91 protein-coding genes, 2 tRNA genes and 2 pseudogenes (1 of these 95 cut by a window edge) are annotated in these 115,343 nt (G+C 40.1%); 9 read left to right on the forward strand and 86 right to left on the reverse strand.

Going from position 1 to position 115,343, the window contains the following annotated elements; genetic code table 11:
* From G602_RS29490 to G602_RS0121625, 6 genes and pseudogenes are all read right to left on the reverse strand, one after another.
* Nucleotides 1–1,128, reverse strand: a pseudogene (locus G602_RS29490) (hypothetical protein); the annotation flags it as partial.
* 225 nt (nt 1,129–1,353) lie between these two features.
* Nucleotides 1,354–1,611, reverse strand: coding sequence for a hypothetical protein (locus G602_RS0121605; protein ID WP_207638183.1), 258 nt, complete (start codon nt 1,609–1,611; stop codon nt 1,354–1,356).
* A 165-nt stretch (nt 1,612–1,776) separates the two neighbouring features.
* The gene (locus tag G602_RS0121610; protein ID WP_026660886.1) at nt 1,777–2,268 is read right to left on the reverse strand and encodes a metallophosphoesterase family protein; all 492 of its coding nucleotides are present in this window, start codon (nt 2,266–2,268) and stop codon (nt 1,777–1,779) included.
* Nucleotides 2,268–2,864, reverse strand: a complete 597-nt coding sequence (rdgB, locus tag G602_RS0121615) for an RdgB/HAM1 family non-canonical purine NTP pyrophosphatase (protein WP_026660887.1) — start codon at nt 2,862–2,864, stop codon at nt 2,268–2,270. Before rdgB ends, G602_RS0121610 begins: the two co-directional genes overlap by 1 nt.
* Before the next feature lie 12 nt (nt 2,865–2,876).
* Nucleotides 2,877–3,884 (reverse strand): N-acetylmuramoyl-L-alanine amidase, encoded by a 1,008-nt coding sequence (locus G602_RS0121620; protein ID WP_026660888.1) that lies wholly within the window; start codon nt 3,882–3,884, stop codon nt 2,877–2,879.
* Nucleotides 3,881–5,035, reverse strand: a complete 1,155-nt coding sequence (locus tag G602_RS0121625; protein WP_026660889.1) for a THUMP domain-containing class I SAM-dependent RNA methyltransferase — start codon at nt 5,033–5,035, stop codon at nt 3,881–3,883. Before G602_RS0121625 ends, G602_RS0121620 begins: the two co-directional genes overlap by 4 nt.
* A gap of 306 nt (nt 5,036–5,341) precedes the next feature.
* On the opposite strand from G602_RS0121625, the gene G602_RS0121630 reads away from it, so the two are divergent.
* Nucleotides 5,342–5,415 (forward strand) — tRNA-Arg (locus tag G602_RS0121630).
* 64 nt (nt 5,416–5,479) lie between these two features.
* Here G602_RS0121630 and G602_RS0121635 read toward each other — a convergent pair.
* The 11 genes from G602_RS0121635 to G602_RS0121685 form a co-directional block, all read right to left on the reverse strand.
* Entirely contained in the window at nt 5,480–6,622 is a 1,143-nt protein-coding gene (locus G602_RS0121635) for an HD domain-containing phosphohydrolase (protein ID WP_026660891.1), read from the reverse strand.
* A gap of 3 nt (nt 6,623–6,625) precedes the next feature.
* Nucleotides 6,626–9,148, reverse strand: coding sequence for a DUF342 domain-containing protein (locus tag G602_RS0121640; RefSeq protein ID WP_026660892.1), 2,523 nt, complete (start codon nt 9,146–9,148; stop codon nt 6,626–6,628).
* Nucleotides 9,149–9,306: 158 nt separating this feature from the next.
* Nucleotides 9,307–10,419 (reverse strand): S-methyl-5-thioribose-1-phosphate isomerase, encoded by a 1,113-nt coding sequence (gene mtnA, locus G602_RS0121645; RefSeq protein WP_026660893.1) that lies wholly within the window; start codon nt 10,417–10,419, stop codon nt 9,307–9,309.
* 47 nt (nt 10,420–10,466) lie between these two features.
* Nucleotides 10,467–11,228 (reverse strand): response regulator, encoded by a 762-nt coding sequence (locus tag G602_RS29495; RefSeq protein ID WP_049945398.1) that lies wholly within the window; start codon nt 11,226–11,228, stop codon nt 10,467–10,469.
* A 39-nt stretch (nt 11,229–11,267) separates the two neighbouring features.
* Nucleotides 11,268–15,470, reverse strand: coding sequence for a hybrid sensor histidine kinase/response regulator (locus tag G602_RS27975; RefSeq protein WP_049945399.1), 4,203 nt, complete (start codon nt 15,468–15,470; stop codon nt 11,268–11,270).
* 186 nt (nt 15,471–15,656) lie between these two features.
* On the reverse strand, nt 15,657–16,703 hold the full coding sequence (locus tag G602_RS0121660; protein WP_026660894.1) for an electron transfer flavoprotein subunit alpha/FixB family protein: 1,047 nt from the start codon (nt 16,701–16,703) through the stop codon (nt 15,657–15,659).
* Nucleotides 16,704–16,783: 80 nt separating this feature from the next.
* Nucleotides 16,784–17,575: an electron transfer flavoprotein subunit beta/FixA family protein gene (locus G602_RS0121665; protein WP_022762769.1), complete on the reverse strand. Its 792-nt coding sequence runs from the start codon at nt 17,573–17,575 to the stop codon at nt 16,784–16,786.
* A 324-nt stretch (nt 17,576–17,899) separates the two neighbouring features.
* Entirely contained in the window at nt 17,900–19,060 is a 1,161-nt protein-coding gene (locus G602_RS0121670) for an acyl-CoA dehydrogenase (protein ID WP_022762768.1), read from the reverse strand.
* Between the two features lie 167 nt (nt 19,061–19,227).
* Nucleotides 19,228–20,103, reverse strand: a complete 876-nt coding sequence (locus G602_RS0121675) for a 3-hydroxyacyl-CoA dehydrogenase family protein (protein WP_022762767.1) — start codon at nt 20,101–20,103, stop codon at nt 19,228–19,230.
* Between the two features lie 19 nt (nt 20,104–20,122).
* A complete protein-coding gene (locus G602_RS0121680) occupies nt 20,123–20,917 on the reverse strand; it encodes an enoyl-CoA hydratase-related protein (protein WP_026660895.1) in 795 nt (264 codons plus the stop codon).
* A 164-nt stretch (nt 20,918–21,081) separates the two neighbouring features.
* The gene (locus G602_RS0121685; protein ID WP_022762765.1) at nt 21,082–22,260 is read right to left on the reverse strand and encodes an acetyl-CoA C-acetyltransferase; all 1,179 of its coding nucleotides are present in this window, start codon (nt 22,258–22,260) and stop codon (nt 21,082–21,084) included.
* Between the two features lie 535 nt (nt 22,261–22,795).
* Between G602_RS0121685 and hpf the strand changes: the two genes are divergently transcribed.
* A complete protein-coding gene (gene hpf, locus G602_RS0121690; protein WP_026660896.1) occupies nt 22,796–23,323 on the forward strand; it encodes a ribosome hibernation-promoting factor, HPF/YfiA family in 528 nt (175 codons plus the stop codon).
* A gap of 323 nt (nt 23,324–23,646) precedes the next feature.
* On the opposite strand, the gene G602_RS0121700 is transcribed toward hpf, so the two are convergent.
* The gene (locus G602_RS0121700; protein ID WP_026660897.1) at nt 23,647–24,987 is read right to left on the reverse strand and encodes a C40 family peptidase; all 1,341 of its coding nucleotides are present in this window, start codon (nt 24,985–24,987) and stop codon (nt 23,647–23,649) included.
* Nucleotides 24,988–25,287: 300 nt separating this feature from the next.
* Nucleotides 25,288–26,223 carry a thioredoxin-disulfide reductase gene (gene trxB, locus G602_RS0121705; RefSeq protein ID WP_026660899.1) on the reverse strand — a complete coding sequence of 312 codons (936 nt, stop codon included), beginning with the start codon at nt 26,221–26,223 and terminating at the stop codon, nt 25,288–25,290.
* Nucleotides 26,224–26,451: 228 nt separating this feature from the next.
* On the opposite strand from trxB, the gene ymfI reads away from it, so the two are divergent.
* Nucleotides 26,452–27,195 carry an elongation factor P 5-aminopentanone reductase gene (ymfI, locus tag G602_RS0121710; RefSeq protein ID WP_026660900.1) on the forward strand — a complete coding sequence of 248 codons (744 nt, stop codon included), beginning with the start codon at nt 26,452–26,454 and terminating at the stop codon, nt 27,193–27,195.
* A gap of 16 nt (nt 27,196–27,211) precedes the next feature.
* Here ymfI and lgt read toward each other — a convergent pair whose 3' ends face one another.
* The 12 genes from lgt to G602_RS31610 all read right to left on the reverse strand — a co-directional run bounded on the left by lgt (nt 27,212) and on the right by G602_RS31610 (nt 40,229).
* Nucleotides 27,212–27,964, reverse strand: coding sequence for a prolipoprotein diacylglyceryl transferase (lgt, locus tag G602_RS0121715; protein WP_026660901.1), 753 nt, complete (start codon nt 27,962–27,964; stop codon nt 27,212–27,214).
* A gap of 39 nt (nt 27,965–28,003) precedes the next feature.
* Nucleotides 28,004–28,366 (reverse strand): response regulator, encoded by a 363-nt coding sequence (locus G602_RS0121720; RefSeq protein ID WP_026660902.1) that lies wholly within the window; start codon nt 28,364–28,366, stop codon nt 28,004–28,006.
* A 9-nt stretch (nt 28,367–28,375) separates the two neighbouring features.
* Nucleotides 28,376–29,263, reverse strand: coding sequence for a chemotaxis protein CheX (locus G602_RS0121725; protein ID WP_026660903.1), 888 nt, complete (start codon nt 29,261–29,263; stop codon nt 28,376–28,378).
* 86 nt (nt 29,264–29,349) lie between these two features.
* Nucleotides 29,350–30,645: an SseB family protein gene (locus G602_RS0121730; protein ID WP_026660904.1), complete on the reverse strand. Its 1,296-nt coding sequence runs from the start codon at nt 30,643–30,645 to the stop codon at nt 29,350–29,352.
* Between the two features lie 57 nt (nt 30,646–30,702).
* Nucleotides 30,703–31,992, reverse strand: coding sequence for a M18 family aminopeptidase (locus G602_RS0121735; protein WP_044933095.1), 1,290 nt, complete (start codon nt 31,990–31,992; stop codon nt 30,703–30,705).
* Between the two features lie 14 nt (nt 31,993–32,006).
* The gene (locus G602_RS29500) at nt 32,007–32,840 is read right to left on the reverse strand and encodes a putative ABC transporter permease (RefSeq protein ID WP_049945400.1); all 834 of its coding nucleotides are present in this window, start codon (nt 32,838–32,840) and stop codon (nt 32,007–32,009) included.
* Between the two features lie 21 nt (nt 32,841–32,861).
* Nucleotides 32,862–33,497: an endonuclease III domain-containing protein gene (locus G602_RS0121745; protein ID WP_026660906.1), complete on the reverse strand. Its 636-nt coding sequence runs from the start codon at nt 33,495–33,497 to the stop codon at nt 32,862–32,864.
* Between the two features lie 146 nt (nt 33,498–33,643).
* Complete coding sequence (locus G602_RS29505) at nt 33,644–34,096, reverse strand: hypothetical protein (RefSeq protein WP_026660908.1); 453 nt, start codon at nt 34,094–34,096, stop codon at nt 33,644–33,646.
* Complete coding sequence (locus tag G602_RS0121755) at nt 34,089–36,305, reverse strand: hypothetical protein (RefSeq protein WP_026660909.1); 2,217 nt, start codon at nt 36,303–36,305, stop codon at nt 34,089–34,091. The genes G602_RS29505 and G602_RS0121755 overlap by 8 nt, the downstream gene beginning before the upstream one ends.
* A 130-nt stretch (nt 36,306–36,435) precedes the next feature.
* Nucleotides 36,436–37,476 (reverse strand): hypothetical protein, encoded by a 1,041-nt coding sequence (locus tag G602_RS0121760; protein ID WP_026660910.1) that lies wholly within the window; start codon nt 37,474–37,476, stop codon nt 36,436–36,438.
* 111 nt (nt 37,477–37,587) lie between these two features.
* Nucleotides 37,588–39,021 (reverse strand): MBOAT family O-acyltransferase, encoded by a 1,434-nt coding sequence (locus G602_RS0121765; protein ID WP_026660911.1) that lies wholly within the window; start codon nt 39,019–39,021, stop codon nt 37,588–37,590.
* Between the two features lie 110 nt (nt 39,022–39,131).
* The gene (locus G602_RS31610) at nt 39,132–40,229 is read right to left on the reverse strand and encodes a GNAT family N-acetyltransferase (protein ID WP_242835700.1); all 1,098 of its coding nucleotides are present in this window, start codon (nt 40,227–40,229) and stop codon (nt 39,132–39,134) included.
* Between the two features lie 310 nt (nt 40,230–40,539).
* Here G602_RS31610 and G602_RS0121780 point away from each other — a divergent pair, with 310 nt between their 5' ends.
* On the forward strand, nt 40,540–41,664 hold the full coding sequence (locus tag G602_RS0121780) for a DHH family phosphoesterase (RefSeq protein WP_026660912.1): 1,125 nt from the start codon (nt 40,540–40,542) through the stop codon (nt 41,662–41,664).
* 129 nt (nt 41,665–41,793) lie between these two features.
* Here the strand turns inward: G602_RS0121780 and G602_RS0121785 are convergent.
* Nucleotides 41,794–41,866: transfer RNA gene (locus tag G602_RS0121785), tRNA-Thr, on the reverse strand.
* A gap of 165 nt (nt 41,867–42,031) precedes the next feature.
* Here G602_RS0121785 and G602_RS0121790 point away from each other — a divergent pair.
* On the forward strand, nt 42,032–43,216 hold the full coding sequence (locus tag G602_RS0121790; RefSeq protein ID WP_242835701.1) for a substrate-binding domain-containing protein: 1,185 nt from the start codon (nt 42,032–42,034) through the stop codon (nt 43,214–43,216).
* Here the strand turns inward: G602_RS0121790 and G602_RS0121795 are convergent.
* From G602_RS0121795 to G602_RS0121830, 7 genes are all read right to left on the reverse strand, one after another.
* Nucleotides 43,190–44,827, reverse strand: a complete 1,638-nt coding sequence (locus G602_RS0121795) for an ABC transporter substrate binding protein (RefSeq protein WP_026660915.1) — start codon at nt 44,825–44,827, stop codon at nt 43,190–43,192. The two genes, G602_RS0121790 and G602_RS0121795, sit on opposite strands and share 27 nt — an antisense overlap.
* 76 nt (nt 44,828–44,903) lie before the next feature.
* Nucleotides 44,904–45,419 carry a DUF4364 family protein gene (locus G602_RS0121800; RefSeq protein WP_026660916.1) on the reverse strand — a complete coding sequence of 172 codons (516 nt, stop codon included), beginning with the start codon at nt 45,417–45,419 and terminating at the stop codon, nt 44,904–44,906.
* A 46-nt stretch (nt 45,420–45,465) separates the two neighbouring features.
* Complete coding sequence (locus G602_RS27995; protein ID WP_155830025.1) at nt 45,466–47,166, reverse strand: DUF5722 domain-containing protein; 1,701 nt, start codon at nt 47,164–47,166, stop codon at nt 45,466–45,468.
* Between the two features lie 119 nt (nt 47,167–47,285).
* Nucleotides 47,286–48,653 carry a replication-associated recombination protein A gene (locus G602_RS0121810; RefSeq protein ID WP_026660917.1) on the reverse strand — a complete coding sequence of 456 codons (1,368 nt, stop codon included), beginning with the start codon at nt 48,651–48,653 and terminating at the stop codon, nt 47,286–47,288.
* 79 nt (nt 48,654–48,732) lie between these two features.
* A complete protein-coding gene (locus tag G602_RS0121815; protein ID WP_026660918.1) occupies nt 48,733–49,602 on the reverse strand; it encodes an ROK family protein in 870 nt (289 codons plus the stop codon).
* A 541-nt stretch (nt 49,603–50,143) separates the two neighbouring features.
* Entirely contained in the window at nt 50,144–53,674 is a 3,531-nt protein-coding gene (locus tag G602_RS29510) for a hypothetical protein (RefSeq protein ID WP_196808750.1), read from the reverse strand.
* A 108-nt stretch (nt 53,675–53,782) separates the two neighbouring features.
* The gene (locus G602_RS0121830) at nt 53,783–55,909 is read right to left on the reverse strand and encodes an efflux RND transporter permease subunit (RefSeq protein WP_026660920.1); all 2,127 of its coding nucleotides are present in this window, start codon (nt 55,907–55,909) and stop codon (nt 53,783–53,785) included.
* 198 nt (nt 55,910–56,107) lie between these two features.
* On the opposite strand from G602_RS0121830, the gene G602_RS0121835 reads away from it, so the two are divergent.
* Complete coding sequence (locus tag G602_RS0121835) at nt 56,108–56,710, forward strand: TetR/AcrR family transcriptional regulator (RefSeq protein ID WP_026660921.1); 603 nt, start codon at nt 56,108–56,110, stop codon at nt 56,708–56,710.
* A 512-nt stretch (nt 56,711–57,222) separates the two neighbouring features.
* Here the strand turns inward: G602_RS0121835 and G602_RS29515 are convergent.
* The 17 genes from G602_RS29515 to G602_RS0121920 all read right to left on the reverse strand — a co-directional run bounded on the left by G602_RS29515 (nt 57,223) and on the right by G602_RS0121920 (nt 82,012).
* Nucleotides 57,223–57,837, reverse strand: coding sequence for a hypothetical protein (locus tag G602_RS29515; protein ID WP_049945403.1), 615 nt, complete (start codon nt 57,835–57,837; stop codon nt 57,223–57,225).
* A gap of 92 nt (nt 57,838–57,929) precedes the next feature.
* Nucleotides 57,930–59,108: an acetyl-CoA C-acetyltransferase gene (locus G602_RS0121845; protein WP_026660922.1), complete on the reverse strand. Its 1,179-nt coding sequence runs from the start codon at nt 59,106–59,108 to the stop codon at nt 57,930–57,932.
* Between the two features lie 115 nt (nt 59,109–59,223).
* Nucleotides 59,224–60,345 carry a hypothetical protein gene (locus G602_RS0121850; RefSeq protein WP_026660923.1) on the reverse strand — a complete coding sequence of 374 codons (1,122 nt, stop codon included), beginning with the start codon at nt 60,343–60,345 and terminating at the stop codon, nt 59,224–59,226.
* A gap of 187 nt (nt 60,346–60,532) precedes the next feature.
* Entirely contained in the window at nt 60,533–61,681 is a 1,149-nt protein-coding gene (locus G602_RS0121855; RefSeq protein ID WP_026660925.1) for a hypothetical protein, read from the reverse strand.
* Nucleotides 61,682–62,008: 327 nt separating this feature from the next.
* The gene (locus G602_RS0121860) at nt 62,009–62,941 is read right to left on the reverse strand and encodes a hypothetical protein (RefSeq protein WP_026660926.1); all 933 of its coding nucleotides are present in this window, start codon (nt 62,939–62,941) and stop codon (nt 62,009–62,011) included.
* Nucleotides 62,942–63,142: 201 nt separating this feature from the next.
* Complete coding sequence (locus tag G602_RS29520; protein ID WP_196808751.1) at nt 63,143–65,782, reverse strand: RNA polymerase sigma factor; 2,640 nt, start codon at nt 65,780–65,782, stop codon at nt 63,143–63,145.
* Between the two features lie 384 nt (nt 65,783–66,166).
* Nucleotides 66,167–68,476: a glycogen/starch/alpha-glucan phosphorylase gene (locus G602_RS0121870; RefSeq protein WP_081676116.1), complete on the reverse strand. Its 2,310-nt coding sequence runs from the start codon at nt 68,474–68,476 to the stop codon at nt 66,167–66,169.
* A 242-nt stretch (nt 68,477–68,718) separates the two neighbouring features.
* Nucleotides 68,719–69,708, reverse strand: coding sequence for a LacI family DNA-binding transcriptional regulator (locus tag G602_RS0121875; RefSeq protein ID WP_026660928.1), 990 nt, complete (start codon nt 69,706–69,708; stop codon nt 68,719–68,721).
* Between the two features lie 228 nt (nt 69,709–69,936).
* Nucleotides 69,937–70,962: an SGNH/GDSL hydrolase family protein gene (locus G602_RS0121880; RefSeq protein ID WP_026660929.1), complete on the reverse strand. Its 1,026-nt coding sequence runs from the start codon at nt 70,960–70,962 to the stop codon at nt 69,937–69,939.
* Nucleotides 70,963–71,115: 153 nt separating this feature from the next.
* On the reverse strand, nt 71,116–71,718 hold the full coding sequence (locus G602_RS0121885; protein ID WP_026660930.1) for a VanZ family protein: 603 nt from the start codon (nt 71,716–71,718) through the stop codon (nt 71,116–71,118).
* A 2-nt stretch (nt 71,719–71,720) separates the two neighbouring features.
* Nucleotides 71,721–73,307: a hypothetical protein gene (locus G602_RS0121890; RefSeq protein ID WP_026660931.1), complete on the reverse strand. Its 1,587-nt coding sequence runs from the start codon at nt 73,305–73,307 to the stop codon at nt 71,721–71,723.
* Nucleotides 73,308–73,556: 249 nt separating this feature from the next.
* Complete coding sequence (locus tag G602_RS0121895) at nt 73,557–74,750, reverse strand: FecR domain-containing protein (RefSeq protein WP_026660933.1); 1,194 nt, start codon at nt 74,748–74,750, stop codon at nt 73,557–73,559.
* A gap of 141 nt (nt 74,751–74,891) precedes the next feature.
* Nucleotides 74,892–75,752: an AmmeMemoRadiSam system radical SAM enzyme gene (gene amrS, locus G602_RS0121900; RefSeq protein ID WP_026660934.1), complete on the reverse strand. Its 861-nt coding sequence runs from the start codon at nt 75,750–75,752 to the stop codon at nt 74,892–74,894.
* A gap of 40 nt (nt 75,753–75,792) precedes the next feature.
* Complete coding sequence (locus tag G602_RS28015; RefSeq protein WP_207638184.1) at nt 75,793–79,362, reverse strand: DEAD/DEAH box helicase; 3,570 nt, start codon at nt 79,360–79,362, stop codon at nt 75,793–75,795.
* Between the two features lie 133 nt (nt 79,363–79,495).
* Nucleotides 79,496–80,440, reverse strand: a complete 945-nt coding sequence (locus G602_RS0121910; protein WP_026660935.1) for a DNA-processing protein DprA — start codon at nt 80,438–80,440, stop codon at nt 79,496–79,498.
* A 156-nt stretch (nt 80,441–80,596) separates the two neighbouring features.
* Nucleotides 80,597–80,914 carry a DEAD/DEAH box helicase gene (locus G602_RS0121915; RefSeq protein ID WP_026660936.1) on the reverse strand — a complete coding sequence of 106 codons (318 nt, stop codon included), beginning with the start codon at nt 80,912–80,914 and terminating at the stop codon, nt 80,597–80,599.
* 192 nt (nt 80,915–81,106) lie between these two features.
* Nucleotides 81,107–82,012 (reverse strand): AAA family ATPase, encoded by a 906-nt coding sequence (locus tag G602_RS0121920; RefSeq protein WP_026660937.1) that lies wholly within the window; start codon nt 82,010–82,012, stop codon nt 81,107–81,109.
* 425 nt (nt 82,013–82,437) lie between these two features.
* Between G602_RS0121920 and G602_RS0121930 the strand changes: the two genes are divergently transcribed.
* A complete protein-coding gene (locus G602_RS0121930) occupies nt 82,438–83,601 on the forward strand; it encodes a hypothetical protein (RefSeq protein WP_026660938.1) in 1,164 nt (387 codons plus the stop codon).
* 77 nt (nt 83,602–83,678) lie between these two features.
* Here the strand turns inward: G602_RS0121930 and G602_RS0121935 are convergent, their stop codons facing one another.
* From G602_RS0121935 to G602_RS29530, 16 genes are all read right to left on the reverse strand, one after another.
* On the reverse strand, nt 83,679–83,870 hold the full coding sequence (locus G602_RS0121935) for a hypothetical protein (protein ID WP_026660939.1): 192 nt from the start codon (nt 83,868–83,870) through the stop codon (nt 83,679–83,681).
* Nucleotides 83,871–84,182: 312 nt separating this feature from the next.
* The gene (wecB, locus tag G602_RS0121940) at nt 84,183–85,289 is read right to left on the reverse strand and encodes a non-hydrolyzing UDP-N-acetylglucosamine 2-epimerase (protein ID WP_026660940.1); all 1,107 of its coding nucleotides are present in this window, start codon (nt 85,287–85,289) and stop codon (nt 84,183–84,185) included.
* A gap of 27 nt (nt 85,290–85,316) precedes the next feature.
* On the reverse strand, nt 85,317–86,573 hold the full coding sequence (locus G602_RS0121945) for a flippase (RefSeq protein WP_026660941.1): 1,257 nt from the start codon (nt 86,571–86,573) through the stop codon (nt 85,317–85,319).
* Nucleotides 86,574–86,667: 94 nt separating this feature from the next.
* Nucleotides 86,668–87,780 (reverse strand): hypothetical protein, encoded by a 1,113-nt coding sequence (locus tag G602_RS0121950; RefSeq protein WP_026660942.1) that lies wholly within the window; start codon nt 87,778–87,780, stop codon nt 86,668–86,670.
* A 45-nt stretch (nt 87,781–87,825) separates the two neighbouring features.
* Nucleotides 87,826–89,043 carry a Coenzyme F420 hydrogenase/dehydrogenase, beta subunit C-terminal domain gene (locus G602_RS28020; protein ID WP_049945406.1) on the reverse strand — a complete coding sequence of 406 codons (1,218 nt, stop codon included), beginning with the start codon at nt 89,041–89,043 and terminating at the stop codon, nt 87,826–87,828.
* Nucleotides 89,044–89,050: 7 nt separating this feature from the next.
* On the reverse strand, nt 89,051–90,229 hold the full coding sequence (locus G602_RS0121960) for a hypothetical protein (protein WP_026660944.1): 1,179 nt from the start codon (nt 90,227–90,229) through the stop codon (nt 89,051–89,053).
* 110 nt (nt 90,230–90,339) lie between these two features.
* Nucleotides 90,340–91,437, reverse strand: a complete 1,098-nt coding sequence (locus tag G602_RS0121965; protein WP_026660945.1) for a polysaccharide pyruvyl transferase family protein — start codon at nt 91,435–91,437, stop codon at nt 90,340–90,342.
* 136 nt (nt 91,438–91,573) lie between these two features.
* A complete protein-coding gene (locus tag G602_RS0121970) occupies nt 91,574–92,710 on the reverse strand; it encodes a glycosyltransferase (RefSeq protein WP_081676119.1) in 1,137 nt (378 codons plus the stop codon).
* Nucleotides 92,711–93,056: 346 nt separating this feature from the next.
* Nucleotides 93,057–93,743 (reverse strand): HAD-IA family hydrolase, encoded by a 687-nt coding sequence (locus G602_RS0121975; protein ID WP_026660947.1) that lies wholly within the window; start codon nt 93,741–93,743, stop codon nt 93,057–93,059.
* Between the two features lie 96 nt (nt 93,744–93,839).
* Nucleotides 93,840–95,192, reverse strand: coding sequence for a hypothetical protein (locus tag G602_RS0121980; RefSeq protein ID WP_026660948.1), 1,353 nt, complete (start codon nt 95,190–95,192; stop codon nt 93,840–93,842).
* A gap of 24 nt (nt 95,193–95,216) precedes the next feature.
* Nucleotides 95,217–96,329: a glycosyltransferase family 4 protein gene (locus G602_RS0121985; RefSeq protein WP_026660949.1), complete on the reverse strand. Its 1,113-nt coding sequence runs from the start codon at nt 96,327–96,329 to the stop codon at nt 95,217–95,219.
* A gap of 630 nt (nt 96,330–96,959) precedes the next feature.
* Entirely contained in the window at nt 96,960–97,109 is a 150-nt protein-coding gene (locus G602_RS30720) for a hypothetical protein (protein ID WP_155830029.1), read from the reverse strand.
* 81 nt (nt 97,110–97,190) lie between these two features.
* Entirely contained in the window at nt 97,191–98,198 is a 1,008-nt protein-coding gene (locus tag G602_RS0121995; RefSeq protein WP_026660950.1) for a DarT ssDNA thymidine ADP-ribosyltransferase family protein, read from the reverse strand.
* Nucleotides 98,199–98,213: 15 nt separating this feature from the next.
* Entirely contained in the window at nt 98,214–99,056 is an 843-nt protein-coding gene (locus G602_RS29525; protein ID WP_049945407.1) for a macro domain-containing protein, read from the reverse strand.
* 133 nt (nt 99,057–99,189) lie between these two features.
* The gene (locus G602_RS28030; RefSeq protein ID WP_049945408.1) at nt 99,190–100,062 is read right to left on the reverse strand and encodes an Rpn family recombination-promoting nuclease/putative transposase; all 873 of its coding nucleotides are present in this window, start codon (nt 100,060–100,062) and stop codon (nt 99,190–99,192) included.
* Nucleotides 100,063–100,365: 303 nt separating this feature from the next.
* Nucleotides 100,366–100,785, reverse strand: a complete 420-nt coding sequence (locus G602_RS29530) for a hypothetical protein (protein ID WP_049945409.1) — start codon at nt 100,783–100,785, stop codon at nt 100,366–100,368.
* Between the two features lie 18 nt (nt 100,786–100,803).
* Between G602_RS29530 and G602_RS31615 the strand changes: the two are divergent.
* A pseudogene (locus G602_RS31615) lies at nt 100,804–101,622 on the forward strand (IS1634 family transposase); the annotation flags it as partial.
* Between the two features lie 110 nt (nt 101,623–101,732).
* On the opposite strand, the gene G602_RS0122020 reads toward G602_RS31615, so the two are convergent.
* From G602_RS0122020 to G602_RS0122035, 4 genes are all read right to left on the reverse strand, one after another.
* Entirely contained in the window at nt 101,733–102,659 is a 927-nt protein-coding gene (locus G602_RS0122020; RefSeq protein ID WP_026660953.1) for a hypothetical protein, read from the reverse strand.
* 110 nt (nt 102,660–102,769) lie between these two features.
* Complete coding sequence (locus tag G602_RS0122025) at nt 102,770–103,963, reverse strand: hypothetical protein (protein WP_026660954.1); 1,194 nt, start codon at nt 103,961–103,963, stop codon at nt 102,770–102,772.
* Nucleotides 103,964–103,966: 3 nt separating this feature from the next.
* The gene (locus tag G602_RS0122030) at nt 103,967–104,371 is read right to left on the reverse strand and encodes a helix-turn-helix domain-containing protein (RefSeq protein ID WP_044933103.1); all 405 of its coding nucleotides are present in this window, start codon (nt 104,369–104,371) and stop codon (nt 103,967–103,969) included.
* 140 nt (nt 104,372–104,511) lie between these two features.
* Complete coding sequence (locus G602_RS0122035; protein WP_026660956.1) at nt 104,512–105,309, reverse strand: hypothetical protein; 798 nt, start codon at nt 105,307–105,309, stop codon at nt 104,512–104,514.
* Nucleotides 105,310–105,713: 404 nt separating this feature from the next.
* Between G602_RS0122035 and G602_RS0122040 the strand changes: the two genes are divergently transcribed.
* A complete protein-coding gene (locus G602_RS0122040) occupies nt 105,714–106,577 on the forward strand; it encodes an Rpn family recombination-promoting nuclease/putative transposase (RefSeq protein ID WP_026660957.1) in 864 nt (287 codons plus the stop codon).
* A gap of 66 nt (nt 106,578–106,643) precedes the next feature.
* On the opposite strand, the gene G602_RS0122045 is transcribed toward G602_RS0122040, so the two are convergent.
* From G602_RS0122045 to G602_RS0122090, 10 genes are all read right to left on the reverse strand, one after another.
* Nucleotides 106,644–107,681, reverse strand: coding sequence for an aldo/keto reductase (locus G602_RS0122045; protein WP_026660959.1), 1,038 nt, complete (start codon nt 107,679–107,681; stop codon nt 106,644–106,646).
* Nucleotides 107,682–107,838: 157 nt separating this feature from the next.
* Nucleotides 107,839–108,543 (reverse strand): sugar transferase, encoded by a 705-nt coding sequence (locus tag G602_RS0122050; RefSeq protein ID WP_081676122.1) that lies wholly within the window; start codon nt 108,541–108,543, stop codon nt 107,839–107,841.
* A 224-nt stretch (nt 108,544–108,767) separates the two neighbouring features.
* A complete protein-coding gene (locus tag G602_RS0122055) occupies nt 108,768–109,505 on the reverse strand; it encodes a hypothetical protein (RefSeq protein WP_026660961.1) in 738 nt (245 codons plus the stop codon).
* 149 nt (nt 109,506–109,654) lie between these two features.
* Nucleotides 109,655–110,407, reverse strand: coding sequence for a class B sortase (locus G602_RS29540; protein WP_196808754.1), 753 nt, complete (start codon nt 110,405–110,407; stop codon nt 109,655–109,657).
* 90 nt (nt 110,408–110,497) lie between these two features.
* Complete coding sequence (locus G602_RS0122065) at nt 110,498–111,556, reverse strand: LCP family protein (RefSeq protein ID WP_026660962.1); 1,059 nt, start codon at nt 111,554–111,556, stop codon at nt 110,498–110,500.
* 3 nt (nt 111,557–111,559) lie between these two features.
* A complete protein-coding gene (locus tag G602_RS0122070; RefSeq protein WP_155830033.1) occupies nt 111,560–112,105 on the reverse strand; it encodes a hypothetical protein in 546 nt (181 codons plus the stop codon).
* 12 nt (nt 112,106–112,117) lie between these two features.
* Nucleotides 112,118–112,981: a polysaccharide biosynthesis tyrosine autokinase gene (locus G602_RS0122075; protein WP_026660964.1), complete on the reverse strand. Its 864-nt coding sequence runs from the start codon at nt 112,979–112,981 to the stop codon at nt 112,118–112,120.
* A 118-nt stretch (nt 112,982–113,099) separates the two neighbouring features.
* Complete coding sequence (locus G602_RS0122080) at nt 113,100–113,831, reverse strand: YveK family protein (protein ID WP_026660965.1); 732 nt, start codon at nt 113,829–113,831, stop codon at nt 113,100–113,102.
* A 77-nt stretch (nt 113,832–113,908) separates the two neighbouring features.
* On the reverse strand, nt 113,909–114,634 hold the full coding sequence (locus tag G602_RS0122085) for a CpsB/CapC family capsule biosynthesis tyrosine phosphatase (protein ID WP_026660967.1): 726 nt from the start codon (nt 114,632–114,634) through the stop codon (nt 113,909–113,911).
* 139 nt (nt 114,635–114,773) lie between these two features.
* On the reverse strand, nt 114,774–115,343 hold the 3' end of the coding sequence (locus G602_RS0122090; RefSeq protein WP_026660968.1) for a flagellin N-terminal helical domain-containing protein. The gene runs 945 nt beyond the window's last position; 570 of the gene's 1,515 nt are visible here — the last part of the coding sequence; the start codon falls outside the window, past its right edge; its stop codon occupies nt 114,774–114,776.

Raw genomic sequence — 115,343 nt, forward strand, 5'->3', positions numbered from 1 at the left:
AGGTTCAGGGGCTTCTTCCAGTACCGGTGCTTCCTCGGCTACTGGTATTTCCTCTACTGCTGGTGCAGGAGTTTCTTCTATCACTGGAGCTGTCTCGGCCACGGGCACTTCTTCTACTGCAGGAACAGGAGTTTCTTCCACTACCGGTGCTGCTTCTGCTGCCGGTGCTTCCTCTACTGCAGGTGCTTCTTCTATCACTGGAGCGGTCTCGGCTACCGGTACTTCTTCTACTGCAGGTGCAGGCACTTCATCTACTACTGACGTAGGTACTTCTTCCACTACTGGTGCTGCCTCAGCTACGGGTGCTTCTTCTACTACTGGAACTGCCTCGGCTACCGACACTTCTTCTACTGCTGGAGCTGGTGTTTCTTCCACTACCGGTGCTACCTCATCCACTGGCACTTCCTCTGCCGCTTGTGCAGGCGCTTCTTCCACTACCGGTGCTGCCTCAGCCATTGGCACTTCCTCTGCCGCTTGTGCAGGCGCTTCTTCCACTACTGGTGCTGCTTCTGCTACCGGTACTTCCTCTACCGCAGGAACTGGTGCTTCTTCCACTACTGGAGCTGCTTCTGCTACTGGTGCTGCTTCTGCTACCGGTACTTCCTCTACTGCTGGTGCAGGCGCTTCTTCCACTACTGGAACAGCCTCGGCTGCTGGTGCTTCCTCTGCTGCTTGTGCAGGCGCTTCTTCCACTACTGGTGCTGCTTCTGCTACTGGTACTTCCTCTACCGCAGGAACTGGTGCTTCTTCCACTACTGGAACAGCCTCGGCTGCTGGTACTTCCTCTACTACTGGCGCTGGTGCTTCCTCTACCGCAGGTGCCGCTTCTGCCTTTGCCGCCTCAGCAGCAGCTGCCGCTGCTGCAGCCTCCTTTGCTTCAAAAGCAGCCACCTCTTCTGCAAACGCAAGCTTCTCTAAATTTTTATCCACATCAGCTGCTGTTTCAGCATTAGCCATTGCTTCCATCATAGCTTCCGGAGTAGGCTCTGCTTTAGCCGCCGTGGTTCTTTTCCTTGTTGCTCTGGGTTTCTTTTCAGGTGCAGGAGCCTGTTCAGGCACAGGAGCCTGCTCAGGTGCAGATATCTGCTCAGTCATGGTTGCTTGTTCCTGTTCACTTGCATTTGCCATATCAAATCTCCTTTGAGTTTCATATCTCATCTATAAACACATGCTCTTATATGACTAATACTGGTTCGCTTCCAGTACCCTTACACCATAGGCAAAATATCAGAAATAGCCTACATATATATTATCTTTTAATCTTACTCAAATGAGAAATTAACTTCTTATAAAAAGACTAAATTCTTTCTTATCAACTCAATCTTCCCATACCGAAAAGGAGATTAAAGCCACCTAACAAACAATCATCGATATCCGGTTCCCACGTTTTTCCTCAGGGTTCCACTCATATTGAATCTGCTTTTCCACGCCCTTCAATACCTTCATCGAAAGATTATCTTTCATTTCCATGATATTCAGCCTGTCTCCGCCATAAAGTATCGAAACATTGGCGTTTTCATTTTCTTCGGAATATTCCATTGTAACCAGAATATCGGGCTCATTCATAACCGGTATACATGTCAATACCTTCAAACATTGCAAAATGGGCATAATATCACATATATCCTACATATAAATTATTTATTAACCTTACTCATATTAAAAATTAACTTCTTATAATAAAACTAAATTATTTATTATCTTGTTCTCTCCACAAAAATAAGACACCGAAAATCGTCTCCGATTCTCAGTGTCTCACTATAATTTACCAGGCCATCAAAACAAATCCAAATATTTAAGTTCATAGGACAATTCGCCCTCATCATCAATTGTGATTATAATATATGATGGCTTTCTGCCCTCCTGCCTGGGATATGAGAGGCTTCCCGGATTGAACACATACATTCCGTCAATCTCAGCCGCAACAGGCCTGTGGGTATGGCCGTAGATGACTACATCCGCACCTCTGACAAAGGCTTCTCTCTGGATCTCATCGCTTCCCATGTTAACAAGATATCTGTGTCCATGAGTTACAAAAAAGGTATGAGGCCAGACCTCAAATACCTGCTCGTCCGGAAGACTGCTGAAGAAATCGTTGTTACCCTTTACAATGCGCATGGGTGCACCTGCAAGCTGCTGCATCTGCGTTTCACTTCCCTCTGTATCTCCACAATGAATTATAAGGTTAACAGGGCTCTCTTTCTCGATAACCCTGTAAAAATTTTCATCTTTTCTATGTGTATCACTAACTACAAGTATCTTGTGCATTATAACTTTTCCCTCATCATTCTGAGAGCCTTACCTCTGTGACTGATTGCATTCTTCTCCTCAGGTGACAACTCTGCTGAAGTCTTGCCATATTCGGGCAGGAAAAATATGGGATCATATCCAAAACCATTCTCTCCCGCAATCTCATGGCCGATTATACCTTCCATGGTTGCTCTCACAACACACTCTCTTCCATCGGCCAGAACCGCACTTATAGCGCATACGAACCTTGCAGTGCGCTTATCATCCGGAACGCCCTCAAGCTTCTCAAGAATTTGCCTGTTCTTTTCGGAGTAAGGTGTGTCATGGCCAAGGAAACGTGCGGAATAGATACCCGGTGCTTTATCGAGGTAGTCAATCTCAAGACCGGAATCATCTGCCATTATGCAAAAATCCTTCATTCCCTTTTCCCTGCAGGCCTCGGCAACAGCTCTTGCCTTTATCATGGAATTTTCCTCAAAAGTGCTGCCATCCTCAACGATATCGAGGTCTATTCCCTCGTCCTTCATTGAATTGATTTCGGAAGTGAGATCACCCATTATCTCCCTGATCTCTCTCATTTTATCGTTATTTCCTGTTGCAAATATTATTTTCATTCTTCTTCTCCACTAATCAGCCTTCGTATTTATCTCTTCAAATGCAGCTATAATTCCGTCACCCACTCCGGTTGAACACTTTTCGATATAACTGTCCTTTTCAAGCTTGTCAAGGTCTACTCTGTTATTCAGATTTCCAATCGTGACAAAAGCGGTGGGAATCACTGAATCTGAGAGTCCTTCCATATCTGCTGCCGCAGTAAGGCCCAGTGCCTTATTATCGCTGGCAGAAACAACACCCATCTCCAGCTTATCAGCAAGCTGAACATTGCCAAACTTTCTTATAAAAAACTTATCATTATAATAAGTTCTGATACCTGACTCACTTTCAGTTGTCTCATCTATACCAACTTTTATAAAGAGATCAGCCTTCGATTCCTTAAGCAGAGCCTGAAGCTCCTCATCTCCTGGTCTGTTTTCATCAAGAGTCGTAAAGTAAATCTTTACGCTCTCATTTCCCGTAAAATAGTTTCTGAGATATGGCACCATTTTAAGTCCTATCTCATCCACCGGGTCTATCACAACCACATTTTCATAAAGATCCTCAGGCTTTGCGAAGCTTACTACTATCTCCTTATCTCCAAGAGATGTCTGATTTTCATAAAGTCCGTCCAGCTGAAAAGTGAGTCGGACCATTCCCTTCTCATCAACAGCTGTAAACGTGCCCTGCTGTACACAGTCAAGGTCGGTTATCACTGCATTTTTGCTGTAAAAATCAACGCTCTTGCCCTTTATATATAACACAAACTCATGCTGAACATGCCGTTCTTCAAGCGTAACGCTATCAGAATTCACTCCGCTTTCAAGCGGGATAACCAGTGTTCCCTTGCCCTTTTCAGAATCAGGCTCCTTAAGGTCAAGCAGATATTCCTTACCGTCCAGCTCTTTATAAAAAAACGCATTTTCCGCCTCTGCGATGATGACGCTCTTGGTGACAGTTCTGAAAAACATGACACCCAGCGATAAAATGACGAAAATGCCTGTCAATATCGCAGTCGTTTTAAGTCTCTTTTCAATCATTGCAGAAAGTCCCTTCTTGGCGGTTTAGGGCCCATATACTGATAAAAATATGTCTTGATCATGCCGTTATAAATCTTGCGATTCTTGTCCGCCTTCTTACCTATATCGCGCTCCGCCTTTTCATAAGCCGTAATGAGATACATTGACCATGAATCAAGCGCCTTGTATCTCTCGCCCAGAGTCTTATAGAGCTCAGGCAGTTCCTTCATTTCACCGATTCTCTCACCATAGGGAGGGTTTGTGATGATGAAGCCATACTTTTTCCTGTGACTGAGCTCAGCAACAGGCCTTGCCTGAAAATGTATCATTTTCTCAACGCCTGCCTTTTCAGCATTTATTCTTGCTATATCAATCACATCAGGATCAATGTCGTAGCCCTGAATATCCACATCTATGCCATGATTGATTTCTTCAGCGCACTCTTCTCTTACATCCTTCCAATTGCCTGGAGCAATCAGGTGTGTCCACTTCTCAGCTGTAAAATGTCTGTGCATTCCCGGTGCTATATTCGCAGCAATCATGGCTGCCTCTATAGGAAAAGTTCCGCTTCCGCAGAAGGGATCAACCAGTATTCTATCCGCTCTCCAGGGTGTCAGCATCAAAAGTGCAGCCGCAAGGTTCTCGGCTATCGGTGCCTTCGCCTCCAGCTTTCTATAGCCTCTCTTGTGCAAAGAATCTCCTGTAGTATCAAGTGCCACAGTGACTTCATCCTTCATCAGGAAAACACGAACCGGAAAGCTTTCACCTGTCTCCTCAAATCTTCTGATACCATAGATATCGCTAAGTCTGTCTACCATGGCTTTTTTCATGATGGACTGAATATCCGAAGGGCTGAATAGCTTGCTTTTTACGCTGCTGGCCTTCTTTACCCAGAATTTTCCATCCTTGGGAATAAACTGCTCCCATGGAAGTGCCTTGGTTCCCTGATAGAGTTCCTCAAAGGTAATGGCCTTGAAGGAACCTATTTTAATAAGTACTCTCTCTGCTGTTCTAAGTCCGATATTGGCACGTACAACAGCATCGGGATCACCTAAAAAGGTAACTCTTCCGTCAGCTACCTCCCGGATTTCGTAGCCAAGCTTTATTATTTCTTTTTTCAGTACTGACTCCAGGCCAAAGTGGCAGGGAGCAATCAAATCAAATCTTTGCATGCTTCTTCCTTTATATTTGATTAACTTAACAGACCGTTATATTTTATCACAGATTAGGTAGTATAAAAAAATTTTTATTTCATCTGTTTTTGCTATAAAGTTTGTAATACTTCTGTCGATATACTTATTGCAGAACAAAAAGGACAATCTCCTTTTCTTAAATGACCGGTATGGCGTCCCCACCCATGCCGGTCTCCTCCCATTAATAGGGGTATTTTGAAAACAAAAAAATTTATTTAAATACATACTTGACAATTATTGTTTCGATGCTATAATTATTCTTGCTGCACGGGTTGTTGCAGATATGTGTGTGTAGCTCAGCTGGATAGAGCGTCTGGCTACGGACCAGAAGGTCGAGGGTTCGAATCCTTTCACACACGTTGATGAAAAAAGAGAGATAAGGCTTTAAGCCTTGTCTCTCTTTTTTGTTCGACGTGTGATTTTTTACTGGCTCAGCAGGCCGCTTCCGCCTGCGCTTTCGTTTGCTTCTTCCTCGGCTTTGGTTCTTGCAACCATTGCTTCCATTTCGGGACGGGCAATATCGAAGCAGGCCAGCATCTTTGTGGAGAATATTCCACTCTCTCCGTTTTTGATCATCTCATAAGCCTTGCTGGGGGCAAATGCAGATTTATAAACACGGTCACTTACAAGAGCGTCATAGACGTCAGCAAGCGAAGTAAGCTGCGCTGCAATAGAGATTTCCTCTCCCTTCAGCCCGTCGGGATATCCCTTGCCGTCGTATTTCTCATGATGATGTCTGCATATATCATAGCTGACCTCAAGATATTCCTTATCCTGCAGATCTGCAAGCATCTTAACAATCTCACAGCCCCTTGTGGTATGGGATTTCATTATGTCAAACTCATCAGTGGTAAGACGTCCGGGCTTTAGCAGAATCGCATCAGGCACAGTGATTTTTCCTATATCATGCATTGCACTGGCGTTGGTAATGACCTCTATCTTGTGAGGTGTAAGCCCGAATTCCGGATAATTTCTCATTGCAACATTTCCAAGAATCTGCACAAAGCCCTTGATTCTCTTAAGATGATATCCGGATTCCAGGTTACGGAACTCAACTATCGTACATATCGTATCAATTATTCTGCTGTTATAATCCCTTAGGCGCTCCTCCTGCTTTTTCAAAACCAGGAATTGCTTTTTCAAAACCTTAGTCTGGTCGCTGACCTTCTGTTCAAGGTCCTGTTTGCTCATATTGAGCTCGATTGCTCTTTTTACACGATGTTTAACAATTATTGAATCAAATGGCTTATGAATTACATCGCTCGCGCCATTTTCATAACATTTTCTCTCTGTTTCCGCAGTAGCATCTGCAGTGATCATAAGTATCGGTATCTTATCCGGAATCTTGTGCTTAAAAAGCTCTTCAAGAAGTCTGAAACCATCCATTTCAGGCATGACAATATCAAGCAGAATAGCCGCAATCTCACTCTTTTGATGAGCAATTATCTCAAGTGCCTTGCGCCCATTCTCAGCTTCCAGGATGCCAAATTCATTCTTAAATATCTCACTAAGAATGCCTCTATTTATTTCGGTATCATCTACAATCAGAATACTCTTGCCAGCCACTTTTTAACTCCTTGCTATTAGCTTCTCACCATCAAGCATCACCAGTTCGCCACCCTTCGAGGTAAAGGTTATTCCTCTCGATGTTTCCAGGGTGTCATGCACTCTAAGAATCCTGTTTCCGATTTTCACGCTGGTCCCAATAAATACCAGTCTTGAAACTATTACCTTGGCGTCCTTAACCGATTCCATCTCGGCTTCAATTGTCTTTTTTCTGAGATTGAGCTTTTCAAGCTCTGCCTCTTTGATAGCGGACTCTGCGTTGACTTTGATTTTCAATTGAAGTGCCTGTTTATTTGTATTATCGTTAAACTGCGCGAGCTTTCCGCGCTGCTGCTCGTAAACCTTTAATTCCTGATATATTCGGCTCACATTTCTAAGAAGACTCTGATATTCATAATCGAGCTCTTCGGTAATTCCCGTCCTTACAATAGTGTCCTTTACGCTCTTACTTCCAAGAACCGCCGTCTCAACTCCGCGAAGGGAAGTAACAACGCCTCCGCTGATAAGCCCCTTTTCACCAAGCATGAGGACCTTTCCGTCGGCAGACACATTGCAGTTCATACAGTCATTGGAGATAAGATCTCCCTTGCACTTGATATTGGCTGTATCAAGATGAGCTGCTGCCACAATACCACCTGCCGATATGGACGTTCTGTCATTTACATTTCCAACTATACTTTTTCTTACAACAACACGGCCGCCTGCATGAATGTCAGCACAGGATACACTGCCGTCAACAACCACATCACCCTTGGCCTGTATATAGACATTGTCCACATCACCCTTCACCCAGATGGTTCCGTCGTAGACAATTTTTTCCTTAACGTTTACAAGCGATTCATAGACCTTTGCTCTGTCGATTCTGATCTCGCCATTCTGAATACGTCCGACTCCTGCGATGGCAGATACGTAGGTCTTCTTATCACTAAGAAGCATGAAGCCCTGTCCCTTAAGGATCGGTTTACCCTTTCCGGCCTTAGCCTTAAGGAGCTTACCTGTAACATCAAAGCCGTCCTCCCCGGGAGTTGCGGGATGATATACCGCCAGCTTATCGCCGAGCTTTACTTCATCAAACACCTTGACCCTTGAAAAGTCTGCGCTTTCTCCCGTGTTCATATCCGGCATGATTTCTTCGCTTAGCTTTAGTAAAAAATCATAGTGCGCATCAGTTCCGTCAACGGGAAGCTTTCCCTGCGCAACAAGCGTTTTCTTGCCGTACTTCTTACCCTCTATCATCTCTTCAATCGCTTTTCGGCTCACGCCTCTTCTGACTCTCGCATTAAAGAGAAGCTTTACCACTTTTTCCAGAGTATAAGTGGTTCCCTTGATTCCAAGCGGAAGAGTAAAATAGCACTGCATTTTGTCTTCGGTTATATCTATAAGGCGTCCCTCCTCTGTCTGAAGGAACTGTAATGCCTTTAATTCTTCATCAGCAGGCCTCTGAAGCTCTTCCTCGAGCTGTCCGGAAAAAAGCTTACTTAAGTTACTCGGAAGAGTTTTTCCCTCCTCAAGCCACTTGCGCATAACGCGCATTTCCTGGGCAGGATGAACCATACTTTTATAAAGATTTATATCTATGTTATTCTCTATGCCTTTTCTTATTTCACGCATCTGATCAGCGCGGTAAAGAGGCTTCGCATAGGGAGTGACATCTATCTGATGCTCGAGTCCCAGCCTTAATTCTCTCATCTGCTTCCAGCTGTATGCTTCCTCAGCGTAAACGGAAACATCAAGATTCTGTTCAAGGCCCTTTCTCACTTCATGCATACACTCTCCGCGCATGCCAAAAAGGAAATAACGGTCTATATCCTCTATTCCCTCCTGCTTTGCCTTGCGAATCTGCTCAAGCTGCTCAGCATCAAAATTCTTATCAATATATTCTTTAATATCTATCTTTTCCTTGAAAGCAATATGTATCTGCTCAAGTGTAGCCGCATCTTTTCTTCTTATGAGCTTTTCATCAAGCTCAAGTCCGTCCTCAAGACTCTCCCTGATAACCCTCATCTTCATATAGGGCATATCTATGCTGGCATAATGGGATATATCAGTTCCGTGCTCTAATCCTATCCTTATTTCTGCCATCTGTAACCAGTTATACTTGGGATCCTGATAGAAAATAACAGGCACTCCGGCCTTTAACCCCAACCTTATCTGCTTCATCTGGTCTGAAAAGTATTCAGGTCTTGCGTACTCTGATACGTCAAGATTCTCAGAGAGTCCTTCTCGTATCTCAGCCAGCTGCATTATATCAAAACCGGCATCACGATAAGCGGACATATCTATTCCGCTTTGGAGCTCGAGTCTGATTTCCTCCATCTCGTTCCAGGGAACATCCGGTCTGGCATACAGACTTACATCCACGCCAGTGGAGAGCCCCTTTCTGATCTCTGCCAGCTGATAGATGTTGAATTTCTGATCCTTGAGTTTCTCAACATCTCCGCCCTGCTTTTTTATCAGGAGAAGCTCATTAGCTATTAAATCAGGCTGGTATAAACTTTTGTCCTCATCAGCGGTAACAACAGCCATCCCCGGTATCCCTCATAGGAAATTTTATTTCGAAAGAGCATGCAAAAAGTGCATAAAATCCCTCAAAATTATTCTAACACCGAATATTATTATCACTCAACGCAATTGAACGAATTTATGAACATTTAACACTTTTTTTCCGTTTTGTTTAAACGTGCTTACATTTGGTCAAACAGTTTACCTATGCTAACATAATAAGGTGCACGCAGTACGCCATATTCCGTGACTATTCCTGTAATAAGCTCGTTGTCAGTCACATCAAAAGCAGGATTATAAACCTTTACTCCCTCGGGAGCCATGCGCTCCTTGTACCACATCTCGGTAACCTCTTCGGGCTTCCTCTGCTCTATTTTGATGTCATCTCCGGTCTTGGTATTTATGTCAATCGTAGAAGTCGGAGCACATACATAAAAAGGTATTCCGTAGCGCTTTGCAACTGTGGCAACAACGCTGGTTCCTATCTTATTTGCAGCATCGCCGTTTGCAGCTACTCTGTCACAGCCCACAAATATCGCATCTATGGCGCCGCTCTTCATAAGCGAAGCGGACATATTATCACACAATACCGTAGTGTCAATTCCTGCTGAATGAAGCTCATATGCCGTAAGTCTTGCCCCCTGAAGAAGCGGTCTTGTCTCATCGCAGTACACTCTGATGTTGTAGCCCTTTTCATGAGCAAGATACATGGGTGCAGTAGCCGTTCCATATTTACAGGTTGCAAGCTGTCCTGCATTGCAATGTGTAAGAAGTCCGTAGCCGTCCTTGATCAGAGCAAGCCCATTCTCACCGATTCTTCTGCATACATCTACGTCCTCTGCCTTTATGCGCTCAGATTCCTCACGCATTGCTGTGATAATAGCAGCACTGTCAAAAGCAGCTTTTCCACCTTCATCAGAAGCTCCTCCCGTATATCCCAGCTCTTCGGCAACCTTCACCACATGAGCTTCCATACGCTTTAGCGCCCATGAGAGGTTGACCGCAGTAGGTCTTGAGGAATTCAGGTAATCACTCTTTTCCCTGAGCTCCTTCATAAATTCCTCATAAGTAGAAGCTCCGGAATGCTTCATAAGTATGTAAAGTCCAAAGCCTGCTGCCACACCGATTGCCGGTGCTCCGCGAACCTGTAAAAGATAGATTGCATTCCAAATCTCCTCTCCTGTACGAAGTCTTATCATCTCCGTTGTTCCCGGGAGCTTTGTTTGATCTATTATCTCCACCGCATCATCATCATCGATGAGTGCCACTGTTTCGTAATCCAAAATACTTTTCATTAGTAAAAAACTCCTTCTGTATAAATTATCCTAACAGGCTCTGCCCATTATTTTCTTTCGGCAAAAAACTTCTGAAGGTCCGCCATGAGCTCTTCGCGATTAATGCTCTTCAAAAGATATCCTTCCGGTTTTAATCCCACTACGCTCATAACACTTTGTTTATCGCTCTTCCCCGTCAGGAAAAAGACAGGGATATGCTTAGTGGTAGGATCGTTTCTTAACATCTCCAAAACCTGCGGGCCGCTTGTGATCGGCATCTCGTAATCCAAAAGTATAAGATCGACATGGGTTGTTGCGAGAAGACTTATTGCCTGAAGTCCTGATATTGCCATGGAAACCTTGTACTTTTCCTTTAGCCAGTCCCTGACAAGGCCCACATAGGTCGCGTCGTCATCAACCACAAGGATACTCTTTTTAGGCGGATCCATAAGACTTCTTCGCTGATCCTTTACCGTGCCTATGAAATCCTCAACGTTGAGCGGTCTTGAAAAGATTTTCAAAATTCTCCCAAAAGGCAGCTGACTCTTCGCAGCATCCGTATCACCTTTTTCTCCTATGATAATGATCTGAATATCATCTTCTGTCAGATGTTCATTCAAATAGTGTAAAAAGGAACTCTCCAGCCTCTCAGACTGGTCGAGGTAGTAGGCTATAACTGCTGCCCTGTTCCAATGCTTACTTACAACATCAATATCAGGTTTTACGAAGAAATATGGAATCCTCGCTTCATCCAGGTGCTTTTCAAGCGCACGGATTACAAACGTTTCTTTCATTCCTATGAGCATCAATTCTTTATCAAACAGACTCATTTTCTATTCCCCATTTTTATAAAATGATATGAATTTAAACTACGCACCCAGTGTATCCTTGATACCGTCCCAGTTGAGCTCCTTAAGCATTCTCTGCAACTGCGAAAACTTTTCATTATTCTCTTCGCCGCAGTTATAATTTGTCATGTCTTCCAGAACCATCTCGAAGGAATCATAGTCCATTAAGGCCGCAAACTCCTTTAATGCCTCGTATGCCTCATTTATTGTATCCTCATCACAGACTTCCCTCGTATCCTCTCTGGTTTTCTCAGACAGCTGCGAGAGCTTTTCCGAAAACTCTCTGTACATCTGCAAAAGCTTCGGTGTTTCTTCCTTGATAGCTTCGATATCTCCGTTTTTTCCTGCCTCTTCCATTTTAGCAGAAATCTCAGATAATCTCGACGCTCCAATAATTCTTGCTGAGCTCTTTAGAGCATGTACCATAATTGTATATAGTTCATAATCACCATTTTCAAAGGCGTTCTCAATTTCCTTCGACTTTTTATCTATTGTGTAATAAAAGGTATTAAGTGCTCCCTCAAATTCTTTTCTGCCTCCGCAGTTCAAAAGACCATCCTGAACATTTAAATCCTCTACCGCAAACAGCCATTCCAGGTCATTTGCTGCATCCTCATTTCCCTCTTCATTATTCTCCAGAATATAATCCTCCGGTTTTGGCTCCTGCAACAATTCCTTCGGGATATTGTTTTTAAGGGTCTCCTCCAAAACCTTAATATTTATCGGTTTTTCGAGGTATCCATTAAAGCCCTTTTGAATATAATAGTTTTCACCGCTATGTGCCGAATTGGCAGTCAGTGCAAAAACAGGAAGTTCATACCCCTCTTCTCTTATTTTCTCGAGTGTTGCTATTCCGTCCATCTCAGGCATCATGTGATCCAGAAGAACCAGTTCGTAATGTTCCGTTGCCAGCTTCTTAAGACACTCCTTTCCACTTGTGGCTGTATCTATATTTAACTTTGTGGGTTTCAGAAGTCCCGTAAGCACCTGCAGGTTCATCTCATTATCATCAACAACCAGTATCCGTGCCGAAGGAGCAACGAACGACCGCATATAGATTTCACTGTCTGCTTCATCCTCTGCCTCAGAAAATTCACCTATAGGTTCATCCTTATCAATTTTCTGGGTAAGACTAAAGTAAAACTTCGAGCCTTCACCATAGACACTGTCGCACCTAAGCTCATTGCCCATGATATTCACAAACTGTCTGGAGATATTAAGTCCCAGGCCTGTTCCCTGTATTCCGCTGTTTTTCTGCTCATCAAGTCTTTCAAAGGCTGAAAAAAGCTTATCCATTTCTTCAGGCTTAATACCTATACCGGTATCCGATACACTATAGTCAATGATACAGGTATCGTTCTCCTTTTTTACAAGCTTTATCACAAGCTTAAAAGAGCCTTCTTTCGTATACTTTACTGAATTTGTGAGAAGATTCATCAAAACCTGTTTTATCTTACCGTCATCTCCATAAAGATATCTTGGCAGCTCCGGATCGATTTCAGTTTCAAATAAAAGATCCTTTTCGTTGCTCCTTACCCTTACCATTGTCGTTATGGTTTTTAATAATTCATCAAGATCGTAGCTTCTCTCAACCAGATTCATCTTCCCCGATTCAATTTTTGAAATATCGAGAATATCGTTAACTATTGAAAGCAGCGTCTCTGATGCTCTTTTTATTGACCTTGCATATCCCGTTATAGCACCGGAATATTTAGCCATAGGAAGACTCTTGTCCTCTCTCATTATCATCTCGTCCATTCCGATGATAGTGTTAATGGGCGTTCTGATCTCATGAGACATATTGGCAACAAATCTTGATTTTGCGCTGTTTGCCCTTTCAGCCTCCTCCTTGGCTATACGAATTTCCTCATACTGTCTTCTGATAATGGTAGTCCGCAAAAACCACCAGACAAACAGTGCCACAACACTCGCAACAAGAAGGATCATCATTAGTCTGAAAATAGGAAGCTCGGTAAAATGAGCCTTTTTATATATGGAATAGGTTTCATCCCTAAGAATACTCCAGGTATTTTTATCAAGGGTCTGAATGTGAAGTGTGTAATCTCCGTAGGGCAGATTCGTATAAGACAAAGGCGTTAACTCATTCTGGTACACGGTCACACCCTCATCATTTGCTCCCTCGAGATAAAGCTTAATCAGCGGATTCGACAGCATATAATTTAGTATCGATACTTCAAATTGTACGCGGCCTGCTCCAGCAGGTATCTCATATACACCATTTTCTCCTGGTATTATCGTATCATCATCTGTAAAAACCTTATCCAGGTCTATAAGATAATCATTATCGAATGTATCATATTTTGTAGTCGATACCTTTCTCACTCCATCCGTACAGCAAAGAAGAAGACTGTCTCCATCACTTGTAATACTGTTCCATGAATTAGCTGTAAGCGAAGTATTAAAGCCTCTTGAGTAGTCAAGCAGGTCCAATGTATAATTCTCATTTTCTATAAGATCCTCTATATCAACTATATATATTCCTGCGCTTGAGCTTACCCATGCCTTGTTATCAGGAGCGATGTAAACGTCATAGCAGTTAGCATAGGGAAAAGCGTCCAGCTTTTTAATTGAAGACCGGTCATCATAATACATTGCATTACTTGTCACATAAATATATCCGTTATCATAAGGTATTATTCTCATAACAACCTGAGTTCCAAGTCCTTCCTCCGGTCCCTTTCGTCCCACTATTTTGTGATCTTTTATGACATAGATACCTACACCATCTGAGCCTGCAAGAATATTTCCATCCTCGTCCTCAACCATGGTAAGAATCTGTGGTGATTTCATCCCGTCCTTTTCACCAATGGTACAGACAACCTCATCTCCCTGTATAAAGGTTAATCCCATATTACTTGCAGCAACAATTTCACCATTTGACAGTTCCAGACAATATCTGAATCTTCCTCCCTGCGTACCAACGCTCTCATTAAAAGAAAACTCTTCTCCTTTTTCGGTTACTCTTATAAGTCCATCCTTGCCATAGGTAGATATCCACAAATTGTGTTTACTGTCCATCATCATATGCCTTACGCGCACGCCATCAAAGTATTGTAAATACTCATAGTCTTTGGCAGCGCACGTTTCCTCATCCAGAATGGCAAGTCCTGAATCCGTCCCTATATACATCTCTCCATGGTCAACCATCACACTGTTAACAGCAGCTGCTTCTATGCCTGCTTTTACAAACACATTAAAAAACGGATTCTTTGAAAATTCCAATATTCCATGTTTATTCGAAGCAAACCACACATTGCCCTGATAATCCGTTATACAGTCTGCTATTGAATTGTAAAAATCATTTTTCCTAAGATTTGTAATTATTCCATTTTCATTTACAAGTCCCAATCCATTATCTGCACAGAAAAAGCAGCCGGTTCCGTTTGGCTCCGGCAAAAGCTTGTTATAATAATGGATATCCCCGGTCTCTGCCATTCCCGTAATTTCGATATTTCCTTTGTTATAGCTGCAACGCTGGAGTATATTTTCCGAAGTTCCGAGGTGCAGAGTATCTCCGTCAACACAGGCAACAGTAGTGTATGATACACCTGTTTCCTCAAATTCCATTTCCTTAATCAGTTTATTCCCGTTTATAAAAAAAAGTTTTCCGCCGTTAGTAACTCCTGCCACGGTACCATCTGCAACATTAGTCAGTGATTTTACCCATGTTATTCCTTCAAGTTCATTAAGAACCTCTATAGACATATCCTCATGTACAACACTTATATACGCTACTGTTCCGACATATACATTTCCGTAATCATCCTCACAGATGGATCTTATAGAATCAGCACTAAGTCCGTTTTCCGTAGTATAGCAAGTCTTTTCCTCTGTTATTGGGTCGTAGCATAATAAACCTGTATCATTGGTTCCTATCCAAAGTCGTCCCTTTCTATCTACATACAGAACCATGACATTGTAGATATTCTCATCAATCCTGGCTGCTTCAAATTTGATTCCTCCATATCTATATAGCCCCGAATAGGTTCCAACCCATATATATCCATTTGAAGTCTGTGCGAGTGCATTTATTTCATTTGATACAAGACCATTACTCGTATCATACCTGATCGATGCATACTCCGAGAGATAATCAGCACTTCCTCTGGCAATGGTCTCTGGTTCCTCAGCATTTACGCTCAGACTTTTTATAAAAAAATATATAGCAAAAACACAAACTATAAGACCGTATCTTAGACGCATACATAATCCTCCATTTTATTAATCTATTGTACCATTCTAAGATTCAGCTTTTTATAAAAATTCGATATATTTTATTTAAAATTTCGGTAAATGTGTTTTTGCTTCCCCATAAAAAAAGAGACCGCCGTTAAGCAGTCTCTTTAATTATCACATATAATGAATCATATTTTTCACTAAGTGATTAAATTATTTAGCAGCGAGTGCAGCCTCGAGCTTCTTTGTAAGTGCAGGAACGATCTTGTTAAGGTCGCCAACTACACCATAATCAGCTACGTCAAAGATAGGAGCGTTCTCATCCTTGTTGATAGCGATGATGAGATCTGACTCTTCCATACCTGCAACGTGCTGGATAGCTCCACTGATACCGATTGCGAAGTAAACCTTAGGACGTACAGTCTTACCTGTCTGACCAACCTGAAGATCCTTCGGCTTCCAGCCTGAATCTACAACTGCACGTGAGCAGGATACTGTTCCGTGAAGAACCTTTGCAAGATCCTCAAGAATCTTGAAGTTCTCAGGACTTCCAACACCACGTCCGCCAGATACAAGGATCTTAGCTTCCTGGATATCCTCAACCTCTGAAACTGCCTTAACAATCTCAAGAATCTTTGTATAGCAAGCATTCTCCTTGAAGCCAGGGTTGAACTCAACAACCTCAGCCTTAGCGCCCTTAACGGGAGCAATCTTCTGCATAACGCCAGGACGTACTGTTGCCATCTGAGGACGGAAATCAGGACAAGCGATAGTAGCGATTGTGTTACCACCGAATGCAGGACGTGTCATAAGGAGCTGCTTATGCTTCTGCTCCTGACCTTCTATAGGGTTAAGCGGGAAATCACCGATATCAAGCTGTGTACAGTCAGCTGTAAGACCTGTGTGAACACGTGAAGATACACGAGGACCAAGGTCACGACCGATTGCTGTTGCACCAACAAGAAGGATTTCAGGCTTGTACTCGTTGATTACAGATGCAAGTGCATGTGTGTAAGGCTCTGTACGATAGTCCTTAAGTTCAGGATCATCAACAACGATTACACGGTCAGCGCCGTACTCTGCAAGAGTATCTACAAGATTACCTACCTTGTCACCAAGAAGGACTGCTGTTACTTTTTTCTCATCAAGATCATTAGCAAGATCTTTTGCTTTGCCCAGAAGCTCCAATGCAATGCCTGAAAGCTCATTGTCTACCTGCTGAGCAAATATAAATACACCCTTATATTCTTCTAAAGACATGTTATGTTCTCCTTTATACTAAAAACTTTTTTGCTCCACTGAGCGCGCAGACTCGAAAATGCTGCGCTGCTCGCAGGTTATCATATAACGTGCTTCTCTTCGAGCTTACCGAACAGATAATCAACAGCTTCATCAGCAGAATCTGCTACGATCTTCTCGCCTGCACCCTTCTTAACCTTATCAGAAGCCTTAGCGATCTGAGTAGGTGATCCCTTAAGACCGAGGTTGGAATCCTCAACATCCTTAAGATCTGCTCTTCCCCATACAGTAACTTCCTTCTCGAACGCATCAAAGATTCCGCCGGGAGTCATGTATCTGGGCTCGCCAAGCTCTGCAAGAGCTGTGATAAGGCAAGGCATCTTAGCCTCTACCATGTGATAACGATCCTCGAACTGACGCTTAACAACTACAGTCTTAGCCTTCTCGTCAACCTTGATCTCTTCAGCATAAGAGATTACAGGAAGTCCAAGGTGCTCAGAAATCTGAGGACCAACCTGAGCTGTATCTCCATCGATAGCCTGACGTCCTGTGATTACGAGATCATACTCAAGGTTTCTGAGTGCGCCTGCGATTGTTGAAGATGTTGCCCATGTGTCAGCACCACCAAGTACGCGGTCTGTAACAAGAACTGCCTTGTCAGCACCCATAGCCATAGCTTCACGAAGGACTGCCTCAGCCTTGGGAAGACCCATGGTTACTACAGTAACTTCTGCGCCATATTCATCCTTAAGACGAAGAGCTGCCTCAAGACCTGCTTTGTCATCAGGGTTCATGATTGCAAGCATTGCTCCTCTGTCGAGTGTTCCATCGGGTTTAAACTTAACCCCGCCCTTTGTATCGGGCACCTGCTTTATGCAAACTACAACTTTCATTTGTTTTCTCCTTACATAAATGATAGCTTATATAACACTAGCTCCATACGGGGCGGATACAGTAACCGTCCAAAATACGGACGCTAACTGTAACCAGCTCCTTACATAAATGATAGCTTATATATCACTAGCTCCATACGGGGCGGATACAGTAACCGTCCAAAATACGGACGCTAACTGTAACCAGCTCCTTACATAAATGATAGCTTATATATCACTAGCTCCATACGGGGCGGATACAGTAACCGTCCAAAATACGGACGCTAACTGTAACCAGCTCCTTACAAAAAATTGTAAATAGTTCAATGTAATGGTGTCAGGAACTTAGCTAAGAAGCGCACCTGAGATAACCATTCTCTGAACCTCAGATGTACCCTCGTAGATCTCTGTGATCTTAGCGTCACGCATCATTCTCTCTACTTCGTACTCTCTGATGTAACCATAACCACCGTGAAGCTGAACAGCCTTGGTTGTAACATCCATAGCAACCTCTGCTGCAAAAAGCTTAGCCTTAGCAGCTTCTACAGAGTAACGATCCTTGTTCTTCTTAGCATCAGCTGCTGCGTAAACAAGCATCTTAGCTGCTTCACACTGTGTAGCCATGTTTGCAAGCTGGAACTGTGTATTCTGGAACTGACCGATTGAACGACCGAACTGCTTTCTCTCCTTAACGTACTCAATTGTACGATCAAGAGCACCCTCAGCAATACCAAGAGCCTGAGCAGCGATACCGATACGTCCACCATCAAGTGTGTGCATAGCGATCGGGAAGCCCTTTCCTCTAGCGCCAAGAAGGTTCTCAGCAGGAATGTGGCAATCCTGGAAAATGAGCTCGTATGTGGATGATCCACGGATACCCATCTTGTTTTCCTTAGTACCGAATGTAAATCCGGGTGTTCCCTTCTCAACGATGAATGCTGAGAATTTCTTTGTCTTTCTGCCTCTCTTATCCTCAACGATATCTGTGTAAGCGATGATGATATAAACATCAGCAACTTCACCGTTTGTGATGAAGCACTTAGAACCATCAAGGATCCACTCCTTACCGTCTTCTGAAAGAACAGCCTTTGTCTGAACGCCCTGAGCATCTGTACCAGCCATGGGCTCTGTAAGACCGAAAGCACCAAGCTTCTCACCCTTTGCAAGGGGTACAAGGTACTTCTGCTTCTGCTCTTCTGTACCGTATGTCATGATAGGATCGCAGCAAAGTGATGTGTGAGCAGATACGATAACTGCTGTTGTACCACAAACCTTTGCAAGCTCCTCTACGCACATAGCATATGTAAGAGGATCGCATCCCTGTCCGCCGTATTCCTTCGGAATCGGAATACCCATGAAGCCGTACTTCTGCATCTTCTTAACGGTCTCCATAGGGAATACCTCTGTCTCATCCACATCAATTGCGTGTGGCTTTACTTCTTTTTCTGCGAACTCTTTGAAAAGAGCTCTCGCCATTTCATGTTGCTGATCTAACTGAAAATCCATGAAAATATCCTCCGTTGAAAATATTATAATAAAGCTCCTCATCCGTCAGCTTCGCTGACACCTGTCTACGCTCCGCTTCGGTCCGCGCTGGACCGACGTCCCCCGGACGTCGAGCGCCCCCTAAGTGGAAGGCATTAACGAGGAGCCAAACATATAGAGTTAAAAAATCACTTTTTATCTGTGGGAACCTTGCCACCGTCGCTGTAATCGTAGAAGCCGATACCTGTCTTAACACCAAGCTTCTTACCACGAACCATCTTACGAAGAAGAGGGCAAGCACGATACTTGGAATCACCTGTCTCTTTGTAGAGAACATCCATGATTGCAAGAACGATATCAAGTCCGATGTAATCGCCGAGTTCAAGGGGTCCCATAGGATGGTTGCAGCCAAGCTTCATAGCTGTGTCTACACCCTGGATATCTGAAACGCCTTCTGAATATACGAAGATACCTTCGTTGATCATAGGAACAAGGATACGGTTTACAACGAAACCAGCTGCCTCGTTAACCTGAACGGGAGTCTTGCCAAGATCCTCAGAAATCTTCTTGATCTTCTCAACGTCAGACTCAGGTGTGTTTGCACCCTGGATAACCTCAACCAGCTTCATAACAGGAGCGGGATTGAAGAAGTGCATACCGATAACCGGCTTAGGAAGTCCTGCACCGATCTCTGTGATTGAAAGAGATGATGTGTTAGATGCAAAAATGCAATCAGGATTCTTTACGATGTTCTCCTCAAGTTCCTTGAAGAGGTTCTTCTTGATATCCATAACTTCAAGAGCTGCCTCAACTACGAGATCAGCATCTGTGCAGATGTCGTTAAGACCTGTCTGGATCTTGCCGATGATAGCATCAGCCTTAGCCTGATCGATCTTTCCCTTAGATACCATCTTGTCGATGCTCTTCTTAATCTTAGCAAAGCCGCCCTCAGCGAACTCTGTCTTAATGTCACAAAGATATACCTTATCTACTGTGTCTGCCTGTGCGAATGTCTGAGCGATACCTGCGCCCATTGTACCTGCGCCAATTACTGCTACTTTCATTTATATATCCTCCTAAAAGTTATTTGTTCTGGAAGTTAACTACTTTAACCTTCTTCGGGTCGTCTTTCTTGCGAAGGAAGTTAGCCATACCTTCACGCTGATCCTCTGTCTCGAAACAATCGCCGAAGATCTTCTCCTCAAGCTCAATTGCCTTATCGATATCAAGCTGAAGACCATCATTTATTGCCTTCTTGCAAGCACGAACTGCGATAGGAGCCTGTGCTGCAATTGTGTTAGCCATTTTCTCAGCTGCAGGAAGAAGCTCTTCCTGTGTATATACTGCATTTACAAGACCGATTCTGTAAGCCTCGTCAGCCTTGATATTGCGTGCTGTGTAAATAAGCTGCTTAGCCATTCCTGCACCGATGAGACGGGCAAGTCTCTGTGTGCCACCGAAGCCGGGAGTAATTCCAAGACTAACCTCAGGCTGACCAAACATAGCATTGTCTGAGCAGATACGAATATCACAGCTCATTGAAATCTCGCAGCCACCACCAAGAGCAAAGCCGTTAACTGCTGCGATTGTAGGAATAGGGAATGTCTCCAGCTTTCTGAAAACGTCATTTCCTTTCTTACCGAATGCTTCACCTTCTGCCTTTGTAAGAGTGCTCATCTCTCCGATATCAGCACCTGCTACAAATGACTTTTCGCCTGCACCTGTAAGAACGAGAGCTCTTACTGTGTTCACATCAATGCTGTCAAGAGCAGCGCTTAAGTCATCAAGAACCTGGCTGTTAAGAGCATTGAGTGCTTCAGGACGGTTGATTGTAAGAACAGCGATTTTGTCCTTAACTTCAACATTTACAAATCCCATTTTCTTTGCCTCCTTGTTCGTTTCTATAATTAAGGTATATCAGCCCGGACTTAAGCCAGCCTAAATACCTTAAATTCATAATAATGTTCTACATCGTCAAATAGGAATTATTACGTATAAAAAGGAAACGAATAATAATATCCGTTTCCTTTTTTAGCATTTAATTAGTCGCGTTCAACGATAGTTGCACAACCCATGCCGCCACCGATGCAAAGAGTAGCAAGACCACGCTTCTTGTCAGATCTCTGCATCTCATGAAGAAGAGTAACAAGAATACGGCATCCTGATGCTCCAACAGGGTGTCCGAGTGCAATTGCACCACCGTTAACATTAAGCTTTGAAAGGTCAAAATTGAGGTCCTTTCCAACAGCTACAGACTGAGCTGCGAATGCCTCATTTGCCTCGTAGATATCGATATCGTCGATTGTAAGACCTGTACGTGCAAGAACCTTCTTAGTAGCTGCAACAGGGCCAACACCCATGATAGAAGGATCAACACCGCCAAGAGCACCAGCTACCCATGTAGCCATAGGCTTAACACCAAGCTCCTTAGCCTTTTCTTCGCTCATAACAACGATAGCTGCAGCACCATCATTGATACCTGATGCGTTACCTGCTGTTGTAACACCATCCTTGTTGATAGGACGAAGCTTTGCAAGACCTTCCATTGTAGATCCCGGACGAGGGCCTTCATCTGTATCAAATACAACTGTATCCTTCTTAACCTTAACTTCTACAGGAACGATCTCATCCTTGAACTTACCAGCCTTCTGAGCTGCCTCAGTCTTCTGCTGGCTGTTAAGTGCGAACTCATCAAGCTCTTCTCTTGTGAGCTTCCACTGCTCTGCTACATTATCTGCAGTCTGGATCATGTGGTAATCATTGAATGCATCCCAAAGAGCATCGTTTACCATGCAATCCTTTAATACGCCGTTGTTCATACGATAACCGAAACGTGCCTTGTCAAGTGCGAAAGGAGCCATTGACATGTTCTCCATACCACCTGCAACAACGATATCAGCATCACCTGATAAAATCTTCTCAGCTGCCATGTTTACACAGTTAAGACCTGATCCGCAAACAACGTTGATAGTAACAGCCGGTACCTCAACAGGAAGACCTGCCTTGATTGAAGCCTGACGAGCTACGTTCTGGCCAAGACCAGCCTGGATAACACATCCCATAAGAACTTCGTCAACCTGCTCCGGTTTAACTCCTGCTCTGTTAAGAGCTTCCTTAATTACGATAGAACCAAGATCTGCTGCCGGTGTGTTTGAAAGAGCACCGCCCATCTTACCGATCGCAGTTCTGCAAGCACCTGCTAATACTACCTTCTGTGCCATAGATGATACCTCCGTTTCGGGACTAGTTTGTCCGCTTTTATTATGTTTTTTAGTTGCTTGTTATTTTTTTGTCACAACGTATATATTATAGCATGCATGCTTTTTTCTATGCAACAAAAAGCATAGTCAATATATCCTTTTTTTGTGAAATTAATGTGAAGCTGTCACTTTGCACATAAATCTAAAAGTCAATATAAAAAATTAATTTAAATTTTATAATTTCTTTAAAAGTTATCCACAATTTTCAAAACAGGAATGCCTATTTTACGACTTATGCACGAAGTTATCCACATCATCCACATTTATCCACAGTTTTTTATATTTTTCCACTTAAAAAAGGCAAACATATTTTTTGTGTGACTTTCACAAAAATAAACAATTTGTAAACTCAGTTGTATTAAATTGATTATCTATATAAATAAATGATATAATTTAACTGATAATTTGAAATTATTCATATCAAGCAAATGCATTCATTTTAAGTGTATTTACTCTGAATAATCAAAAACTATAAAACTGCAAAGGGGATGATTGCATGAAATTCACTATTATTGGTAAGAACATCGATGTAACACCCGGACTGAGAGCCGCTGTGGAGGAAAAGATCGGAAAGCTCGAAAAGTACTTCACTCCGGAGACCAATGTCAATGTAACCTTAACTGCTGACAAGGATCGTCATAAGATCGAGGTAACAATCCCTGTTAAGGGCAAGATTATCAGATCCGAGCAGGTCAGCAACGATATGTACGTTTCAATCGATCTAGTGGAGGAAATCATTGAACGTCAGCTGAAAAAGTACAAGAGTAAACTTGTTAATAAGCACCAGACTGAGATCAGTAACTTCAAAAAAGAGTATATCGACAATGAAGATTTTGATGATGAAGAGATCAAAATCGAGAGAGTTAAGAAATTCGATTTAAAGCCAATGTATGTTGAAGACGCTGCTATTCAGATGGAGCTACTGGGACACAACTTCTTCGTATTTATCAATGCGGAGACAGATCAGCCCAATGTAGTATACAAACGCAAAGGCAATACATACGGCTTGATTGAGCCAGACTAATTGAATGATACGCCCTGGTTTTAGGGAATAATACGCCCCGGGATATATATTCATCTCCAACCTCGTTGCAAAAATATGCAGAATCGGTTGTATCTGAATATATATCCCGGGGCTTAGTTTATAGAAAATCTTCGGGGCTTACTTTTTTTCAAGACCAGACTTAATCAATATTCACCATTTGATAAGAGCAAGGAATGAAGAATAGTTTTTTTCATCTTATTGCCAAATCAGCACCGCAGAATATATATAAGAAAAATGAAAAGCCAGATTGGATGCGAGCATCCATCTGGCTTTAATTTTTCTTATTTGCTTATCTCTGCAGATTAGAAGATTCTTCTTACTGAAAGAACCTGTCTGTAGCTAGCGTTAGATATCTTGATACCGGTCTTAGCGGAAGAAGCATGTACAATCTGTCCTCCACCAATATAGATTCCTACGTGACCTGAGTAACATACAATATCACCAGGCTGTGCATTAGCAAGTCCATCAACTGCTGCTCCGACGCTTCTGTCCGCACCACTTGAGTGAGGAAGGCTGACACCGAAGTTAGCATATACACTCATAACGAATCCTGAGCAGTCAGCTCCGTTTGTAAGACTGGTTCCACCATATACATAAGGGTTACCAACGAACTGCTGTGCATAAGAAGCAACTGCAGAACCAATTGAGCTTGACTGTGTAGTATAACTTGCAGCTGAGTTGTAGCTCTTAGAACTTCCACCGCTGCTCTTACCGCCTTCATCAGAAGAACTCTTTGTATTCTTCTTAGCCTGCTCAAGAGCTGCCAGACGAGCCTCTTCCTCTTTCTTAAGACGAGCTTCCTCTTCTGCCTTAGACTCAGCTTCAACGAACTCTGTTGAAAGTGTTACATAATCCATTGATACGTAACCTTCACCTTCTTCGATGCTGACCTTAACCCAGCCATCCAACTCCTCGGTTACAACAAGTTCATCTTCTATCGGAACAAGTCCAAGCACTTCATCATCTGTGCTGGGGCCACTTCTTACTTTAAGAGTAGTAGTTGTAACAGTAGCAATTCTCTTACCAACCTGCTTAGCAAGTTCAACTGCATCCTCACCTGTTACACAGTACTCAGCCTTAACATAACCTTCAACTGAACCGGACTTAATCTTGTACCAGCCATCAGTCTCTTCAATAAAAGTACCAACTGAATCATCATAGAGCTTACCGATGATCTCGCCATCTTCCTCACTCGGGTTATCACGTACGTTAACGTAATCATTAACATTCGCAATTACCAGTGACTTGAAGCGCTCCTCTTCCTTCTGCTCTTCTGTAAGTTCTACCTGAGCCTCATCAGTAACCTCTTCTTCTCCGGTTCCGGGCTCTTCAGCCGGGATTGTAGCTCCTGTAGCTTTCTGAATATCATTAAGAATATTCTCCTGCAATGTTGATGCAAGAGGTGTAGTCTCTGTAATAGTTACAGCAGAATCCTCTATCTCGTTCTCTGCAACATCTGTACTATTATCATCTGCAAGGTTTGAAAGAGATACTGAATCTCCTGTCAAAGCGTAGCTTATGCCTGCGGAAGGCAAAACTGTTGTTACTTTGGATGCTGAAGCATTAACTCCGATACCAGATCCTCCAACGGTTACCGCAGCAGCAACCCCCATCGCCAATAGCTGCATTCTAGTCTTTCGCAAAACGAACCTCCAAACTATTTGTTACGAATTTGTTACATCTTTTAAAAATATACATTGTTAGTTTCAATTTGTCAACCTGCCTTAAACATTTTAGCACAAAATTGAAAGGCTTAACTGAGCCATTTGTTAAATTGGTGAATCTATTAAGTCAATTTAAGACATGCGAAAAGCCAGTATCCATGCGGATTCTGGCTCTTTTCTACATATTGTGTATTTTATGAAAAATAGTACAAGAAATAGTTAACAAAATTATAACAGTACTTTTTGTGCAAAATTTTTTATACTTATTTTATAGAATTTTTATTTTTTGCCAACTAAATAGTCCTGGACTGCGGTTACAGCATTAGCACCATCGGCAACCGCTGTAACAATTTGTCGTAATCTCTTCTTTCTTGAGTCACCTGCCACAAAAATTCCGGGAGTAGAAGTAGCTCCACTTTCATCAGCAATAATGTATCCGTTTTCATCCATTTGTGCCAGATCCCTGAAATTTTCTGTAAGCGGATGTATTCCTATCGCAACAAAAAGTGCATCGGTTTCAACATCTTTAATTTCACCGTTTTTTACATTCTTAACAGTTACCGCACTAACCTTATTATCGCCCTTTACCTCTTCGATAACACTATCCCAGATCACTTCCACATTAGGCAGGGATAAAAGCTCCTCCTGGAGAATCTTTGCAGCGCGCAGCTCGTCTCTTCTGTGAACAAGGTAAACCTTACTGCACCCTCTTGCAAGGAAAATAGCATCCTCTACGGCTACATCTCCGCCTCCGTTAACAACCGCAACCTTATTTTTGAAAAAAGCGCCATCACAGGTTGCACAGTAAGAAACTCCCCGTCCTGTAAATTCCTCTTCACCCTTTACTCCAAGCTTGTTATGAGAAGCACCAGTTGCAAGTATTACAGTTTTAGTTTCGTATTCACCTTGGTCTGTCACCACTTTATATATGGAAGATTCTTTTTCGTTTCCTTCCTTTTCCATTAATATAGAAGAAACGCATCCTTCTGCAAACTCGGCTCCCAGTTTATCCGCATGTTCACGGAACTTCATTCCCATATCAAATCCATTGATTCCGGGAAGTCCAAGGTAGTTATCTACTTCATAAGTTATAAGAATCTGGCCTCCGCTGACAGGATCCTTTTCAATCACAAGCGTATCAAGACCTGCCCTCTTTGCGTATACAGCTGCTGAAAGACCCGCCGGGCCCGAACCGATAATTATCAAATCTCTCATTATTCTAAAACCTCCTTGCGATAATATATTTATACATTAGATTGTGTGCAATTCATTTTATTATTCAAATCATAACCCCAAAATGATTATTTGTAAATATAGATTTTCATTTTTCCTCAAAAGCCAGTAATAAATGACTTCTTATGAACAAAAGTGGAAGTACGTATAAGAATCTATAGTATTATGATAATATATGATTGTAATCAATTTCAATTTGGAGAGTCTACAATGTCAGAGAAACAATCTGTTTTAATAACCGGAGCATCAAGAGGTATCGGAAAAGCTATTGCAGAATTATTTGCATCAAATAATTACAATCTCTATCTCTGCTGCAAAAACCATGCAGAAGCACTTCGGACCTTTTCCGAAGAACTATCTGAAAAATATGGAATCACAGCAATTGCTATTCGCTGTGATGTATCAAATGAGGCCGACGTACTCTCCCTGTTTGAGGAGATAAACCAGGCTCCCACTGGTTCTCCCTCTATAGTGATAAACAACGCCGGAATAGCCTGGTACGGTCTTTTAACCGACATGACCTCCGATGAATGGCACAACATGATCGGTACCAATCTCGATTCTGTTTTCTACATATGTAAAAATGCCGTTCCTCATATGGTAAGAAACGGCTATGGAAAAATCATCAATATATCCTCTGTTTGGGGCTCTGTCGGCGCTTCCTGTGAAGTAGCCTACTCTGCATCAAAGGGCGGCGTAAATGCCTTCACAAAGGCCCTTGCCAAAGAGCTTGCACCAAGTAACATACAGGTGAATGCCATTTCATGTGGGGCCATAGATACCGAAATGAACAGCTCACACCTTTCCGAAAGTGAGCTCAGGGAACTTTCAGAGGAAATTCCTGCAGACCGGCTGGGTACCCCCAGGGAGGTTGCTGAGCTGGCGCTTAGTCTTGCCACCTCACCTTCCTATCTCACAGGACAGATAATTACAATAGATGGCGGTTGGATTTAACCCACCGCCATCTTTTTTAAAATTTCATATCAAGTTTTGGAGCTATAGCCATCATACAGGCTCCAACTGCTACAATCACGAAAGATATAATCTGTGATGTTGAAAATACTCCAAGGCTTCCTCTGTAATCAGCACGGAAAAACTCTATGCAAAATCTTCCGATGCCATAAAGTATCAGATACATGGCCGCCGTTCTTCCCTTAACCTCAGTTTTCGTTGAAAACCATATAAGAAATGCGCCAATAAGAAAGTCTCCTGCTGAAGACATCAGCTGAGTCGGTATCAAAGGAACTCCGTTTGGTGCAAAATCCGAATGGGTAAACACTACATGAAAAGGACTTGTTGTCTCTGCCCCATAACAGCAGCCTGCACAAAAGCAGCCTATTCTGCCAAATCCCTGCGCAATCGCAACAGCAGGCATGACCACATCGAAATATGGCAGAAAATCTTCATGCTTTCTTTTTACGTAAACATAACTGGACAGGATTCCACCGATTATTCCGCCATACACAACATAGCCGTTTGCAAAATCCCACAATATGGAAGGAGTCTTCAAAATATTGGGGAATTCAACAATATAAAACAGAAGCCTGCATCCAAGCAGGCCTCCGATAATAGCGCAATAAAAGATTCCATATATGGTATCTTCAGATAAGCCCTTCTTTTTTCCTCTCTTCAGTACTATCATGAGCGCTGTTAAAAAACCCACAGCTATCATAAGGCCGTACATATGTAATGTAACAGGACCTATCTTAATATCATTAAACATATTTCCTCATTTCTTAAGTGTCCTCACGGTTTTGAGGCACTAACTCTGCAAGACTTTGTCAATTGCAGAAATAACAGTATTCTCATCGAGCGGTTTTGTAATGAATTCAACAGCACCGTTCTCAACAGCTTCCTTTACTTTCTCATTCTGCCCGGCAGCTGTTATCATTATTACCTTTGCATTCGGATATGACTTATGGATCAGTTTCAAGCCTTCAATTCCGTCCATAACAGGCATTGTAATATCCATTGTAACAATGTCAGGGTTGAATTTGCCGTAATCATCAAATCCTTCCTGCCCATTGGTAGCTTCATGAACAACAGTATGACCATGTCTCTCGAGCATATCCTTTAAAACTCGTCTGGATGTTCTGGAATCATCAACTATTAGAATGTTTGCCATAGCCCCTCCTTATTTTACAGAAACATCACTGTTAACAGCGATTACAAGACGAACTTCAGCATCGCAGCAGTAAATAGGCATTACATGAAGATCTTCACCTGCAATCTCGCCAAACCTGGTAATGAAATATGGCGGATCAAGGTTAATTCTCTTGCCTTTCTTACTTCTGTCTGTTGCATATAAACCATTTATACAGTTTATGAGCTCACACATGGCATCAAGAGCATCCTCCTCGGTTTCGATAAACTCCTCCTTGGTATAGCTCTTTGCCAGTTTCTGCAGCTCTTCATTCTTGCCAACAATTGCAACAGTAGCTTTGATGTCCCCTGAAAAGGACTGGTATGCAATACACTCCTCCTTGATGTTGCCGGCAGTATATACATGTCCGAAGGAAAGATGTGTATCCACAAGTCTGTATAGATTTTTTACTCCGTATTTGAACAGAGCATTGTACTCCTCATCCTCAGTCTCTGTAAAAAGCGGAACTATATAATCCGGATCACCATTCTTAAGAGCGGTCATCTGGTCTTCCGTCAGTTCTTTATCCTGCTGATAAGTCCTGAGAATATTGTCCACTTCTTCAAGCGTCATGATGCATTTTTCAACAAGCGCTGATGTAAAAGTCTGAAACTCATTTCCCTGTAGAGAAAGCAGATAACCAAGCTGTATCTCTGAAATATACCCTCTCTCAATCGCCAGGTCCCCGAAACGCTTATCCTTCATCGCCTGAATTGCATTGATTTCTTCAGCCTGAGCAACTGTCATCAGTTTCTCAGTAACAGCTATTACACCAAGCCTTGCCCTGCGCGACTCCATAACCTGATACGCAGTGTATAACTGTGCTTTAGTAATAGTCCCCCTGTCAAGGAGGTATTTTCCCAATATTCGGTCAAACATGATATCCTCCGTTCATAAGAAAAATCAAGAAAAAACACAATTAAGTTTAAGACAATTTTACCATAAATTAGACTTTCGGAATACTATTACTCTTCCTCTTCGTCATTTGTTTTAGCTGCAATTCCCTTACCGCTCATAGCTGACTGAACTGCTGCTTCAGTTTCAGAAAGCTTTTTCTTTGCAGGCTTTTTGCCCATAGCTTTTCCTGCAGCCTGTGCGGCCATCTGAAGTGCTATCATACGATCTCTGGGAATCATAACCTTCTGTCCGTTGGGATTGATAATGATACCATCCTTATCCCCCACAAACTTAAGAACATCCCCAAATCCAAATACAGCACCATTGTACTCTGATTTTCTGAAAGCCTTTGTAAACTCTATTCCATCCGTAAACACAGGAAGGAAATGCTTTTCGTCAGGGCTCTTTATCTCCGGGAATTTTATCTTCGTGTCTGCAGTAAATTTAAATCTTCCGTCCTCCAGAACCTCTACCGGTCCCTCGTGCTGCATGGGGACAATAAAGTTAGCAGCCTGAGCAGCTGCAGCCATACGCATTTCCTTTGCAGCAAGAACTTCATTTCTCTTTTCATATTTTACAGGCCATCTTACTTCGCCAAGGAAATCGAGGATTGAAAACACAAGTGCCGGGTTCTTGGGTGATTTATCACCACCGTTTCCCCAGTCTCCGGGAGCAGCTACAATTTCATTTCTCTTAAAATGAGCTCTGTAGTAACCGTTATCGATTATGATGTTCTCAACTCCGAGATAATACAGATAGTCGAAAAAGGTTCTTCTCTCACTTGCAGATTCTGCAGCATTATCAGCCTTGCAGGCACGGACAGCCAGCTTTCTGAACTGTTTTGAGAAAACCTTAACAGCCTCCTCGGCATATTCCTGAGAAGAATAAATATTGATATATCCATGATCGATGAAGGGATATCCTGTAAACATATCGAAGAGAACATAAAGCATCTTTGCATCACGTACTCTTCCAAGTACCTCATTATAAACCTTTCTATGATTAGCCTCGTATCCGGGAATAGGTGCTGCCTTCTGGAATCTCTCCTGAACAGTCAGAAGAAAAAGAAGCTCCTGCATAGAGAAGAACTTTATAGACTCAGGGTTAAGCTCCTCCTCATAAATAAGCTCAGCTATTTCTGCTTTTCTCTCATCTGTAAGCGGATCTTCAAAATCTACATCCTCTTCCTGACCCTCAATCTTTATAGGATTAAGTCTTCCCGGAACAGGCCAACCAAGCTCCTTATGCTTTTCCTTGAGCTCTGCTATCTGCGCTTCCTTCTTCTCGGCCTCACGCTGTTCTTCAAGAAGTGCTGCTTCCTCCGCTTTCTTTTTATTTCCACCCAAAAAATTCAAAATTCCCATTAAAAAATATCTCCGTTCTAAAAAACTCTATGTCACATTTATCGGACACTTAACTAATTATGCTTTTATATCAGACTCAAAAAATGTCTTAGAAAAATCAATCAGATACTCCACATCCTGTACACCTGCTGTCTCATAAGGAGAGTGCATTGCAAGCTGTGCCATACCTATATCCACAGTTCTTACAGCAACCTGTGTGCCTGATATATTACCAAGCGTTGATCCCCCTGCAACGTCAGAGCGGTTGGTAAAGGTCTGATAAGGTACCTTTGCTTTTTCACAGATAAGCTTACATATAGCCCCTGAAGCTGCATCTGTTGTGTACTTCTGGTTAGCATTATACTTTATTACAATGCCCTTGTTCATCTGAGGTCTGTTCACCGGATCAGCCTTCTCGATATAGTTAGGATGAACTGCATGAGCGTTATCCGCTGAAACCATAAAACTGTTTGCAAGTGATACAAGATAAACTTCCTTACTCTTGCCAAATGCATCATTTACTCTTACCAGTGTATCCTTAAGGAAGGTTGACGCTGCACCCTGTCTTGTGGTGCTTCCGACCTCTTCGTTATCAAATACAACATGCATGATAACATTATTATCATTCTCAGCATTCATGAAGCCCTCAAATGAGCCATAGCAGCATTCAAGGTCATCGAGGCGTCCCGATGAAACAAACTCATCATTAGCGCCCCATACTGATGGCTCAACTCTGTTATAAAGGAAAAGGTCGTGAGAAACAATATCCTCCTCCTTCACACCTGCAGCCTCAGCTATGGTTGTCATAAACTTATCCTTGCTTGCAGCATCTCCGAAAATCGGAAGCATGTCTTTCTGTACATTGAACTTGTGTCCGTCGTTGGCCTCTCTGTCCATATGAATTGCCAGCGAGGGAAGCATTACAAGGTCTCTTCCTACGTCAACAAGCTTTGATTCAACACCTATTGCATCTCCTGAACTCTTAACCATAACTCTTCCCGCTACGGACAGTGGTCTGTCAAACCATGGAGCACAAAGCATACCACCATATTTCTCAACATTAAGAGTCACGTAAGCTGAAGCAGCTTCAATCTCAGGATTCTCCTTAATCTTAAATGAAGGAGAGTCACTGTGACTTGCGATCATGTAAAATCCCTTGTAGTCCTCTGCAGGGATTTTAAAGGATATTATTGAAGATCCGCTTCTTGTGACAAAATATTTTCCACCTTTATCAAGACTCCACTTCTCGCTTTCATCAAGCTCATCAAAGCCCTCAGCAAGAAGTCTCTCCCTTAGCTCAGCCACTGCATGAAAAGCTGTTGGACTCTTCTTAATAAAGTCTGTTAATCCTTTTACTGTTTTCTTCATTACTTCACCTTCTTTTATTTATCATTTCCAGTACGAATTCTGTCCTGAAGTCCTCTGTAGAACTCAGACATTCGATCCGTGTTAAGCTTTTTACCCCCTCTGAAAACAGGTCTTTTGAACCTGAAATTCTTGATATTTCCAAGCTGATACTTTTGTCTGAAATCCAGTCTCTCAGCAGCAAAAGCAACTGCCTCCCTGGCCTTTACAGGAACCGAAGTAATAGCTTCCTTCGCTTTTCCCGGAGTTGAAGCAGCTGTAATATAAAAATCCTCCATACGTTCATCAAATTCAGCCATGGCACCAGCAACCATCTCCTGGAGATGAACCAGACTTGATACTGTAAGCACCAGATCAGCTGCAAGATAAGCCATAAGAAGAAGTGCGATTATCTCTGCTAAAAGCGGATTCATCATGTTTCTAATATTCTCAGCAACAGGACATGCAAATCTTGTAACAAGTATTCCCGCAAATCCAAAGCCTAAGGTCGCAGGGACGCAGACACGTCCATTGATATTAAGTGGCATATCATAATATTCCCACCATACTGCGTGGAACTTTTTTTCCAAAATATAGGATGTGCTGTATTCCAAAACTATACTGCCCAAAGCACAGATAATAAATATCTTCCATATCGGAATCATATTATACGGTATTCCCCTGAACATTGGCAGATATCCAAACACTATAGAGCATGCCACAGCACCTGTACCATAAATCGGACAAATGGGTCCAAATAAAAATCCCCGGTTCCGCCAATGCCCTTCCTTAACGGTGCAATAAGTACATTCATATATCCAGCCGATAAAGCTGTACACCATGAATTCTATAAAAAATTTACTGACAAACATTCCATTTCTCTTTCTTATTTATCACTGCTTTTTGCCAAACTTGCAGATATCCTTAAGACAGCACGCATCACACTGCGGTCGTCTGGCAACACAGACAGCTCTTCCATGCCATACAAATCTGTGGCAAAGACTGTTACCTTCCTCAGGTGGTACGATTTTCCAAAGCTGAGCTTCAACCTTGGCAGGATCCTTTATATTATCCACAAGTCCTATGAGATTACTTAGTCTGATGCAATGAGTATCAGTGACTATTGCCGGCTTTCCAAACACATCTCCCATAACAAGATTTGCGCTTTTCCTGCCAACTCCCGGAAGCTCCAGCAGTTCTTCCATGGTATCAGGCACCATATCATTATACTTTTCATGAAGCATTTTCATGCAGGCGCTGATATCCCTGGCCTTGGATTTACCAAGACCGCAGGGTCTTACAATCTCCTCTATCTCAGCAGGATCTGCATTAGCAAGAGCCTCTACTGTCGGAAACTTCTCATATAAAACAGGAGTAGTCTTGTCCACCCTTGCATCAGTGCACTGTGCTGCAAGTCTTACGCTGACAAGAAGCTGCCATGCCTCGCTGTAATCCAGCGTACAGTCAGCATCAGGATACTCATTTTTTAATCTCTCTATTACTTCTAAAGCTAATTGTTTTTTTGTCATAGCACATACCTTTATATTTTATCCTAAAACTGCTTATGATTACAGTACTAAATATAATTTCAGGAGCGAAATTCTTGCAACCCCCCTGAGAATATACTTAGTTTAAGATAAAAAGTCCGGAAAGCAAAAGCCTCCCGGACTCATTGTCAATTCTCTGTCTGTTCAAGCGCGCTGCTCATCAGCTTTAATAATTCAAGCGTGCTTCTGAAATGAACTTTCTTTTTCTTCTCAGACCATAGTACCTGCCCCTGCCAGGAACTGTTCTGTCTGAATTTAACCTGTACAATAAAGGTAGCCTGCTCACCTCTGTAGGTCTTAAGACTTCTGATAGGCTCTCTCTTCCTGATAGAATTGGGATTATGATAATCTCTGGACTTATCCTTCTGACCAAAGGTTCTGTAGGATGTGGTCCTCTGAGGGAAATCCCAGTTATCGTAGAGTCTGTCCATCAGCATTATCATCTCATAGCCGCTGTTAAACGGAAGTGGTTCCTCTTCGTAGGGCGTCCACAAAACTCCGTTTATATCCCTCTCCGATGCCTCGTTAACACAGACGCAAATTAAGTTTTTTCCATAAATACGTGATTCTGATTCAGTCATTTTTCTTTCTCTTGTCTCTTCTTAAAGTTAGTATTGTCATAAAAAGTATTGCTGCTGCAAATACTATTATGTGTCTGCCTAAATCCGAATAATCATCGGTCGATGATCTTCTGGCACCAAGGACGTTATCATCCGTAGGATTTGCTATATCCACTGTAACATCACCGGATTCTCTCTTTGCACCAAGTACATTGGGATTAGCCTCAGCTGTGGCATTATCTGCTGCAGGTGCCTGAGCTGTTGTATCAGCAGGTGCCTGACCGGAAGATGAATCTCCGGAATCAGAAGAATTATTTTCCTGTGGTGTCTCATTTATAGCCTTATCATCAGGCTTTTTAATCTTGAGGACTCCGGGTACAACCTCTATATCATAGTTTTCTGCCAAAGTGCCTGGGTTAAGATTATAGGTAAAGTAGTTGTAGCTTTCACCAATCTTTTTCTGCTTACCGGTAAACTCGTATGTAGCACCCTCTCCTTCAACAAAACCGTCACCAGAAACTGTGACCTCATGCTTTTTGTGAGTCTTATCATCAAACTTTTTGGTCAGGCTCGCAGAAGTAAGAATAACTTTACGTTTTTCTATAGTGAGCTTTCCGGGTTTAAATTCATAGCTGAATTGTCCCGTAACATCATTACCTTCGGAATCCTTAATAACCGGCGTACCTGTTATATTCACAGGATATTCACCAGCATTTGTACCTGCTCCTGAAGCTGCAATGCCTGTAACAGAAAAGGTTGCATTACCAATAGTAAGATTAAGAACCTGCGTGGGATCACCGTTTCCACTTACCTGATATTCGGAGCTGCTTCTTCCCTCTAAGGTAAATCCGCTGATGCTCTGCTCTTTTCCTGAATACTTAACAGTACCGTTTGTTCCTTCTATCGTAAGGATATACTTTTGTTCATCAGTTCTGTCTACAACCTGAAGCGCACCATAGGTATAGTGAATATCATAGACATCCGGATTAGTTCCATCTTTATATGAACTTATGGTAAATACATTCTGTACTACTCCTACAGAAGTTATTGAAGCCGTAAATTCGTAATTAGCTCCATCACCCGGAAGCCAGCCGCTCTCCTCGGAAAGAGGCATTCCACCATTTGTGAGTGGAGTTCCATCATATGGCTTAACCACATTCATGGACTTCAGCGTCACACTTCTCTTGGTGATTACATTATCAGCAGTAACCAAAAGCGATGCTGAAAGATCAACCACCTGATTATATGTGCCATCATAGATGGGAAGCTGCGATATAGACACCTGAAATTTATTATTACTTCCATTGGTGACTTCCGTTGCAGTTACTGTAACAGTATTATCAGCAAGCCCTCCTATATAATAGGTCTTACCATTCGCATCAGTAGCAACAGCAAGCTCGCCGTTAGGAGTTGATGCTGTGTTCAATCTGACGGAAACCTCATGTGCATTCCCATCATATTCAACAGGATTAGTAGGAGTTCCGGTTACGAATAATGCGGTAGGAAGCTCAGCGGCATCATTCTTTTCTGCAGACTGTGTTCCCTGCGAAGCCCCCGCTGCCGGCTGCTCTTGCTGTGCGGAAGTGTCTGACGGTTGAGCATCCTGAGGTGTAGAAATTCCAGGCTCCTCACCCTGCTGAGGGATCTCTGCAGACTGTTCCTCCTGCGAAGGTGTCTGGGCAGATTGTCCATCCTGTGCAGAAGTATCTGAAGATGGATTATCCTGGGATGTAGCATCCTCAGGCTGTTCTTCCTGCGAAGGTACATTTTCAGACGGTGCTTCCTGCGAAGGCAACTCTGCGTACAGATCTCCACGTGAAGCATCCTCTTCAGGCTGCACCTCCGGCTGCGTTGCCTCACCCGGCTGCTGTTCGTGATTTTCAGCTGCTTCCTGCTGCTGATTTTCTCCAGCTGGCTGAATATCCTGCTGATCATCATTAGCAGGCTGTTCTTCCTCATGAGCATCCTGTCCGTCAGTATTATCCTGAGATTCGTCACCGTCTCCTATATCATTATTCAGTTGATCATTTGAATTGGAAGAGTTCTCCGGAATTCCGGAAGTATTTTCCCCGGAGCTCTGATTCAGCTCCTCCTCCTGTCCCGGCTCTTCACCGGCAACAACGCCCTCGGCATTGACATACACTTCGCTTGACGCACTGACTGTCAAAGCTGCAATCATAATGCAGACTGTTACTGTCTTCTTAGCAAACCTTATTAAATTCCCCTTCAAAACATTACCCTCATAAAGAAAACAACAAAAGCAACAAATATTCAGATTTATATTATGAAATTATGTGCAATTTCACTTATCCCTGAATAGTTTCCATTTTAAATGTTTTTGTCCTTAAAAGCAACCGCTGTTATTTCTGCCTTTCCTTTTCTCTCATCTCATCAGCCATCTTCTGGGTAAGCAGTATGCTGTCATCCCATGATTTATAGCGCTCATCGCCTCTTCTGTCCTCTATCAAATCTCCGAATCTTCCAAGCAGATGTCCGGCCAGATAATCAGTAAATTTACTGCTTCCCTCATAGTTAAGGTGAGAATGATCGTTAAAATCCTTAGTGAAATCAAGACCTATTTCATCATAAGCTTCATTCATGTTCATATATTCAATACCGTTATCTTCAGCGATCTGTCCTACTTTGTTGTAAGTAAGCATTTCCTTTTCATAAATTATATACGGAGCCACAATAAAAAAGAGCTTTACGTCATTCTCATTTGCAAGATCAATAATTTTATTGAGATATTTTTCTGTCTTAGGTGTAATGTCTGCGCCTATAGTCTCACTAAAGTCAGGCCTCGGCTGCTCCTTGGCAGCACAATAGGGCGTATATCCTTTAAAGGCTGCAAGGTCTTCTTTTCCCCAAAGCGCATCAAAATCATCCTGTGTCAGGTTCTCGTATCTGTTGTGATAGGTGAAAAAGTCAGGAAAATAGTCATCCCACTTCGTAACCTCACAGCTTGTAACAAACAGCCCCAGCTTGTTTAATGAAGGGCGTAGTCCCTGCACATTTTCATATAAAAAGTCGTACTGATAATCATTTTTAAAGCATGCCGGTGCATAAAAATCAAGAACTGCAACCTTGGGCTTTTGTGTTTTTAACGCCTCTTTAAAATAGTAGTAGGTCTGCCACATGGTCTGCTCAGCAGCACTGTAATCATAGGCTGCAATACCATACTTTTCCCAGAGAAGCGCCGTGTTAATATCGCAGTGAATATGGCTCGATCCGAGCATAAGCACATCTATGGTATCCTTAGGCTGTTCATAAAAGCTTCGGGCCTGATTTATACCATGAATCGATTTTTCTGAAAGAAGCCTGTCAAGACTGCTCATAATAATAATGAAGGCAAGTATGAATGCTGTGTAGGTAAAGATTTTCTTTAAATTTTTCTTTTTCATATAGCTCCTAAATAATTCGCCAAGTAATTAATAAGGAAGTTCTGTTCGAGCTTCGCTCGCCAGAACGGGCACACTCACTAAGCTCGATAATACCTCGCTAAGTGATTATGCTCAGAACTCCATGTACATGAATCCGATAACCTGTTCAGATGGGCCGTAAACTCCGTAAACAAGAAGGAGAACCAAAAGAACAAGGAATATTGTAAGTCTGAGCGGAAGTGCCATATCCATAAGAAGTTCCGGAAAATCCTTCTTTTTGGCACTTGAATAAACGTCCATAACGATCATCACAAGCACGCCGATTATCATAATCCACATCTGATAATTACTCATCTCAAGTAATTCCATTTCCTCAGTCCAGGACATTTGAATTCCGCTTCCAAGGAACATGTTTTTAATGTATCTGAGACCTCTGCTAAGACTGTCTGCACCAAACAGTATCCATGCTATGGACACGCTTATGAACACCAGTATACGTCTTACTATCTGCATGATTTTTGCATCGAAAACATGCATTTTTTCAAGAACATTATCCACAACCGAAAGAAAGCCGTGCATAAGCCCCCACGCCACAAAGTTAAGGCCGTTGCCGTGCCACAGTCCGCATACAAAGAATACTATTACTGTATTGAGATGCTTTCTGAAGGCACCCTTTCTGTTTCCGCCAAGAGGAATATAAATATAGTCCCTAAGCCAGTTGCTAAGAGAAATGTGCCATCTTCTCCAAAAATCCGACATACTCTTTGCCGTATATGGCGCTTTAAAATTCTGTGTAAGTTTAATTCCGAATAAAAGCGCAATACCTATTGCAATTGAAGAATATCCTGCAAAGTCCGTATAGATTTGCAAAGTGTACATAAGGCTTCCTACAAGAAGCGCTTTTGCTGAATGGAAATCCGGGTTTTCCAAAAGTACCGTCGTATACTGCGCAAATCTGTTAGCAAGAACCAGCTTCATGCTAAAACCATAGAGAACGTATGCAAAAGCCCTGTTAAGATTCTCCTCATCGAAGAATTTGTGCGCACCTACAGCCTCTTTTTGTGAAAAGAAATTCTCGGCTCTCTCAATCGGTCCGCTTATGAATTTTGCAAAAAATGACTGATATAAAAAGAAATCAATTATATTCGGAAAATGTGTAACTTTCCCTTTATAAGTATCAATAAGAAAGCTGATTGACTGGAAAATGTAATAAGAAAAACCAATAGGAAGAATCACCCACGACATGAAGGAAGGAAGGTGATCCCTGGTCCTGAGAACATCCCCTAATTTGAGGAAACAAAGTGATGACGCACATCCAAGAACTCCAAGAACTGTAAGAATTCTTGCCACTGCAACTTTGCTGTCCATGAATTTATGAATCAAAAAGCCTATGAGATAAGTAGACACAGAAACCAGCAGCACAAAAACAAGTGCTATTCTGCTCATTATAACAATATATCCCCAGCTCACCGCCATCAAAACAAACGGTCTGTATTTTGGTGCTGATATATGAAATGCAATTAGTGAAATGACCAGAAAAATAAACGTCGTAAATTGAAAAGTCATCGCTTCCCCCATAAATCGTGTAATGAAGAAATTATATCATACATTCACTCCTGTCCGAACAAAAAAATAGGGCATGCTAAGATCGCATGCCCTCATATTGATATAAGAAATCACAAATCCTTTACATAAAGATGATCGGTTGTTCCGCCATAATTGGTAATTTCTTTCATATAATGATATCCGTAACGCTCATATAATCCTGTGAATTCTGACGGGATATAGCTTTTCTTAAAGCCATGCTCCATCAAATACACATTTGCATAAGAAATCAACTTTTCGCTGACTCTCTGCCCGCGGTATTCATCAGCTACATACACACAGGATACCCACGGAAAATACTCCGGAAGAGGATAATAATCCTCCTTTAAAACCGAAGTCATTCCTATGATTTTACCACCTTCTCTGGCAACAAACATGGTTTCCCAATCAGAAAAATTCCAGTTTGTTATCATATCTGATATGTGACCTTTTACCGCTTCCCAGGAACAATCTTTGACAAATGAAAGCAGCTCATCCGCAAGTTCTGTACCTTTCTCAACCTTAAAAATTTCGAAATCTTTAAGCTCATGCCAGCCAAAGTGTTTTTCCACCAAAGCTACCGTATCTTCAACACTTCTGTTATAGTCACGCTCAAGCCAGAAGAATTTGCTCTGTTTTATCTCCTGATATTTCTCCATATTTAGCTCATACAGAGTCTGTGTGCAGGTCTTCTTAGCCTTCTCATAATCAGTTGCACTATGGATGAAGTCGCTGAAGTCCTGATGATCAGGCCTGTCACAATAGGTTTCAACCAAATCTGTCGGATCCGTTATCATAAACGCGGCCCTTGAAGGGTCAGATAACTGCTCGATCTGTTCCATCGTAAAATGACAGTCACATATAACTCTTCCGTTCTGCGAAAGCCTTATCAGATCAAGAATTATGAAATCAAGCTGCTCCTTCAGGTTTCCCAGAAGCCACGCTTTATATTCCTCTACACTCCGGCCGAAGAATTCATCAGCATCTCTGAACTGCTTATTCATATTTGGCTGATGCTCACTATCAGATATTGCCTGGTGAAAAGGAAACTGTTCATCAATGTCATACACCGGAATTCCGTATTTTTCTCCCAGCGCTCTCGATATTGTCGTCTTGCCACCGCAAGGTGTTCCGGTAATAAAATAAACGTTATGTAAATATTCTTTAAGTATATTGTCCTGAAGTATCATAATAGTTTTCTCCTTATTTCAAATAGTTTGTTTTCGGTCTCAATAGCAAGCATGAAACTATTCTGATAAGGTTCCATGCTTATCAGATACTTCTAAGTTTTAAGAACATCACCATGTCATTGTCCTCCTTGGTATATATAAGAATTCACCAAATCATTATATCGCACATAATTGAATATTTAAATGATAAAATACAGCCGGCATATTTATAGATAGTTTACGGCGGATTTAGAAAGATATTATCGCTTTATGGTAAATTAATAGGGAGTATCATAATAGTACGCAATGATATCAATACAAGGAGGACTTTATGAAGAAAAAACCAGTCGTAGATATCCTGGCACTGACTCTTATTGTTTGTTCAATTTTTTCGGGCTGCGGAAAGGGAAGGAATACGACTAATACTACTACAGATGCTTCTGATCGCGAACTTAGTGTGAATATACACCTGAGTGAACTTGATTTCATGAGAAATATCGAAGGTCCTATATATATCGCAGGACATAAGAGTCCGGATTCCGACACTGTGGGAAGTGCAATCGGATATGCAGCTCTTCTTAGGAAGCTGGGCTTTGATGCTACTGCGGTTGTTATCGGAGATATAAATAATGAGACAAAATTTGTGCTGCAGAAGGCAGGGCTTGATACTCCCGAGCTTTTGGTGGATGCATCGGGTCTGAATATGATCCTGGTAGACCATGGTGATTACGAGCAGTCAGCAGATGGCATGAAAGATGCAAATATACTCGGTATAATAGATCATCACGGAGATGGCTCCGTTGGAACAAGTGGTCAGCTGCTGTATGATGCAAGAGCCCTTGGTGCAACTGCAACTATTGTATGGACAAAGTATCTTGACTACGGAGTAGAGCCCGATAAACAAACTGCAATAGCAATGCTTGGCTCCATTTTGTCGGATACTCTCGGCCTTAAGGCAGACACCACAACATTTGCAGATAAAGAAGCTGCAAAAAATCTGGCTGAAATTGGTGGGATAGAAGAAATAGACGGGTTTTATACGGATTTGTACAAGGCTTTGATATCCCTTGATGGCATGACGGATGAAGAGATATTCTTTAGTGATTACAAGGAATATGAAGCCGGTGGCAGAAAATTCTCCATTGGATGCATAAACGTATATGACGAAGATGAAGCCAAGGATATAGCAGCGCGAATGAAAGCAGCTACTGCAGCAAGCCTTAAAGCGACAGGAATGGACATGGCTTTTGCACAGGTAAGCATTTTTCATGATGATACCAGCGTGGCTTATCTGGTTCCATCGGATGATATAGCATCTGAGGTATTAAAAGAAGCCTTTGGTGATAGGGCCACATTTGATGAAAATTCTTACATACTCAGGCCTGGGATATCAAGAAGAACGGAGCTGGTTCCGGCTATTTCAGTTGTTCTGGAAGCATTTCCCAAGGAAGATTAAGATTATCCCTGTTTCTGTTAACCAGTAAACAATTCATCAAAGCCACAATAACCCATTATTCATTTGCCCCAAAAACAAAAACCTCGTAAAGCCTTTATTTATCAGCTTTACGAGGTTTTTATCAATTCGAGCTGGCAACGGGAATCGGACCCGTGACCTCCGCACTACCAATGCGACGCACTACCGACTGTGCTATGCCAGCAATCCGCGACCTATGTTAGTCACAAAAGCTATTGTAACAAGCGCGTAGTCCCTTGTCAACACAATATTTAACATCATTTCTTTATTATCTTTTCAGAAAGTTTATAGGATGATTATGGTTTTATGGCGCATCAGTATATATGATATAAAGAGAGGAACTGTAATCATGATAAAACAAATAAAGGTATACCTTATTACAATAATAATATTTACCTTACTCCTGTCTGCCTGTGAACCCAGACCTGTTGCAAAAACTACAGCCAAGGAGGAAAAAAGCGAGACCACAATTGTTGACACCCATTCAGATGACGGGCGCACGATTGTGGGCATCAGCATGCCTGATGAGCTGCTTGAACGTTGGAATCGTGATGGTGCTTTTCTAAAAGATCAGTTTGAACAAAACGGATGTGAAGTAATACTAAAATTTGCGAATAACCTGATTGACACACAAATTGGAGACCTCAGAAGCATGATCTCAGGAGGTGCTGATATTCTTGTTATCGCTGCTGTTGACGGAGCGGCTCTCTCAAGTGTTCTTGAAGAAGCCAGGGCTGCAAATGTCAGAATCATCGCCTATGACAGACTCATCATGAAAACCGATGCCGTGGATTACTATGTCTCCTTTGATAATTATCAGGTTGGAGTTCTCCAGGCAAATTACATAATCGGTGCATTGCTCATGGTAAACTCTGACAAAACCTACAATATAGAGTTTATCTCAGGTGATCCCGTAGACAACAATGCAAGATTTTTCTATCAGGGCGCTTTGGACACTCTCCAGCCCTTTGTTGATATGGACAAAATAAGAATCCTGTCCACTCAGTCGGACTTCTATGAAACCTCTACCGCTCAGTGGTCAACAGATATTGCCCAGCAGCGTCTTCAGATTATATTAAACTCATATTACCCCAAGGGGACAAGACTGGATGCAGTACTCTGTGCAAATGATTCAACAGCCCTGGGTGCTGCAAGAGCCATTGGAGCAGATTATAAAGGAACAAATCATGTTGTCCTGACAGGTCAGGACGCTGACATAGCAAATATTTATAATATTATAAACGGAACACAGGATATGACCGTCTTTAAGGCACTCGATCAGGAAGCCGTCGTAACCGTCGCACTCGGGATGGCTCTTCTTAAAGGAGACAGCCCCGCTGAAAAGCTTATAGAAGATTCTAACTTCAGTTTTGAATGTGCCTACAATACCATGGACTACGATAACGGAATAAAAATAGTACCTTCCTATCTATTGCAACCAGTTACAATTAATTATCAAAATTTGGAAAAAGAGCTGTTCGTTACGGGTTATTACCGCAGAAACAGCTCAGGACTTATTTATGCAGTTAAATAATGTATATCCGTTTCTTCCGTTTTCCTTAGTTGCATAAAGTGCACTGTCAGCACATTCCATCAGCTTATTCGGGTCATTCGTGTCTGCCGGGTAGGTTGCACATCCAATGCTGACGGTAATAGACAATTCACCAACGGAAGTCTTAAACGGATTCTTTGTCTTAGTGATGATATCCTCACAAATTTTTTTCCCTGCATCAGGAGCAGTTGATGTAAACATTCCGCAAAACTCATCACCGCCAAGGCGCGCAAAAGTCACATCTTTTCCAGACATCTCTTTAAGCTTCTCACCAACACCGACTATTATCTCATCACCGACACCATGCCCATAGGTATCATTTATGGACTTAAAATGGTCGATATCAAGCATAATAAGCCCATATGGTGTAACTGATGCAATAGCCTGATTTATGTCCTCCATGAGCTTCTTTCTGTTAGGCATCTGAGTCAGGAAATCCGTTCTGATAATCTTCTTTCGCTTGGAATTTGTGGCATTAAGCAAAGCAATAATTGCCACAAGCAAAATCAGAATTATAATTCCAAGATTACTGATAAGTGTATTCTCACGATAAAACTTTGCAAAATTTTCATGCTCATTTATAACAACAGAACCCTTGGGTAGCTGCGAATAAACTATGCCAAACTTATCCATACATTCCTGATCGAAATAGGGTGTTGATACGCTGGATGACAAAAGCGGAATAGAATCTGCCTCTTCCCCAAGGAGTATCCTCTTTGATACATCTCCCGCAATCCTTCCTGCATCGTAGTACGAATAAGAGATTCCACCAAAAACTCCATAGCCTACATCAGTAGAAGTCAGCCTGAAAATCGGAATATCAGGTGCATATGTAGACAAAAAATCGGAAGCATGCTTAAGTGAATAAGCATTTTTCTCACCATCAATAGAAAAATCAAGAAACAGCATGATATCATCCGTGCCAAGACCTTCCAACACTTCCTTAATCCCATCAGCGGTGTAGTAGGAAGTATTTATTACAGTGCTGTTAATCTCAGGATGCTTTTCACTGAACTTCATGAATTCCACATAGTCACCCTGACCGGCGACAGACGAATCCACAATCACATTTAGATGATCTCTTGTTGGAAAAAGCTGTTTCATAAGGGCATAGTTACTCTCAAAGTCAAGTGATTCGGCAATACCGGTTGCATTTTTCATCGCAGACGCAGTGATTGCCTCGGTCATGTTGTTAACCCCCATAAACACAAGGGGCACATCATCAAAAAGCTCCTCCCTATTGTTTATCGCATATCTGAGCGCAGAATCATCTGCAACCACAATAAGGTCATAAGCTCTGACCGAATAAATCTTGTATTTTACAAACTTGTCAAAATTCTGGAGATCTAGACTGCCGTAATATTTATCAGCATCCATAAACTCATAGCTGATATCAACATTGACACCTTCGATTCCTTTCTCAAAACCCTCGAGCTGATCAGGAACCGCAGCATTAGAAAATCCATATGAAGAAATAAAAAGAATGCGAAATTGCCGCTCTAAGCTATCCTCCGCACTCGCCCTGAGCGCGGAAGAAAACAGAATACATAATGCAAAATATGCAATTAAAATGCCATTCCGCAAAGTTTTCATGATACAATTTTAAACCTTTTGGTACCCTGCAACAATACCTAAGGCGCTATACAAAAATAAAAGAATTATGAAAAAATCACATAAGCTGCGTCAGAAGATAACGATAAATTTCTGAATTTTTCTCTTTCCAATTATCGCACATTGAAATAGCAGCTTCCTCTGTCCATGCCGGAATTGAAATGTCAATAAGCGTACTTCCCGCCTCGTTTGCAGACAGATATACCGTATATTCATTCTCTCCGGTCTTTTTATAATAGGCTCCGATCGAGGTCTCGTCCCTCAGCTTCATTCCATTTTCCTTGAAATACTCATCAATCTCTTCCTTAATAGAAGGATTAATACGGTTTCCAAAAAAGTCCAAAGTCTCAGAGCCCGCATCAGTCATTTCAAGGTAAGTTCTGTTGCCCTCGCTTTTTTCAGTGATAAGATCAGAATCCGCAAGCTCACTGAAAACCTCCTGGAGAGTCAGGAAATTCGTATATTCTTTTTCCAAAATAAAATCATAAATCTGTGCCTTGCTAAGACGTCCCTCTGACCTTCTAAGCATATAAAGCACTATCATCTTGTATAAAGTCAGATATTGTGAACTCATAAAATCCTCACTAAGTAATCGTAATCATTCAGATCCGGTAAAAGCATTAAAAATCCACTCCTACAATGGACCTCGCAAAGGAAATATACTCCTCTCTCTTGTTCGTGTCCATGTATTTAAACACATCGTAGGAATATTTATGTCCGCCACCCGTGGTACAAAGTCCCATGGCAAGTCCGTCATGAGCAATCTCCTCCGGAGCGTCAGTCTGCCTTGAGAACATGATGGCATGTAAGCTGCTATTTGCAGCAACCTTACTGTAGGCATAGGCAATTGCTGCGGCCTGCAGCGTATCTCCCTGAGTTGAGGTATAACCAACCTCACTTAATATGATCGACCTGACATTTCCATTGTAAAGCATAGCTTCACCATTCATATAATCAGTGAGGACATTTATATTTTTCATCGTAATAAAAGAAGTGTCAGCTGAATTGGACACCAGCTTGTGCCCGTTCCAAAAAGCCACATCGGTAAGCGGAACCGTATAAGGATGCTGTGCAAGTCCCCAGTTAATATCACCGTAATTCCTTAGCGTTGCAGCAAAAGTATCAAGCAAATCTCTGCCGTCATAGTCAGGATTGTTCTTCATATTCCTGTCCCATTGCTGATCCAGTGAAATGTACACATAAGCGCTGGCATTAGTACTTTTTATTGCATTGTAAATAACTCTGAATGCCCTTGCATAAGCTGCCGTATAGGTCCCAAGATCGGTCTGCGCCATATAGTTCCACTCTTTTCTGGCATTAACCTCGTTACCTATAATCCACATAGCAACACTTCCGTGACCCGAATCCGAATATCTCTGTGCAAGGAATGAAGTAATTGCAGCAATAGCGTTAACACCTGCTTCATCAGTAGCATTAAACATATAGTACGGTGCAGTCGATCCGCCTCTTGCATCAGGGTGAGTCACCTCAGGGAAAGTGGATGGCGATACGTCATTTAAAATAATTGCGGCAATGTCCACTCCCTTGGAATTCAGATTTGTAAAAAGGTAGTCATATTCCTGAATAATTCTTCCGTTAAAATAATAGGTCACTCCGTTATAAGTATAAGCAATAGACCCCTCACCTCCAGTGACAAGCAATCTGTTAAGCGGGATATTATAGGTCGCATAATTTACTCCCAGATCCTCTACTTCATGTAATCTTGAAGGGTCAATCAAAAGTCCCTTCTTGGAGCTCTGCTGCATCCCGCCATAATTATAGGACGCAAGTGCCTCGGGATTTGTGATATAGCTTGAATTGGATACCGTCTTAAAGGTGTCATCCTTCTTAACAGCTACAACAAACTTTCTATACAATCTTGACTGTGCTTCTCCCTTGTGAAGAGCCGCAGTAAGCTTTATTTCAGTATTCTTGTAGGTCTTCGAAATAGGCTCTGCCTCAGTATTAAAGCCATCCTCATAGGTCGCTGCATCGAATAGGTAGTAGTATTTATCATCAGAGGTCGGAAGTGCCTCAGCTGAAGCTGTAACCTCTACTTCTCCGTTTTCACCGATTGTACAACCATCAAGACTGACATATTCAGAGAGCTGATCGTCCGGGATTTCAACCGTCGCAGGTCTCTCATCCAGAGCCTTCTTTACCCTGTCTCCTGAATCCGTAATGGCCTTTAGCGCAGCTTCATCGAGGTAGCTCTTTTCCTTCGGCTTATCTTCCTTATGCTCAACAGGTGCTACCTCCTGCACCACATTATTCTTCTTTTCATGTCTCGTAAAAACTCCGGACACACTACACACAGCCACAGCAAAAGCCAGCAGTGTCACTACGCTAAAGACAATGCTGATAATTTTGTTCTGTGTGGATAATATATATTTTAAAGTCTTAAAGAATTTTTTTATTTTTTTCAGTAAAGAATTAATACCTAATCCTCCTGCTTATTATCCTTTGTCTGTTCCTTCTGTTGTGATTTGGCCTGTTCCTTAAGAAACTTCATATGCTCCTTTATCTTAACTTCATAACCGTTACCCGAAGGGCTGTAGAATTCCTTCCCGTTTAATTCATATGGAAGATACTGCTGCTCAACATAATTATTCGGATAGTCATGAGCATATTTATATCCTATTCCGTGCCCAAGCTTTGAAGCGGACTTGTAATGTGCATCCTGAAGATGCGTAGGAATAGGCAGATTGCCTGTATTTTTCACTGTATCCATAGCACTGAAAATTGCCTCCACTGCTGCGTTGCTCTTAGGCGCTGTCGCGATGTAACTGGCTGCCTGTGAGAGATTGATCTGACACTCCGGCATTCCGATTCGCTCAGTTGCAAGAAAAGCCGCTACTGCCACCTGAAGCGCCTGTGGATCAGCATTACCCACATCCTCTGAGGCACAGATAACCATTCTTCTTGCAATAAATTTGGGGTCCTCCCCGGCGTTAAGCATTCTGGCAAGATAGTAAACTGCCGCATCCGGATCTGAGCCTCTCATACTTTTTATAAAAGCGGAAATCGTATCGTAATGGTTATCGCCATCCTTGTCATACCTGGCAACACGCTTCTGTATACACTCCTCCGCAACCTCTCGTGTGATGTGAATCTTACCATCGCTGCTTCTGTCAGTTGTCATAACGCCAAGCTCTATGGCATTGAGTGCATGCCTTGCGTCACCGCCTGCTATGTCTGCCAGGAATTCCTCCGCATCAGGCTCCAATACCGCGTCATAAGAACCCATTCCATTCACTGTGTCTGTAATAGCTCTCCGCATCAGAGTCTTAACATCCTCCGTGGAAAGTGGCTGCAATTCAAAAATAACAGACCTGGAAATAAGAGCTCCGTTAACCTCAAAATACGGATTCTCCGTAGTCGCTCCGATAAGTATAACCGTTCCATCCTCAACAAAGGGAAGCAGATAATCCTGCTGTCCCTTATTGAAGCGATGTATCTCATCTATAAAAAGAATGGTCTTTCTTCCGTAACCTCCAAGGTTCTGTTTTGCCTTGGCAACAACCTCCTCCATATCCTTTTTCCCTGCGACAGTCGCATTAAGCTGCATAAAATCGGCCTTTGTGGTATTGGCAATAACCTTAGCCAGCGTTGTTTTACCGGTTCCGGGAGGTCCATATAGTATTATAGAGCTGATCTTGTCAGCCTTTATTGCACGATAAAGGAGCTTGTCCTTACCAATGATGTGCTGCTGCCCAACCACCTCATCAAGTGTTTTGGGACGCATCCTTGCGGCAAGCGGAGACTCACTTTTCATGCTTTTTTCACGTGCATATTCAAATAAATCCATAGTGCGTATATTCTACAATAATAAGGCAAAATATGCCATAGATTCTTGCTCCTCATAAGAAAGCCGGAATCTGAAAATATTATTCACAGGCATCCATAGCAAGCTTGATTGCGCCCATAATACCCTGGTCATCATTGAGACTTGCAGGAACGATATAATCATCAAGGTGCTCCATCTCATCAGTTATTATGTAGCCGTTCACAAGCTCCTTGAACTTAGCTCTGATCATAGGGAAAAGCTGCTCCTGGTGCATTACTCCGCCGCCAAGAATAATCTTCTTGGGACTTAAGATAAGTGCATAGCTCATAAGTGCTGTTGCAATATATTCACTTTCGATTTCCCATACTTCCTTTTTATCCACAAGCTGATCTGCACTTACTCCCCAGCGTGCCTTAAGTGAAGGACCTGCTGCGAGACCTTCAAGACAGTTATCATGATAAGGGCATACGCTTTTTCCGGGATCTCCTTTAACTAAAGGAAGACGGATATGGCCAACCTCAGGATGAAGCATTCCGTGAAGAAGCTTTCCGTTTGACATTACACCGCCGCCAACGCCGGTTCCTATTGTAAGGTACAAAGCATCTGAAAGTCCCTTTGCACAACCCCAGGTTACTTCACCGAGAAGTGATCCGTTTACATCTGTATCAAAACCGATCGGAATACCAAGAGCTTCCTTCGCAGCATTAACGATATTGTATCCTGACCATCCCTTCTTAGGTGTGGAAGTGATGCTTCCGTAGGTCGGGGATTCTTTTCTTAAATCAATAGGTCCAAAGCAAGCTATACCAAGAGCTTTGATATCCTTCTGTTTAAAATAATCAAATATCTGTGGCATTGTTGTTTCAGGTGTCTCTGTAGGAAATTTTACCTGCTCTAATATTTCGCCATTTTCATTACCGATAGCGCAAACCATCTTGGTTCCGCCTGCTTCAAGTGCTCCGTATAACATAATGTCCTCCAATATATTTTATTTATTTTTTTTGCTCTTCTTCTACAATAAAACATAGGGAAGAAAAATCAAGACACAAATTTAAGTAACTTTATGTTTCTTCCTCCTTGACCCACGCACAGCATCAAGAATCCTCCTTCCTCCTTGACCCACGCATAACATCAAGAATCCTCCTTCCTCCTTGACCCACGCATAACACCGAAAAGACTGACTCATTAAATAAAACAGCAGCTTGCCCGGTATAGGGGTATCGGAAATATGCAGTTCTCGGACGAGGAGATAATTTTCAGAATTATGCAAAAATGGATGCCGATTGTCCCGAGTGACCACGAGATGAGGCATCCATTTTTTGTATAATTTTAGAAAATTCCTCCTTGACCCACGCATAACACCGAAAAAGGCTGCCTGTAGCGAAAAACAGCCCGCATAAATAAATAAGCCCCGATATATATGTTCAGATCCAACCGATTATACGCGAAGCGTAACGAGGTTGGAAATGAATATATATATCGGGGTGTTTTATTTGTGTGGGCGTCCGTCCTTACTCAGCCTTTACAGGAGCTGTGCGAATAATGAATTGTACGGAGCTGGGTTCATCATCGTTTGCACCTGAGAATGATGTGTAGCTCTGTGATGCTTCGTCAACTGCCTTAAGTCGGTCAGTTACGGAAAGAAGATCATCATCAACGATACCTGTTATCTTCTGGATACCATCTTCATCGAACTCTACCATTCCGTCAGCAAGCTTTCTTGCACCATCGTTAAGCTCTACCGCACCGTCCTTAAGCTTCTGTGCACCATCTTTAAGCTCTCCTGCACCATCATCAAGCTTTCCTGCTCCTTCATCAAGTTTTCCGGCACCATCATCCAGAGAAACTGTACCATCATAAAGCTTACCTACTCCTTCATCGAGCTTTCCGGCACCATCCTTAAGCTTTGTTGTACCTTCTGCAAGCTTGGCTGCACCATCTGCAAGCTTTGATCCGCCTTCTTTAAGATCACTGCTGTTTGAATCAAGCTTTTGTACGCCCTTATTCAGCTTGCCTGAACCTTCCTTCAGTGTACTGATACCACTTGAAAGTGTTGTACCACCTTCATCAAGCTTCTTCATTCCATCGTAGAGTGAATTAGCGCCTGTAGCAAGCCTGGAAGCACCATCCTGAATATCCTTAAGTCCGCCGTTACCTGTTCCATTATAAAGAGCATCCAGTGTTCCGGCAGATGAAGCAAGTGTTCTGTAAGTCATGTAAATAGTAGTTGCGTACTGAGTAGCATTCTTTGTCTGTACAAGTGCATCGGCAACCATTGTAACTGCTTTTGTGTAATGCTCTACAGCTTTATTTTTCTCATCCAAAGCTTCCTGGCCCTTCTCCTGTGCCAGAGCTCCATCGCCCTGAGCAGTAGCACCTATCTGCTTTGCCTTTCCTGCCAGTGACTCAGCCTCCTGCTTTTTGCTTAATGCTGTATCCATATCATCTGCAGCTGCTGCCTGTTCTGCTGCAGCTGCAGCTTCCTGTGCCTTAGCACCAAGTGACTGTGCCTCTACTGCCTCTGATTCAGCTTTTGCCTTATAGGTCATTGCTTCTGTATATGCATCCTGAGCATTTTTTGCACTCTTATCGCCATCATTCATTTCAGACTTTATCTGATCACAGGCTGTCTTAAGGCTTGAAGCGAATGCTTCCTGATCGGCCTGGCTTTCAATAGATGCCTTTGCAACGCTGTACATCTGTGTCCACTGAGCATGTGAGATTCCTGTATTTTTCTCTATATATGCCCAGTCTGCATCGCTGGCATACTCATCAAAACTGCCATCTACAGAACTCTCGTCCTGAGATCCAAGTGTTACAGCATTGTTTATACTGTCCTCCTGATTATCTGCAGATGTCTCCTCTGAGCTCTGTGTGTCGTCAGACCCCTGCTGAGTATTCTGATCTTCCTGCTGCGCAGTCTGATTTTCCTCAGAAACTGCCTGCTGATCATTCTGGCTTTCCTCAGGTGTTGCCTGCTGATCATCCTGATTTACCTCAGGTGTTGCCTGCTGATCATCCTGATTTTCCTCAGGTGTTGCCTGCTGATCATTCTGGCTTTCCTCAGGTGCTACCTGCTGATCATCCTGATTTTCCTCAGGTGCTGCCTGCTGATCATCCTGATTTTCCTCAGATGCTGTCTGCTGATCATTCTGATTTTCCTCAGGTGCTACCTGCTGACTATCCTGTGATGACTGATCCTCGCCCGCATTATTATCTTCACCCGGTGTGTTGTCATTCTGAGTATTTTCAGTTGCCTGAGCATTATCATTCTGAGTTGTCTGAGAACCTGTAGCATCTTCTGTCTTCTTGTTCTTTGAAGACTCTTCCTTCTTAGTATCATCAGTGTTTTTATTTTCAACAATAACAGGAGTATCAACTGATACAACCTGAAGTCCGCTTACAGTATCCATAGTATACAGACCTGCAAGCTTCTCGGATGCCTGCTGCAGCATAGTATTCAGATTTGCAGCTGTACTTGCGGGCATTGCACCTTTTACAGCGCCGGTATTTGATGCTCCCGCATTTGCAGCAGCATACTTAATTACTTCTGCGAACTCATTATAAAAAGTCTCTGATGCTGATTTGCATGCCTCCATCTGCTGCTTGACTGTATTTGCTGCAGTATCGATACCTGTGCTAAGCTGGGCTGCACCCTCAGATACGCTCTTGGCACCATCCTTTGCTGTTGTTACTCCACCTGTGAAAGTTGTTGCACCCTCGGAAAGCTTTTTAACTCCGTCGTCAAGAGTCTTTGCACCCTTTGCAACTTCACCTACACCATCAGTATATTTGCCTATTCCAGTGCTGAGTGTTGAAGCACCATCCTTAAGCTGTCCTGCACCTGTATCAAGCTCTCCTGTACCATCCTTGAGCTGTCCTGAACCATCCTTTAACTGAGAAGCACCATCCTTAAGCTGTCCTGTACCATCCTTTAATTCTTTTGTTCCATCCTTAAGCTCACCGGTGCCATCCTTAAGCTGTGAAGTTCCGTCATATAATTCTGATGTTCCATCCTCAAATTTCTGAGTTCCATCTGCAAGCTCGCCTGATCCGTCACGAAGCTTTGTTGAAGCATCTGCAAGCTTATCCATATCCTCATTAGCATCATCAAGTTTATCTGAATCATAAATCTTGTTAAGTCCAAGATCTGAAACAGTATTTGCACTTGCCATTGAGATTGTCATAGGAAGTTCGAAATCCTTAACATCCGCTGTGATCTCAACATAATCAGGAATCTCGATATCCTCTTTATTTATATTGTTCTCTTCCAGTTTTTCATCGAGCTTCTCTTCATCAATATCAAGAGACTCCTTAAGCCCCGGAAGAGCCACTCCTACTACTACGTAGTTGTTGGCATCTGATATAACCTTACCGTTTGAAACATGAACATTTGCAAACTTATCACTGTCGAGCATTGTTCCTGAAATCATGGTGAAAGGCACCTCAACATTTTCCTTTTCACCATCAACTTCAACTTCTCTTTTCAGACTGTTGGTATAATCAAATCTGATCTTGACGTTACCGCTCTTACCTGCGATATCCTCTGCCTTCATCTCTTTTCCGTCAAGCTCGTAGGTAACCTTTACGCCAACAGGAACTTCTTCAGTAGGTGTTCCCTGATAGTAGATATCAGAGCCTTCTGCATCCCATGTAACTGTTCCGTCACCGTTATCCTTATAGGATTCATTGCCCTTAACATTTACGATATCTTTGAGGTTTGTCTTATCGGTTATTGTCTTATCGCCATTTGCATTTTTTAACCAGTTGCTGACAACTACTTCATCAACAGCACCGTTGGCATCTGTCATAACGTAAACAGTCTCTTCTTTTCCGCTGTCTGAGTTTTCTCTGTTACCTGTGAAGGCAGCCTGTGTCATTGTCTCAACCAGTGACTCAGCTTCGGGATTTTCCTCAGTGATATCCTGAGCCTGAGCTGTATCTTCATTTTTATTGAAAAGTCCACATCCTGTCATTGATGAGCACGCAAGTGCAAATGCTGTTAAAACTGATGTAGCTTTGAGTAAGTTTTTCTTATACATACCATTTCCTCTTTTCTTTCCCCTCATCCGTCCTTCGGACACCTTCTCCCCAAGGAGAAGGCAGGGGTTGCTATTCTTAGTTACTACTAAAAATGATTTATAAACTTCTTATACTGCATGTTTTATGGAAGCCACCTTGGCATTTTTTCTATCTTTATCCATCCTTATACAATCGCGCATTCCCCATGTGGTTCTGATGATAAGACCATCGAAAATCATGTACATGGAAGGAAGAACAAGTATAACAACTGCCATACTTACAAGTGCACCTCTTGCCATAAGGAAGCAAAGTGATCCGATCATGTCAACGCTGGATACAAGTCCTACACCAAAGGTTGCGGCGAAGAAGCTTAGCGCACTTACTATTACTGATTTCATACTGGTTGAAAGTGCAATTCGCGTTGCCTGCTTTTTACTTTGGCCTTCTTTTCTCTCCTTGCAATAACGTGTTGTCATCAGAATCGCATAATCAACTGTTGCTCCGAGCTGAATTGTACCGATAACAACTGAAGATATGAAAGGAATAACCGTTCCCGTAAATCCGGGGATTCCCATGTTAATGAAAATCGCAAACTCAATAACCGCAACCAGTATGAAAGGAAGCGATATTGATTTCATTACCAGTGCAATGATAAGGAAAACGCATCCAATTGAAACTATACTTACCGTCTTAAAATCCTTATCTGTTATTGTGATCAGGTCCTTTGTACATGGCGCCTCTCCGACGACCATAGCTGTGGGACTGTACCTTTTAGCTATTGCATTAACTTCATCTATCTGAGCATTAACCTCATCTGATGCTGTCTTATACTGGCTTGTAAGCATCAGCATCTGGTACTCATCACTTGAAAGCTCCTTGCGAATCTCATCGGGAATCATGTCCTTCGGAAAAGTCGGGCCAACCAGTGCATCCACACCGAGCACTCCGTCAACTCCGTCTACGCTCTTAAGCTCACTTATCATTCCCTGCATTGTCGCTGTATCAAGATTTGCATCAGCAAGTATCATATAGGTTGTGTTTGTCTCAAAATTTTTCTCAAGCTCTATCATGGCCTGTCTGCTGGAAAGCTTTTCGGGAAGTGTCTCAGACAGATCATAATATACTGCTGCGTGTCTGTAGCCCCAGATTGCCGGAGGAAGCATACATATGAAAATCACTCCGAATATTATTGCCCGTTTCGAAATCCATCTGGGAGTCTTTACAAACTCAGGCATTATAGGCTTGTGCTTTGTCTTTTCAATGACGTTATCAAATATCAGAATCATTGAAGGAAGAATTGTTACGCATGCAACAACACCGAAGATAACACCCTTCGCCATAACAATTCCCAGGTCAAGTCCGATGGTAAAGCTCATAAAGCAAAGTGCTACGAAACCTGCAATTGTTGTGATTGATGATCCGATAACTGACTGGAAGGTTGCGCCTATGGCATTTGCCATCGCATTCTTCTTATCTTCTCTTCCGGTCTTCTCAAGCTCCTCCTGGTAGCTGTGCCACAGGAAAATTGAATAATCCAGTGTAACACCCAGCTGAAGAACTGCACTCAGCGATTTTGTTAGGAATGAAATCTCTCCAAGGAAGATGTTCGTTCCCATGTTAAACATAATTGCAATTCCGATACTCATAAGGAAGAAGAACGGTATCAGGTAGGAGTCCATGGTAAGTGAAAGAACTATTGTCGCAAGAAGGACTGCCATTCCTACATATATAGGAGTTTCTTTTTCCGTAAGGTTCTTGGTATCAAGAACGATTGCTGCCATTCCTGAAAGGAAGCACTTTTCATTAGCAATCTTCCTTATATTGGTTATGGCTTCCATGGTGCCGTCGCTTGAAGTTGTGTCATCAAATATGATGAACATCAGCTGTGTGTCCCCTGTTCCAAGCGCCTGTGTTATTTCATCAGGAAGCATCTCCTTCGGTATGGTGTAATCCATAAAGGTGTCATACCATAGTACCTTTTTTACATGCTCCACTGTCTCAATTTTTGATTTCAGATCGGCGATATCTTTATCCGCCATCCCTTCAACAACGAAAAGAGAATACGCTCCGGTTCCAAACTGATCCATCAGGATGTCCTGCCCCTTCATGGTCTCAATCTCACCGGGCAGATACGAAAGAATGTCATAATTAACTCTCGTTGCTGCCATTCCTGCAAGGCACGGTATCATCAGTGCGATGCTGGCAATCAGTATTATGAACCTGGATTTTACTATTGCCTTTGACAAAAATTTCATAACCTTTTCCTCACAAAAATTTATTTATGACCATTGGTCACTTTTTATATTTTATGTTATACTCTAAAAATGACCATCGGTCAAGTTTTTTGTATTCATAAAATTTTGCAATTGGTCAAAAATGAGAAAAAGGCAATGATTTCTCGAGCCTTTTCTCAACATATGTAAATCATTTAAGTTATGTGTTAGGATAAAGTTATGGGAAAATGGGATGAAAATAAAAAACTGAAACTGGATTCTTTGCTGAACACCTCCTTTGAATTGTTCACTTCGCAGGGGATCAATCAGACGTCAATATCCGACATCGTTAAGAAAGCCGGTGTTGCGAAGGGAACCTTTTATCTGTATTTCAAAGATAAATATGATATAAGGAACCGTTTGATTGCGCGTAAATCAAATCAGCTCTTTGCTATTGCTTACGAAGAGCTTCTAAAGGAAGATCTTCACACTGTTGAAGATAAGATTATCTTTATGATGAAGCATATTCTTATGCACCTTGCTGAGAATCCTATGCTACTCTCTCTTATATACAAGGATCTCAGCTGGGCTCTTTTTAAAGAAGCCATGACTACAAACACAGATGACTCTGAGACAGACTTCCTACAGATCATAACGAAGATGTTCGAGGAATCTGATGTCAAATATCGTAATCCAGAGCTAATGATGTTTCTTATTGTAGAAATGGTCAGCTCAGCAGGCTACAGTTCCATAGTCTACAAGCAGCCTCAGCCTCTTGATGATCTGCTACCCGAACTTGAATATGCTGTGCGAGGCATTATGAAAGAGTACGAGATAAAATAACTACACCTCGCTAAGTGCTCTATAAGGAAACTTCTGCTACACTAAACTCGTGGAATACCTCGTTAAGTGTCCAGAAGTTGTTCGCACTAAGCTCGTGAAATACCTCGCTAAGTGCCTCTATAAGGAAACTTCTGCTACACTAAACTCGTGGAATACCTCGTTAAGTGTCCAGAAGTTGTTCGCACTAAGCTCGTGAAATACCTCGCTAAGTGCTCTACTAAAGAAAACCCCACGTTGGCAAGACGCGGGGTTTTTCAGGTAGGAGATTTCTTATGACTATGTATGTCATGTGTTAGTCAAATTGGTAACCCCGAACAAGTATTGGCATTACCTGCTCTTATTTAGGTTAGCTTTTGCTAACAAAGACATATTAGCATATGCTAACATCATTCGCAAGTATTTTTTTATATTTTATTTATAAATTCTTTTTTACTTTCTTAATTTGAATATAAAAGGTACCCATATTCCATAGAACACGGGTACCCTATTGCTAATCCTATTTTATTAAATATTCACCTCAGATTTCCAAAGAACTCGTCGCCTCCGGGATTGCCCTTCGGTCCGTGATCAAAGCCCGAGCCAAAGTCATCTTCATCAAAGCCATCATCACCGAAGTCTTCGTCGTCATCTTCATCCCCGAAGTCTTCATCATCTTCGTCACCGAAATACTCTTCATCGTCCTCGTCGAAGTCATCACCGGAATCATCCTCATCGTCTTCATCCTCGTCATCTTCGTCTTGGTCATCGTCTTCCTCGAAGTCATACTCATCATCTTCATCAGCATCTTCAAGGTCATCGTACTCGTATTCAGAATCGAAGTATCCTTCAGCTTCAAGGCGATCTCTGACGTCTCTGTCGAAGTCCAGCTCATAATCATCAGGGTCGAGTCCCACGGCTTTTAGCATGTCCGCCCGTTCTTCTTCATCAGCCTTTAGAAACTCATCAAAATCAAGCCCTGCATTGCAGACAGCTTCTACAAGTTCGGCATCAACATAGACTGTAAAATCTGCGCCGTCCCCGTCGAAGTCATCATCAATATAGGGTAAGTCTTCAGGAAAAATAGAAAACATTTTTCCGTTCTCATCAAAATCAAGCGGGCCGAAGCCTTTTCCAAGGTTAACGTTCATCAATTACCCTTTCATAAGGAAGTTCTGCTCTCGGGCAAGCCCTCGCCAGAACAAGGTAGTACACTAAGCTCGTGAGGAACCTCGCTAAGTGATTACCTTTCTACAATTGCAGCAGCACCCATTCCGCCGCCTACGCAAAGGGTTGCAAGACCCTTCTTTGCATCACGTCTTTGCATCTCATAAAGGAGAGTTACAAGAATACGACAGCCTGAGCATCCTACCGGGTGTCCGAGAGCAATAGCACCACCATTTACATTAAGCTTATTAAGATCAAATCCAAGCTCCTTACCTACTGCAACTGACTGAGCTGCAAAAGCTTCGTTTGCTTCGATAAGGTCAAAGTCTGAAATCTGATAGCCGGCCTTAGCCATAGTCTTCTTGGTTGCAGCAACAGGACCGATACCCATGATACGAGGCTCAACACCTGCAAGCTCACCTGCAATCCATGTAGCCATAGGCTTAATGCCAAGCTCCTTAGCTTTCTCTTCACTCATGACCACGATAGCTGCAGCGCCGTCATTGATACCTGAAGAGTTAGCTGCTGTTACCATACCATCCTTCTTAAATGCGGGGCGAAGCTTTGAAATGTTTTCCTTTGTTACACCGGGTCTGGGACCTTCATCCTTAGCAAAAAGAATTGTCTCCTTCTTGGTCTTAATCTCAACGGGAACAATTTCCTCATCGAATACACCGTTAGCCTGTGCTTTCTCGCACTTCTGCTGGCTGTTTGCAGCAAACTCATCAAGCTCTTCTCTTGTAAGTCCCCACTGCTCACAAATATTCTCAGCTGTGATACCCATATGGAATCCGCCGAATGCATCTGTAAGAGCATCCTTGATCATGGTATCAATAAGCTCACCATTATTCATACGATAACCAAATCTCGCATTCTGAAGTGCGTAAGGTGCACGGGACATGTTCTCTGTACCACCTGCAACGATGATGTCAGCATCACCCATTGAGATAAGCTTTGCAGCAAGGTTTACACAGTGAAGACCTGATCCGCAAAGAACGTTAATTGTTGTAGCAGGTACCTCAACCGGAATTCCTGCATTAACTGCAGCCTGGCGAGCTACGTTCTGGCCTGTACCAGCCTGAATTACGCAGCCCATATATACTTCATCAACCTGCTCCGGCTTAACACCTGAGCGCTTTAATGCTTCCTTAATAACAATTGTTCCAAGATCCGGAGCTGAGATGTCCTTTAATGCACCTCCCATAACACCGATTGCGGTTCTACAAGCTCCTGCCAAAACTACTTTACGTGCCATGCCTTTCTTTTCCTCCTTATTATGAAAAAAAATGTTTAATTAATTAGTATTATATCAAAAGCTCTATAATTAGTAAAAAATCCGGGAACCAAAAAGATTCCCGGATTCTGAATGTTTATTTTACTTTTACACTCTTTGCATTTGACCAGTCTGAATAGTATTTTACATTATTATGCTCAACATATGTTCTGACTCTGAAGTAATACTTCTTATGTCTCTTGAGCTTGCTTATTGTGACCTTCCTTTTATCATTTCCTACAGTTTGTGTCTTTCCGATTTCGAAAGATTTTGTTTTTACATTCTTCTTAAATTTCTTGTTAGTTGAGTACTGAATTTCATATCCATTAACGCCTGTGACATCCTTGAAGGTTATCTCTGCCTTCTTACCGGGAGATTTTACCTTAGCAACTTTTCCGTTCTCAATATTTTCTCTGCTTAATGAAAAAGTATATTTTGTCTGCTCTCCCTCAAGTTTAATATAGTACGTACCCGGTGTTAAATAAACGTCCGTAACTGCAGGTGTGCCAACAACAGCCCCATCCAAAAAACTTCTCTCAAAAAGGTCATGACTATACAGATTTGCCTCTACCTTTTTATAAGTATCATTGCTGACTGTAGCAGTGTAACGATACTTTCCTTCCTGAGTGATATTTACTTTATACCAATCCTCTAAGTCAGTAGCAGTAAATGCATCCGTCACAGTAGTGTTTAAAGTATATATCTTCGGATTGTCATAGCTATCCTTCACATTTTCTGATACGCCATAGCTCTCATACACCGTTTTTAATCTATAGCTCTGCTTTTTACTTCTATTACGAGGGCTTTCACTCTGTACTCTGATATAATATGTTCCTGCTGAAAGAACCCTGGTATCTGTTCCTGTCCATACAGAGTCATCTACATTCATCTGACCCGTAGTCATAACTCTTCTTGCCGTATCAGAGCTGCTGAAAACATCTACCCCTATATGGCTGGTGTTCTTTAACATAAGACCAATCTTAAACACACCATCTGCAGGTAATACAACTTTATAGAAGTCCTGACTAGCAATACCTATTTCATTCCATGCACCCCAATCCATATTTGCAGGTAATTGTGCAGCTGTGTCAAAAGTTCTTCCACCTGCTGCCTCGGCAACAATCTTATTCCCCGGATTAAATGCACCGATCGGACTGGCTGCCATAGTTAATGCCAGCAGCACTCCCCCAAATTTTGTTAGTAATTTTCCTTTTTTCATCCTCTTTTCCCTCTTTTCTTTAAAATGTCATACAACTTTTCCATTGTACCACAAAACATCTGATATATGGTAATGTTTTGTCCTAAAATTCGTTATCCAATTTTATATATAATTGTGATTGGATGAGATTGTTGCATAAAAAATCCGGAAACCTACGAGATTTCCGGATTATGATAGTTTATTTCATTTATTTTATTTTTGCACTCTTTGCCTTTGACCAATCAGAATAGAACCTTGTATTATTATCTTCAATATAGGTTCTTACTCTGAAGTAATACTTCTTATGCCTCTTAAGCTTGCCTACTGTAATCTTTCTTTTATTATCTCCTGCACTTTCAGTCTTTTCTATCGTGAAAGTTTTTGTTTTAACATTCTTTTTGAAATTCTTGTCGGTTGAATATTCAATCTGATAACCATTGATGCTACTAATTTTCTTAAAGGTAACATCTGCCTTTTTCTTCTTTGAAGATTTCACTTTGGTTACTTTACTCGCTTCGATAGTAGATCCCTTTACAGAAAAAGAGTATTTTGTGTCTTTAGCATTTATTTTTATATAATACACACCCGGCACAAGGTATAATTCTCCTGTTCGATTAACACCTGACTCATCATGATTTCCACCTTTTAGTGATAACTTTTCTTCAGTAAGATCGGAATTATAGATTTTTGCTTCAAATTGAGATGTTTCATAGGTTCCATAAATTGTAATATTAAATGTGTATTTTCCTTCCTTATCAATACTAAATCTATACCAATCTACCTGATCTGTACTTGTACCGGAATCTGTAACTACTGAGTTAACAACATATTCCTTCGGATTATCATAACTATCTTCATTTGTTTCAGATACTCCAAAACCATTAAAGCCTATTTGTATCTTATAATTCTGGTAACCATTGCCCTTATCTTTATTTCTGACACCCTTTCCAGTAACTTCAATGTAGTAAGTTCCCGCTGATAAAACACGTTTATCGGATTCTGTCACAGGAGCATCTTCTTCTGTCCCGAAAATAGTTTGTACATGACACAAGATATCCGTGTTCTTCTCTTTACGAAGAAATGCGCTCACGCCATAACAATTCTTAAATGCAGCACTTAATGTAAACTCCCCATCTTCGGTCAAAACCACTTTGTAGAAGTGTGTTCCTTCATCAACAAGTGGTGTCCATGCTGTCCATTCCGAATTAGGCGTTAGTATAGTTGCAGTATCCTGTGTTTCACCTACTGCCTTAGCAGTTAGCTTTGTCTCAGGAACAAATGCACAAAAAGATGCAACTGTCATAGACATTGCAAGAAGCAATGCTCCCGCTTTTTTTAGTAAACCACTTTTCTTCATCTTCATTTCCCTCTTTTCTTTTTAATTCCAGGCATCCGCAAAAAGCGAATTTCTTGAACATTTTTCTTATGTTCTGTCCTCATACAACCTGTTAATTATATCACAATATAGTTCTTTAGGTATCTTTCACCTTGTTTTCTTCTTCATGATTTTCTCCCTCCGGATTGTTTTATTTTGTTGTTCTATCTATAAGTACCGGCGAGTTTTGATTTGGTTTTATATTTTTGAAAATTTTTTCAAAAAATTTTTGCACGAAAAAAGGCAGCTGTATTCTTAGCTACAACTGCCCCTATTACAAACTATGTATTACAATTTGCTATGTTCTATTCAGCATAAAGAAGCCTTCTTAGACTCATCATATTCCTTAAGCAATTTCATTCGGAATTCTTTGTCTAAAATTGCCTTCTTCACATCTTCATCTCTTCCCTGCTCGAGAAGCCAGTTAAACAGAGCTGTAATATTTCTCTCAGCATCATCATATCCATTCCCATAACCATCATCATAGCCATCCTCATATTTTTCCTGAGCGATAGTCTTATAGTGAAGTTCTTCGTTATAATCCCACATCTCCATTTCCACTACCTCTTTTCTATGTTTCTCAAAGAAGTCCTTTAAAATGCCTCGATTTATACAATCATCGATTGCTTTCTCAATTGCTGCTCTTACCGCATCATCACTATCCTCAATTTCAGAAGCAATATCTTTAATATATTTTCTCACGATAGCAACGAAAATACTATAATTATTTAATGTCTCACAAGCTGCCATTAGTTCAGGATTATGTCCTTCGTTGACATTGATAAGCGTAACTATAAGCTCAAGATCAGGGAATTCCTCATGCTTTTCAAACTGCTCAGATAGTTTATAGATCTTTGTATCTTCCATAGGTTCTGTTCCATTATAGAACACGAAAAACTTGGGTGATGGGATTTTAATAAGCTTCGACCTATATAGGTCATCCTTCTGAGTCATACTTTTTAAGAGCTTTGCCACATAGAACAAATCTCTTAATGGCATGTTTGGACATGGTGTTGATTGGTGTTCAAAAATCCCCAGCTCGTAATTAAATATAAAGGATACATCATTTTTTACCTTCATAAATGTACTGTCGCCTATGGTATTTATAATCATTTCATCTGGATTATCATAATTTGTCCCATTAAGCGCATTGTACAATGAAAGCAACTCCTCCTTGTCATTAAATAACATCCTAAAGGTAGTATCCTTATACTTTGGTGTTATTAAGTTGTCTTGTTTCAAATCATTCTCCTTCTTTTCTTTAGTATTATTACAATCCAATGTGATTTCATAGGCGAAAAGCCCTGATACGCTACTACACGTAATAGATTGAAAACCTGCTGAATTTTGCAGCCGGAGAATAGAATAGCAAAAAGAAAACCGGAAATCTTTAAGATTGTCTTAAGATTCCCAGTTTTTGAAAGATATTTTCAGCATTTCTTTTCATTCTGCATTTTCTATTGCAGTCTTTATGGCACTGGCTGATGTATCTGCATAAAACGTGAGCAATGTCGCGTCTGTAGGCTCATATAAGGTTTTAATTTCAGAATCACCATTTGGATAATCTATCCATTCAACTTCACCCTCATATATCTGTTTTGAAGTATTACTTTTACCATCATAATCATATACGAATTCATACCCCATATGCACCGAAGATCCATAGAAGCCATCATGTGAATTCTTTCCCCAGTAATTTCCCACATGATCACCCTGAGTTTCACCCATTTTAATCCAGTCTGACTGAGCATCCACCCATGTATATATATTCATCACATAATCAGCCTCACAGGTCCCCTCCTGAAGTATAATCTCTGGTATCCCATCAGAAGTAACATCAAACACAAAGTAAACGGGAGCGTCCCCATAGGAATAAACTATTCCTTCCGCCTGCTTTTGCTTTATAATCTCGGCTGCCCTACTCGCCATAAGTTCTGAGTTCATAGAAGACTCTGAACTATTCACCTTCCATTTTGAATAATCAAAAGTACTGCAATCCTTAATGATAAGTCCACCGAAAATATCAGGATTTCCACCCTTTACTGCTGTTGCTGTAAAAGGAAACATTGGAACACTGCCACCCGGTTCATCATCCAACGATCTCCAACTGTACTGTCCGGACAACGTATATGTTCCGTCTCCATTGTTTTTTATATCTAGCCCCTCATAAGCATAATAGTCCATTGGCAGCTCGCCTTCTCCCAGCAGATTATCGGAATCCGCAGTTATGCCATTATCCTCAAAGTCATAATCACCAGGTATTTCTATACCGAGAGAATTATAAAAATCTTTTACAAACGGTACATCCAGCTTGTCATCCTTTTTCCATGGAAATGCCTTTTCTGCCTCAGGATTATTCCATAATGTATATACAGCATACAATCTAGCACAAAATACATAATTTCCTGCATCCAGCCAATCCTGTGAGTAAAATCCGATTGCATCTACAATCTGAATTTTCTCATCTTCTGTCAGAGATACATCGGCATATTCTTCGCTTTTTTCATTTTTTTCTTCACCCTCGATTAAATCACTAAAGCTGTATTCATACTCTCCATTTGGATAATAATGGTAACTTCTATCATCTTTATTAGTGCTTCTATACAATTCATCACTTATTTTCTCTACATTAAGATGATGTCCCATCCAGCCTTCAGTTGTAATTTTTTGTCCTACTAATGGCTCTATATCTGTCTGTCCCATATAGCTAAGTAGCCATGCTTCCGGTACTTCAATAACATTATCACCAACCTGCAATTTTACCGGTTCATCAAATCTGATTCCATATTCCGGCATATTTCCCATAAATCCATATTGCTCGGAATACTGTGAATACTTCGATGCATATTCTTCTATATCAGCATTTCGAATTACTGTTCCTGTAACTGTAAAGGGAATCTGAAGTTCGTGGATCGCTTCTTCTGAATCTCCTTCATCAGGCTTTACCTCTTTTGTTTCATTTTCTTCCACTTCGCCTGCAACATCAGAATCAGCGCTATTCTCTGTTGTCTCTGCTGCCACTTCTGAATCAACATCCCCTTCATCTTCTACAATCTCAGCTTCTTGTGCATTCTGTTTCACAGCATAATAAGTCGCACCAGCCCCGGCGCCAGCTCCAACCAGAATTGCACCCGCTATAATCAATGCCTTAACTCCCAGGGATAATCCTGCACCTGTAGCAGCAACTGTTCCTGCCGCACCTGCAATGCCGGCACCTGCTGTTCCTGCCGCCGCACCTGAACCTGTACCGGCACTTGTACCTGAAGAAGCCACTGCAGCATTAGCTCCAACAGCAGATCCTGCCTCTGCCACCTTTACATCTCCCGACACAGCCATTTTTGCTGACATACCTGCTCCTGCATTACCGAGCGCAATAGCTCCGGGTGTAAGACCGACCTTTGCACAGCTTCCTACGTAGATGCCCTCTGCAGCTTTAGCTGAAAGCTTTGTATTCTCGGACATAAGCTTGATTGCATAGTACAATGTAGGAAGTGCAACAACATGAAGTCTGATACCGTCGCGTTTTTCCGTTCCTTCAACCTTATCCTTAAGAAATTTTCGGGCATAGTTCAGGCGGCTCTTAACCGTTCCTTCTGAACAGTCCTGCATCTGTGCAATTTCTCCGACTGAAAAACCGTCAAAATAATATGCGATGACAGCAGCCTTCTGAACCTCCGGAAGTTCACCTATAAATTCCTGAATAATCCTGCTTGTTTCCTTCTGGTCTGTCGATAATTCAGGCAGCGATGTAATGTCATTACTCTCAAGTGTCTCAAAGATATCCTTTCCTTCCTCATCAACATTTGGAAGCACATCCTTTTTCTTACGAAAAATTTTCATTCCCTGATTATGGCAGATTCCGTCCAACCATCCTAAAAGAGACTCCGCATTCTGCAGGCTCTTTATGTTCTTGTAGGCCTCAATATATACAATCTGTGTAAGGTCCTGCGCATCAGCTTCATCCTTCATGTATGCCTTTGCACGAAAATAAACATGATTGTATGTAGCAGAATATACCGCATTAAAGCCCTCTTCTTTTCCCTCAGCCATCTCCTCGATGGCTCTTTTCAACTTTTCATCCATTCTCCATATCTCCATTCAATATTTTTACTATAGTTGTCGAAACCGCTCTCCTCCTTTCCCTGGTTCTACTAATAAGTACCAACAAAAAAGAGTTCGGATTTATAATATTGAATTATTTTAATGACGATTTATTTTACCATATTATCCTTCTGTGATTTTTTTATTACACCTGGATATTTGTCTCTGGGCGTCGGAAGATGAATATGAAAGCATGACCGTCTGCTCGTGTCTTAGCCAGAATAAACAGATGCAAAAAATAAGTGTATGTAATTCTCAATCGATTGTGCGCTTGCGCAATGAGATTGAAATCACATACACTTATTTACATTTCATACGGACTTAATACCCTGGAATGGCGTCCGAATTTATCAGTTTAATTTTTTATTAATTCAATTTCCAGATATCTCTGTTGTACTCTTCTATTGTTCTGTCGGATGAGAAGAATCCTGCCTTAGCGATATTTGTAAGCATCATCTTCTTCCACTTGTCACGGTTCTCATAATCAGCAAAGATGAGATCCTTTTCACGAATATAATCCTCAAGATCGATAAGAGTCATGAACCAGTCCTTCTTAAGGAGCTCGTCCTGAAGACGCTTAAGGTTCTCCTTGTGGCCTACTGCAAGGCACTGCTTGGAAGTAATGAAATCTACTGCCTCCTTGATAACCTTGCTCTTCTTGTAGTAATCCTTGGATACATAATCAGCCTTCTTGTAGTGAGCAATAACCTCATCAGCGCTGATACCAAAGATGTAAATGTTATCATCGCCTACAAGATTGTGAATCTCTACATTAGCACCGTCATCTGTACCAAGAGTAACTGCACCGTTAAGCATGAACTTCATGTTACTTGTTCCTGAAGCTTCCTTTGATGCAAGTGAAATCTGCTCTGAAACATCACATGCGGGAATAAGCTTCTCAGCATAGCTTACGTTGTAGTTCTCAACCATGATAACCTTCATGTAAGGTGATACATCGGGATCGTTCTTAACAATCTCCTGCAGGCAAAGAAGCAGGTGAATAATATCCTGCGCGATTACATAAGCAGGTGCTGCCTTTGCTCCGAAGATAAATGTAAGCGGACGAGCAGGCTTCTTACCTCCCTTGATCTCAAGGTATTTATGGATGATGTAAAGAGCGTTCATCTGCTGACGCTTGTACTCGTGAAGTCTCTTAACCTGAATATCAAAAATAGAATTCGGGTCTACTTCTACTCCCTCATGCTCCTTAAGATAAGCTGCAAGTTCCTTCTTCTTCTGCATCTTGATATCTTCAATCTTATCAAGAACTGCCTGGTCATTTACATATTTCAGAAGATCCTCAAGCTTATTTGCATCCTTTTTAAAGCCATCACCGATTGTCTCTGAAAGAAATTCTGTAAGCGGATGGTTACAGGACATAAGCCATCTTCTGAAGGTTACGCCGTTAGTCTTATTATTGAACTTTTCCGGATAGAGCTTATAAAAATCGTTAAGCTCTGAGTTCTTCAAAATATCAGTATGGATAGCAGCAACACCATTTACAGAGAATCCATAATGGATGTCGATAAATGCCATGTGTACCTTCTTATCCTTGTCAATGATCTGAACTGCAGGATCCTTAACCTTAGCGCGGATTCTCTTATCAAGCTCCTTGATATAAGGAACAAGCTGAGGAACAACCTTCTCAAGATACTTAAGAGGCCATGTCTCAAGAGCCTCTGCAAGGATAGTATGGTTTGTATATGCGCAGGTCTTGGATACAACATCAATAGCCTCATCCATTGTGAAAGCCTTATCCTCTACAAGAATTCTGATAAGCTCAGGAATAATCATTGTAGGATGTGTATCGTTGATCTGAATTACAGCATGCTTATTGAGGTCTCTGAGGTCATACTGACGCTCCTTCTGCTCTCTTAAAATAAGCTGTGCAGCATTACTTACAAGGAAGTACTCCTGGTAAATTCTAAGGAGGTTACCTGCCTCATCAGAATCATCGGGATACAGGAAAAGTGTAAGGTTCTTCTCAATCTCTTCCTTATCAAAGCTGATACCCTTTTTAACAAGGCTCTCATCAACTGTCTCAATATCGAAAAGTCTGAGCTTATTAACTCCGGTGTCATAACCTACAACATTCATGTTGTACAGTCTTGAAACAACCTTCTTCTTACCAAATGCTACTTCAAAAGTAGTATCTGTCTTCTCAAGCCATGACTCCTTCTCAATCCATGCGTCCTTCTCAGCTGTCTGAAGGTTATCCTTAAATACCTGACGGAAAAGTCCGAAGTGATAGTTAAGACCGATACCCTCTCCTGCAAGACCAAGTGTTGCAATAGAATCAAGGAAACAAGCTGCAAGTCTTCCAAGACCACCATTACCAAGTGACGGCTCCGGCTCGCACTCCTCGATCTCTGCAAGGTGCTTGCCATTCTTCTCAAGTATCTCATTTACCTTGTCATATACTCTCAAGTTGATAAGGTTATTGGAAAGAAGCTTACCAATAAGGAACTCCATTGAGATGTAATAAATCTTCTTCTCTCCACCCTCGATCGGAGCCACATCCATAAGTCGATTAGCATAGTCAAGAAGAACAACGTAAGTCTCCTTATTGCTAAGATCCTTGATCTCCTTACCAAATTTCTCTTTAGCTATAGTAAGGAGTGTTTCCTCCATGTTGGTTACCAGTACATCCTGCTGTAAATTAGTGTGCTGACTCATTCAATCCTTCCTTTCTAAAAATACATAACCAGTAGCGTAGTGTTTAAATCTTCGCTATTTCACATAACCCGAGGTGAGGGGACACTCATCTCGAATCTGATTTATTCTGCCAATTTCGCAGAAAACGTTTTCTCATGAACTGAAAATATCGTAACACATGAAAACGTTTTCCGCAAGTGGGTAAAAAAATAATTTAAGAAATCTTAAGAATTTAACCTGTTGCAGACTCGTAAGCAACAGGTTTAACAAATGATATCCTCATATTTCATTCTCACAAGAGTATGCGGTAGTCTGACCCGTCTTCCTGCTGAGCCGTTAAGCAGTCTGTTAAGCTCGCGTACACTCTCGGCTGCAACCTCCGCAAAGTTCTGCTTTACGGTATTCATCTGTTTTCCTACATAGCCCATGAGGATGATACCATCGAATCCGCAAACAGGGCGGAAAATATCCATATCCATAAGAGCCTTCATGGCGCCGATGGCCATAAGGTCTGAGCCGCAGACAACTATATCCTTATTCTTTGCATAACGAAGTGCTATATTTCTTGCCTTTAATTCAGAGAAATCACCATTCCTTATGAAAAGCTTCAATTTCATTTTCTTGGAGAGATCCTCCATCGCCCTTATCTTTTCCTCTGTTATGAAGCTGTTTCTCATACCTGCGATATAGAGGATTTTGTTTCCGGTATTTTCCTTTATGGTCTTTTCGGCAACGTCCTTCTGAGCCTGATAATGATCTATTCCAACCACTGAAGTACTCTCGTTTGTGAGGTTTCCGTCAACAACAATTATCTTAAAGTTCTGAGATTGTATAAGCTGGTTCAGCACCTTGTCATCGTTATTCATACCGAAGATAACAATTCCGCTGATACTCTGTGAAGTGAAATATCTTATCATCTCATCAAGGCTCATGTGCTCAATCATAGAATAGAATACAGTGATACAGTCGAGCTGCTTTTCCTGTGCCATACCAAGAGCACCTGAAATATACTGCATATCTATTTCATCAATCGCCTGAGTTTTCATGTTGAGCTTTAAAAGAAGGGCAATTCTTCCCGATCTCTTGGACGAAAGAGCTGCTGCAACCTGATTAGGCACAAAATTAAGGCGTTCTACCGCCTCCATTACCTTCTTCTTAGTTGATTCACTTACATTCGGATAATTATTTAAGACCTTCGAAACTGTTGAAATGGCAACCCCTGCTTCCTTTGCCACATCCCTGATAGATACCATTTTTTTGCCTCACAAAATAAGATATAGATTTATCTGAAGAAACTCTCACGCCAAGCGCTTAGTAATAAAATTACTTCTGCTGCATAGTATAGCATAAATTATACAAAAATTGTGCTTCCATTATATTTTATATGGAAACTCTTTTTTTATCATAATAAAAAGGTATCGAAAACTCCTGTTTCCAATACCTTTAATATCAATTAATCAATAACAACTCCAAGTCGCCATTCATGCTGTCTGCTTAACTGAAGCCACCTGATTTACATAGAATGAATAAAGTGACTGATAAGTTGCTTCATTATAATGAAGGCCATCTCCTGTTGAGAATCCGTGGTTCTGAAGGAATGAATAACCATCAAGCCATCCAATCCTGCTGTCTAAGCCTTTTCTCATCTCACTGTTAAACTTCTCAATATCTGAATTAGTAATAGTAGGATAATCGCTAACGGGCGTAACCGCTGCATAATATACAGTAGCTCCGGCATCAATCCATGAATCTATCTTCTTATTTATAAGCTTGATATATTTCTCTGAATTGTGAAGATCATTTACACCATAGTTGATGATAATAACACTTCCGTCTCCAACAGTGGCATCTATCTGCGGAACTGCCTCACTGGAGAAAAAGTTGTATCCCTCACCAACCTTGGCAATCCATTTGTAATCGTCTTCATCGACAGCCTGACTCATCTGAACTGTTCGTGAATCACCTGCAAAAATGTACTCTACTCCCGGTTCCTTTTCCTGAAGAAAATCCATTCTGATATAGCCGACTTCATCGCCATACATTACTTGATACCAGCCGTTATCAGTCTGTCCAAGAACTTCCATCTTCGTATCACGCTTAATAACTCCAAGCCTGTCGAACTCAGTTCCTGCACCGCTACGTACATTTACCCTGTCATTTGAATAGAGATTTTTCTCTTTTTCATAGACTGTTATTTTATAATCTGATTTAGTGGAATCGTCCTTTAAAAGATTGTCCGCTTTATAAGCGCCCTTAGAAGCTGTGGTCTTGCTAACAGTTTTGGTCACCTTGGCAGTCTGAGCCTTATGAGTTCCTGCTCCGGCCTTTTTGTCCGCAGCAACAGTCTCTGTCTCAATCTTAGCAAACGCAGTCGTCTTATTATCAAGCCGCTGCACCACATACTGGGTAATTAAAACAGCCACCAAAAGAATTGATATCGCCAGAATGATCCTGACTAATGGCTTAAACTTTCTGTTTCTCGTCTTCCTGCTACCTGTTCTCCTCATAAAATATCGATTGCTCCATGATTCCTATGCAAAACAAGTTTATAAGGTTACTAAAAAACATGAACTTCCAAAATATGGGAAGCTTATCATGCTCCCCATATTTCGAGATATTAACCCATTTTTACGCATTCGTCAAGTTTTTGTAAATTTTTGTCATTTTTTCTTATCGCACAAACTCAGAATGATGTTCCGGCAGATCAGGAAAATAAGACATAAGAATCCCCAAATCATCCATCCTATAGCGCCGCCTAAGGTGTTTGTCACCACGTCATCAATCTCTGCAAAGCCCAGTTTAAAGATAAACTGTGTCTGCTCGATGAAGCCTGACATAAGTGCACATGAGACAACACACAAAAAAGGATTTCTGAAAACTTTAAATGCCGAAGGTAAAAGAATCCCCATTGGAATAAACATTATTATGTTTTCAATAAAAAGAGCCTTCCTCCGCGTCGTAATACCCCACGAGGACCACAGACGAAGATTAACCCCGTCATATTGTCCAGGCTCTCTGCTCATGAAAACGATAAAAAGAATTGCGGTCAGATAGATCAGCAGCGCAAATACCGAAATCGCATGCCATGCACTAAGCCGCCTTTTTCTTTTCATAATCTTACATACTATTACATATATTAAATAAAGTACTCCGTATACCAGAGCAATTCCTACACCTATATGTATATATTTAACCATGCCCTGAATATCAGACAATATAAGGCTGATAAGGGCTTCATTCTCTGTCAAAAAATTTTCTATCATATTTATTTACTAATAGCTTCTCTGGCGTAAACAACGCACTGAACTATGTTAGAGCGCTGTTCTCTCGTTAAAACATAGCTCACGCCAAAGCTTCTGGTTGCTCCTGAATAAAAATCTGTAATTGAATCCTTGCCAACTGCAATGGCATTTCCCCTGCGGTCGAGTGCCACAACTGTAACAGGAATATAATCCACATTTTTCTCTGTGGAGTTGGATACATCAGCTGATAAGGTGAAATATCCACTTGTATTACTTCCATACATTATATTAAATATATCAAAATCCTTGCGCGGATCATTCGCGCATTTCTCAATATCAAGATTTGGCATGATGAAATACTCATGCACTCTGTAAAGAGAAAGTCCAGGATACTCTGCCTTGGTCTTCTTAGTATCTCCGTCTGTCCCATCACCTTCAGTACCCTCAGATGTTCCTTCGACTTCCTGTCCTTCAGCGGGTGTCCCATCTGTTCCCTCAGATGTTCCTTCGAGGTCCTCCCCTTCAGCGGGTGTCCCATCTGTTCCCTCAGATTTCTCACCGGCATCAGATGAGCCCTCAGATGCTGAACCATCAGCAGCTGATTCTTCAGGCTTTTTACCATCGCCGGATGTTCCTTCTGATGATGCTTCATCAGTTGATTTTCCCTCAGATTCTGTATCATCAATTTTCCCTGCAGTCTTTGCACCATCGCCGGATGCACCTTCTGATGCACCTTCTGATGCTGCTTCGTCAGCAGTTTTCACATCAACCTTTGAATCATCGGCCTTCTTTCCTTCAGAAGCTGCTTCATCAGCAGATGCCTCTCCCTCTGACTCATCTGCAGGAAGAAGCTCTGTGCCACCGCTCTTAGTACCTGAATTACCGGCAGATGCTTTACTACCCTGATCAGCAGCTGCCAAAAGCTTAGGCTGTTCAACTTTTACAGATGAAGTGGTAAGCCCTTCCTCCTGAAGTGCCTTCTCAAGTTCATCTATGTCTATTGAATTAGTATCATCGTTATTGGTCGGAGCGCTGTTCGCCTCGCCCGGCTCGGGAGTATCACCTGAAAGATCACCTTCCTCTATGGTGACAGAATCCTCTCTTGTCTTAATCTGTCCGTAAGGCACATAGAAATAGCCCTTCTCACCGGGAGCGATAACATCCGGTACAGCGCGGACATAATCATAGGAATCCACTACCTCGAGGTTTCTGTCCTCTATATCAAAAACAGAGTCAGGCCCCAGATATAGATTGGTTTTTCCTATATTCTCGATTGTTACTACTGCATGAAAACCTGAATAATTGCCATCGTCCTCGTAAACGAAATTTGTTCCTGTTATACGATAATCAATATTCTCTGAAGCATCACCGCCGGCAATAATAGATGAGCCATTGCCACCATAGCCGGTCTGATCCGTATTATACTTAAAAATCCAATTACCATCACTGTCATAGTACGCAGAATCATCAAGCACTTCCTCTTCAGTAGGTGCCTCATTAACCTGCTCTGCGGGAACAGGATTATTTTTTCTATACATATAATATGCACCGAAGATAAAACCTCCAAGCAAAGTCACTATCAGTGCAAAGGTTGTAAATGCATACTTCATAATGTTCCCCTCATTAAAAAGTCTTCCAATATTAGAGTAACAAACATCCGTAACGGTTTCAATGATGGTTTGGGAAGGCTCCTACATTTCACAAAATAATCACAAACGCGTCACTAATCCTTACGATTTTGGTTTTAATATATTTTCATAAGATAAAGGAATGTAATTCTCTTATCTCCCTCATAAGAAAACTTTTCGTGACAAGAACTGCCGGGTATCGTGACAATACCCGGCAGCTTCATGTTTACATTAAAGATCCTCAAAGTAATTGTTTATCACAGTATCTGCTTTAGGGCTGGGAATTATAATTTCATAAGCCTTGCCACCACTTTCACCGGCTTTAGCAGAGATTTTCTGAGTTTTATCCCTGACCCTTTTACCCGAATTATTATTCTGATTATTACTGCTGCCTGAATTGTTCTGGCCACCGGGGTTACCGCCACAGGGTGATCCCGGACATCCCCTTTCCCTGATCAGTTCCACACTGACACACTCAGGAATAATTATAACCTTCCCTTCAAATGTATATGCCAGCTTTCCCTCATCATGATCCTCAAGGAAGTTCATCTGAATCGCCTTCTTGGAATTATTCTTATTATTGCTCTTCTTATTATTACTCTTGTTTTTTGCAGTACTTGCGCCGGATTTATTCTGATCCTTGCGCATCCTGTCATCAATTACTGCCTGGGTCAGATTCCTAAAATCCAGGCCACTCTGCTGATAAATCTTTGCAGAAAGATTCTTATCCCTGTATAGTTCCTCCAAAACAAAGGCTCTGATAGCGTCAGTCTTTATGTCCTCGGTAACTATCTTGCAATCGTTCTGACTTTCTCCTGTGAGATAAAAATCAGCTGCCTGACCTGCAAGCATTATTACCGTCTTACTCTCTCCTGATTTAAAGCTTGTTATCTTGCAGTTAAGGCTTCCCTCGAGAAGGCATACTCTCGTATGTCTGGAATCAACAACCTCAACCTGCGCGCAGGTTCCCTTTATAGACATCGACATGTTGGAGGTTCGGATATTGAATATCTCGCCATCCTTAAGAGGTGATATTACATTAAAAAACAGATTTCCGGAATTAAGCAGAACCTCGTATTTATTGTTGCCCTTTCTAACCTCTGCCTTGGTAAGAGAATCAAGCTTAACGCTCTTGGTACTGTCAAGGCTTACATAGGCGTAGCTCTTGGATGCAGTAGCAATTGTGCTTCCATTTTCAAGTCTCATCATCGAAGTCACTGCCTGCTTTTTCCCATTTCCGGTAGTGACACTGACAACTCCGCTACCGCCTGTCATTCGCATCGCATTCTCAGATTCAGTCTTTTTATCTGCAGCGAAGGCATCACCCGAATAGCTTATCATCAATAAAAGCGCAAAAAAGCATGCGAGCACTCTCCTGCCCACACGCATGCACTTATAAATCTCATAATCGTATACTCCCCTCATAGCGCCACCTTTCCAAAACGCCATTTCATACCAAAACAAGAAATACAATAGCCGAAATACGCCCGACTTTAATCTATAGTATAATCATACGATATTTTGATAATTTTATGTATAAAATAAGTGTAATATTTTTATAAAGCCTCAGCAATTTCCGGTATAAACAAAATTAAGCTTCTCCCTGGCAACATCTGCCAGATGGTAAATCCAGTCCACATCCGTGGCATCTCTGTCAGTAAGCTGAAATCTCGGAAAAAACCTGGAAATATGCAGAGGAATCCCACGCCCTATACTCTCGTTATTTTTTCCCTTCAGGGACGCAATCCATTTAGACAACCCTCTCATCTCAAGATCCGTATCATTCCCCCTTGGAATAATAAGAGTAGTCAGCTCAACATGACAGTACTTTACAGCCTCAGTGATAAAATCCATCACCATCTGTCTGTCGCCCTGCAAAAAGTCTTTATAGAAGCTTTCCGAAAATGCTTTAAAGTCAATATTCATGGCATCAATATAAGGAATGAGTTCTTCAAGTACATCAAGACTAGCCATACCGTTTGTCACAAGAACATTCACCATTCCGCTTTCATGGATACACTTGGCAGCATCCCTTACATACTCGTAACTCACCAGAGGCTCATTATAGGTAAAAGCAACTCCTACATTTCCCTGGTTTTTATATTTTAATGCGATAGCGGCAAGCTCCTCCGGAGGCAGGTATTCCGCAGTTTCCTCGAGAGCATACGCCTGATCCGACCATGAAATCTCATAATTCTGGCAAAAAGGACAGCGCAGATTACAGCCATAGCTTCCGACAGAAATAACCTTGCTTCCGGGCATAAACCTTGCGAGTGGCTTCTTCTCAATCGGGTCAAGTGCGATGCTCGTGACCTTTCCATAGTTAGCAGGAACTACCACACCATCCCTGGTAGTCCTCACTCCGCAAAAGCCACGCCCGCCTTCTTCAATTTCACAATGCCTGTAGCAAACATTACATTCTGCCATGTTTTCACCTTTTCACTTTTCATTATTTCTGCCCAAATCGTTAGCCCAACAACTCCATGAGCTGCTCCTTGGTCATATTTGTTATTGATTCGCTGTCACCGCTAAGAATAGCATCTGCCAGATCCTTCTTTGCATTCTGCATATCTATGATCTTCTCTTCGATTGTATCCTTTGCAATGAGCTTAAATACAGAAACATTTTTAGTCTGTCCGATTCTGTGTGCTCTGTCTGTAGCCTGATTCTGCGCGGCAATATTCCACCAGGGATCATAATGTATAACGACATCAGCTCCCACAAGATTAAGTCCTGTTCCACCTGCCTTTAGCGAAATCAAAAACAGTGGTACCTCATTTTCATTAAAACTGTGGACAAGCTTAATTCTCTCTTCCTTCGTAGTCTGCCCCGTAATCTTATAATACTCTATATGATCAGCCTTAAGGTCCTTTTCAAGGAGTTCCAGCATAGATGTAAACTGTGAAAAGAGCAGTATCTTATGACCTCCGTCAATCGCACTCTGTACCAGCTCTATACAGGATTGTCTCTTGGCGGACTCTCCCTTGTAGCCTTCAGTAATGAGCCCCGGATCACAGCATATCTGCCTGATTCTTGTAAGTTCAGCAAGTACCTTTAATCTGTCTTTTCCGGATCTGTATTCCTCACTTTCAAGAAGCTTCTTCATATGTGTGACCTGAGCATCGTAGAGCTTTCGCTGTTCGCTGTCGAATCTGGAATAGCGTATCTCTTCGATTTTATCCGGAAGATCCTTTAGCACTTCACCTTTTAGTCTTCTTAAAATGAAAGGCCCGACCATATTCTTAAGCTGTCTCGTAACATCTTCATCCTTGAATTTGGTTATGGCAGTTTCAAAATCAGACTTAAACCTGTCATAAGTATATAAAAATCCCGGCATAAGGAAGTCAAAAATACTCCAAAGCTCACTTAGCCTGTTTTCAATAGGCGTTCCGGTAAGCGCGAATCTGTGCCTGCTTTTTATTACTTTTACGGATTTCGATGAAGCAGCTGATGCATTTTTTATATACTGTGCTTCATCTATTATCTCATAATCAAAGGTAAGATTCTCGTAAAATCCGATATCTCTTTTCAAAAGATCATAAGAAGTCACAAGTACTTCCGGAAGCTTCTTTCCGGATAGTAATTTCTTCCTCTCCGACTGAGTACCGGTGACAGTTCTCACTTCGATTGATGGTGCGAATTTCCTGAATTCCTCTTCCCAGTTGTAGACTAAAGATGCAGGACAAACTATGAGAGCAGAGAGCTTATTCTCAAGCCTCTCCTTCACAGACAGCAGCATGGCAATAACCTGCAAAGTTTTTCCAAGCCCCATGTCATCTGCCAGAATGCCGCCAAAGCCAAGCTCTGAGATCATGGTCAGCCACTTAAAACCATATTTCTGGTATCCGCGAAGAGTCCTGTCGAGACTTTCGGGAACATCTAAATCTGCATCCTTTATGGTATTAAAATTCCTTACGAGATTCTTGAAATTTTTATCCCTGTCAGCCGCAATATCATCATGCTCTTCAAGAAGCTTATTGACATAAATGGCTCTGTAAAGCGGAAGATTGAGCTTTCCCTGTGTAAACTCCTTTACAGATACGCCCATGGCTTCCATAGTCATCATGAGTTCTTCCAACGTGTCATCTCTGTCAAGCTTTATAAACTCGCCATTTTTTAATCTGAAAAACTTCTTATTCTTGCGGTAGCTCTCAAGGAGCTCCAGAAGCTCGTCCTCAGACATGTCCTCTGTGGACACTTCCAGATTAAGGATTCCGCTTTCAACCGACACTCCAAGCCTCACTGAAGGAGTCTTACGAATCTTTAGCTTTTCAAAATCCTTGCTGGCTCTGATCTCTCCATACGCCATCATATCCTTAAAGCCTTCGCTTAAAAGCTCAAAGATATTCTCACCGTTTTTCTCGCAAAGAAAGGTTTCTCCATCATCACTTTGCTCCGGAAGATATTGCATGATGGTCTTTACACCGCTCTGCTCATAGGTCGTATCCCTTGATGGTGAGAGCGGATAATCGGAATCCCTGAGCGTGTGGAGAAATGTCTCTTCCTCATCATAGGTTGCCGAAACACGGCCAATGATATAATCCTCATCCGCATCCAGATAAAAGCTGAGTTTACACTCAGGCGGCAGGAGATCTTCCATTCTTATATCCTCAGGTTCATGCACCTCGATATCAGGACAATCCATCATCTGAGGTAAGAACCTGTAGTAGAACTCTGCCACATTATTTTCACCAATAGTAAACTCCGAAAGCCCGGCCTGGGAATTTTCTATTAAAAGCTCCATGACCGGCGATAATTTTTCAATTCTTGTAAGCGTCCCAGACTTAACATCAATTGAGTAATTGTAGTTTTTTCCCTTTATGAGTAGTGGAACATATGCCTCGACATAAAGTCCCGAAAACTCATCCTCCTCAGAAGAATGCTGTATGTAAACGGTTGCCTTTACTTTACCCTGACCTATCTTAATCTTCTTGATTTCTCCCTGACCTTCAATCATGAAACCGGACAACTCCAAAGTTTCACCATAGGCAATGTCATAAAAGTCATCAAGATGCTCGGCATCCAAGTCTATCTCATCCTGAATAATCGACGAATCATCGTCTGAGTAATAGGTTCTTCCAATGCTGTATTTATTCTGAATATAGTCAGTCTTCTCCTTGACTGTTTCCATTAATGAATAATACTTCTGCGATTTTTCATCAAAATCGTTGTCCATAAAGGACAGGATATAGCTCTTGCCAAACTTCATGCTCTTATGCTGATTATGCGCATCTATGAGATTCGGAATATTCTTAAGTACATACAGCTTCTCAATACCGATTTTGAATGATGCCGTTAGTTCCGGATACTTATTGTAGTGATACATATGAAGCCTTGGCTGCAGGCGGACTATGGGCGCTGCTGTTATGGTATCCTCTATCTTCTGAAGACTGGTCAGCTTCTTGTATCCGTTAAGTATCCTGCTGCCTATCAGGTCCGTATCATCGCCGGGATTGTACTTTGCAATATATTTATCCGCCAAAAGAAGAAGCGCTGCCTTGTGCTCACAGACCATATCATAGGTTTTGTAGTAATATCCATAGGAACTGAGAGATCTGTGATCAGCGGTACAATTAGAATGCATGATTGCATATCGTGTAAAGGTCACTCGTACAAAAATTCTTTTTCCGTTTTCTTCATACTCACCCTTAAAAGAAATTGCGAGATCTCCACTATCTTCATCATACCGGGACATATATTTAAGATCCGTTCCCGTTATTTTCATTCTGTCCTGACTGACAATTTTGTATGCCTTCTCCATGGTCTCAGTATCTATTCCGCTATTCTGAATCACCTGTCTTACATTGAAAAAAGTGCGACCCTGATCTGATTCGAAGTCATTACCAGCCAGTGAAAGCCCTGAGTTTTCGGTCTCCCATTCGTACATGACTGCTGCCTCATGCTTACAGAGTTTTCCCTTAACGCCAACAGGGCAACTGCATGCAAACATCAGATGCCCTATCTTAAGCCCCTTCACACGGACATTATAAACATGCGTGCCAAGGACTCTCGCCATACAGCCATCCTCTGTCTGCACAAACCCCTTAACTTTTCCCTTACTAAAATACTCCCCACCTTTGCGTAAGGTGAGGGAGTCGAAATAATTTGTCCAATCCATATTGTTTCAGTATGATTTCCTTATATTCTATGTATGTAACAAAAATATATTTTTACCCTTGCATAACTTTCCTGTCATTATTGAAATAGTCAAACAATGACAATTGTTTACCACTTAATTCCTGATCAGAATTACAATCATCTTTTTCATTCGATATGCGTTGTCCATCATCCGAAAGTGGTACAGCATTTCGTTCTATAAGCTTTTGATTTCCAATATATTTTTTATTATCCCATGTATAAACATATCCCCATTTGTGCTTTAAAGCCTCTGTCGCTCCTGCCCATGTCCCACCTTTATTATAATCAGCATGTACAACAACCGTTGCATTAGACATAGCATAAATGTATTTATTACGTTCCATAGCTGCAGCCACAAAGCTATTTCTTGACTTAGTTGCAAACGGAGAAACATGACTATAAACTAACAACTTTCCATCCAAAATATTCTGATGGATAATAGGTTCTCTAACTTTTATTGAAATATTATCCGGTAAAAAAAGAATTGCAAATCCATCATTACTTAGTGCGCTTTTCAGGGCTATATCATCTATGCCTTTAGCTCCGCCCGTCACAATACCGAATCCATCCGCAATGTTTTCCTTAACACGCTCTTGCGTGAATTTAACATCACAATCTTCAATATTTCTAGCACCAACATAGCCTACTGTTTTCTTATTTCTTAATTCACTATTGCCACATGTATAGAGAATAGGTGGACACATATCCCCGAGTCTTGCTTTTAACCTCTTTGGATATTCATCATCAAGAAATGTCACTATTCTAAAACCTCTTTCGTATAACTTTTCGAGTGCAAAAGCTAATGAACCACTTCTTTTCTTCAATTCCTCTACAGTTTTATCTCCAGAATTAAAAACTTCATCAACAGAATCATTGTTTTGGTGATAAAGTTTCCAAAATGCAGCACGTGTCAATGGCTTATATGAATCATTAAAAACGCCACACAATAAAATTACTTTTTCTGAATCCTTGTCCATTAATCATCACCTTGCATACTACTATCTGCTAAACAGAAAGGGAATACTGACTCCGCGCCATTCTTAGTTAACAATCTTCCACAAACAGTAAGAGTCCATCTTGAATCTACCATATCATCTATAAGAATAACTTTACCATTTATTTCTTCATCATCCTCAATTTCTATCGATTCTAATGCATTTTTGCATTGCACATTTAAGGCCAGCATTCTCAGCCAATATTCTTTGATTATCCATCAGAACAAGCAATGGGCTAATTATTATGGTTATACTTCCACCTCTTAATTCCGAAATCATTCTGGAAGCAACAAAATAAACTAATGATTTCCCCCACCCTGTTTTTTGAACAACAACAGTCCGTTTTCTTGTAAGAACAGATTCTATTGCCTCATATTGTCCTTCTCTAAATGTAGCCTCAGCACCATATATCTCCTTTAGTATTTCGTTTGCACGTTTATATATTTTTAAATTCATTTACATACATCCATCCTTAACACCATAGTAAATCTTAAGATTATATACATGATATCAAACGTATGTTCTGATATCAATAATTCTTATTTCACTCTAAAATTTACTTATTTCTGATATATTTTTATTTTGATAGATGTACCCTAAATATTTACCCCACTTTCAATCTTTTTTATTTTGTAATTGTCACCTTTTTTATGAAATCTTCAAAAGCCTGGATCTGATGGCACCGACTGTCCTGTCGTGAGCCTTGGCAATCTCATCTATTCCAAGCCCCATAGCCCACTCGTCCTTAAGCTCATCATCCTCGGCTTTATTCCAGTCATCATAGGTTTTGGCATTGATCTGCCTTATCCTGTCCACATTAGGATAATTCCTGATTGCTATACCCTCATAGAAATCAAATACAACCTTGGTTGTGCGAAGAGTCTGATCATGCATATAGAGATCCGAACCGGCTTCATAATAAGAACGGATCAGATTGACTCTATCCATATATTCAGGAACTTCATCCTTCTTTATGATTGACTTCAAAATAACATTAGCCAAAAGCAGTTCATCCCAAAGTGATGAATTAAAGGCAAAGCGATCCTCGCCTCTTTTTACTCCCCACTCGGATATAAACTGAGCTCTGTCCTCTTTTTCTATCCTGGGCGGTTTTTTATAAAAATCCCCAACGAGAATTATCTGCTTATCGCTATGCTCCTCCGAAGATGCCAGTTCCTTTAGATTATCAATAAACTGCAACGTTCGAATCGCATACTCAAACATATCAACCCTGCAATTGTTTATATCATCGATAATGATAATGTCCGCCTGGTCGAGCCTTTGACTGGGATCAACGTTATATTCTCCAACCCTCAGAATCCTGTCAGGCATCTCAAAAACTTTTTGAAGAGACTCCCCACCACAGCTCTCTGCTGCTTCTTTTGTAGGCGTACAGAGAATAACATTTTTACTCCTCTTTTCCTTTAAAAACTCATTTATCAAAAAAGACTTACCGGTACCTGCTGCCCCGGATAAAAACACATTTAATCCGGAATTCAGAACCTGCATAGCCCTTTGCTGATCACGTGTTAATACATTTAAATCATCCCTCATAAGCGACCCCCTACTTTCGTTATGCCCAAACTAGCACAACTGTATAAGCTACAGAATCTCTATATAACATTATATAAATTATACCATGAAAAAGCATCTCCGCTTTTGATTTTATGTGAAGATGCTCTATATTCTGTCCCTTAAATAATCAAATCACTCCCAAGGATGCTATATATCTTTTAACTCCCTTCTCTGTACTTAAATCATATTTCTTATTCACGCCAGCAAAGTAATTTGAAATCGCTTCGTGTGTAATTTTCTCTGTACAATGTTCTTTTTCGCCATAACCAGCATGAGCATCCATCCACGGAGGTTGCCTAAATATCAAAAGGATTATTCCATGCCAAACCATATTGTTAACGTTTTTTTGATAATGTATTATAGAAGAGTTTGAGGGGACAATAAAAATTCAAGGAGGAAATTGGATGAAAAAAATAGTAACAATTGTTGCAGCATTCATCATGGTAATATCCATGATGGGATGCGGAAAGAAATCAGATGAGGAACTAATTCAGGGCACAGTATGGCACCTGGAAGAGGTGAGTAGTGAATTGCCTGAAGTTTTTCCTAAATCAGGTTCAAATGGTTATCTGGGGGAATATTTTTTCAATGTAGAATTTCTAAGTGATGGTTCTGTGATAATTGATGCCAAGAGCGATCACCGTGATGATTATGAAAGTGTCGGATACTTCAGCTACTCTCTGGTCGATGGCAGGCTAAAAATATCCGCACCTCTCGGAACTACCTGCCTGGTAAATTATGAGTTGTCTAAAAACAGCCTTAAGGTGATTGATGGTGATAATTACGCAATTTTCAAGCCTTATGATGAAAATGACGCCGTAGAAAAAACAGCCTCTGCCAAGGAAACAGTGGATGATACTATCTCTTCTACTGAGGGAACAGAAGATGATATTGTTTCTTCTAGCGAGGAAACTGCAGGTGATGTTGTAACTTCAAATGAGGACGCTGCAGATGCTGTTGCCTATTCTACTGATGAAGTTACTAATGCTGTTGTCTCTTCTGACAATGAGACTGCCAATGAGGTCACCCCTGCTACCGATGCAGTAGTCGAAGCACCTGCCGAAACAACTGAAACAATAGAAACCTCTGACCACGATCCATCTAACAATGGCATGAATAAATTCTGGAGTCCGGAAGATGTATATGCGCTTTGGCAAGCCAACACCTATGGTCCCGGATGCTATCAGCCGGAAATCGGCATCGCCAATGAAGACTTCGCCTGGGGTGTCGTTGAGGGTGACCTGCATACAACAATAAATGTGAAACTCAAGGACGGTTACAGCTTTGCTGATATGAAGCCAAACATGCTTATCACACCCGAAATGCTGGATGTCTCCATAACAAATGCTCACTATACATGGTACGCTCAGGAGGAAGGTGATACCGACTACGAAGAACCTCTTCCGGATGTCACAATCGACCCAAAAGATATAACAATCAATAACCCCTGCTTCGTTCCGGATAATCCATATATTCAGTTGATTATCCCTGATATGTACAATGCATACACCGATGTTGAAGCAGGACAATACTACGTTGTTAACTGGGAATATGGGAAAGATATGTGATTAGTTGATTGTTCCTAAGCTTGCTGTCAAAAGGAGCCGGCAGTTATGCCGGCTCCGAATAATTCAAGCAAAATTATTTAGTTATTTAATACTTTTTCTGCCTCTTCCAAAGCCTCTTGATCCGTCATTCCGGGATTAGTTTTCAGAAAAAAAGCCTTTAATTTTTGAATATCATCAGCACTTTGCTTAGACATTCCCTGCTCTATACCTTGCTCTATTCCCGTACGAATCAGTTCCTTCGTCTCGTAATCAAGTACCTGTCCACCCATGATTCTCTCGGCCTCCTCTTTTACGATCTTCCGCTGCGCCGTTAGTGCAGCAATCACTTTCTTGGACAACATTATAATCGAGTGATGTGTCAAAACATCAATCTGCCCGGTCTCCAGCTTTTCACGTAGCTTATCATAAATCTCCTGATAACGATTTCTAAACTTCTCAAGGAAACCTTCATCCTGTGACTCTATTTTTTATCAAAGTCATCTTCAACCTCGTAATCATCTTGTCCTGATTACCATCACTCCGTTTTACAAATACTTATATAGCATGTAACAGTAGACTACTCCTTCCACGCTGACTATACGCTATATTTTCATTTCTCCAAATTCCAAAACATTAGCAATCCTCTCACTTGCATGCCCATCGCCATATGGATTACATGCGAATGCCATTTTGTCATATGCTTCTCTGTCATTCAGAAGTTTGGAAAAAGCTTCAAAAATACTTTCTTCTTCAGTCCCAACCAATTTAAGAGTTCCTGCTTCTATTCCTTCTGGGCGTTCTGTAGTATCACGCATTACCAATACAGGCTTGCCCAAACTTGGAGCCTCTTCCTGAATACCTCCAGAATCAGTCAATATAAGATATGCTTTTGACATAAAATTATGAAATTCGACAACATCAAGTGGTTCGATTATACGAATTCGGTTAATTCCTGATAATTCGTTTTTGGCTATTTCTCTAATCTTGGGATTCAAATGAATTGGGTATACAGCTTTTACTCCTGGGTTATTTTCTACAACCCTTCTTATTGCTCTAAACATATTTTGCATGGGAGCGCCTATATTTTCTCTCCTATGAGCTGTAATCAATATCAATTTACTATCAGTAGCCCATGTTAATACTTCATGCTGAAAATCATCCCTTATAGTCGTTTTTAATGCATCAATAGCCGTGTTTCCTGTAATATATATACTATTGGTTTTTTTTCCTTCTCTTAATAAATTGTTTTTTGATTCAACCGTTGGTGTAAAATGATATTGGGCTATAATACCTGTCGCCTGCCTATTGAACTCCTCTGGATATGGTGAAAAAATATCATAAGTTCTCAATCCAGCTTCAACGTGGCCAATAGGAATTCGTAAATAAAAGCATACTAGAGATGTAACAAAGGTAGTTGTTGTATCACCATGAACAAGTACAATATCAGGACTTTCTTTCTCTAAAACTCTTTTCATCCCATTTAATATTGAATCAGTAATATCAAATAAATCCTGCTTTTCTTTCATTATGGCCAAATCATAATTAGGCACAACGTCAAAAGCTGATAAAACTTGATCCAGCATTTGCCTATGTTGGCCAGTAACACATACCACCACTTTAGCAAATTCTCTCTTTTGCAATTCTTTAATTAACGGGCACATCTTAATCGCCTCAGGACGTGTGCCAAAGACTATCATCACTCTTTTCAAATTATTCACCCATTATTATGTCAAAAGCTATTCTATTTTCTTTTCAATACTACTAATTCTAAACTTTAAAAGGATCGTTAATATACATTCAGAAATAAGCGGAGCAATCGCAGCACCTATAATTCCATACAATTTTATAAGTACATAATTAAATATAACTGTTAACACAACTGATATTTGAAAGCAATAACTGTACTCTGCATCAAATCCTCCACCAAGCAATAATTGAATACCTAAAAAATTATTGTTAATTCCTGCAATCACCCACATAAGAAGCGGAAATGACAAGAAATAATAGTCTCTATATTCTACTCCCAAAACTAAAATGATTATTTGTTTAGAAAAAAAAGCTATGCAAACAGTAATAACTATAAAAAACATCAGAATAACTCTACGTAAACCTAAGAGCTTCTTTTTCCCTTTTACAAACGAATCTGTTACCAACTCACTAGAAATAGGATATAGAACCTGACTAATAGGTGCCCAGCAAAGCATCACAACATTAGGAATCTTTTGAATAGCAGCATAAATGCCAACGTCATAGCTTGATGACATCATTCCGAGAAATGTTATCCCTATACCACCAAAAATTTTTGAACTCATTTGGGTGCTAAACACATTCCACCCTGCTCGTATTTCTCCAGCAATATCCCTAAGTCTAATGGCAATAAATCTCATTTTATATTTTTTTATTGCAATGAAGGTTCCTAATATCCCATTAATAACAGGAGAAACCGAATATAATACAGAATATAATAGTATATCTTCGCTTTTTCTAATAAGCAAAAATATCATAACAACTGAAATAGTTCTAGAAAAAATGCATATTATAGCTATGTACTGCATCTCTTGTATCCCTTGAAAAAACCAGTTCTGCTGGAGGCAATAACCAGCCATTCCTAAGAATAATATACATATACAGTTTTTATATATTCCTTCCATAGGTATAGTCATCATGAAAAAAGTTATAAATAATCCACAAATGAAAAAGAAAATAATCCTCGAATATACGACCGCTGAGAACAGTTTAATGGCACCATTTCTGTCCTCCTGCTTTGATAGTAATACGATTTTCCTTGATGCTGACATTCCAAAACCATATTCTATTACAGTTTGTAAGTATCCAACAATATTTATAGCAAATGAAAACGTCCCATAATTTGATGGTCCCATTATTCTTGTGATGTAAGGAATAGTAATTATAGGTAATACAGTATTTGCAAGTTGTAATAAATATAACCAAACCCCATTTTTATAAACTCTATCATCAAACCTTTTTAGCACCGTAGGGTTACCTCTCCTATCACGAGAAATTTTTATATTACTTTCACATTCTTAGATTGAGTACCATTATCCTCAGTATTTAATAATCGACAATTTATATGGCTTCAATCTTTGATGCGATTTCTTTAAGTGTTGATATATTATCTACGCTTTCATAAAACTGACGAGAGTTGTTACTGTAATAGTCATAATTGTTATCTATCTTTTCTATCGCATTAATAACTTTTTGATATGAAAAATCAATACATAATCCAGCGTTTGCTTTGCCTACAGTATTTTTTAACCCAGGAATGTCGTTGCAAAGCATTGGAAGTCCAAAATATGAATACTCAAAAATCTTATTTGGAGCACAAAACGCTTTATTCAATGTGTCCGGTTTGTAAAAAATCGCTCCAATATACGCATTGCCTGTAAGTTGTAGATGCTCAGGTGCTGGTATATATTCAAGGATGACTGTTTTTTTGTGAATATCTCTAACTTTAGGAATTACATTATATTTATCAATTCCAACCAATAACAGATAAATATCTGGAAAGGAATCACGCAGAACACTGGCAATAGCACTTATATATTGATAGTTTTGAAAAATTCCTTGATAAATAATATATTTGCTATTTCCAATTGTATTCAGTGCTTCTCTTGCCTTGCTATTTGATATATAGTCCCCCCTTTTATAATCAATATAATAAGGTTTGTTAGGAATTGTATACGGAACAACATCAAGATGAAACCATACTTTCATTATGTATGAACGTGTTTCTTCACAAGTTGTTACGATAGCTGCATTTTGTGCCATACTCTTTGATAAAACTCGCTTTAAGCAAGATGTGTCAAGCAATTCTAAAAAGGAAATCACATATTCAATATTTCCTAGTGCACCAATAAATGGCAACATACTTTCAACGTTTCCAAACCATAATATTTTTGGTGTTGATGTTCTCCCCCTTAAATACTTCATTACTGAATATCTGAACCAATAAAAGTTATTAATCTTATCCAAGATACCAGGAAATCTATTCATCTTGTGAATCATCTCAACACAATCTATCCCTTCATCTCTCAGTAAACTCAAAATTTTGTCATCAGAAGATCCATATAGAACAGTAATTTTTACCCCCAATTTTCTGAGAATCCTAATTTGCGTGACACATGGCGGATAATAATGAAGATCAGTTTTTACTACATAATAAATATGTTTTTTTTCCATATATTACAGTCTCATTTCATTTGTTATATACTTATTCCGGTAAAATTAGATGGCATTTTTCAAAAACAACCATATTTGCTCTATACATTTTCTTGCCTTATTACTCGTATGTCTTTTTATTATATTTTTAATTTTATATACCCCTTTAATTGATAACCCATATTTTTTCAACAATAAAGGGTAAGTCATTACCTTACAATCAATATAATACTCGTCACGGAGAGAAGGCCTTTCTGTTGGAGTGCTTAACTGTCTATTCATAATGCTTTCTTTTTCATAATCAAGTTTCACATAATACATTTTGTCTCGTACACATTCCCACATTTTCAGACCTTTTTCAGTATTTAGAAGTATATCAGACAAAACAAATCCTTTTTCAATTGATACATATTGCCGCCTGTCATTACAGTCCCCCAAAGTAATATCTCCAACACGATCTCTTCTCGCATATTTACATGAATAACAACTCTCCCTAACTGAATAGCCTAATAGAAAAGCTGAATAATAAACATCTCGCTCAGGATAAACTATTATTGATGAATTATCTTCATATTCAATGTAATAGCTATAAGAGCTTGCTTCATGCCTAGTCCGATGCCGGAATCTTATATTCCTAATTTTTTTATTATTTACATATCGACTAATATTATTTTTAAAATTTTCCGGGCTAGGTACTCCATGGCAGATAATATCGACTGTATATAAGTAATCAAGAAAACCACGACAATAATTCTTAACTGCCGCTACTTGGCAAGGCGTCCCTGTAAATAATACATACCTATTATTTTTTAACAAATTTAATATTTTATCAAAGCAATAGTAGATATTGCTTTGAACATACTTTGACCCTTGTAATTTGCTTATCTGTTTTATGTCATCAATAATAATATGCTTGACCTCAAAATTATTATAATCAAACGCAGCTCCACATACATATCCACCATGTTTCTCAATTATGTATTTAGCAAGAATAAAAAATGCACCTCCTGAAGTGCTCATAATAGTACTATTACCATCTACTACACGAGCAGCATATTGCTGAATTGGATATTTCACCACAGAAACACTACATTCTGGGCAATACTTAATGCACTTTCCACATCCTGAACATGCTCCATCATCAACAAGAGGATATAAAAAACCTTCATCACTATTTACAATTTTTATAGCTGCAAAGCGACATATTTTAACACACACCAAGCACCCTGTGCACTTTTTACCTATTAGTGAAATATTCATATTTTTGCGAATGTAATTGACCATTTTATTTTCACGCGTCTAGCTTCAAAGGCTTCTTGTCACACTCATCCAAATTCTTTCTATCTCTAAAATATAGAATATCTGACATACATATCAATAAGAAATTATACTCTAGCATGAACATTGATGTTTCCATGATTCCGTATATTGCAAAAACAAAAAGAATAACAAATAATAAGCTATTACGCTTTTTCATTTGTAACCGCATCGTAGAAATATATGCAAGCGAGAAAATAACATAAATAACAATTCCATACCTTAGTAAAATAGTTGCATATGCATTATCTAGAAATAAATGTCCTTTATAAGCCATTCGCTTACGGTTTTCCTCAGCTGTATATATTATCTGTCCTAACAGTTTTATACCGGATTCTCGATAAGCTATCCTTGCATATTTAAATCTCATTGAAAGGAAATCATCAACTCTATTTAGAATAGGGATCTTACTGTAGTCAATAACAGTTAACAATACACTAAAGAAGTTGCATGCTATTGCTCCATGAAGCATCCAATTTTTGAGAGTCGCACCTCTGTATTCCTTTCTTTGAATCAACTGATAAATTGGTAAAACAATCAATAACACAACCAAAATAACTGTGGGACTTTGTGAATTTGGTACCATAAAATCAAATAATATCGCAACAACTATTGCAATTATTTGTCTAATTATTTTATTTTCATTTAAAATACAGAAGCATACTGCAATCTGAAATATCACAACTCCAAGTACATTAGGATGTTCAAATCCTAATGAATGTCTAACCAAACCAATTCTACGATATGTCTTATCATCCAATATACCTGCAGATGTCAGTAATATGACAATAGATGTAATAGCCACAAGAACTCGAAAAACCCACAATGTCAACCGCTTCATATCTACTCCGCGAGCTGCAACGATAAACAAAAAAAGTGAAATAAACTTATTGTCACCACATGAGAATGCAGACAATGAAACCAATACAAAAATAATAACTACAAATAATAATTCGATTCTTGAATACGCCTGTTCAAACACTATTTGAGACACTAATATAATCAACACTACGATATCTGTAATATTATCAATTAATGATAGAGGAATCCCCGTTGATTTTTCTATAGTTGTATGCGAAAGAACATCCACTATAAACCATATGATAAATGTATAATAAAATAAAATCTTCTCCTTATATATTCTAATAATCATAACTCACTCATCTTGAAAACAATCATTACCCACTTAACGCAATGGGCGTTGTCAAAACCTATGTCTCTATTACCTGAATCTGTACGCTTATAGTTTATAGTTACATGACGTTAAACGCCAAATTGAGAAAGAAAACCGTCAACCTTTTCTAGATTATTTGCGATATAATCGCTTTTTTGAATTTTCAACATATTATCATCAATCTTCCAAAGACCATCTTTAAAATCCATTTCAGATTTTATTTGAACATTTGGAATATTCAAATCCTCAAAAAGGCAGCATAATCTCTCGTTTTTCCCCAAACTCTCCACTGTCAAAAAGGGTCTATCAAAAATAATGCTATACGCAGAACCGTGAAATGAATTGGTTATAACAAATGATGCATGGTCAATAAGATAAAGAAACTCTAACGGTCCCGCATCGTATATATTTACATCCCCCATCCACCCTGTAAATATTGATTTTAAAAAGACTATATTCAACCTCTTTTTTCTAAAATCATTCACTAAGTATTTACATAGGTTCAAATCATAATCCCCAACAAAATAAAACAAAACATAATTTTGTGGTACTAGTATTCGCTTTTCAATATTTTTCCAATAATTTGCATCAAGCAAAAATACAGGATCTGCCAATACTTCCACATCTAGTAACGGATTAGTATTTTTAATTATGTTCCAGCCTGATTTCTCCCTGACACTACAATAATTTATATTGGGCAAACAATCATTTATAAAATTTAGTTCTCTGTCTGAAAGCTCTGATTTTCCGAAGCTAGTTGCAAATGATGCTTTTATCCCCTTATGAATGTTGTCAAAAAAAAAGTTTTTGTCATATTGTATGTGATTAGGATTCCAAACTTGGTCACTTCCTACAAGGAAAACATCATACCTCTCCTCTAAGTCTCTAAAATCACAAGCATCATAAACGCACTCTGTCTGCGGATAAATAAAATCTCTTTCGAACTGTAAAAATTTAGCATATCGCCCATGCGTCCATGGATATAATACAGTTTTTTTAATATTCTGTTTTATATTCAATTGCTCCTTAATGCTGTAATCATGAGCATCTAAAAAACCCCTAAATCTATAATTAATGATTTCAACCTCATTGCCTCTATCCTTCAAGTATTTCAATAAAGCACTCGCCTGAAGCGATGCACCAAAATTGCTAGAACAATGTACTGTTAATATTCCGATTTTTGGCATAGGTCTCCTTCGTCGTATCCATAAAAAAAAGATAGATTACCAATAACAACATGGTAAATAGTTACTTTATCATAACTACAAAAATCCTTTAGTTTAGCAAAGCATTCCTTTAGGCTATGAACTTATCCGCAATCAATTAACCAATTGCGGATAAGTCTTTAATACAATCCAATACTTTTATAGCACTAGATTTATAGTCATATCCCTTTATTTGTAACTGATTCGCATAACACGCTCGGTCAATTTCCTTCCTACTAACAAGAAACACGGCTCTTACCCACTCATCATATCCATCATCTAGAGAATGCATTTCAGCTATATCTGTTATTAGAATTTGCCTATCTATCCCATCAGAAAAAATACATGGCAATCCATTACATTGCGCTTCAATTCCAGCCATTGGCAATCCCTCGTGAAACGATGGCATGATAAAAATATCGAATGCATTATATATTTCAGACGTTTCTTCAAGTAGCCCTGCAAAAATCAAATTATCAGAAACACCTAGTTTATTTGCATAAAGTGCAATAGACTCCCTATCTTGACCATCCCCAACCAAAATCAACTTGATATTTTTGTACACATCATTTTTTTTATTGTTCTTGATTAATTCTGCAAGTAATCCAACAAGAAATATCTGGTTTTTTGGGTATTCTAACCTGCCAACATTACCTATTACCAACTCATCAAGTCCAATATGATACTTTTCTCTATATTCTTTTCTTTTCTTCTCAGAAAACTTGTATTTTAGTGTAGCAATTCCGTTCTTAATAATTGTATACTTTTTATCATCTGTAAACATCCAATTTCCTGCTTTTTCACTACAAGCTAACAGTAAATCAGATTTCCAAGTTGCCAATTTTTTAAAAGGTTGATTTTTTAATTCATAATGAATACCACAATAATGGCTGTGTATTATGACCTTTGCTTCGTGATTAAAAATACATGAATACAAAATATCAGAGGCGCTGCAGGTATTAATATAAATTACATCATATGCATTTCTTTTAAAAAAATCCCGCATCTCTACTAACCAGCTTATTGGATTGTTAGAAATCTTTGTAATATGGAAATATTTACATTTATTCTCATAAAAAGAACTTATTTCCCTCTCAAACACTGGAGCATTTTCACTTTTTATAAGAAAATCAAACATAAACTCATTTTTATCTGCTGACATGACAAGATTCTTTATATATTTTTCTACCCCACCCAAAGTATCTGTCAACCCAATAATTAGCACATGTATCATAGCTTTTAACACTCTTTTCATTAGTAATTGAATACCATATCAGCATTGTGTTTGAAGAATCTGATCCATGATGTCAAAAATCATTTTCTTCAAGCAATGCTATCAAATGCTTGGTATTTTTACTGAAGCATAAATCACATCTTTCCTTATAAATCTTTACTAATTCATCAAAGTAAAAATCTCTACAATAAAATTGTAATATCATTCTTATTCGCCATAACTATAGATAAATGCCAAACATATATAAAAAACAATACCGCTATAGACATAGCCATCCATAGCTTCAAACTATTATTGTTCTTTTTATATACATAACTCATACACATCTATTACTACTGGTTCTCAAAATAGTATATTCTTATTAGACTTATAACTTCCTAGAATAGAGAATTGCTTTAATTCCCATTATCCTAGCCATCAAAAAATCAGAATATACATTGTCACCTATATGAAGTATATTGCCATAGGAGCCTATCTGTTCAGATAATACCTTTTTATATAATTTTCCGGATTGCTTTGATTCTCCAACATCACCTGAAACAAATATCTCATCATAGTCAACAATTCCATGATTTCTTAGAATAGTTTCCAAAACCACTTTGGGCATATACATATCAGACATTATCACTATTTTTTTTCCAGTTTCGATACACTTTTTATATAATTCATACATCTCATTGTTTAATTCAGCTGTATCTATTTCTTTTTTTATCTCATAATCATATAATTCCTCAAGTTCTGTTATTCTATAACCATCTATTTCATTATATATGTCTTTCAAGTTTATTTCTCTTTTACAACTTTTCTTTGCTTTCTTTTCAGCTACAGCTCTTTTTAACGCAAATCCAGAAATATACTGATTATGTATATTATTCCATTGTTTTTCAACTTCCTTAAAAACAGCATTAGCATCTCCGCATGATCTAAAAATCAAAGTATCATACATATCAAACGAGATAACATCTGCCCATGCTATAACAGCCAGAGGAAAGTCACAAACTTCCCTGCCAAATAAGTTTTTTACTACACGTTTTATTATTTTTTTTAATATCAACAGCTCTTACCTTCTTATAATTCACATTTTCAATCTTCGTACAAGTATAATGTTAATTGGCTGTTCTATTCATTTAGTCAATACTCGCGTTTCTTTTTAGACACTCTCATTAAACTTTTGACGTTTAGATTTTAAATGAACTTTATTAACTAAAAAACACAGAATTATATAATATGGCAAAGGGAGCTTAAATACTGACTTAAGCCAAATAATCTTTGCATTTGAAATGTCTAATTCTTTATAAAAAGATTTTGGATGAAAAAAATAATAAACTAATGAATGGGCCGCTGTAATATTCGAATCTATCATTAAGCTTAAATTCTTGTATTTGTCAAAAAACTCAACTGTAGACATTTTGGGACTTACAGCAAACTCAACATAACCAATCTTTGATACGTTAGGATTCACTTTTTCATATTCACCATCAATCTTGTATATCTGATATGCTTTTGCAAAAGCAATATAACCATCACGTAATTCATCAACTACCGGCTCTATCCGTTCTTTATCAGGCCTCTCTTCTGTCACAACCTCAACTTTTCCATTTATATCTTCATATCCCAATGTAGTACCTTCACTATTTTGCAACAAGCTCTCCAATGCCAATGTAGTAAACCGAATTTCTTGTCCATTTAAATGCCAGGTCTCACTATCACATATATATCCATATCTTTTCAAATTCTTATACGTTGTTTCATTATGAAAATCATTTACTGCTAAATATGCACCAATAAAAACAACATCCGGAAACATCAGTTGCAGCAAGCATTGCATTGTTCCTGCCCATCCAATATCTGCAATCATAACTCGTTTACCATCTAATATTCCTCGCTGCCTAAAATAGTCCTTAGTTATACTATATTGTTTTGTAAGTGTTTCGTCTCCTACAGTTAAAATAGCTTCATATAAAGTGTTATACTCTACCAGCGAATGGACATCCAATTCCCCACGCAACCCAAAGTCTTTTTCTATCTTATCTATTTCATTTTGTGACAAACCAAGGAGTTCACATACACCACTAATTGTACTAATATTGTTCAAAAGACCTGATATTAGTCGCATAAATTGATCTGCAGATGATAGTAGTTTCATACATCCACGTATCATAGATATCCTTGAAATATGTAAATATGAATTATCATCATTTTTTCCATATAACGTATCATATACACTCTTTAGAGCATCGCCTTCTCTTGATAAAAAAAATAATGCATCTACATTCTCTATACATAATAATTGCCTAAGCCAAATTGAATAGCCAGTAATCAATGGTCCAAGTACTTCTATCCCAACGCTAATACATTCGCTCTCTTTTATTTCATTGTATGCCAAATTAATTACAGCTTGACATTTTTGAATATCTGATAACTCATTATCATTATAATTATCCAAACCCTTGAAACTGAAATATCTGTTTTTTCTTTGTACTTGTTCATTAAACCTATTCATATCTTATTCCCCTGAATATCTCAGTCATAACAATGTTTTAAAAGTATCTACTGTTTGCGCCAAAGTATTATTCCAATTATGATTATCACATATCTGTTTCTGCGCTTCCTTTCCTATACTGACAATTTTTTCTTTATTATTGGCGCAATCAATTAAAGCTAATTTCAAGCTTTCAACATTATCAACCTCGAAATGTATACCTGCATCCCGAACAACATCAATATTTTCGGGGATATCAGAGACAATACATGCCAAGCCATAACTCATAGCTTCAAGCAGACCTATGCTCTGTCCTTCAATAGTAGAAGGTAAAACATATGCATATGCATTACTATATAGTTCTTCCTTTAAGGCTCCATCAACCAATCCTGTAAAAATTATATTTTCATCATTTTGAGCCATTTTTCTAATGTCATCTTCATAACCAGCTGTATGAACCCCTCTACCTGCTATAACCAACTTTTTATCAATTCCAGACCTCTGATAAGCCTTAACAAGTATATGAACCCCTTTCTCTGGGACTATACGCGACATAAATAATATATAACTTCCCGTTTTTAATCCATATTTATTAGTTATTTCCATGGCATCCCTAAAGCAGGGCTGCCTGACACCATTAGGGATTAAAATTGTATTCTTATTCCATTTCTTTCTAAAATATCCATCATCGAATTTCTGAAGAGTTATTATTATATCAGCATTATTCGCTATACATCTTTCACCCAACTTAAGAACCGCTGATGCAACCTTACCAAATTTGTCCCTTTTCCAGTCAAGACCATGAACTGTACTCACTATTTTTTTTTTAAATAATTTTGTCAATGGCATCGTTACAGCTGGTCCTAATGCTTGATACCAAAAAATATCATAATGTCCAATTAACGCAAGAACAGTTGCAATTACGCTATATGTAATTGCATCTAGGTGTTTTGTATTGATTGATGGTACATATCGCACCTTAACACCTTTGTAATCTTGTAATATAACATCACAATATCTCTTACGACTAAAAACAGTAATATCAAAATCATCTATCATTTCAACTGTAAGGTTTTGAATATACACTTCCAACCCACTCACATGAGATGGTATTCCTTTAGCGCCAATTACAGCTATTTTTTTTTTGATTTTTCTCATCTAATTATACCCATCGTGAAACCATCGATATCTGGCTACATGAATTAACCATCAGCATCTAGGCAATATTCCATATAAGATTGCCACATCCCAAAAAGTGAATGTATTGAATTCATGCCTAAAGTATCTCAATTATATGCAAACGCTTGTAGTCCCGTATCGAAAAAGTTTAGCTAAAAAATTATTCACCACTTCTTCATATGAAATAGTAATGTACATTTGACGTACTCTTTATATAGCAAACGATTCCTTATCTACAATTCTCCGCTAACGTAATCTTTTTATATGTATCGAACATTTTGGGATATCATTTATCATTCTAAAGCCATACTCTTTCCCACACCTCATTCAAAGTTCATGGTATTATAAATAGCCCACTCTGGATGTTAGCATTATTATATCTAATCATAGTAGCACTTTATAAAAAACAAAAAGCAGCCACACCCAGTCAATCCGGGCGCGCTGCCGTTAATAAATCAGAATATAATATGCCCCCAGATTATAACTTTTTTCATTAAATCTAACCCATAAGAAAATCCCCATAGAGCATGTAGCTCTATAGGGATATTATACGCTAAATAAGGGGCTTTGTCATTGAAATAATCTATATTTAGCAGTCTTTAAAATAAATCAGCCAGGCAACCTGTCTTTCGCTTTTAGTGCATTATAAATTACGTCCACATCATAATCAGGAGCAAAGGTACTCGCAGCATCACAGATAACCCAAACAGCATCAAGGTCTTCCTCAAATTCATCTTCCATCATTTTCTGGAGTATCATATATTCTTTCTTCCACCTGTTCTTTGTAATAACTTTCTTAACCTTTTCTCAAGCCTGGAAGCAAGTTTGCCATCAAGAGTACTAAATCATAACATCTTCACTTATATACAGGACATCTTTAAATATTTCTATGCCATCAAATAGAATTGTAATCCTAACACTATCCGAAAGTATCGGATCATCAATCGGTATCTGAAACCCTACAGAGCTATCATAATCAACAACTCTATGATATTCCTGTTCATTAGTGACATTTCCTTCAAAGTCACAGAATAATAGTTTAATCTTCATATCCACTTTAGCAACATGATATCCACGAATAGCAGGATCATTAAAATCAATATCTAAAATATTGTTTCGGATATGAACATCCTCAACATATAATCCGTTGTAATAAAAGCATTCAAAATCTGCCCTGACATGAATCATCGATTTATATTTTTCATATAACCTATCAGATTTTTCTTTAAGCAAATATAACAGCGTGTTCCGTTCTGCCTTACTTCGACAAATAATTGCTTTTAAAACATTGTCTATTGGAAATCCATTTTCTCTTATCACTTCAGACATCCTGTATTTCTTGGCTGTTTTCCATTTATCTCCTGAGTAGATTCTATTATCATAAATTTGCTCAAAATCAAGATTTTGAAATTCTTCAATTCCTGTCTTTTTCGCATGTCCTGTACCCGCTATGCCCTGTTCAACAAAAAATGTATTTTCCATGCTAAGTATTGCATCAGCATCCATTACCAAGAATATTGGAACCGGACAACTTGCATTTATTTCAATATCACGCACTTCTGCAGGTTTGTAACCTTCGTTATGGTATTGAGTAGGTGTGAGCGGCCTAAAATATAATCTTGCATAATCATAGGCTTCTTCTTTAGTTTTCCGAATTACTATTTCACTTGAGTTGTCTGAAGCCATCATGCCTCGATGTTTTGTCGCATTACGTGATAATATAGCGCCCTCTTCAAGTATGCTCACTATATTATGAATATCAGAAAAATGATATAAATAATAAGGCCAATATCGATAAGCCATATTCAATTTTTTAGCCTGCTCACTAAGTATATCCTTATATTTCATTGCACTCACGTCTCTTTATGCCACGCTATAGCTATAGGCATTAGGCTCATTTGTATAGGAAACTCCATCCTTCGATACATATATCCTACATGTATAATCTATTTTTCTCATAAGTCCCATAAGTGGGTACAGCAGCCCATCATATCTTTGTTCTGCCTCATCTTTTGAGATAACTTTTACATTTCTAATATAATTCCATGCACCAATAAGATTACTTTCATCTACAGGCCTTAAATCCAATATGAGTTCATTTTCATCAGTAATTGCCCATACTTTATTGTCATCAACAGTAACTTCACCGTTTTTTGCTAAATATGTAATACATTTATGCTTAAATAATCGATAACCATCTAAACCATTTTCACCATTAAGCATTCTTTCAAAGTCTGATAATTCGCCGCTTTCATTATTGGCATCACAAAAAATGTCGGTATAAATATATATATCTATCGGTAGTTTTTTCAGATATTTCTCCATCAGAGGACGTACATCACTCCATAATAAGCCACCATTGCCACATCCAAGTGGCGGAAACGCTATGGAATCAACGCCAAGTTTATCCCAATTATCTGCAAATTTTTGAAGTCCTTTTTCTATATATTCAAGCTTAGATTTTCTTCTCCAGCTATCCTTTGTAGGGAACAGGAGTATCCACTTATCGCTATCCCTATACAGCATCAAATTGCCAATCTTAAATTCTCCACTATCGCATCTCTTCTTATAGGCTTTAAACATATCCGGATAACGTTTCTTGAATTCCAATGCTATGCCTTTCCCCATTACCCCTTCGAGATTAACTGTATTCGTTATAACTTGTGCAGGTGCAGTAAAAATGTCACCTTTTATATATTTAATCATAAGAATCCTCTAACTAATTCAGTTCACCAAAAACAAAATTCCCCATAGAGCATGCCGCTCTATAGGGATATTGTACGTCATGAACTAGCCTTTGTCATTGAAATAATCTACAATTTGGCAGTCTTTAAATAAATCAGACAGGCAACTTGTCTTTCGCTTTTAATGCATTATAAATTGCGTCCACATCATAATCCGGAGCAAAGGCACTCGCAGCATCACAGATAGTCTGAACAACATCAAGATCTTCCTCAACTTCATCTGCAATAGTTTCTGTGTCCTTACCTTTTGACAACTTCTTGCAAATCAATTCAATAAGATGTATATCTGTTCCTTGCTTTACGCCTTCCTTTACACCTTCTTCAAATTCATCTTTCATCATTTCCTGGAGTGTCATATACTCTTTCCTCCATCTGTTCTTTTCAATCGCTTCTCTAACCTTTTTCTCAAGTCTGGAAGCAAGATCACTATTAGTCATATTTCCTGCGAGGTAATCAATGAAGTTTTTCATATCCTCTGAAACATCATTCTTGTCGCCACCGGCACATATAAATACTCTATCCGTCTTATCTTCCAATAATAATTCTTCTACTTCCTTACATTTAGGAGTAAAAGAGTATTTGTGGTACCCGCGCTTAAACAAATCAAATTTGCAAAGAAATATCACATAACTATGTGGCAATTCCTTATACTCTTTACCTGTAGCGAGAAAATCAAGATCAATCATTCCTTGATAATACCTGCTTCTAAGAGGTATCTCTTTAGTATCAGTCTTCTGCATTTCTATATCATAGACATTCATTTCATCATCTGTGAAATACACGTCGAATCTGACACCATGCCCATCCGGAGCTATCTGGATCGCCTTCTGTTTTTCTGTTTTAACTATCCTTCCAATCTTACGCCCAAGTATTAATTCCGTAAGTTCTTTACAGAGATCCTCATTTTCCTGCAATATTTTGCAAAACATGAAATCATCTGAAAAACATAAATCTTTGTAGTCCTTCAACTATTATTCTCCTTTAATTATAAATATGTAGTTACTGCCATTTCAAGGCATTATTTATAATCTGGAAAAAATCACCACTGCTAAAGAACCTGCAATAATCGCTTCGACGAAGCAAAAACTTAATATATACAAATCAAACAACAAAACTTAATCTATCATTACGTACTGAATATGTAAATAATCATTATGTATCTTTAAGAAAAGTTTAATCCTCCATAATAAAAATTTTCACTCCCACTCCGGTAACAATTCTATTCTTTTGTTTTTCCACATTTTTAGCAAACTCGCTTTATTGTCACTTAGTCACTCCTTAATAACCGGAAACACGTACTTTGAAAAGTCACCACTTATTATTTCATTTACAATGTCAATATCCCCAGTTACATCATCGTCAATATAATGTACAACCAGAGCCGGTTCCCCCTCGAAGGTTGAATCCATAAACATTTCAATATTGCAAAACTCGGCAATTTTTAACATTGAATCTTGTTTCTCTTTTATGCAATTTCCATTATTACAATTTCTTGCAAGTATCTTTTTTGCATATTCCAGCAAGTGTTCCCTATCTATCCAATCCATATCATTAAAAGTCTCAATCAATTCTCGTTCTTTTGTACCACTAGGAATAACCATATAATCCACACTCCTTCCCCTTTTGCTATCTTCTGTAACTCCTGAAAGTAAATATTCGGGAGAAACCTCCAGCGCAGCACATATGCACATAATCTTATCCGATCCCGGATTGGTACACTTCCCGAGACCGAAAAAACATGGGTTTTATTAGACAATGATTACAAAGATGTAAAAGACAAAGAAGGAAACGTTAAGTATCGCATCAAGGAATGCGTTGACGATTTTGAGTACACTTATGAAGATGCTAACGGGAAGAAGTATAAGATCAAACTACGAGAAAAACGCGTTGCAACCTATAATCCAAAGCTAGCCGAAAAACAGATTTTCGAAATAAACAGGCAAGTTGAAAAAGCTCGTATACTCAAGGCTTCACAGGCAAAGAAGAATGAATATGGCGACAGCGCAAAATATGTTTCATTCATAGCAGCAGATAAAAAAGGAAACAAAACCAACGGCAAGGTCAAGGTTGAAATAAATGAAGAAGCAATAGAGAATGCCAGAAAACTTGCCGGATATAACATGATGGTCACATCAGAATTATCCATGTCTTCCGAAGGTATATATGCAGCCTATCATAATTTATGGCGAATAGAGGAATCATTTAGAATTATGAAAACACAGTTAGATGCGCGCCCAGTCTACCTTCAAAAGCAGAATACAATAACAGGTCATTTCCTTATCTGCTATCTTGCTGTTGTACTGACACGAATCATTCAGATATATGATCTTGGTGACAAGTATGGGACTGAAGAAATCTTTGATTTCATCAGAGATTTCAGCGTAGCTCAAATATCCGAAAGGAAATATATAAACCTTACAAGGAATTCTGAGTTTATTAATGCGCTGGCTTCAGAAACAGGTCTTCCATTGACATCATATTTTCTTAATAACGAAGAAATTAAAGAAGTACTAAACCACAGGTTTTAACATGTGGTTTAGCACTATAATTTTGCTTCAACTCCGAAAGATAGGTATTATACGCCAAAAATAGGCATTTGTCATTGAAAACAAGCCATTATATAACCTGGAACCCAGGCTCATTTCTTTTCCATGAGTACTTTAAATTCCTCAACAGTTAGATTTGCTCTTGCAGCGGCAATTTCGATGTCAAGGAGGTCATCCTTAACTAAATCAATCAGAGTTTTTATAGTACCTTGCTGTAACCCTTCTTCTAATACAAGTTCACTTATATTACACATGGTGTTAAGCCTCCTCTCTGTATCTTCATTCATCTTAAGACCATATTTTCCTGCAAGCTTTTTCTTTTTGTCTTCAAGCTTTTCTTTTCTAAGCAATTCTTCAAGCATTGCAATCAGCTCATTCTTGGAAGCAGAAAGCTCTTCATTCCTTCTAAGCCTTATAATAACGCCCTGAACTTTATCGATATTATCAAGGCTCATGTCTTTTCCATATATCGTATCCTGAACAAATTGGATTCTATTTATAGAATCTTCATCATCATTGGCATCCATGCAAATCCATATACTTCTAACAGCTTTAAGATTATCATAATCAGACTTTGCAAACTCAACCTCTTTTTGAGATGATATCATACGTCCAAGATAATACAGTATTCTGTTATCAAGATGATAATGGAGTTTATTTTTATCTGAGCTTTTTTGTGCCTCAATATTTATCAGCACTTTAATCTGTTCTTCCCCAGCATATGCAGAAAAACGAATATCAAAAAATATCTTTCCCTCTCCTGGAACGTTATCTTCTTCTGACTGTTTCCTGATTCTGTCCGTCGTATTTGTATGCCCTGGCTCAATTCGGATTTTAGATATTTCAGGTTCATCAATATTATTTATGATATCATCAATACTTTCACTCTTGAACTCATCAAGAGTATATTTCAAAATGCGTGCCAAAATTTGCTTATCTGCCAACAATTCCTTAACGCTGTCATCATATTTGGCTCTATCTCTAGTGATTTCAAGTGATTGTGCTAAATTTGTTTCCATCTGTTGTCCTTCTACTTAGATTATCATATCAATTATTTTTATCTGCAACAACTTTTTAAATATATCATTACTGACCATTTGAACCATGTCTTCCCCACGCCACGATTTTATCAAGCTTCTTTCCATATATTCTTGCCTTTTTGAAAAGCTTCCAGCTTCATAAGTTTCTGCTCATAGAGCTTTTTTAGTCGTGGAATTCTTATTTGCCGTTCATATAAATCTTTTTCATATACGTCAAAGCTCATGCAAGCTTTCTCCAAGTCAACAGCATTTCTGTCCTGGACATATGACAGCAGTTTGCTTTCCCTGGCTATAAAAGAATGTGTTTTAATTGATGACAACTTTACATGCTCAAGCTCTGTATAAGGAATGTTATAAAACATAGAGTTTCCGGAATCGTATATAGGGGCAAATCCTTTTATTTCAAGAGTATCAGGATTACGAACAACAGCTATATTATTCATATGCCTGTCCGTATTAGATATAAGATAATCCGTCATTATCTCGTAATCCATGAACCTTGTGAAATCATCATCACTTATTCCAATACTGACGCACACCTTTTTGAGCGGATAATATAAAGATTCATTTTGTTTGATTTTTATTGTTTGAAGTAGCTCCCACGCACTTATACACTCCAGATTCTCACTACAAAAATCATAAGACATGCAGCCGATACCTTCTATTCCGCCCTCCACATCAACTGTGGTAAGAATGTATTCTGTATGATTTGTGAATCCTTGCTTTTGGTGAAGATTTGTGGCAAAAATTTCATTTAAGCTCTGTTGATAAGAACTTCCATAGTTCCCTTTGACCATGTATCTTTTTCCGTTTTCATCTATGCACCATTTTTTCTGTAATTCTCCCTGGGAAGCCGCACATTTAAATCGTGTTTTATTGCGCAAATCTATAATATGATCCTTATTTATCGTTAGTTCACCAAAGGTATCTACAAAATCATTTGCAAACAGATTTACATCTTCCCACGACAGATCCTCTCCGCGAGGTTTTATCCAATAACAATCTGACAGGCTTAGTGCGAGATTATCGACTAGTGCGCTATTAGTAGATTCATATCCGAGTTTTTGAAGGGCAGACTTAGCACCATTCCTGGTCTTGGGGATTGCACGGTCTTTCCACCATTCATGAAATCTACTGTCATTCATTCTGCCGCCAATCGGAAAATGGTCAATTTGAGCTTCGTTCTTTTTGTAGTTTCCAAGTCTGCCATCCTCAGATATTTCCATCAGGCAAACCGGTATATCTTTATGCATAAGATAGTATTCAGTACCAATTTTTCTCACGTTTTAACTCCATATTATATCTTCATTCTTGTCATATTCGCAGTCTTTCTCAAATTTCTCGCGTATATCATAATAAGAATCAAACATATCCTTAACATATAATGGAAGGTTCTCCCGCTTAACGCCTTCAAGAGACGTCTTGATTCGTATCGTGTTACCAAGAGAATCTGTAATGCTATTAGAACTCTTATTATAGTAATATCTGTCTCCATTTTGAGACTGGATGATTTCCGAATAGTTTTCAGGAGTTGGCAGAAGCATTGATAACATACTCATAATATATGGAGCAGGTCTGGATTCTCCCTGCTCCCACTTTCTCAATGTACTTACAGGTATTCCATACATCTTGGCAAATGCTTTTTGTGTCAGCCCTGTGTTTTCTCTTAATTCTTTCATAGTTATAGCCATATATGCGTCTTCCTTTCATATGAATTGGTGTATCCTATTCGGATACCCGATTCTGTTTACTATCCAATATGGTTATCTATACTAATAGAGTATCCTATCTGGATACTATAGTCAAGTAAATCACCCCAGGCTTATACTATTTACTTATGCATTTTATTCAATGATTTCCAAGCCTTTGCCGTATGTTTTGAATTATCTCTTTTGGGTCTTGTAAACTTAATTACTCCACCTGATATTTTCCCTGTAACAGACTGGTGGCACTGCGCGCAAAGCACTGTAATCCTTCCACTTCTCTTAGTAAGCTTATAGAAATAATTATTTTTTCCATGTTTCCCTGAAAATGCAGCAGATGTGCCTGTCACTAACTGGCTACTTTCATTGCATCTCGTACATGTACGAATCTGTATAACATTTACATTTTTGCCTTTTACTTTAATTGACTTAATGGACCAGTTTCCATATTTGTGTTCTAGCTTATCACCTGATTGTTCTGTAATAGTAAGACCGCAAGTACTACATTCTTTTTCTATAACCTTTGGTGATTGACAGGTTGCACCTATGGTAGAAGTCCGTACAAACTTATGGTTCTTCTTTGGTATTACCTCTGTTTCAATAACCGCGTTACAATTCTTGCACACATATGACTTTAGGCCTGTAGCAGCACATGTGGGTTCCTTCGTTCTTTCCCACTTTCCCTTATGTTCCTTCTTTTCGATGTATTCTGTTTCCAAAATCTCTTCGCAGTCCTGGCATACTTTGACATCTTTACCTATTTTACTGCATGTTGGTTTTACCAATGTCACCCACTCATAGTTTTCATGTGTACAGTTCGCAGCATGCGCTGTGGCTCCCGGCATTGGCACCCACAACAAAACTGTCCCCGAAATAGCAACAGCTACAGCCAAACGCTTAAGCTTTCTGACTGCTTCAATATTCATATAAAATTTCATCCTCCTGTTTTATCTTTTCTGTTACGTAACAAATAAAAAAATTTACCCGGGATATTATCTGCTATTTGTCTAACAGCAGATCACGTCAAGAAATGACGTGTTATAGAAAATAGCACTTTTGAAATTCGAAAGCAAGCGTCTTAATAAAATCTTAAGAATCAAAAGCGTTTCTATTTATATCAATAAACTCAGTAATTATCTGCATTAGGCGCATATCTAATCATATATTATCTTTATATTGCATTATATATCTTGCATTATAATTTATGATGTGTTATTTTATTCAGACATCATTCCCGATGCACCGAAATGATTTTTCAATCATTCGTATTTTCCATTGTTATTATTTTGCGCGCAATAATGAGGAAAAAGTTTTAAACAAGGAGATTTTCATGCCAACTAGTAATACAACAAACAACTCTGATATGCATTACCAATATTTGAACGCTACCGGAAAACTGAAATACAATATGACCAATGACTATATGTTTAGAATGGTTTTACAACGAGACAGAAATACATTGATGAACCTTATAAGTTCCGTTCTTGATCTTCCATTATCTGAAATCAAAGATGTAAAAATAGAGAACGTAATTGAGCCAGGTAAAGCTATAAGTGACAAAGAGTATCAGCTTGATATACTTGTACTTTTAAATAACAATACCTATATCAACATCGAGATGCAGGTTGTTAATTACGATAACTGGATTAATCGTTCTCTTGCATACCTTTGCAGGCGTTTTGACAATGCTGCCCGTGGTAAAGATTACAACGACATAAAGCCGGTTTACCATGTCGGTTTTCTTGATTTTACTCTATTTGAAAAACACCCTGAATTCTTTGCAAAGTATCAGGTTCGAAATGCCAGGGATGGCTATCTTTATACTAACAATTTCAATCTGTACGTGATAGAATTAAATCACACAAACATGGCAACCCACAATGATAAGCGCCTTGGTATAGATATTTGGGCTAAGCTTTTCAAGGCCACTACATGGGAGGAAATCAAGATGATCACACAAGATAATCCTTCAATGAATTCAACAGCAGAATCTATATATCTTTCTAATTCCGACTTTGCTATTCAGGAGCAATGCCGTGCAAGAGAAGATGCTATTGCACACGAAAAATATCAGCAGCAATTGCTTGAAGAGCAAACAAAAAAGCTCGAAGGGCAGGCAAAGCAGATAGCAGATCTTTCCGCAGAAATATCGCGGCTCACAAAACTCCTAGAGGATAATGCGATCAAGCATTAATTTTCTAAAAATATTAATATAAAAATGCGGCTAATTCCAAACCTTATTCAGAATTAGCCGCTTTTATCATTTCACCTTCCTATTCCCTGCCAATACCTCTCTATAATCCTCTAGATTCTTCTGTAATAGATCCGGTATCTGAAGCTCATAAGGGCACTTAGACAAGCATACACCACATCTTACGCAATCCTCAATTTTGTTCATCTCTGCCTGCCAATATTCTGAGAGCCAGCCATCACTGGGAGCGCGACGAAGCATCAGCGACATGCGATTACACTGGTTTATCTGAATGCCAACTGTGCAAGGCATGCAGTATCCACAGCCTCTGCAAAAATCACCCATAAGTTCTTTCCGTTCGCTATCTATAAAGGCTTTGATTTCATCATCCATTTCCGGAGTTTTGTCCATATATGAAAGCCATTCATCAAGCTCGGATTCTCTCTGGATTCCCCAAATAGGAACAGTACCATCAAACTGATTAACAAAAGCCATAGCAGCCTTGGAATTGGTTATGAGTCCACCAGCAAGTCCTTTCATACAAATGACACCTACATTATTCTTGTTGCACATATGAATAAGTTCTATTTCCTGGTCAGTCGCAAGGTAGCTTATTGGATACTGAACGGTCTCATATAAGCTTGATTCTGCAAGTTCTTTAGCTATTCCGATTTTATGAGCTGTTCCACCGATATGTCTGATCTTGCCCTGTTTTTTCGCCTCAAGCATACACTCATACATACCTGTTCCGTCATCAGGTTTCCAGCACTGTCCCATAAGATGGAACTGATATATATCGATATAGTCGGTCTTAAGGTTGTGAAGAGATATCTCCAGATGCTGCCAGAATTCCTCGGGAGTTTTTGCGCCTGTTTTTGTGGCGATGATTATATCTTCTCTTTTTACATATCCATCTCCAAAGGCAGCGCCAAGTTTTTCTTCACTATCACTGTATGCTCTTGCTGTATCAAAAAATCTCATGCCTCCTTCATATGCCTTGTGGAGGAGTTTAACTGCATCTTCCAAAGATACGCGCTGAATCGGAAGAGCGCCGAAGCCATTTTGTGGCACTGTTATGCCTGTTCTGCCTAGTGTTACTTTCTTCATAAATATGTTCTCCTTACCTACTTTAAGTCTTCCCCTCATCCGTCAGCTGCGCTGACACCTTCCCCCCAGGGGGAAGGCTTTAAGATAAGAAGTGCTGTCCCGATTTTCAAAAAACTCCCCCGCCCGTGGGCGGAGGAGTCTGCCTAAATTCATTTTATCAGTATGCACCTTCCGATTCAAACACAACCGGAATAGTTTTAAAAATAAGTTTTATATCCGTGGATACGCTCATGTCCTTGATGTACTTAAGATCAAGTTCAACCCACTCATCCCACTTGATGTTAGCGCGGCCGCCTACCTGCCAGTAGCATGTAAGACCAGGCTTAACGATGAGGCGCTGTTTCTCATAAGCGTTGCACTCTTCCATCTGACTAAGGAGGATTGGTCTTGGTCCGACTATACTCATGTCGCCCTTGATAATATTTAAGAGCTGCGGAAGTTCATCGATTGAATATTTGCGAATGAACTTTCCAACATGTGTAACTCTCGGATCATCCTTAATCTTAAACGCATGTCCTGTCTGCTCGTTCTGAGCCTGCATACGCTGGAACTGTGCTTCAGCATTTTTATACATGCTACGGAATTTGTAAATCTTAAAAGGCTTTAAGTCTTTTCCTGCCCTCTCCTGAGTAAAGAAAACCGGTCCGCCATCCTCTAAGAGAATCGCAATTGCCGTAATCAGGAATATGGGCGATAGCGCAATCAAGGCTAAGCTGCACGCAACCACATCGAAGGCTCTCTTTAGTCCTTTATAAACATTTGCCTTGTGGTCATAAACCTCCTGGTAAATAAGGTTAATAATCTTCCTGCCTGACACCTCGATGATGTCCTGCTCCTGTCGCATCAATGCACTATCATTCATATTGTTCCCCTCATACGCCTAAGATAAAACCGGCGCCTTTCTCATTTAGAAAAAGGATTATGTTCCAAAACTTTTGCCCATCCGTGAGCTTACCATTTCTCCTTGAAGCAACGAAGAAGTTATTCTGTTATAATGCAATCCCCTCATCCGTCAGCTTCGCTGACACCTTCCCCCAAGGGGAAGGCTTCATACTAATTTTTCTTCTATACTTCAGTAATGTTTATTTAGTTCATCTTAATGAATGCAAATGTTCCTGCTCTATAAACTGTGCAAATTACGTGTCCTTCACGTGTCTCATCAACCTGAACTTCCTGCCAGGTTCCGTTAGGTCCCATCTGGTAAACCTTGTAGATGTCGCCATTGTGAGCACCGTATACCTTGAAGTCTACCTGGGCCTTACTGAAGCGAACACCGGGTGCGTAAGTCTCAACTACATTTCTGACACATCCGCCAACCTGCGCTGCAAGAATCTTAGCTGATGCTACCTTACCGCTGGTGGTCTCTCTCATTACGAAAGTAGCTCTTGTCTTAACGCCACAGATTACAAGCTTTCCACCCTGTCCTACTGCTGTTACACAGTCAAGTCCGGGAGCTCTTGTAACGGTATGTACAAAAGGTGGTTCAGCAACACTGACTGTTCCGCCGTTATTGCTGCCTCCGCTACCACCGCTGTTAATAGTAACCTTTGCCTTCTTCTTGCCATTGGACTTAACAGTGATCTTGTAAGTATAGTTATTGTTGATCGTCGTATTATTTGTAGTTGTAGTCGTCGTATGAGTGCTATGATCACTGTAGTCTTTAATATCATAGTTGTTGTAGTCGTAATTGAAGGTTCGTTGATCGTAGGTAATCTTAACAGAATCAGCCTTAGGAGAATAAATATAAATATTATCCGCTTTTGCTGGAATAGATAGTGTCAGTACCCCCACCAACGCTAATGCAACTGTTGCCATCTTTCTCATAACAGTTCCCCTTTCTGCGCCATGGCGCATAACTCATAAGAATAACCTTGATTATATTTTATCAAAAATCCGACAAAGTAACTAATAAAAAAATTATAAACAATGCGCAAACACTAGCTTTTTATTCACTTAATTACGATTAATACAGACTATTCCTCTATTTCCAACGTATCTCTGTCAATATTTCCGGCAGCATCTCCTATCATGCAACCAACCACAACCCATTGCTTGTCAGGATTCTTAGGATCCGTCGTGGTTAGTGATACAAGAAAATTATCCGGATCTACGCCATTTTCCCAACCTTCCCTGAAATTGGTTTTTGTATTCCAATTCTTTTTCATATCATCTAAGAATTGCTGGCACCCGGCTTTATCAGTAAAATCGTACTGCGTAAGAACGTCGGTATTATCTCTCTGATACGCTGTCCATATCTCATAGGTAAGAACATTGTTTGGAAGGATTATCTGAAATGTGTCATGCTCTTTAAAATAATTCTCATCTGCAAAGTTCCAAAGATCCGAGAACATGTCTCCATCCTTCGTTGTAGCCCCATAGATAACTGTGTTGAAATCACACATATCCATAAGGTTATAGGATTCTATGTAAATACCTCCGCTTGAATCTTTCTTCAATCCGGTGCAGTCATGTGAGATATAATAGGTGTCATCTCCATCCATGTTCTGTGCAACAGGATAATCAATTCCCGTCCCCGGAACATAAATCCACGCAAAGATATCAGGATTTATTGCAGTCAGCTTATCAAAGTCCATTGTATTATCCGCAGCAGTTTCATCCATCGTTCCACTACTTCCGGAATTAGACGATTCAGCCTGATTCCCACATGACGCAAGAACTGCCGCCATGGTCATACCAATCAGAAATATTCCCCCGTCTTTCAGCATCTTATATGCTGTCCACTCTCTATATCGACACATAGATATGTTTTATATACCCCCTACATATAAACTTTTTATAAACAAAAATAGTTTTACTTATCCCTGCACATCAACTTTTTCATAGAAAGTATCGAGGAATAATTCATACAGATCATCCTCATCAGGATAGAATTCTTCATACTCCTCGCCCATTGTTGTTTTTCCCTTAATGAGTACAAGACTATTCTCATCAAAGTCATACCCCGCAACTGTAGATGCAATATATGAAAGCTGATCAGCAGATACATCTGTTACCATCTGCTTACTTATAGCCTTGTAAATATCAACCGCAAGGCTCGGCTGACTCTTAGTCTTTTCCTTGACCTGATTCATGAATGATGTCAGATATAGTTTCTGCCTGGCGAGTCTCTTATCCGCAGAACCGGCCTCTGTCAAATCTCTATTCTGTAAAAATGCAAACGCCGCATCCCCATCAAGATGTACTTCTTCGCCTGCCTTAAAGCTGTAATCGCCACTCTCAAAATCAAAAGTAGGAGTAACATCAACTCCACCAACAGCATCGTTAATCGTAGTAATTGCACTCATATTTATAGCTGCATAGCCATGTATGGGAAGCTGGTAAAACAGGTTGCTGACAGCTCTTACCTGTAGCTCGCAGGAGCCCTCAACACCATCACCAAAGCCATGCTGCACAGCTATCTGAGCCTTGATGGTATCTATATAATTTCCGTATTCATCATATAATTCCACATCAGTCATGGTATTTCTGTTGATACCAATAACTTTAGTAGTTTTATCATGAGGATTAAAAACAAGCAAAAAAAGTGCATCCGCCTGTCCGCCGTTTATCTCGCCGTATACCGGAGTCACTTCCTCATCTTTTTTATCAATTCCCATAATCAGGAATGTCATAATATCTTCATTGTAATCGTATATCTCGCCGTTATGTTTAACCCAGTCATCCTGCCACTGCATGGCACTCTCTGCCTGAGTCAGAACCTCGGTACTTGTCGTAACCGGAGCGCTCTTGGCATTTTTTGCAAAAAGGCCGGACTTACCAACCACCCTTGTAACTTCAAAAGTTCCAAGGCCGACAAGAACTAGTGTTACCACTATGCACCATATGAGCAGAATTTTGTTAACGCGATTCTTCATATATCAGTTACCTGTCGAAGCGCCCTCCTGAGTGCTGCCTTCCTCACCGGATTCATTATTACCGGCGCCTTCTTCAGCATTTTCATCAGCTGAAAAGATTTCATTCTGACTGAAGCCTTCTGTATTAAAACCCTCAGCTCCGAAGCTTTCTTCACCTTCTTCAACCATTCCATATCCGGTTGCGGTTGTCATAAACTCGTTGGCATTTCCTCTGAGACTCTCTATATCAGCATTAAAAACCCGTGACTGCTTGGTCACATTGCCGGACAGATCACTTACTGCATAGTAAACAACAGCCGCGCTCTGTTCCTCATTGAGGATTGTTTTTTCAACAACAATGCGATTTGTGATATCACCATCAACAGCATCGTACGCCATTACGCCATTCAACAGATCCGCTTCTCTGGTATCCGAATTATAGGTCAGATCATAAGAAGTAAATCTCATCTCAGGCTCAATTCTGTCTGACATGTTGTAGAACCAGACTATGAAAACAGCCATCACTATGCTTCCTATTGTAAAAAAGAATGCCAGTATATTACTTTTCACTTAGAGCTACCTTTAATCCTTTCTGACAACTCCATCTATATAATCAAGTTCGTCCAAATTACCTTTTGTTGCTGCAGGCTTTGGAGCAGGTCTTTCAGCCTGCTTCTGCGGTTGAAAAACTCTCTTTGGATTACCACCCGTCATGCTGCCGTTATCAGCATTTTCATCTTTTCCATAATATCTGCCGTAATACTTGCCATAGTATCTGCCATAGTATTTTCCGTAATGTCCGTAAACACCACCTGTCATATCAACCTTATTGAGCACAGCACCTATGACCTTCGCGCCCGCCTTATCAAGCTGGCTCTTAACTCTCTGTGCAAAACGGTAGCTTATGGCATTATCTTCAATAACCATAACTGTACCATCGCACTGCTTGGCAATAACCGCAGCATCAATAACACTTCCAAGAGGCGGTGTGTCGATTATTATGTAATCAAAAACATTTTTCATGTTATCCAGGATTTTGCTGAATATCTGTCCACCTAATAACTCACTGGGGTTAGGCGGAATCGGTCCCGAAAAGATTACATACAGATTCGGCGTATCCGTCTCGCAGATTACATTTGAGAGCTTCTCACGTCCTACAAGGCAGTGAGTAAGTCCCAGTCTGACAGAACCGGTTTTGTATCTTCCGACCATTACCGATTTTCTCATGTCTGCGTCCACAAGCACTGTCTTTTTTCCTGCCTCTGCGAAGGCTCTTGCCAGCGCCATGGAGACGCTGGATTTACCCTCGCCAGGTGTGCAGCTGGTGATAGAGATTGCTCTCATATCCTGCCCGCTGAATTCGACGTTACTTCGAAGCGTCTTGTAGGCTTCTTTGATTTGGTAATTGTTTTCAGATTCGCTGAAATGTAAGGTGGTCTGTTGCATATATCCCCTCATCCGGCACTTCGTGCCACCTTCCCCCCAAGGGGAAGGCTTTAATATTATTCATCCATCGCTTCTAAGAAGACTTTTTTATTTTCCTGCTTCAGCTACTAGATTAACTTCAAGCGGTATTCTTAGATTTAGACTTATTCCTCTTTTTCTTGTTGGTCTGTTCATCTGTAATTGCAGGTATCATCGCAAGTGTGCTAAGTCCCAGATAAGCCTCAATATCATCACTGGACTTGATGGTATCATCCATGAGATAGTTAAGGATTATCACTGCCGAAACAATTACAATCGCTGCAATTCCGCCAATCATTGTCCATTTTTTTGGACTCGGACTATATTTTTCAGTAGGCATATTTGCAAGCTCTGCTATGTTGATAGCATCGATATCCATAACGTTCTGGATGTGTTTTGATGCAACCTCACGAACACAGTTTGCTTCCTTCATCGCCATCATGGGATCGGAATCTCTCACCGTGATCGCAACAATACGTGTATCATCAGGTGTGCTGATTGATACGTGGTCGTTGAACTCATCGTATTCCATATCAAGATGAAGCGTCTGGATAACCTCTTCAAGCACGTATCTGCTCTTGATAAGCTGTGCATAATCCTGAGTCAGCTGCGTGGATATCTGCACATCGGAATAGGTTACAGTCGCACCCTCTTCCTTATTCAAAATATAAATTTTCGTAGTTGAGGAATATAAAGGAGTCAGTACAAATTTACTGACAAAAAGACACAGAAGTGCAAAGAACACACCTGCGCTTAAGATAAGCCATGCCCGCCCTATAAGAACTGCGAACAACTCCCCCAGATTAATTTCAATAACATCGTCTTTTCCCATACAACCCTCATAAAAATATAGAAATGCTTAATCTGTTCTAAACACCTGCCAAATTAATCCGGCAGATATATTATGTATTAAATTATCTCGTTCCTAAGTACCTTCATTGCATTATCATGAAAAATCTTCAGTGCGTAGTTCTCTCCGAGCTTCCCCTCCACGAAATCCCTACAATCAAGGAGGTGCGGTGCTCTCGAACCATTATCATGCGCATCGGTTGCAACAAAATGTACCATATCCCGCTTAAGTAACTCTCTGGTAAAATGCCTTATTCCAAGTCCGTATTTTCCCATCACGCTATTCGCATTCACCTGGATGTATATGCCCATATCAAGCAGTTCATCAACATACTTAACATGCTTAGCCATGTCAGCATAGCGCTCCACATGAGCAAGTATCGGTCTGTAACCGGCAGACTGAACCGCATATAAAGCATTGTGAATAGTCTTATACATATCAGTGGGATGGAACTCTATAAGCACATAATCCGAATCCGCAAGCGTGGAAGCTCGGCCGCTCTCAAGCTCGCGAACTGTATTATCGCTGTAGTATATTTCATTTCCGGGGAAAAGCTGAACATTGATGCCCTTTTCGTGTGCTCTCTCCATAAGTCGTGCCGTGTAGTCGATCAGATGATCCGGCCTCACATTATGATGCATAGGCTTATGATGCGGCGTAAGGATCATGCCCTTGGTACCCTCTGAGATTGCAGTCTGCAACATTGCAAGACTGGTCTCCATATCAGGTGAGCCATCATCTACGCCAGGCAATATATGGCAATGAATATCAATTGATGGAACCACGAAAAACTCCCCACTACAACTTGTACTTATACACTTTATATTTTACAACATGTTGTTAGCTATGGCAACTTATAAAGTGCGTAGAATAAGGATTTCTACGCACTTTTTAGCAATTATTTAAGCACTTTTTAAGGGTATTTTAACCCTGCAACAGTGCTGTCACACCATTAGTGCTCTGATTTGCCTGTGCTAGCACGGATTGTCCTGCATTCGCAAGAATGTTATGCACTGACAATCTTACCATCTCTTCTGCAATTTCCGTGTCGCGTATTCTTGATTCAGCAGCCTGTGTATTTTCAACAACATTTGCCAGATTGTTCACTGTATGCTCAAGCCGGTTCTGATACGCTCCCATTCTGGAACGCTCTGCACTGACATAGGCTATTGCATAATCCATGCGCCTTATACTCTCCTCAGCACCTCCCGGAGCAGCGACATTTATATCCTCCATATTCAGAGCATCAGTTGAAATATATGGTAACTCTATAAAAATCTTGTTCAGCATATCAGCATCAGTACCGGCGTGGATATCAATGTTATTGTGCAGAAGAGTCTTAATTTTTGCATATTCGGCATCCTTACGAACCTCTTCCTGATGAGTTTCATTCACAAGTACATCTTTTTCCTCTTCACCTGTTACCACTTCTGTAGCAACACCTAGGCCAAACAGACCGGTCTCACTTGCTTTATTTACCCCATTACCTGATGA

This window comes from Butyrivibrio sp. AC2005, from assembly GCF_000424145.1.
Lineage (GTDB): Bacteria > Bacillota > Clostridia > Lachnospirales > Lachnospiraceae > Butyrivibrio.

Coding starts and splice junctions, on each gene's coding strand:
- G602_RS0121915 (WP_026660936.1), bottom strand. CDS start 80,914: ATGAATTTAAAAATATATAAACGTGCAAACGAAATACTAAAGGAGATA.
- G602_RS0121910 (WP_026660935.1), bottom strand. CDS start 80,440: ATGGACAAGGATTCAGAAAAAGTAATTTTATTGTGTGGCGTTTTTAAT.
- G602_RS0121835 (WP_026660921.1), top strand. CDS start 56,108: ATGGGAAAATGGGATGAAAATAAAAAACTGAAACTGGATTCTTTGCTG.
- G602_RS0122065 (WP_026660962.1), bottom strand. CDS start 111,556: ATGAAGAATCGCGTTAACAAAATTCTGCTCATATGGTGCATAGTGGTA.
- G602_RS29530 (WP_049945409.1), bottom strand. CDS start 100,785: ATGTGCATATGTGCTGCGCTGGAGGTTTCTCCCGAATATTTACTTTCA.
- G602_RS0121735 (WP_044933095.1), bottom strand. CDS start 31,992: ATGAAGAAAACAGTAAAAGGATTAACAGACTTTATTAAGAAGAGTCCA.
- G602_RS0121875 (WP_026660928.1), bottom strand. CDS start 69,708: ATGGTATCTATCAGGGATGTGGCAAAGGAAGCAGGGGTTGCCATTTCA.
- G602_RS0121620 (WP_026660888.1), bottom strand. CDS start 3,884: ATGATTGAAAAGAGACTTAAAACGACTGCGATATTGACAGGCATTTTC.
- G602_RS0121675 (WP_022762767.1), bottom strand. CDS start 20,103: ATGAAAGTAGCAGTAATTGGCGCAGGTACAATGGGCGCAGGTATCGCT.
- G602_RS0121850 (WP_026660923.1), bottom strand. CDS start 60,345: ATGAAAAAAGGAAAATTACTAACAAAATTTGGGGGAGTGCTGCTGGCA.
- G602_RS0121930 (WP_026660938.1), top strand. CDS start 82,438: ATGAAAAAAATAGTAACAATTGTTGCAGCATTCATCATGGTAATATCC.
- G602_RS0121640 (WP_026660892.1), bottom strand. CDS start 9,148: ATGGCTGTTGTTACCGCTGATGAGGACAAAAGTTTATACCAGCCTGAT.
- G602_RS0122020 (WP_026660953.1), bottom strand. CDS start 102,659: ATGGAAACAAATTTAGCACAATCACTTGAAATCACTAGAGATAGAGCC.
- G602_RS29520 (WP_196808751.1), bottom strand. CDS start 65,782: ATGGATGAAAAGTTGAAAAGAGCCATCGAGGAGATGGCTGAGGGAAAA.
- G602_RS31610 (WP_242835700.1), bottom strand. CDS start 40,229: ATGATACTTCAGGACAATATACTTAAAGAATATTTACATAACGTTTAT.
- G602_RS0121720 (WP_026660902.1), bottom strand. CDS start 28,366: ATGGCAAACATTCTAATAGTTGATGATTCCAGAACATCCAGACGAGTT.
- G602_RS0121665 (WP_022762769.1), bottom strand. CDS start 17,575: ATGAAAGTTGTAGTTTGCATAAAGCAGGTGCCCGATACAAAGGGCGGG.
- G602_RS0121815 (WP_026660918.1), bottom strand. CDS start 49,602: ATGTTATACGGAGCACTTGAAGCAGGCGGAACCAAGATGGTTTGCGCT.
- G602_RS0121895 (WP_026660933.1), bottom strand. CDS start 74,750: ATGAGGGGAGTATACGATTATGAGATTTATAAGTGCATGCGTGTGGGC.
- G602_RS0121725 (WP_026660903.1), bottom strand. CDS start 29,263: ATGTTTGACCGAATATTGGGAAAATACCTCCTTGACAGGGGGACTATT.
- G602_RS0121625 (WP_026660889.1), bottom strand. CDS start 5,035: ATGCAAAGATTTGATTTGATTGCTCCCTGCCACTTTGGCCTGGAGTCA.
- G602_RS0122035 (WP_026660956.1), bottom strand. CDS start 105,309: ATGAATATTGAAGCAGTCAGAAAGCTTAAGCGTTTGGCTGTAGCTGTT.
- G602_RS0122075 (WP_026660964.1), bottom strand. CDS start 112,981: ATGCAACAGACCACCTTACATTTCAGCGAATCTGAAAACAATTACCAA.
- G602_RS30720 (WP_155830029.1), bottom strand. CDS start 97,109: ATGATACTCCAGAAAATGATGGAAGATGAATTTGAGGAAGACCTTGAT.
- G602_RS0121795 (WP_026660915.1), bottom strand. CDS start 44,827: ATGAAAACTTTGCGGAATGGCATTTTAATTGCATATTTTGCATTATGT.
- G602_RS27975 (WP_049945399.1), bottom strand. CDS start 15,470: ATGCGTCTAAGATACGGTCTTATAGTTTGTGTTTTTGCTATATATTTT.
- G602_RS0121610 (WP_026660886.1), bottom strand. CDS start 2,268: ATGCACAAGATACTTGTAGTTAGTGATACACATAGAAAAGATGAAAAT.
- G602_RS29525 (WP_049945407.1), bottom strand. CDS start 99,056: ATGATTAAATATATAAAAGGTGACATTTTTACTGCACCTGCACAAGTT.
- G602_RS29500 (WP_049945400.1), bottom strand. CDS start 32,840: ATGTTTGTCAGTAAATTTTTTATAGAATTCATGGTGTACAGCTTTATC.
- G602_RS29510 (WP_196808750.1), bottom strand. CDS start 53,674: ATGTATAAGAAAAACTTACTCAAAGCTACATCAGTTTTAACAGCATTT.
- G602_RS0121935 (WP_026660939.1), bottom strand. CDS start 83,870: ATGGGTGGACAGGTACTTGATTACGAGACGAAGGAACTGATTCGTACG.
- G602_RS0121780 (WP_026660912.1), top strand. CDS start 40,540: ATGAAGAAAAAACCAGTCGTAGATATCCTGGCACTGACTCTTATTGTT.
- G602_RS0121890 (WP_026660931.1), bottom strand. CDS start 73,307: ATGAAGTATGCATTTACAACCTTTGCACTGATAGTGACTTTGCTTGGA.
- trxB (WP_026660899.1), bottom strand. CDS start 26,223: ATGAGAGATTTGATAATTATCGGTTCGGGCCCGGCGGGTCTTTCAGCA.
- G602_RS29505 (WP_026660908.1), bottom strand. CDS start 34,096: ATGACTGAATCAGAATCACGTATTTATGGAAAAAACTTAATTTGCGTC.
- G602_RS0121830 (WP_026660920.1), bottom strand. CDS start 55,909: ATGAAATTTTTGTCAAAGGCAATAGTAAAATCCAGGTTCATAATACTG.
- G602_RS0121885 (WP_026660930.1), bottom strand. CDS start 71,718: ATGATAGAAAATTTTTTGACAGAGAATGAAGCCCTTATCAGCCTTATA.
- G602_RS0121745 (WP_026660906.1), bottom strand. CDS start 33,497: ATGACAAAAAAACAATTAGCTTTAGAAGTAATAGAGAGATTAAAAAAT.
- G602_RS0121760 (WP_026660910.1), bottom strand. CDS start 37,476: ATGAAAAAGAAAAATTTAAAGAAAATCTTTACCTACACAGCATTCATA.
- G602_RS0121730 (WP_026660904.1), bottom strand. CDS start 30,645: ATGGGAATTTTGAATTTTTTGGGTGGAAATAAAAAGAAAGCGGAGGAA.
- G602_RS0121680 (WP_026660895.1), bottom strand. CDS start 20,917: ATGGGATTTGTAAATGTTGAAGTTAAGGACAAAATCGCTGTTCTTACA.
- G602_RS0121970 (WP_081676119.1), bottom strand. CDS start 92,710: ATGAAAAGAGTGTTAAAAGCTATGATACATGTGCTAATTATTGGGTTG.
- G602_RS0122045 (WP_026660959.1), bottom strand. CDS start 107,681: ATGAAGAAAGTAACACTAGGCAGAACAGGCATAACAGTGCCACAAAAT.
- G602_RS0122080 (WP_026660965.1), bottom strand. CDS start 113,831: ATGGGAAAAGACGATGTTATTGAAATTAATCTGGGGGAGTTGTTCGCA.
- hpf (WP_026660896.1), top strand. CDS start 22,796: ATGAAATTCACTATTATTGGTAAGAACATCGATGTAACACCCGGACTG.
- G602_RS29495 (WP_049945398.1), bottom strand. CDS start 11,228: ATGAGTCTGTTTGATAAAGAATTGATGCTCATAGGAATGAAAGAAACG.
- G602_RS29515 (WP_049945403.1), bottom strand. CDS start 57,837: ATGAACGTTAACCTTGGAAAAGGCTTCGGCCCGCTTGATTTTGATGAG.
- G602_RS0122030 (WP_044933103.1), bottom strand. CDS start 104,371: ATGGCTATAACTATGAAAGAATTAAGAGAAAACACAGGGCTGACACAA.
- G602_RS0121660 (WP_026660894.1), bottom strand. CDS start 16,703: ATGTCTTTAGAAGAATATAAGGGTGTATTTATATTTGCTCAGCAGGTA.
- G602_RS0121800 (WP_026660916.1), bottom strand. CDS start 45,419: ATGAGTTCACAATATCTGACTTTATACAAGATGATAGTGCTTTATATG.
- ymfI (WP_026660900.1), top strand. CDS start 26,452: ATGTCAGAGAAACAATCTGTTTTAATAACCGGAGCATCAAGAGGTATC.
- G602_RS0122055 (WP_026660961.1), bottom strand. CDS start 109,505: ATGAGAAAGATGGCAACAGTTGCATTAGCGTTGGTGGGGGTACTGACA.
- G602_RS0121880 (WP_026660929.1), bottom strand. CDS start 70,962: ATGAGGAGAACAGGTAGCAGGAAGACGAGAAACAGAAAGTTTAAGCCA.
- G602_RS0121670 (WP_022762768.1), bottom strand. CDS start 19,060: ATGGATTTTCAGTTAGATCAGCAACATGAAATGGCGAGAGCTCTTTTC.
- G602_RS0121790 (WP_242835701.1), top strand. CDS start 42,032: ATGATAAAACAAATAAAGGTATACCTTATTACAATAATAATATTTACC.
- G602_RS29540 (WP_196808754.1), bottom strand. CDS start 110,407: ATGCTGAAAGACGGGGGAATATTTCTGATTGGTATGACCATGGCGGCA.
- G602_RS0121765 (WP_026660911.1), bottom strand. CDS start 39,021: ATGACTTTTCAATTTACGACGTTTATTTTTCTGGTCATTTCACTAATT.
- G602_RS0121870 (WP_081676116.1), bottom strand. CDS start 68,476: ATGAGTCAGCACACTAATTTACAGCAGGATGTACTGGTAACCAACATG.
- rdgB (WP_026660887.1), bottom strand. CDS start 2,864: ATGAAAATAATATTTGCAACAGGAAATAACGATAAAATGAGAGAGATC.
- G602_RS0121995 (WP_026660950.1), bottom strand. CDS start 98,198: ATGAAATATAAGGATATACTTAGTGAGCAGGCTAAAAAATTGAATATG.
- G602_RS0121845 (WP_026660922.1), bottom strand. CDS start 59,108: ATGGCACGTAAAGTAGTTTTGGCAGGAGCTTGTAGAACCGCAATCGGT.
- G602_RS0121980 (WP_026660948.1), bottom strand. CDS start 95,192: ATGAATAGGTTTAATGAACAAGTACAAAGAAAAAACAGATATTTCAGT.
- G602_RS0121965 (WP_026660945.1), bottom strand. CDS start 91,437: ATGCCAAAAATCGGAATATTAACAGTACATTGTTCTAGCAATTTTGGT.
- G602_RS28020 (WP_049945406.1), bottom strand. CDS start 89,043: ATGGTCAATTACATTCGCAAAAATATGAATATTTCACTAATAGGTAAA.
- G602_RS0121855 (WP_026660925.1), bottom strand. CDS start 61,681: ATGAAGAAAAGTGGTTTACTAAAAAAAGCGGGAGCATTGCTTCTTGCA.
- lgt (WP_026660901.1), bottom strand. CDS start 27,964: ATGTTTAATGATATTAAGATAGGTCCTGTTACATTACATATGTACGGC.
- G602_RS0121950 (WP_026660942.1), bottom strand. CDS start 87,780: ATGGAAAAAAAACATATTTATTATGTAGTAAAAACTGATCTTCATTAT.
- amrS (WP_026660934.1), bottom strand. CDS start 75,752: ATGGCAGAATGTAATGTTTGCTACAGGCATTGTGAAATTGAAGAAGGC.
- G602_RS0121810 (WP_026660917.1), bottom strand. CDS start 48,653: ATGGATTTATTTGAATATGCACGTGAAAAAAGCATGAAAAGTGAGTCT.
- G602_RS0121960 (WP_026660944.1), bottom strand. CDS start 90,229: ATGATTATTAGAATATATAAGGAGAAGATTTTATTTTATTATACATTT.
- G602_RS0122050 (WP_081676122.1), bottom strand. CDS start 108,543: ATGAATGATAGTGCATTGATGCGACAGGAGCAGGACATCATCGAGGTG.
- mtnA (WP_026660893.1), bottom strand. CDS start 10,419: ATGAAAAGTATTTTGGATTACGAAACAGTGGCACTCATCGATGATGAT.
- G602_RS0121920 (WP_026660937.1), bottom strand. CDS start 82,012: ATGAGGGATGATTTAAATGTATTAACACGTGATCAGCAAAGGGCTATG.
- G602_RS0121605 (WP_207638183.1), bottom strand. CDS start 1,611: ATGCCCATTTTGCAATGTTTGAAGGTATTGACATGTATACCGGTTATG.
- G602_RS0122040 (WP_026660957.1), top strand. CDS start 105,714: ATGCCAACTAGTAATACAACAAACAACTCTGATATGCATTACCAATAT.
- G602_RS0121985 (WP_026660949.1), bottom strand. CDS start 96,329: ATGAGAAAAATCAAAAAAAAAATAGCTGTAATTGGCGCTAAAGGAATA.
- G602_RS0121685 (WP_022762765.1), bottom strand. CDS start 22,260: ATGGCACAGAAGGTAGTATTAGCAGGTGCTTGCAGAACTGCGATCGGT.